Raw genomic sequence first — 93,357 nt, 5'->3', positions numbered from 1 at the left:
ACGTCGAGAGCTTTAATCTGCCGCGACGTGACCGGCCGGCTCACACCGGCCGCTCGCCAAAGGAGCGTGAGGCGTTGGCGCATTGCGCTTCGTTGGAATGTGTGGCGAACGGCACGTGGAACGTGCCTGCTACTTTAGACGCATAGCGACGAGAACTACTCTGTCGCTCCTCCGAGGCGAGCGGCCGGTGTCAGCCGGCCGGTTCCGCGAACTATGCCGATCGCTCCGCACGTAGTCGCGTAGCGACGACACGACGGTAGCCGTGGATTTCAATCCACGGAAACGGAAGTCACCCGCGCGGTTTCATTTCGCCCAACGCGTCGCGTTAGTGACGCCTGACGGAACGAATATCTCAACGAGTTGTTCGTGCCACCAGCATTTCAAATTCCACGTTGAAGCTTGCTGCCGAAAAATGGACCTGGAGGACCACTTGCACCGATCTGTTGCGGTTGTTCTGGCGAGTCGCCATTGTTTCTATATAACGGGAAAACCCTCTCGGGCTTGTCGTCAGTGGCTTTTTTTCGGTACGCCTTATCCATCTCCTTGAATCGCTCTTCCATTCGCTGACCAACCGCGTCGGAGATGTTCTTCACCATCTTAAAGTACGAGTCCATTAAATCGTCTGCAAGTTGGATTGCATCGACATAGATAACTCCAAGGTCGTCTTTTTTTAAATGGCGATCTGGCTGACTATGAACTATCGCTACCGGTCCTTTCAGCAAATAACAGTGCGCGATTCCATGTCGTGCTAGGCGATAGAGATGCTGTCCGATTTCTTTGCTATTTGCATGGGTGCGACTTGGATAAAGGCAGTTGAACCAGTATGAAACGAAGTATTCGTTCCCGCTATTAGGATCAAATTTCTTTTCGCTCAAAAGCGAGCCGAGCAATTCGATACCAGCGAATGCGGTCATTACGAATGGATATCCCATCGGCATCGGCATCGCTTTCATTTGGCCGAGGTCTTTAAAGAGATATCCTTCTACCGTGTGCTCAAGAAACGTTTTGACGTTAGACATGAAGTTTGCCGCTTGCCTGTTTTTGCATTTCTTGTGACGAACTTCGACACACGGCTTCTACGGCCCCATCGTCCCGCAAACCGGTGCTGCCCAGTCGAGCTTCGCGTGCGCTGCGATCAGTGGGTCGAGCTTCGCGGTCAGGGCTTCCGGCAGGGGCGATTGTCTTCGGACTTTCATATCGACGTGCGCGCTCACGAGTTCTCCCGTCGCGCTGAGCTTCTCGCTCCCGTCGATGATGAGGAACTGCATGTAGTGCATCCGTTTGGCGGTTCGGCCGAGGACGCGTGTGCGGAGCGTCACCTTTTGCCCGACGCGCACTTCCGCGAGATACCGCACATGCAGTTCCAGCGCAAAGCTGCCCGCCGCGTGCGTTTGCATATATTCGGGCGTGAATCCGAAAAGATCGAAGAACCCGAAGACCGCGCGGCTGAAGAGATGCGTATACCACATGACGTTCATGTGTCCCATCTCGTCGATCCAGTCGGGCAAGACCTCGCCGCGGCCGGTTATGGGGAGGTCGTTGAGATTCATGCCTCCTATCGTAACGGGCGGCGTCGACTTCCGCCAAGCCGCACGGTGGTTCCGGTCGTAACGATATGGTAATTTGGGAAAGTCATTTTCGCTGATTTGTCGGAGTCAACATCGATGCTCAAGCCAGCCGCCGTTTTCCTTTCGCTCGGAATTTTCGTGATGATGCAATCGCAAGCCTCGGCCGCCGAAGTTTCCGGACCGACTCCTTTCGGCAAGACCTATGAAGGAACGCCGGTCGAACGCTACACGCTCACCGGCGGCAAGATGACCGTGCGGCTCATGAACCGCGGCGCGACGATCACCGAGATCATCATGCCCGACGCGGCCGGCAACCCGACCGACGTCGTGCTCGGCTTCGACGACATCGCCGGCTACGAATCCGAAGCGAATCAATACTTCGGTTGCACGGCCGGACGCGTTTGCAACCGGATCGCGAAAGGGAAGTTTCAGCTCGACGGCCAAGCCTATCAACTCGCCGTGAACAACGAGCCCAACCACTTGCACGGCGGCGGCAAGCGGAGCTTCGACAAAGTCGTATGGCAAGGCGAGAAGGTCGTCACGCCGCGCGGCTCGGGAGTGCGCTTCACGTACGCGAGCCCCGACATGGAAGAAGGCTATCCCGGCAACCTCAAAGTGTCCGTCACCTATGTCTTGGGGGACGATCAAGCTCTCTGGATCACTTGGGAAGCGACGACCGATAAGGCCGGGCCCGTCAACTTGACGAACCATAGCTACTTCAATCTCGCGGGTGCCGGAAGCGGCACGATCCTCGACCACGAGCTGACGTTGTATGCCGATCAATACACGCCGGTCGACGAAGCGTTGATTCCGCTCGGCCAACTCGCGCCGGTCGCCGGCACTCCGCTCGACTTCACGAAGCCGGCGCGCATCGGTGCGCGGATCGAAGACCTAACGAAGACTCCCGCGATCGGCTACGACCACAACTTCGTCGTCCGTAAGGCCGAGTCGCTGCCCGCCGCTGCCGCGCTGTTGCGCGATCCGAAAAGCGGCCGCAAGCTCGCCGTCTTCACCACGCAACCGGGCCTGCAAGTCTACTCCGGCAACTTCCTCAACGGCCAAGCGGGCAAGGGCGGCAAGCCCTATCTCTATCGCGGTGCGATCTGCTTGGAGACGCAACACTTTCCCGACTCGGTGAACCAACCGACCTTCCCGACCGTGATCCTCAAGCCGGGCGAAAAGTATCTGCAAACCACGGTCTATGCCTTCTCGGCGGATTGAGATTTCGAATTTCGTGACTCGCGAAACCGCAAGCGGCACGACGGCACGCATTGCGCCTCCGGCTTTTACTGACCACCGACCACTGACCACCGACCACTGACCACTGCCATGAAACGCATCTCCCGCGACGACGCCCGTAAATACGCCTTCGACTGGCGCGACGAACCTCTCTTGAAGGTCGCCTCGGGCGAGACCTTCGAGATCGAGACGTTCGACGCGAGCACCGGCTTCTTCAAGACTTCGGAAGACCTTGCGATTCCCGGCAAGCGACCCGGCTTCGATCGTTCGCCGCCGCTGGCGAATCCGATCGGCGGACCGGTCTTCGTCGATGGTGCGAAGAAAGGAGACGTGCTCGTCGTCGAGATCGAGTCGATCACGGTCGACGATTACTCTTGGTGCGCAGTCGGTCCGAAGCGTGGTCCGCTCGGCGAGCTCACGCGCTACCCGGAAGTCTCGCAGAACTACGCGACGCGCATCTTCCGCCACACGCCCGGCCCGAGCGGCACGACGCGCGACGGCGAGCTGCATTTCAACGAGCAGATCAAATGGCCGATCACGCCGTTCGTCGGCACGCTCGGCTGCGCGCCCGATCGGGAAGTGGTGACGAGCCTCGACGGCCAAGGAGATTGGGGCGGCAACCTCGATATCCGCGACGTCGCGCCCGGCAATAAAATTTACTTGCCGGTTTATCATCCCGGCGCGCTGTTTTACTTGGGCGACGTGCATGCCAGCCAAGGGGACACCGAATTTACCGGCACGGCCGCGGAAACGAAATCGACCGTCCGGCTGAAGCTGAGCTTGATCCCCGACCGCAAGATTCCTTGCATGCGAATCGAAAAGCCGGACGCGATCATCACGATCCACGCGAATCGTCCGCTTGAGGTCGCAGTCGAAACGGCGACGATTCAGATGATCGATTGGCTCGTCGCCGATTACGGCTTCTCCGTGACGGACGCCTACGTGCTCGTCAGCACCTGCCCCGACTTCCGCATCAACGTCTACCAGATGTGCAAGATCGGCAAGCTCAGCTACGTGGCCGGAGCGGAAGTGCCGAAGAAGTTTTTGCCGAAGAAATAATGCGTTGCTCTTGCCGCCGGCCAACCCTTCTCCCCACGGGAGAAGATGTCGGCAGCAGCCGACAGATGAGGGGCGATATCGCGGCTGCATGGGTATCACGCCCTTTATGAGCAGCGCCCCTCATCCGGCCTGTCGGCCACCTTCTCCCGACGGGAGAAGGATTCACGGCCACTTCGGCGCGCGTTTCTCCAGAAACGCTTCGAGCCCTTCTTTCGCTTCTTCGGTCGTGCGGGCCGTCGCACTCACGGCCGCTCCGGCGCCGAGTTGCACAAGCATTTCTTCGCCGATCGTTTCGTTGAGCATGCGCTTCGTCATCAACAGCGCCGGCGGCGCGCACTTCGCGCACAGTGCGGCCAGCTCCGTGGCGCGCGGCCAGAGCAAGTCGGGCTTCGTCGTTTCGTGAAACAAGCCGACGCGATACGCTTCGGCCGTGTCGATCGTTTGCGCGGTGAGCAGCAACCGCGCCGCATGTCCGCCGCCGATGCGAAACGCCAACAGCGGCGCGACGAGCCCGGCGACGATTCCTCTGAGCGGCTCGGGCAGCCCGAAGGTCGCCCCTTCGGCCGCGACGACGATATCGCTCGCCAAAAGCAAGCCCGCCCCGCCGGCCATCGCAGGGCCGTTGATCGCCGCGACGATGGGCTTCGGAAACCGGAGCATGTATTCGATGAGGTCGCGATAGGCCGAGGCATCGCCGTGCCAGAGCTCGGCGGCGTTCGGTTGTTTGCTGGTCTCGAGCATCTCGCCGAGATCCATGCCCGCACAGAATACGGTTCCCGCTCCGGTTAGGACGACGGCGCGGACTCGTTTTTCCAGATGCAGATCTTCGAACATCTGTTGCAACTCGGCCAGCAGTTCGCGATTCAGCGCGTTCCGCTTCTCCGGACGGTTGATGATGACCGTGGCGACGTGTTCGTGGATGTGCAGGCGAAGAAGCGTCATCGTGATCGGCGGCCGATTTATTGAATCGACCGGCTCATGAACCGTAAGAGATTAAGAATTGCGCTCGAGCGACAGATCGCCGAGTGCGGTGCCGAGCAGCTTGCCTTGCGTGTCGAATCGCAAAGAGCGGCTGGCTCCGCCGTCGAGTACGTCGTAGAGCATAAAGTTGAACGCGAAGATCAGCGGCAACTCGAACCGCTCGACTCGCGCCGGCCGAAGCGCTTGAAAGTATTCGGCGACGCGCTCCTTCGTGAGCGTGCGTCGGAGGAACTCGAAGTCGTCCGCCGAGTTGGCGACGACGCCGATATTCGCGTGGTTTCCTTTGTCGCCGCTGCGCACGACGGCCACGTCACGAAGCGCGATCACGTTCATTGCCACTCCTTTGCCGTACGAACTTCGACTTGCGATTGTACTTGATCGCGCGGTACGAGCGTCGGCCAGTACGCGAACACCGGCCGCACCTCGCCGCGGGCTTGCGTATAGCCGGCGAGCCCGGCAGGGCCCGACGTTGCGAGCGGGGCGAACTCGCGCGTGAACCGCTCGACCGCTTCGCGCCGCGGATCGTGGACCGTCATGCGCAGCACGACCTCGCGCAGACCTTGCGGCGGTTCGCCGAGGCCGGGCACGCCGTCGCCGGCGCCGAGCAACTCCACGTTCTTACGGAGATAATCGAAGCCCGCCTGGGCGAGCTTGATGATGATTTCTACGGCGCATTCGTAGGCCTTCTCCTCGCAATCGCGGCCGTAGACGAGCAGTCGACCGTCGGCCATGAAGCCGTCGCGGTAGGCGAGCGAGACCTTTAAGGTCGGCGGTGCGGCGTGCCCCGTCGCGCCGGATACGGCAACGCGATCGCCGCCCAGATCTGCGAGCGAGACGGTCGTGAAATCGCAATCGACGTCGGGCGTGAGATAGTGTTGTGGGTCGCCGATTTCATACACGAGTTGCGAAGCCACGGTGGCGCGATCGACCCGGCCTCCCGTGCCGGCCGGCTTCGTGATGATCGACGAACCATCTTCGGCCAGTTCGGCGATCGGGTAACCGACCTCGGCGAGATTCGCACCTTGCCAATGGTGTGAGTAGCCGCCCGTCGCTTGCGCGCCGCATTCGATGAGGTGCCCGGCGACGCTGGCGCCGGCGAGTCGATTCCAGTCGTTCCATTGCCAGCCGAACTCATGCACCGCGGGCCCGACCGTAAGCGAGGCATCGGCAACCCGGCCCGTGATGACGATCCGCGCGCCGTCGGCCAGGGCATCGGCGATCGGACGAGCGCCGAGATAAGCATTCGCGCTCACGACCGGTTGCTTCAACTCCGACAACGGCCGACGATCATCGAGATTCTCGAAGCGGCAACCGGCGCGTTGCAGCGTGGCGAGTTGCGGCAGCAAGTCGTCGCCGGCGACGACGCCGATCCGGACGTCGTCGAGGCCGGCTTCGCGCAGGATCGCCGCCGCGGCTCGCGCGCAGCTCGTCGGGTTCATGCCGCCGGCGTTCGTCACGATCTTCAACTTCGGCTGCGCACGAAGAGCAGGAACCAAGCTCTTGAGCACCGGGAGGAAGTCGTGGGCGTAGCCGGCGTTCGGATCTTTTTCGCGGAGCCGAGCGAGGATCGAAAGAGTGAGCTCGGCCAAGTATTCGAGCGTAAGGTAATCGAGCTCGGCCCCTTCGACGAGCCGGCGCGGAGCGTCGAGGTTGTCGCCCCAAAAGCCTGCGCCGTTGCCGATGCGAATGCGTTTCATAATTTATACCTGAAACACGCCGAGGCGGTACGCTTCTACGTCTGCGTGGCGAGTCACGATCTCCAATGCCGCGATCAGTTCTTCGCGCGTCGCGGCCGGGTCGATGATGCGGTCGACCCAACCTCGTGCCGCGGCATAGCGGGGGTCGGTCGCTTGGAGATAGTTTGCTTTGACGGTTTCACGGAGCTTGCCGAGTTCGTCGGCGTCGACCTTCTCTCCCTTGCGCTCCAAGGCCGAGATCGTGATGTCGAGCAGCGTGTTGACCGCTTGATCGGCACCCATCACGGCGCATTTCGCGGCCGGCCAGGCGAAGATCAGGCGCGGATCGAAACCCTTGCCGCAGAGGGCGTAGTTGCCCGCGCCGAACGAGCCGCCGAGCAGAACCGTCAGCTTAGGGACACGGCTGTTGCTGACTGCGCCGACGAGCTTCGCGCCGGCTTTGATGATGCCCGAGCGTTCGCTGTCGCGACCGACCATGAAGCCGTTGACGTCTTGCAGGAAAATAATCGGCAGCCAATCTTGGTTGCAATTCATCACGAACCGCGCGGCCTTCTCGGCGCCGTCGACATACAGCACGCCGCCGAACTGGAGCGGCCCTTCGGCCGGTTTCTCTTGATGATGCTGATTGGCGACGATGCCGACCGGGAAGCCGCCGATGCGGGCCGTGCCGCAGATCAGGGTCTTGCCGTACTCCGCCTTATATTCATCGAAGCTGTCGCGATCGACGATGCATTCCAAGACGCGCCGCATCTCATATTCGCGCCGCGCCCCGACCCCGACGATGGTGTGCAGTTCGCTGCCGGGCTTCGCGGCGGGTTGCGCTGCATGGCGCGTGAACGGCGCCGACGGGTGCGCGGCATCGGCGGGTGCGAGGGCCGCCAAGCTCCGCAAGCGACGGAGGCAAGCGTCGTCGTCCGGCTCGCGATAGTCGATCGTTCCACTGACGGCCGAGTGCATCGCCGCGCCGCCGAGGTCTTCGCTCGTCACGACCTGGCCGATCGCGCTCTTTACCAGCGCCGGACCCGCCAAGTAGAGGCCGGAGCCTTCGGTCATCAGCAGCTTATCGCAGAGCACGGGTAAGTATCCGCCGCCGGCAACGCAGTTGCCCATGATCGCGGCGGTCTGCCCGAGGCCGGCCGCCGACATAACGGCGTTGTTCCTGAAGATTCGGCCGAAGTCGTCTTCGTCGGGAAACACATCTTCCTGCAAAGGGAGAAACACGCCGGCCGAATCGACCAAGTAAATCAGCGGGAGTCGGTTTTGAAACGCGATCCGCTGCGCGCGCAGCACCTTCTTCACGGTGGCCGGAAAGAACGCGCCGGCTTTGACCGTGGCGTCGTTGGCGATCAGCATGTGCCGCCGACCCGCGACCAGCCCGACGCCGCACACCACGCCTGCCGCCGGTGCGCCGCCGTAGTCGGCATACATTTCCCACGCCGACCAGAGGCCGAACTCATAGAACTCGGTGCCGGCATCGATGAGCTTCGCAACGCGCTCCCGCGCACCGAGCCGGCCCTTCTTGTGTTGCCGCGCGAGCGCCTCTGCACCGCCGCCGAGCGCAATGCGGGCCGCTTGTTCCTCGAACTCTTTCCAAAGCGCAAGCGACGGGTTCGGCACGTCGCGCGGGATGACTTCCGGCATGGGTCGTTCTAGCGTGGAGTGGCTTCGTGGGGCGAGCGACGAGCATCATAGTCGTCTCTCGGCATTATTCCCATCGGACGTTTTTAGGGCATCGATCTCGGCCGGCATTCCGGTTCGACGGTAACTAGTTTCGTGTTGCGGTTCGGCATCATGCATGTTGCCGAGGGTGCGCTACGTCGCCGAAAGGCAACATCGATCGCACTCCGCCGCGGTGGTGAAAACGAGTTGGATGGGCAACCTAACTCGCTCAACATCATCGAGATAGAGCGATTTCGTCGGCCGATGAGTCGTACTTCGGCACTCGACGTGCTTTTACTCGGAAGCACGTTCGCCTCTGAGCCCGGGTCGTCGAGACCCCTAGTCGTTGAAGGAGTTGCCCTTTGCGTAAGACTTTGAACAAGAACGGTGTCGCGGCAGGAAAAGGTGCTACCGCATCGGTTCGTTCGGTTCCCGGGGTAGTGTCTCAAACAAAGAACGGGGCAGAGAAGCCGGCAGCCGGTCGTAAGAAAGGGAGCGATGTCGGTTCGGTCGACGATCTTTTTTCGGAAGATGTCGTCTCGCTGATCGGCGCCGTCTCCGACGACGACGTAGCCTTGGAAACGGAAGACGATAGCGAATTCGTCGCCGAAGAAGCCGCCGCCGAAGAACACGAAGCCGCCGATCAATACGGCGACTCGTCCGACGATCGGATCGACGATCCGGTGCGGATCTACTTGATGCAGATGGGCGAGATTCCGTTGTTGAACCGTGCGGAAGAAATCGATTCGGCGAAGCGCATCGAATGGACCCGAACGCGATATCGCCGCAGTTTGCTGGCGAACGACTTCATCCTCGAAGGGGCCGTGTTGCTGCTGAAGAAAGTACAGAACGGCGAGCTCCGGCTCGACCGCACGATCGACGTCTCGGTCACCGATGCCGCCGTGAAGAAAAAGGTGTTGAGCTTGCTCACGCCGAACTTGCGAACCTTGTCGCATTTGTTGAAACGAAATCGCCGCGACTTCTACGTCGCCATGAGCAAGAAGCGGCCGATGCACGAACGAAGGCTCGCTTGGCAACGGCTCGTCGTACGCCGGATGAAGGCCGTGCGACTCGTCGAAGAGTTGAACCTGCGGACGGCACGCTTGAAGCCGCTCTTGGATAAGTTGGCCGAAATCGATACGCGGATGAGCGTGATTCTCGAAGAGCTCCGCGCCATCGACGGCGGGAACATCGAAGGAGCCACGAGCAACGAACTGCGAGCCGAGCTGCATCAGCTGATGCGGATGACGTACGAAAGCCATCACAGCCTGCGGACGCGGATGAAGCGGACGGCCCGCTATCAAGACTTGTACGATGCCGCGAAACGTCGGCTGTCGGCCGGCAACTTGCGGCTCGTCGTCTCGATCGCGAAGCGTTACCGCAACCGCGGCTTGAGCTTCTTGGATCTGATTCAAGAAGGCAATACCGGTCTGATGCGAGCGGTCGATAAGTTCGAACACCAACGGGGTTACAAGTTCAGCACGTATGCGACGTGGTGGATTCGCCAAGCGATCACGCGGGCCTTGGCCGACCAGAGCCGCACGATCCGCTTGCCGGTACACATGATCGAAACGATGGGAAAAGTTCGGGCGATCAGCCGCGACTTCATTCAGAAGTTGGGTCGCGAGCCAAGCGTCGAAGAGACGGCCCAAGCGACCGGCTTGTCGCTCGAAGAGGCTCGTATCGTGATGAAGATGACGCGGCAGCCGTTGTCGCTCGACCAACCGGTCGGCGATCACGACGACAGTTTCTTCGGCGAGTTCGTGCAAGATCATCGCGAGTCGGATCCGCTTCACGATATCACGCAAGCGTCGCTCAAGGTCCGCGTCGATGAAGCATTGCAGGCTTTGAACTACCGCGAACGTGAAATCATCCGCCTTCGCTACGGGCTCGCCGATGGTTACACGTACACGCTCGAAGAAGTCGGCAAGATCTTCTGCGTCACGCGGGAACGAGTTCGTCAGATCGAAGCGAAAGCGGTTCGCAAGCTCCAGCATCCGATTCGCTCGAAGATTCTGCTCGGCTTCCTCGATCACGATCACGTCGACATGACGAAGTTCGAGACGGCGTAGGACCGTGGTCGGTTAATTAGCCGGAACGCGTTAGCGTCCGGTCCAGGGGTGTCATTTCAAACGTGGGATTCGATCTTGAGAACCGGGGGCTAACGCCCTGCGGCTGATAGACGGTCACTCCGTTGCAAACGATTCGGGATGGACGACGAACTTACTCGTCGTCCATCCCGTTTTGCATTTTGCATTCTGACTTTTGCTTTTATTCATCCCGAATTTCCACCTCTTCGCCATCGGGCCCGAGGAGATAGGCGATCGGCCTGGCTCCGGCGACCGGCGGCGTGAACGGCTCGGGATGCGAAGGATGCAACACGGCACCCTTCGCCCGCGCCTCGATAAGAAACGCATTGAGATCCGGCACGCGCAGCGCAAGATGCACTGGGCCGCTCGTGAAATCGGACCACGGGGCGAGCGCTTCGCCGTCGCGCACGCTAAAGAGCTCGAGTTTCACGGCGTTATCTCCCGTGCCGATCTTAAGCCATGCCGCCAGGCGCCGTTTGAAGCGACCTTGTTGCAGCAATTCGGCTCCGAGAATGCGCACGTAGAAATCGATCGCCGCTTCGAAGTGCGACGTTTGCAGCGCGATGTGATCGATCGCGATCTTCATTTCTTCTCGCGCCGTTTGATTTCCAACAGCACGCTGTTGCCGTTGGTGCCCGGCAGCGGCCATTCGGTGAGTTTGCGCAGCTGCCACTTTTCGAGCAGATGTTTTTGCCTCGCTTCGTAGCGTTCTGCGACCCAGCCCGGCCCTTTGATGATCAGCAGTCGCTCGAACTTCTGATGCACCGGCGTGAACCAGACGATGAGCTTCGAGAGGGGCGCGACCGCGCGCACGACGAGCGTATGCACGGCGCGGGTCTTCAAGAGCTCTTCCGCGCGGCCGTGATGCACGATCACCTTGAGGCCCATGCGGTTGACGATTTCATCGAGCACGCGAATCTTCTTCGCAACCGTGTCGGTGAGAATCACTTCTAGATCGGGACGGACGATCTTCAAGATCGCACCCGGCACGCCTCCGCCGGTGCCGACGTCGATGACCCGATTGTTCGGCGGAAGCGAAGGAGCCAAGGCCAGCGAGTCGACGACGTCGCGGCCGACGAACTTTTCGAACGTCGTGTGCCGCGTCAGATTGATCTTCGTGTTCCAATCCCAAAGCAACGAAGCGTATCGCCCGAGCAGCGAGACTTGCTCGGCAGGGAGCGTGATGCCGTGTCGCGCCAGCGCCGTTTCGAGCGTGTCGTTCGGGTACTCGACCTCGGGCACGATCGGCGCATCCGACGTCGCTTCAGGTTCGTTCGTTTCGAGCTCGTCGGCGGCTTCGGAGGGAATGTCGTCGTCGGCGAGTGGGGCGTCGGAAGGAGTGTCGGTCATGCAGGTCTCAAGAGAGGAATCGAGCGCGGGAATGAGAAACGGTTTTGGTGCCGATGAGCTCGGCCGGGTTGACGATGAAGCAGTCGTTTGCGCCGGCGAAGTTACATCAGCCAAGCCGGAGCGAGGTACACGAACAAGCGGAGCGCGAGGTTCGAATAAACTCCCGCGGCCCAATCGTCGGCCATCACGCCCCAGCCTTCCGGAAGATGTTCGAGCTGACGCGCCGGCGGCGGCTTCGTGATGTCGAACAAGCGATTGAGGAGAAAGCCTACCACGACGACCGTCGGACTCGACATCGGCAGGAGAAAAAACGTGATCGGCACGCTCGCAATTTCGTCGATCACGATGCAGCCGGGATCTTTGCCGCGGCCGAGTTGCCGGCCGGCAAGCGTAGCGACCGGAACCGAAAGCCAGCAAACCGCGATGATCGAGACGACTTGGCCGGCGGTCGTGGGGAGCTGCCCGATGGCCCAGGCCAGCGGCAAGCCGAGGAGCGTCCCCCATGTTCCGGGGGCCTTTCGGAAGTAGCCGATGCCGAAACCGGTTGCGAGCACGACGGCCCAAGAGTTTTCGGCAGCGCTTTCCCGCGATTTTTGCTTGTCCCGTTTGGATTTCGTCACTTCAAAGGCTCCAAACTGGAAAGATCTGGCGATTCTGCCGATTGTAACGATATACTGGTATACCTAGTCGTCGTTAAACACGACAATGATGGTAAACATAGTCGTCTTGCTCGCGAACCCTTTGCGGCAAGAGGTTGTCTGAGGTGGGGTACTCCCACGCGGCAAGGTAGGCGCCGCGTTCGACATGGTTGTCATCATCCCTTAAAGGCGCGCCCGCGCAAAGAGTCGGAATATGGCCATCGAAGAAAAAGAAAAGCTCAACCCGGTTGAAGAAGCCAAGGTCAACAGCGGTTACCTGCGCGGCGAGATCGGCCAAGAGCTCGTCGACGAAAACGACTACTTCGGCAAAGACAGCGTCCACCTGCTCAAGACGCACGGCACCTACCAGCAAGACGATCGCGATGCGCGGGCCGCGGCGCGAGCATCCGGCGCAGGGGGCAAAGGGGATAAGGCGTTCATGTTCATGGTGCGCTCGCGCGTGCCGGGCGGAAAGCTTTCGAGCGAACAAATGCTCGCCGAACTCGACATCTGCGACGAACTCGGCAACGCCACGCTCCGCATCACGACGCGCCAAGGCCTCCAGCACCACGGCATCCAAAAACACACGCTGCAAGAAACCATCCGCCGCATCAACGCCTGCAAGCTCACGACCCTCGCGGCTTGCGGCGACGTGAACCGCAACGTGATGTGCTGCCCTGCCCCGCACAAGTTCGATCCGGTCCACGTTCAGTTGCAGACCTTGTGCGACGATCTGACGACCCGCTTCACGCCGCAAACGAAGGCCTACTACGAGATTTGGCTGCGCGATACGGCGAGCGGCGAAGAGACCTGCTTGCAAGGGGCCGACGATCCGAACGTCGAGCCGATCTACGGCCGGACCTACCTGCCCCGCAAGTTCAAGATGGCGGTCGGCTTGCCCGGCGATAATTGCGTCGATATGTACGCGAACGACTTGAGCTTCATGGCGATTTGCGAGAACTACAACGTCGTCGGCTACAACGTCCTCGTCGGCGGCGGCTTCGGCGTAACTCCTTCCGCGAAGAAGACGTTTCCCGCCGTCGCGCAGCGCATGGCCTACGTTCCCGCGGCGCAAGCGGTCGACGTCGCCGAGGCGATCGTCAAAGTGCAGCGCGACTTCGGCAATCGGGCCGACCGCAAGACCGCGCGACTCAAATACCTGCTCCACGATAAAGGCTTGGCTTGGTTCAAAGCGAAGGTCGAAGAATACTTCGGCGCGCCGCTCGCCGAGCCGCATGCCGACGACGTTTGGGGCTTCGACGACCATCTCGGCTGGCACGAACAAGGAGACGGCCGCTGGTTCTACGGGCTCAACGTCGAGAACGGCCGGATCAAAGACGACGGTGCGTTTCGCCTCAAGACCGCGCTGCGCCTGATTTGCACAAAGCTCAAGCCCGAGCTGCGGCTGACCGCGCACCAGAGCATTCTGTTTTGCGACTTGGCACCCGAACAGCGCGACGAATTGCAGCAGATCTTGCGCGAGCACGGCGTGCAGCTCTCGCACGAGATCTCGACCGTTCGGCGTTGGTCGATGGCGTGCGTCGCGTGGCCGACCTGCGGCCTGTCGATCACCGAGGCCGAGCGGGCGTTGCCGGGCATGATCGACCTTTTGGAACAAGAGCTCGCCAAGATCGGGCTCGCGCGGGAAGCGTTTACCGTCCGCATGACCGGCTGCCCGAACGGCTGCGCTCGCCCCTACAACAGCGACGTCGGTCTCGTCGGCAAGGCGGCTGGGAAATACACGCTGCTGCTCGGCGGACGGTTGCTCGGCGATCGCCTCAACACGATCTACAAAGACTCGGTGCCGGAAGAAGACTTGGTGCCGACCTTGATGCCGGTCTTCCATTACTTCAAGCATGAACGAGCCGCCGACGAGACGTTCGGCGACTTCTGCCATCGCAAGGGAATGGCCGACCTAGCGGCCTGGGCCGAACGCTACACGGCCGGAACCGACGGCAACGGCGCCGCGCCGACGAACGGCGCTGCATCGACCGACGACAACGGCAGCGAACGCTAAGCAAGCGCTCGCTTACTTGCGCTTCACTTCCGGTTTTTCGACCGCGCCGACGATCGCTTCGCGCCACGGTTTTTTCGCTTCGTAGCTCGCGAGTTCCTTGCGCAGGCTTTCTTTTTCGGCGTCTCCTTCGGCGGCGGCGAGGGCTTTGTTCGACCATTCTTTCGCGGCGGTGAAGTTTCCTTCTTCGGCATACGCCGCCGCGAGCGTGCTCAAGATATGCACGATCTTATGGTTCGTTAGCTGGCAGGCTTTGTCGGCGAGCTCGATGGCCCGTTTGCCGTTGCGCAGCTTGTCGTCGGGCGAGGTCGCGAGTACCCACGCGAGATTGTTGAGGATGCCGGTGTCTTTCGGCTCGATCTTCAGCGCGGCCTCGTAGTCGGCGATTGCGTCGGCTTGCTTGCCGGCGTTGAGGTGTGCATCGCCCCGAATGCGCATCGCGCGCCAGTTGTCGGCATCGCGCTTCAGCAGACGGTTGGAAATGTCGATCACTTCGGCGTGCTGCTTCAACGCGTTGCGCACGACGGCCAGCTGCAGTAAGATCGCGTCGTCTTCCGGTTCCAGCTTCGCCAACTTTTCCAAGTCGGGGATCGACTCTTCGTACTTATTGTCGTCGAGCAACAGGGCGACGCGCGAGCGCAATGCGCCCGGAGCGTCGGGGAAGCGTTTCAGCAGCAGGTCGGCGTCTTCGCGCGCGCCTTGCTTGTCGCCGGCGGCTTGTCGTGCGCGGCCGCGAAGCAGAATCGCTTCCGGCATGTCCGGCGTGATCTTCAGCGCCGCTTCGGCATCGGCGATGGCCGACTTCGTATCGCCCGCCAGCAGGCTCACGCGACCTCGTTGCAGAATCGCGGCCGGAGATTGAGGGACGAGTTGTGCGGCGCGCGTGAGGCTCTTCTTCGCTTCCTCCCATTTCTCTTGCGCGGCGAGCGCTAGTCCGCGGGCTTCGTGCGTAGCGGCGTGCGTCGGGGCGATCAGCAAAGCCTCATCGAAATCGGCGACCGCTTCCGCCGCTTTGTTCGTGCTCAGCTTCACCGCGGCGCGGAGGCGAAACGTTTGCGCGTCGCCGGCGTTGAGGCGGATCGCTTCGTCGAGATCGGCGAGGCGCTCTTCCGGCTTCGAGCCGAAGGCGCTCCGCAGCGTCAAGGCTTTCGCTCGGGTTTCGTCGTCGGTCGCCTTGGATTTCACCGCCGCGTCGAGCATCGTTTTAGCTTGCTTGATGTCGCCGCCGGGAAGAAGTTGCAAGCGGGCGATGAGCACGTACGCCGCCGAAAGATCCGGATCGTTGGCGAGCGCTTCGCTGAGATCGCCGACGGCGGCGACGCGTGCCTGCGCCACGCGCGGATCGAAGTCGGTCGCTTCCAGCACCCGTTCGCCGAGCGTTTCGCCCCGTTGATAAAACACCGAAGCCAAGAGCTTCTTCGCATACATCAAATTGGTCGGGCCGAGACCTTTCTCGATCGCTTTGCGCGTCTGCTTGATGACTTGCTCGAGATCGTCGAACGACTTCGCCGAGATACGGGCATCGAGCGCGGCGTCGAGCTCGGCCTGTCCTTTGTCTTCGCCGGCCGGCGCATCGGCGGCGCTTGCCTGTTCGGCGGCCGATGTATAGACCAGCGCGAGGCCGAGGCCGATGCTTGTAGAGAGGTAGAGAATCGCGATCGGCGCGAGGCGATAGAAGCTGCGGAACGTCATCGAAAGGCTCCTTCCATGGAGCGGCGCGTCGTGGTCGACGCACCGCGTGAGTTAGTTCGGCTTAGGGGCGGCGGCAGGCAGAGCCGGATCGATTTCCAGCGTCCCCATGCTCGCGGCCAACACTTCATTAATGCGTTGTAGGTCGTTGGCTAGTGAAACCAAGCGCGATCCGATCACGATCTGGTGATCGCCGATCGGCGCTTTGCCCGGCACGTTGAGCACCATGATGGTGAAGGTGCCGTTGAGATCGCCGGGCTCGTTGCCGCGCATGTAAAACAACTGCGGACTTTTGATCTGCAAAGTTTTCCAAACGCGCGACGCGTCTCCCTTGCGCAGAGCGAGCACGGGCGTGTCTTGCCAGGCCAAGTCCGGCACGTCGGGCTGAGCCGCTTTCGCGGCATCGAGAATCTTAGCGAGCTCGGCCGCGCTGCCGCCGGAGCCCGGCTCGTGGCGCACGACCCCCATGTAGATGTGCCACGGTCGGGTCCCCACCTTGGAGCCGATCATCAATTCGAACGTTTCTTGAAAGCCGGGAATTCCCGGCAGCGGCGGCGGAGGGAGCAGCCGATTCGTCGGAATTCGTTCACTCCCTTTTTCGGGATCGGCAGATTCGGCCGTATAGGCGGCGAGCCGACCGAACAGAACCGGCAGACGCAAGCGGGGCGAGATCGCCACGGCTGCCTCGCCGCCGGGAGCGACGAGCTTCGTATAGGTCTTATCGAGCCCGACGAATTTGTTGTCGTGCTTCAGATCTTCGATCGTCGTCGCCATCCGTGTTTCATAGCTTTCGACACCGCAACCGCCGGCGACGCCCAGCACCAGCGCGACCGACAGCGCCGCAGCGCACGACCTACTCGAACCATTCCTCAGCGAAACGAACTTCATAGCGGTCACACTCGGCAAACGTGGGGGATGCACGACCCGACGACGGGCCGAATCCGATTGTGAAACGAGCGGGAGGGGGTGTCAAGGAAGACTTCCCCTCCCGCTCGATATAGATAGCGAAATTCGCCGGAAACCACCAGCACGGCTCTAGGCCAAGTCGCGCCGGCTTGCGCTTAAGTAACCGTCGGGCACCGGCATTAACCGAGCTTGACCGTGACGGTCTTCAACTCGGTGTAGTGCTCGATCGCGGCGGTGCCGAAATCGCGACCGTGGCCCGACTGCTTGAAGCCGCCGAATGGGGTCGAAGCATCGAGCACGTGATAGCAGTTGACCCACACGGTTCCGGCCTTCACGCGCTTTGCGAAGAGATGCGCTTTGTCGATGTTCTTCGTCCACACGCCGGCCGCGAGACCGTAGTTGGTGTTGTTCGCCCGTTCGACCATCTCTTCAACGTCGCTGAACGGCAACACGCTCACGACCGGGCCGAAGATTTCATCGCGGGCGATCGACATTTCGTCTTTCACGTTGTTGAAGATCGTCGGCTCGATGAAGAACCCTTCGCTGCCGCGCTGCGCGCCGCCGGTGACGAGCTGCGCCCCTTGTTTCTTGCCGAGCTCGACGTAGCCCAGGATTTTGTCGAGCTGTTCCTTCGACACTTGCGGGCCTTGTTGCGTGTTCGGGTCGAGCGGGTCGCCGACCTTGCGCTGCTTGGCCTTCTCGGCCAACTTGCCGACGAACTCATCTTGAATCTTCTTCTCGACGAACAGCCGGCTGCCCGCCGTGCAACATTGGCCGCCGTGGAAGTAGATGGCGTGGTAAGCGCCGGCGACCGCCTGGTCCATATCGCAATCGGCGAAGATCACGTTCGGGCTCTTGCCGCCGAGCTCGAAGGCGGTGCGCTTCAACGTTGGGGTGACGGCGTGTTGGATGATCTTCGCGGTGTCCACATGGCCGGTGAAGCCGACCATGTCGACCTCCGGATGAACGCACAGCGCGGCCCCGGCCGTTTCGCCGAAGCCGTTCACGACGTTGATCACGCCGGCTGGAAAGCCTGCTTCGGCGGCGAGTTCGGCGATGCGGAGCGCGGTGAGCGGCGTTTGCTCGGCCGGCTTGATGACCATCACGTTGCCGCAGGCCAAGGTCTGTGCGATCTTGCCGCACATGATGAAGACCGGGAAGTTCCACGGAATGATCTGCGCGACGACGCCGACCGGTTGGCGCAACGTGTACGAGAGGAACTCGCCGCGCATCGGCAGCGTGTTCCCTTGAATCTTGTCGGCCATGCCGGCGAAGTATTTCAGGAAGTTGACGGAGCCCTTCATATCGCCGCGCGAGTCGGTGATGGTCTTGCCGCAGTTCAGCGACTCGAGCTGCGCGAGCTCTTCGGCGTGTTGTTCGATCAAGAGTGCCAAACGGTAGAGACACTCGCCCCGATCGGCGGCGTCCATCTTGCCCCATGGACCTTTGTCGAGCGCGCGGCGCGACGACTTCACGGCCTTGTCGATGTCGGCGGCGGTCCCTGCGGCGACGGTCGCGATCACGGCACCGGTCGCCGGATTCAACGCTTCGATCGTTCCCCCTTCGGCGGCATCGACCCATTGGTTGTCGATGAAGAGTTTGGTGAGACGAATTTTCGGCCCGGCCGGACGAGGAGGCGTAGCGGTCGCCATGAGAAGGTTCCTTTCGAAAAGCATGAATCGCGAGCAGGAATGAACTCACAGTTTGAAGGGGGCGCGAGTCGTTGTCAATTCGCAGCACACTTAACTCAAGAGCCGCGGAGTGCAGATCCCTGGAAAAGCCCGACAAAGGCGCTCCTCCCCTATTTCAACGTCTTCTCCTCCTTCTCCCCTTGCTCGCGGTAGAAGGTTTGGATGATGTTCCACGTCTCCGTCGGGTCGTCGCAGTATTGTATCAAGCTCAGGTCTTCGTCGGAGATCGTCCCTTCGTCGGCTAAGAATTGCGGATCGAAGGCGCGCTCCCAATACTCGCGGCCGTAGAGAATGATCGGGATCGGTTTGAGCTTGCCCGTTTGTCGGAGCGTGAGCGTTTCGAAGAGCTCGTCGAGCGTGCCGTAGCCGCCGGGAAACACGACCAGCGCTTGGGCTCGCATGAGGAAGTGCATCTTCCGCAACGCGAAATAGCGGAACTGAAAGCACAAGGCCGGCGTGATGTAAGGGTTCGGAAACTGCTCGTGCGGCAGCGTGATATTGAGCCCGATGGATTTCGCGCCGACGTCGTGCGCGCCGCGGTTGCCGGCTTCCATGATGCCCGGGCCGCCGCCGGTGAGAATCACGAAGTCGCACTTCCCTTGGATCTGACAAGTGCTCGACACGATCCGAGCAAACTCCCGGGCCTCGTCGTAATAGTGCGCCAGCGCGGCCAGCCGCCTCACGCGCGCCAGCTCTCGCACGGCGCGCGGTTCGTTCGGGCCGGCGGCAAGCGCCGCTTCGGCTTCGCGCACGCGCACCTCGGCGAGCGAGCGCTCCGCGATCCGCGCGCTGCCGAACAGCACGATCGTCGAGTCGATACCGTTTTCTTCGAGCGCCATCTCGGGCTTCAACAGCTCCAGTTGCATCCGCACCGGACGCAACGCATCGCGATTCAGAAAGTCGATGTCGCGATCGGCGCGGAGGTAGCTCGGTGCGTTCATCAGCCGCCGGAGCAGTTCCGCTTCCGTGGTCGTCTTCGGTTCGTTTTGGTCTGCCGATCCCGGCCGGGGCGATTCGCCGCTCATGTGCCGTGCTCCAGCGTAAACGCTTCGCCCATCTTCGGGATCGTGACGTTCCAGCCTCGGTCTTGCCGCAATGTCTGCGCTAAGGCATTCGCGGCGTCGAGTTCGCCGTGGGTGATGAACGTGCGTTTGGGGGGCGCGAGCGGCTGAAGCCAACGCAAGAGTTCGCTCCGACCGGCGTGTCCGCTGATGGCTGAAATCTCGGCGACATGCCCACGCACCGGCACGTCGCTGCCGAAGACGCGGATCGTGCGACGACCGTCTTGAATATCCCGTCCGCGTGTTCCCTCGGCTTGATAGCCGCCGACGACGAGCGTCGTCTTCGGGTCGGGCAAGCGCCGCTTCAAGTGGTGCAAGATGCGACCACCGGTCATCATGCCGCTGCTGGCGATAATCACGGCCGGGCCGGCGACCTCGTTGATTCGTTTCGACTCTTCGGCCGAGCGCGCGAGATGCACGTTCGGCGCTTCGAGCACTTGCTTCGGGTTTCGGCCTCCCATTTCGACGAGGTCGTGATCGGCGGCATACTTGCGGAACACGTCCATCGCCGTGCTCGCCATCGGGCTATCGAGATAGATCGGTAGCTCGGGAATCCGCCCCTGCTCGATCAGCACGCGCAACAGATAGATGATCTGCTGCGCGCGGCCGACGGCGAACGACGCCGTGAGCATGACGCCGCCGCGCTCGATCGACGCCAAGACGACATCGCACAATTGATCGAGGACGTTTTCGGTGCCGTGATCGCGATTGCCGTAGGTGCTTTCACAGATGAGGTAGTCGCAGGCCGGCGGCGAGAGTGGGTCGTGATAGAGCGGGGCATCGTAGCGGCCGACGTCGCCCGAGAACGTAATTCTCAGCGGCTTCATTCTCAGCGGCTTTGGGCCCGAGCGCACTTCGACCTCGATCATCGCCGAGCCGAGCAGATGGCCGGCGTCGTGATAGCGACACCAGATATCGCCGGCCGGATTGAACCACGCTTCGCGCGGCACGGCATCGACGAGCTGCATCGTGCGCTTCACGTCGCGCTCGTCGTAAAGCGGCAGCGCGGGCCGGTGCTTCGAGAACCCTTTTCGATTCGCATACTCGGCATCGTTCTCTTGATTCCGCGCAGAATCGAGCAGCAGGATGCTCATCAGATCGACCGTGGCCGGCGTCGCGAGCACGCGACCTTCGAAGCCCGACTTCACGAAATGCGGCAAGTAGCCGATGTGGTCGATATGCGCGTGCGTGAGCACGACGGCATCGACCGACGCGGCCGGAAACGGAAGCGGATTCCAATTGCGCTGCCGCAATTCCTTGAGACCTTGAAACAGCCCGCAATCGATGAGGATGCGGCCGCGATCGGTTTCCAAGAGATACTTCGAACCGGTGACGGTTTCGGCCGCGCCGTGGAAGGTGAGCTTGATCATAGATCCGTGCGCTGAGAGTGTTTGAAGCGAGGCGATGCGGCTTCAATGTACTCGCCGCCAGGTCGAGCGACTACCGAACGCGACAACGCTCGGCTTCGGCGACGCTCGGCGTCGGCGGCGCGCAGCGCGGCCCAGGTCGCGCTCGATTGCGATTCGAAAAAGTTCGTGCGTCGTCGCCCAGGTTCGGTCGGGCATCTTGTCAAACGGTTCTCTGCGCAGAGCATTGCTCCCGGCCGGTCTTCTGCGAAGCGGCTCGCAAGAAGCACGGGCCCGAGCGACGACGCACCGGACGACACCCTGGGGGCAGCGAAGCGCTCCGCGCAAGTTTGCAACCTCGCGCAGACCGTCGTGCAAGTTCGAGCCCGTGCAGACGGTCGTCGCGCGCTTCATCCACGAACGCACAACGGCACGAGCTCGCGAAGAGCGCCCGCCCCGCCGAAGCGAGCCGCACGCACCACGCAGGCCGGAAAGAGACACCGCGCCGACTGGTTTTTAAGCAGCGGCTCGGCTGACCGGCGTCGCGAGGGACCGAGCTTCCTGCTCGATTACTTCCAGCCCCTGCGGCGACAAGCGGCGCGGCACGGGCTCGAACTTCCCCTCACAATTCTTCGTCGCCGGTCTCGCGTAGACGAGCGACGTGTCGAAACCTACCGGAGGTCGGAGTCTCGTCTCTTCACAAGGCCCAACATCGCACTTCGACCGCTCGATTTCAACGCGCAGATTTAGGCCATGCTCTGGACTATTTCGGCGGGAAGATCGTTTTCCAATCGCGCTTCATGTCCATCACGGTCCAGCCGAATTTCGGTGCGTCGTCGAGTGCTCGGGCCAGCTTGCCGAAATGCGAAGTCCGATCGTAAGCCGCTTCGCGCTCGGCGTCGGTGTGATGCACGATCAGGCCGAATCGCGGACCCTTGCCCGTGGTCGTCCATTGCAACATTTCGTAGTCGCCGTCGGAGTTGCCGAAAGCCGCGATCGGGCGGCGACCGATGAACCGCTCGATGCCGACCGGTTTGCCCGGTCCATCGTCGATGAAGTCGACCTTCGGTAAACGCTGAAGCTCGGGACGCCCCTCGACGACCTCGTACTTCAACGTGATGCTGCTGCCGACGACTTGCTCGGGAGGAATGCCGTACGTCTTCTCGGTCCACGGGCGCATGAACTCGATGCCGCCGCCCGAGACGATGTAGGTCTTGAAGCCATGCGCGCGCAAGTAGGCGAGCAGCTCTACCATCGGCTGGTAGATGCACTCGGTATAGGGTCGCTTATATTTCGGATGTTCGGCCGTGGCGAGCCAAGCCTCGACGATCGTTTTGAATTCCGCCGTGGTCATGCCCGCGTGCGTCGCCATGATGAGCTGCATCAGACCATGTTCGCCCGTTGCGGCGAGCGCTTTTAGGTCGTGTTCGAGCACGGCGCGAAACGGCTGCTCGGTTTTCCACTCCGGGTGCTCGGGCGCGAGCTTGTGTACGCGATCGATCACGAAGACCAACTGCACATACATCGGCTGTTCGCTCCACAGAGTGCCGTCGTTGTCGAACACGGCGATCCGATCGGCGACCGACACGAACTCTTGCGAGCCGTCGGTCGTCGTCCGGCGCACGAAGTCGACGATCGCGGTTTTGGTCGCGCCCTCGTTCCAAGAAGGAAGCCCGTCTTCGGCCGCCGCCGTTTCAACAGGCTGCGCGAGCGCAAGAGCGATCGCCGCGAAAGCAACAAGCGACCATGAGCAGGTTCGCCCTGTTTTGCGAGTGGAAAGCATACGCTGGGCCTCGTGGATGAAACTCGTAAGGGATGGAATCATGCGCTTCCGGATGATATCAATTCGCGAGCGAGTTAGAATACCGTCGCCGCCGCTCCGACCACTTTTTGGGATACGAATATGAATTGCCCTTCGGCTTGCCTTCGATTTTTGCTCGGCTCGGCCCTGCTTGTCGCCGGAGCGGTGCCCGGCTTGGCGGCCGAGCCGAAGTCGCATGTCGTCATCATCAACGTCGATGGCTTCGCCGCTTACTTGCTCGACGATCCGAAAGCGCCGATCCCGACAATTCGTCGGCTCGCGAAAGAAGGGGCGCTCGCGGTCGGCGGCATGAAGGTCTCCAACCCCTCCGTCACGTGGCCGAATCATACGTCGCTCGTCACCGGCGTTCGGCCCGAGAAGCATGGCGTGTTGGCGAACGGCGTGCTGGTGCGCGGCGGGGTCGACGTGCCCGTGTTCGCCGATCCGAAGCGCGACCAAGCCGAGATGATCCGCACGCCGACGTTGTTCGACGTCGCCCATCGGGCCGGCCTTGCGACCGCCGAGATCAATTGGCCCTGCACGCGCGGCTCGAAGACGCTCGACGATAGTTTTCCCGATGTACCCGACGCCGTTTCGCACAGCACTCCGCGGCTCATCGCCGATCTCGTCAAGGCCGGCATTCTCGCCGACGCGACGGATGCCACGTTCAAAGCCGGCAGCATGGTAGGGCGCGATTTGGCTTGGACCGAGGCCGCTTGCTATTTGATTCGCCACCGGATGCCGAACCTGCTGCTGCTCCACTTGCTCAACTGCGACTCCACGCAGCACGCCGACGGGCCGCAAACCCCGTCGGGCTACACCGCCAACGCCTATGCAGACACTTGCGTGGCGAAGGTCGTGCAGGCGCTGGATGATGCCGGCCTGCGCGCGCAGACCACGATCTTCATCGTCGCCGATCACGGCTTCACGCACACTCCCAAGGCGCTCCGCCCGCATGTGCTGCTGCGGAACGCGGGCTTGCTGAAGGTCGGCCCTGGGGGGAAGGTCGTCGAGGCGCGGATCAATGTGTTTCCCGAAGGGGGCATCGGGCTCGTCTATTGCAACGATCCCGGCAGCGTCGACGCCGATCGAAAGAAATTCGTCGCGATGTTCACCGGACAAGAAGGGGTCGCCGAAGTGTTGGAGCCCGCGCAGTTTGCGGAGCACGGCTTGCCGCACCCGCGCGAGTATGCTCAGGCGCCCGACTTGATTCTCGTTGCGAAAGACGGCTACGGCGTTTCCGCATCGGCCGAAGGAGAGACGCTCGTCGCGACGCAGGCCGAGGGGAAAGTCGCGAAGGGGACGCACGGCTTTCTCGCCCGCGAGCCGAAGATGAACGCGATCTGCATCGTCAGCGGACGAGGGATTCAGGCGGGCTCGAAAGTCGCCGGGGTCGAGAACATCGACGTCGCCCCGACCGCCGCGAAGCTCCTCGGCCTCACCGGCTTCACCGCCGACGGCAAGCCGCTCGATGTGTTTGCGAAACCGTAAAACGCACACGCCGGGCTAGAGCTTCTTCAGCATTTCGAGCGCCTTCGTCTCGAACAGTTGTTGCCACTCCGGGGCGACGAGGCAATCGCAATCTTCCTGTGCGTAGCCAGTGTTGCCGCGTTGTTGCACGGTCGGCAGATAGTAGATGTAGCCGTTGGTGTAGCCCGAGACGGCCGTGAACGGCGCGGCCGCTCGTCGCTTGATGTTTAGGCCGATCTCGACGGTGAGTTCGCCGGGAAACGCAACTAACCGAAACTCACCGACCCGCAGCCCTGCGATCTCGACCTGCAACGGGGCTTGGCCGGCGGCTTGATTCTGCGCAAGATGCTTCCGGAGCAGCGCAAGGTTGACGTTGAGCCGCGTGAGCCGTTCCATGGTGCGAATGTTTTCGAGATAGGCGTCGATGCTCTTCCGGTTCGCGGCGTCGAGCTTGTCGAGCTCGTCGCGGCCGAGCGCGCGGTCGTGTAGATAGGCTTGCGCAGGGAGCGACGGGAACTCCGGCGAGAGTTTGTGTTGCAGATAGAGCGGCACGAACGATTTGAAGTCGATATCCGTCGGCTTCAGTGCCCGGAGCAACTTCGTTTGCTCGGCTTCGATCGCGCCGATGCGATGCTCCAAATCGGTTCCGCGCGGAAGCGGGATCACAACGTTGTCGACGCGGATCGCGGCTTTCGCTTGCGGCGCGATCTTCTTCCACGCCTGCATGACGCTTAAGCCGAGCATGTTTCCCAGCGGCTCGGCGTTCGGCGGGCGCCCGACATCTTTATAGCGCACCGGATTGATGTCGCCGCAGCATCCCTGCACGAACAGCGCGAGCGCGCCGTTGCCGAGCGACTCTTCGATCACCTTCGAGGCCGTGCCGGGGAAGTCGGCCGAGTTCCCGAGCCGCGGCGGATTCATGATCGGGTGGCAAGCGAAATGATAAACCACGGCGAGCGGCCGGCCGTCTTCGCGATCGATCCGCACGACCGCGACCGTCGGGTCGATCGGGCCGACGCCGGCCACGTCTTCGTCGCGCGGCAGCGAGTAAGCCCGACGCATATCGACTTCGCTCCCGTCCTTCATCTTCAAGCGGCGGTTCTCGCTGATCCGCGCTTCCTGCCTGACGCCCGCGCCGACCGTGACCGGCACCAGCGCGTGCCAGGCTTCCGTCACGGCTTGTACGGTCAGCGCGTCGGTATCTTTGCGAACGACGCTATGGCAATGGCTCGCGTTGACGAGTACGTTCTCCGGCGCGATCCCGAGCTCTTTTTGCAGCCGGGCCCGAACTTGCGGCAGGTATTCGTTGCCGATCCGTCCGATCTCGCCGATCGCCACGGCATCGACCGTGATCAACACCGCGACTCGCTCGTCGCTCTTGAGCACGAGCGCCTTCACATAGGAAGGATCGTGAACCGGTCCCGCCTCGCGATCGGTGATCTCCACCCGCGCGACGCCGGCTCGCAACACCGCCGCTTCGCTCACCGCCGGGAAGAACAAGATCGCAACGAGAAGGATGCTATAGCGAATCACAACGATCGACATTCGAGACCTCTCGGCGGTGGTGGTCGCCGCAACTCGCAGCGCCCAGCTACGCGAACAAGCCCGGGATGACGCGGCCTTCGGGCAGGACGAAATGAGGGCGATTTTCGGGATCGAGCAAGCGCGTGGCGATGTCGATGCCGAGGGCTCGATAGATGCTCGCGGCGACGTCGGCCGGCGAGTTCGCTTCGCTCGTCGGGTAAGCGCCGTTGCGATCGGTCGTGCCGATGACGGTGCCGCGCTGCGTGCCGCCGCCGGCGAAGAAGATCGAGCCGCAAGGGCCCCAATGGTCGCGGCCGCCCCCGTTGTTGATGCGCGGCGTCCGCCCGAACTCCGTGATGAAGACGACGAGCGTGCGCGCGAGCAAGCCGCGCGTTTCCAGATCGTTCAACAACGCGGCGAAGGCGCGGTCCATGCCGGCCACATGGTACGGCCGCTTCGCCATTTCGCCGAGCACCGGAAAGTTTTGCGCGGCGACGTTGTGATTGTCCCACAGGTTGCCGTACTCGGGATCGTAGCCGTAGTCGACCATGACGAACCTCGCGCCGGCTTCCACCAAGCGGCGCGCCATCAACACCCGTCCGCCGATCTTGGTACGGCCGTACGTCTCGCGCACGGCGAGCGGCTCGCCGGAAACGTCGAAGGCGTCGCGCACCTTCGTCGAAGAGAGCATGCGGAAAGCGTTGCGGTAGTGGGCGTCCATGTCGTTGTGCGCGGCGAGCACGTCGCCGGCGCGCAGCTGATTGTCGAGCAGCGCGCGCAACTCGGCCCGCGCGGAAAGTCGCGCGCCGCTGAGCTCCGTCGGCAAGCTGATGCTCGCCGGTTCCAACTGCTCGTCGATCGTCGCTTTTGGGTTCTTGTAGAGCGGCCCTTTCGTGAAGTCGGGCTCCTTCGGCTCGCGGGCCGCGCAGAACGGCGCATGTTCGCGGCCGAGCCAGCCGCCCACGAAGAGGTCGTAAGGGGGCGGGCCGGGACGCGTGAACCCCGGCACCGCGATGTAGCCCGGCAGGTCGTTGCGCGGGCCTTTCAGATGGGCGACGATCGAGCCGATGTTCGGCTCTTTCTGAATCGCGCCGAGCCCGACCGGCCGGCCCGAGAGGGCATAGGCTTGGCTCATCAAGTGGTCGTTGTTCGTGTGCGAGTAGCTGCGCACGAGCGCAATCTTATGCGCGATCTTCGCGAGGTTCGGGCAGACTTCGGCGAACTGAATGCCGGGGAGCGTCGTCGCGATCGGCGAGAGGATCCCGCGGACGTCTTCCGGGGCGTCGGGCTTCGGATCGAACGACTCGTGATGCGTCACGCCCCCCATCATGTTCAAGAAGATGACGGAGTCGGCGGTCGGCACGAGCGACGGCGCTCCGGCAACCTCGGCGCAGCGACCGCTCACCGGCAGCAACGTCGCCGCAGCGGTCAACGAGCCGACGCGCAGAGCATCGCGACGGTGCAGGAACGAAGACCACATAGCAAATCTCGGAGGTCGATTATCGGTCTGAGTACGGAGCTCTTTTTCAAATCAGTTCGGCGATCTTCTCTTGGTCGTCGAGAACATAGCGTGGTCGGCCGGCGTGGTCGAGAAACGTCAATGTCGGGTCGATACCGAGGAAGTGATACAGCGTAGCCAGGATATTCTGCGGCGTATACGGTCGGGTCTTCGGACGTTCGCCGCGGGCGTCGGTCGCGCCGACGACTTGCCCCATCCGGAGGCCGCCGCCGAATAGAGCGAAACCGGCCGAGGGCCAGTGATCGCGGCCGGCGGTCTTGTTGATCCGCGGGGTCCGGCCCATTTCGCCGCACACGACCACGGCCACATCTTTATCTAAGCCCCGCTCGTGGAGGTCCGTTACGAGCGCGTGCAGCGAGCGATCGAGCAGCGGGAGGTTGTCGCGCTGGTAGGTGAAATGATCGCTGTGCGTATCCCAAACGCCGACGGCCAACGTCACCACGGGAACGCCTGCCTCGACGAGCCGGCGCGCTTGGAGAAACTTGCTCCCTTCCCAACAGCGGCGGCGATCGGGATCGTTTTTGCAGACGACGTCGCCGCCGTATTTGGCCTGCACTTCCGGAGGCTCGCGGCTGATGTCGAACGCTTCGCGCACTTGGCGCGAGCCGACCATGTCGAGCGCTCGCACTGTGAAGGCGTCGATGCCGGCCATCTCGCCCTGTGCGTCGATCTCGCGACGAAGCTTGTCTAGGCCCTGGAGCAGCGTCGAGCGATTCGCGAGGCGATCGCGCGTGATGCCGAGCGTCGGTTCCAGATTCTTAACGGCTCCCGCGCCGGGACCGGTGTAGTTGATTTGGCCGGCGACCATAGCGCCGGCTTCATACGGCACGAACGCTCGATAAGCCGAGCCGAGATACGACGGCTCTTCGTGCCCGACCAGAACGGGATGCGTCGGGAACTGCGCCATGCTGACGTACGGCGGCAACGGATTCCGCTTGTCCCGTTCGCTCCGGACGCGACTCACGATCGAGCCGAACGAGGGACGCGCCGCCGACTTCGGAAAGCCGCTGAAGACCAAGTGCAGATGGTGGCCGTCGTCGAGCGGCCATTGCACGCTCCGGACCAGCGCCAACTTATCGGCGATCCGAGCTTGGAGCGGCATCAGCTCCGAAATGTCGAAGCCGGGGACGTTCGTCTGGATCGGACGAAACTCGCCACGCAGCTCGGCCGGAGCTTCCGGCTTGAGGTCGTACATGTCGATGTGGCTCGGCCCGCCGTTCAGGCAGACCATGATCACCGACTTGCGCGAGACCGACTTGTGCGAGGATGTGCCGGCCGGCGTCCCTTGGGCGCGCAGCCGCAAGAGATCGGAAAGCGACAGCGCACCGCCGAGCGCGCCGACGCGGAGAAAGTCGCGCCGGCTTCGGCCGTCGCAAAAGCGTTGCCCTGAGCCCCAAACGGTCAGCATGGCGAAACCTGAGGGACTAGATTCAGCTCCACTCGCGGATCGGGCGGCCTTCGTTCAAGGCTACCGGGCGGCCGTCGGCGGTCGACATCATCGTGTCGGTCGGGATGCCGATCTTCGAGTAGATCGTGGCGGCGAGGTCTTCGGAGAAGTATTCGCCGTTGACGACGTAGCCCCCTTCTTCATCGGTGCGGCCGATGACCGAGCCGCCGGGGACGCCGGCGCCGGCCATGATCGCGAAGCCCGAGGTCGACCAATGGTCGCGACCGCTGGCCGAGTTGATCTTCGGCGTCCGGCCGAAGTCGTTGAGCCAGACGACGAGTGTCGTGTCGAGCAAGCCCCGTTGTTCCAAGTCGATCAAGAGTTCCGGCAACGCTTGGTCGACGGGCGGAATCAACTTGTTTTTCAAGCTCGTGAAGTTGTTCGCATGCGTGTCCCAGCCGCCATCGGTGACGGTGACGAAGCGGACGCCCGACTCGATCAACCGGCGGGCCAGCAGCATGCGCTGACCGAAAGCGGTTCGGCCGTAGCCGTCGCGAAGCTTGTCTTTCTCTTGGTCGATCTGGAAGGCCCGTTGCGTTTCGGGAGCCGTGATCATGTTGAGCGCGGCTTTGTAGTGTTCGTCGAGCGCGTCGTAAGCGGCGGGCTGAAGCTCGACTTGGCGTTGCAACGAGTCGATCGTGCCGAGCATCGAGCGGCGGCGCGAGATGCGCGGCATATCGACACCGGCCGGCGGAGTGATATCGCGCACGGTAAACGTCTTCACGCTCGGATCGGCCGGCATCTCGAACGCACCATGCTCCAAGCCGAGGAAGCCGGGCAAGCCGCCGCCGAAGCGACGATCGACTTCCGTGCCGAGTTGCACGAACGGAGGCATCGCCGTCTTAAAACCTTTGACGCTGCTCACGACCGAACCGTAGGTCGGGTACGCGACGGCCGGGTTGAACTTCTGGCCCGTCATCACATATTGATCGGCGGTGCCGTGCGAGCCGTTGCGCGGGTTCCAGCCCCGCAGCAAGCCGAAGCGCTTGGCTTCCTTCGCCATGCGAGGAACGATCTCGGTGAACTTCACGCCGGGGAGCGCCGTGTCGATCACGCCGAACTCGCCGCGCACGTTGGCTGCGGCCGTCGGCTTGGGGTCGAACGTGTCGTGATGGCTCACACCCCCGCGCGACCAGACGAGGATGACGTTGCAGTCTTTTGCGCTCTTGCCCGTCGACTTCGCCATGGCTTGGCGGGCGGCGAGAAGCCCGGGCAAAGAAAGGCCGAGTCCTGCGATCGAACCGACTTCCAGAAACGTGCGACGGTTCACTTGGCTACAGTCGCGCGAAATGCCCGTAGGGATATTCAGCATGGAAGCACTCCTTAAGTCGGCGAGAGATCGCGAATCGGGATGATTCGCCATCGGCAAGGCAGGATCAAACTTGGGGCGGGAGCAAACTCGAACGAGGCGGGACGCAGCAGTATACGCGCAGCACGAACAACACACCAATGCGGGACGAACGCTTGTTCGGCACACCGGCATGCTCAAGCGGCATTCTAAGCCTGCCGTAAGCGAGCATCAAGGTAATTTGATGCTTGCTGCATCCATTTCTATCGGCTCGACCGGCCGGGAGCGAGCAGCCTAATCTTGCCGGCAGTCCTAACTTTCTTGCCGACCGTTACTTGCGCAAAGCGACACGGCCCACGATTCAACCGCTTTATCCAATTAAATCTCTTGTGAATCGCGGCGGCGCTCGACCATAATAAGGCCCGGCTGATGTAATCGCTTTTTCCAAGCGGTTGCCCGGCCGCCCCGCCTCGTGCTGCTTCGGGTTCTCGCTTGCCTGCCGCAGCCATCCCGCCCGCCGCTCTTCCCGCCTTGGAGGCCGATGCCATGCTCGCCATGCGTCCCCACGATTTGCTTCGGGCCCTATCGCGATTCGCGCCGGCGATGCTCTGCGGCATCGCTGCGCTCTGCTTGGGGGATCGGCTTTCGTCGGCGGCACGTGCCGAATCGGCGTTCCAAGTTCGCCCGGCGTCGATCACGCTGCGCGGCAATTTCGATCGGGGGCAGTTGCTCGTTACGGAGCTCGGCCCGAAGGGGAACGTCGGCGAACATTCGGCCGACCTGACGCAAGCGGCGATCTATAAGTCGGAGAACGGGGCCGTCGTTTCGATCAGCAGCAGCGGGCAATTGCTCGCCAAGTCGAACGGCAAGGCGAAGATCTCGGTAACCGTCGGCCCGCGCACCGAGCAGGTCGAGGTGGAAGTCGTCGGGGTGTTGGAGAAGCCGGCGATCAGCTTCACGCGCGAAGTGACGCCGATCTTAAGTAAGACCGGCTGCAACTCCGCGTCGTGCCACGCCAGCCAACACGGCAAAGGGGGCTTCAAGCTCTCCGTGTTCGGCTACGCTCCGGATGAAGACTACCGCGCGATGGTGCGCGATTGGCAAGGGCGCCGCGTCGACTTAGTCGAACCGGAAAAGAGCTTGATCTTCATGAAGCCGCTGTTGCAAGTGCCGCACGGCGGGAACAAGCGGCTCGACAAAAGCTCGATCGAATACCAAACCCTCGCCGCTTGGCTCTCGGGAGGCGCGCCGGCGCCGAACTCGAAAGAAGCGAAAGTGACGGGCATCGCAGTGACGCCGGTAGCGCGCGTCGGGGCGCTGGGGTTCACGCAGCAGTTCCGAGTCGAAGCGACCTACTCCGACGGCGCGACGCGCGACGTCACGGCCCTGGCCAAATACGACAGCATGGACGAAGGGACCGCGAGCGTCGGCCCGACCGGCTTGGCGAAGGTGTTCGGCAAGGGGCAAGCGCCGATCGTCGTTCGCTTCGAGGGGCAAGCACAAGCAGTCGTCGTCACGGTGCCGTACGGCGACAAGACGGAGCTCAAGGGCTGGAAGAACAACAACTTCATCGACGAACTCGCTGCGACGAAGTTTCGCGAAGTCGGCATCGAACCGTCGGGCCTGTGCGACGACGCCACGTTCGTGCGCCGCGCCTATCTCGACGCGATCGGCTCGCTCCCGACCGTTGAACAAACGCAAGCCTTTCTCGCCGAGAAGTCTGCGAACAAGCGGGCCGAGCTGATCGACGCCTTGCTCGGCCTGACCGGCGATCCGACGAAAGACGTGCATAACAACGCGTATGCCGCGTATTGGAGCTTGAAGTGGGCCGATCTCATTCGCTCGTCGAGCGCGAACGTCGGCGAGCAAGGGATGTGGTCGTTGCACAACTGGATCCAAGATTCGTTTCGGCAGAACAAGCCGTACGACCGGTTCGTGCGCGAGCTCGTGCTGGCGAAAGGCTCGATCTACATGGATGGGCCGTCGAACTTCTACCGCATCGCGGCCAATCCGCCCGACATGGCCGAGACGACGGCGCAACTCTTCCTCGGCGTCCGGCTGCTCTGCGCGAAGTGCCATCATCATCCGATGGAGAAGTATGCCCAAGAAGACTACTACAGCTTCGCGGCGTTCTTTGCCCGAGTCGGCACGAAGAACAGCTCGGAGTTCGGGCTCTTCGGGCGCGAGCAAGTCGTGATGGTGAAGAACACCGGTGAGGTGAGCCATCCGAAGACCGGCAAGGTAATGAAGCCGACGCCGCTCGAAGGGGAGCCGGTTGCGGAAGCGCTCGACCGGCGGCAGCCGCTGGCCGATTGGCTCGTCTCGCCGAAGAACGAATACTTCGCGCGCAATCTCGTGAATCGCTACATGGGTTATCTGATGGGGCGCGGGCTCGTCGAACCGATCGACGATATGCGCGCCACGAACCCCTCGACGAATCGCCCGTTGCTCGACGCGCTCGCGCAAAACTTCATCTCTTCCGGCTTCGACATCAAGCAGCTGATGCGCACCGTGATGAACTCGCGGCTCTATCAACTCGATTCGCAGCCGACGCCGGCCAACGCCGCCGACGATCGCTTTTACAGCCACTACGAAGTGAAACGGATCGGAGCGGAGTCGCTGCTCGATTCGATCGACTACGTGACCGGCTCGCAGACGAAATTTAAGAACATGCCGCTCGGCACGAAAGCGATCGAGCTGCCCGACTCGAACTATCCGGACTACTTCCTGGCGACGTTCGGCAAGCCGCGGCGCGTGAGCGTGTGCGAATGCGAACGCGTGGCCGACGAGAACCTGGCGCAAGCCCTACACACGCTCAACGGCGACATCCTGGCGACGAAGATCAGCGACCAAAAAGGACGCCTCGCGAACATGCTCAAGGCGAAGAAGCCGTATGCCGAGATCATGGAAAATCTCTACCTAGCCGCACTCGCGCGCAAGCCGACCGAGAAAGAACTTTCAACACTCGAAAAGCTGCTGAAAGAGTCGAAGGATCCGACCATGTTCTACGAAGACGTGGTTTGGTCGCTATGCAATTCGAAGCAATTTCTGTTCGTGCATTAAGCCGTCGCGGCACTCTACCTGGAGCGAGATTCCGGAATGAAGCGTTTTATCTCGATCGTGCCGCTGTTGGTCATCATGTCGGTCGCCGTGTCGGTCGTGGCATCGGCGTCGCAAGTGCTCGCGCAGGCTTCGTATCCGATGCTGATGGACGTGCGGCCGTTGGCGGTGCAAGCCGGCAAGACGGCGGAGCATGTCGTCAGCGCGCGATACGATCTGTTCGGCACGTTCCAGGTGTTCGTGAACGGCGAAGGGGTGACGGGCGAAGCGGTGCCCGAGCCTGCACTCGTTGAGACGAAACCGGTCGAGACAAAGCCGGTCGTCGATCCCAAAATGCTTGCGAAAGACCCGAAGCCGGCGGAGGGAAAGCCTGCCGAAGTGAAAGCGGTCGTCGATGCGAAGTCGGCCGCCGCGGCGGAGAAGAAGCCCGAAGCCGCGAAGCCGGAGCCCGCCAAGAAGAAAGAACAGACGAAGCACAAGATCCGCTTCACGGCCGCGGCCGGTGCGCTGCCCGGCGTCCGCGAGTTTCGCCTAGTCACGCCGCAAGGGCTGTCGACGGTCGGGCAACTGATCGTCGTGCGCGATCCGGTCGTCGTCGAGTCGGGCACGAACAACACGCAAGCGACGGCGAATCCCGTCGTGCTCCCAGCCACCGTCTGCGGCGCGATCGAAGCGGCCGAAGACGTCGATATGTTCAAGTTCCACGTCGACGCCGGAAAGTCGTATGTGTTTCATGTGCGCTCGGCCCGCTATGAAGACAAGATTCACGATCTGCAAATCCACGTCGATCCGTTGATCGCGCTGAAGAACGAAGCCGGTGTCGTGTTGGCGGCGAACGACAACTTCTTCGCCGGCGATCCGCTGTTGCAATACACGTTTAAGAACGCCGGCGATTACTATCTCGAAGTCCGCGACGTGCGGTTTCAAGGGAACGAATACTGGCAATACTCCGTCGAGATTCACGATCGGCCGCTGGTCGTGACGACGGTTCCAGCCGTGTTGAAAGCGGGCACGAAGCAGTCGGTCGAGTTGATCGGAGTGCAGCTTCCGAGCGGCGCAAAAGGAGAACTCGAACTCCCGGCCGGAGCGGCAGACGGGCCGCAATGGGTGCGGCCTAAGCTCGCCGGCGTAGCGCTCGATCCCGTCCAAGTCATAGCGACCGCGCTCGCGCCGACGCTCGAAAACAACTATGAGAAGCCGACGTTCGCCGAAGCGCAAGACATCGCGGTGCCGGCCATGATCGCCGGGCGCATCGCGAAGCAAGGAGAGATCGACAACTTCGCGTTCGCCGCGAAGAAGGGGCAAGCGTTCACGTTCGAAGTGACGGCGCGCCGAGCGCAGTCGAGCTTAGACTCGATCATCGCGATCTACGACGAAAAAGGAACTCGACTCACGGAGAGCGACGACGGACAGATCCACAAGATGTCGTACTCCGATTCGATTCTCGAAAATTGGATCGCGCCGGCCGACGGCAAGTTCATCGTCGAAGTTCGCGACTTGCACTTGCGAGGAGGCGAAGCGTTTACCTACGGGCTGAACGTCTCGCGGGCCGAGCCCTACTTCACGCTCCATACCGATATGGACAAGGTGCTGATCGCCGGCGGCGTCGGGGCGCAGATGTTCGTGCGCGTCGTGCGGAAGAACGGCTTCCTCGGCGAGATCGAGCTCAAGGTCGAAGGCCTGCCCGCGGGAGTTCGCGCCGAGTGCGGCAAGATTCTCGCCTCGGGCCTCGATGGCTCGATCTTGTTTTACGCCGAGCCCGGCACGAAGCCGAAGGCCGCACCGCTGCGCATCCTCGGCACGGGCAAGCATGTACCGCTCCCCGTGAAAGGAGAACCGGTTGCCGCCAATGGGCCGGCGCTCACGGCCGTGGCGAGCCCTTGGCAAGAGACGTATATGCCGGGGGGCGGGCGAGGCCACTACCCGGTCGATACGTTGTTCGTCTCAGTGTGCAACCCGCTCGATGTCGTGAAGGTGACGGTCGAGCCGACCGAAGTGGTGCTCAAGCCGGGAGAGTCGAAGAAGCTCGAAATCGCGATCGAGCGCGGCGCCGGATTCGATAAGAACCTCACGCTCGACTTGATCTATCGCCATCTCGCGTCCCCCTTCGGCGATAGCTTGCCGAAGGGAGTGACCATCGACGAGAAGCAAAGCAAGATGCTGCTCACCGCGAAAGACACGAAGGGCTACATCACGCTTACGGCCGCGAAGGATGCACCGCCGGTCGAGAAGCAGCTCGTGCCGGTGATGGCGCAAGCGTCGATCAACTTCGTGATGAAGATGAGCTACTGCGGGGCGCCGCTCCGAGTGAGCGTGGTGGGAGAAGCCGCGAAGTAACCGCAGGGTCGCTTACAAGGCGGCCGCTTCCGAAGCGAGCGGGCGTTACGTCGCGACGGCTTGCTTCGCCCCTTCGGCGACCGCTGCGCCGGCCATCGCCGCGTAGGCCGCTTCGAGCAGCTCTTCGGTTTTTTCCCAGCCGAGGCAGGCGTCGGTGATCGAGACGCCGTACTTCAATTCATGCAGGTTCGCGCCGAGCTTTTGTTGCCCCTCGAAGAGATTGCTTTCGAGCATCATGCCGATGATGTTCGTGTTGCCCGCGGCTCGTTGCTCGAGCACGTTATGCCACACGGTCTCTTGCTTGCGATGGTCTTTGTCGCTGTTGGCGTGGCTGCAATCGACCATGATATTCGGCGCGAGGCCGGCCTTCGTCAGTCCGGTGAGGGCGTCGGCCATGGTTTGAGCGTCGTAGTTCGTGCCGGAGCGGCCGCCGCGGAGGATCAGATGCCCCAGCGGGTTGCCCGACGTGTTGACGATGCAGAGCCGGCCGGCGGCGTCGATCCCCAGGAAGCTGTGTTGCGCGCGGGCCGAATACATCGCGTCGATCGCGATCTGCAGGTTGCCGTCGGTCGCGTTCTTAAAGCCGACGGGCATCGACAAGCCGCTCGCCATCTGACGATGTGTTTGCGATTCCGTCGTCCGCGCGCCGATCGAGGCCCAAGCGACGAGATCGGCCGTGTATTGCGGCGTGATCGGATCGAGCATTTCCGTCGCGGCGGGCAGCCCCATCTCGTTGATCTCGAGCAGCAGCTTACGGGCACGACGCAGACCGGTGGGAATGTCGAACGTGCCGTCGAGATGCGGGTCGTTGATAAGCCCCTTCCAGCCGACCGTCGTGCGCGGCTTCTCGAAATAGACCCGCATCACGATGCAGAGCCGGTCGCGCAGCCGATCCGAGACGGCGCGGATCCGTTCGGCGTAAACCAACGCCGCTTTTTCATCGTGAATCGAGCAGGGTCCCACGACCAGCAGCAGCCGGCGATCTTCCCCGGTGAGAATCTTGCGCACGGCCTCGCGCCCCGCGATCACGGTTTCGACGGCCCGATCCGTCAGCGGATACTCGTCGATGAGCGTCTGCGGCGGGATGAGCGGAACGAGGCTGCGAATATGGACGTCGGACGTGCGCTGCATGGCGGTCGGCTTTCCAGCTGTCGGCAAGTTGCGGCAGACGCGCGGATGCGGAATCCAGTCGTCGAAGGTGCCGCTGATAAATCGGTCGATCTATTCGAGTGTAATCGCCGGTTCGCCGGCGAACTAGGGGCCTTGAACGAGGGAGCCCAGCGGGTGTGAACGGCGTTTTCGACGTCGTTGACGACGATTATTCATCCCCGCTCGCAATGCGAATTCCTTCCGGGGCGAGCGGCCGGTGTGAACCGGCCGTTTCTTCCAAGCTCTCGATCTCGACAAGCATCCCGTGCGAACTCCGGCCGACTCGCTAAACTGAGGAAGCGGCGAGCCAGCGAAACGGGTCCGGAATTCCATGTCGGCGCAACTTTATACGATCGGCCATTCGACGCATCCGATCGAGCGCTTCCTCGCGCTGCTCACCGAGCACGGCATCGAAGTCTTGGCCGATATCCGCCGCTTTCCCGGCTCGCGCAAGTATCCGCAATTCAATCAAGAGAATCTGCCCGACGCGCTGGCTCAGGCCGGCATCGAGTATCGCTGGTTCGAGGTGCTCGGCGGACGCCGGCGCAAGCCGATCGGCGGGCCGTCGGAAAACGTCGGCTTGCGCAACGAAAGCTTTCGCAACTATGCCGACTATATGGAGACCGCGGAGTTTCAGGCCGGCGCGCAACAACTACTCTCGATCGCAGAGCGCAAGCCGACCGCCTACATGTGCGCCGAAGGACTCTTTTGGCAGTGTCATCGCCGGCTCGTGAGCGACTATTTCTCGATGCTCGGCGAAACGGTGCAAAACATCATGCCGGCCGGCGATCTGCGACCGCATGTGCTCACCACCGGAGCGAGGGTCCGCAACGGGCGACTACGCTACCTCGCCCCGGGGCCCGACGAACCACGGTTGCTCTTCTAAGCGATTCCGGTGAATCGACCGCCGCACGGGCCGGAAGATTATTTTTATTCCGTGTAACATTCGCGGCCCGACGGCGCTTCGGATGAGCATTTCGTTAGCTTCACGCCGATCGTGATGCGCCACGATCAGCACCATCGCGCCAATCCTCAGTCCTCCGCACGAATTTGATTTTACTATTGGGTTCGTTCGACATAGAGTTGCACCGGAAGAGTTCAACGCCGTCGCTTCGACCATCGTTGGAACTCTCTGCGATCTATTTCACGTTGCATTTGCCATGCGATTTCGCTGTTGCTGCTGTACGAGCACTCACGCACGTCGGCACCATTCCCGCGATTTCTTAATAGGCAACTTCCGTGATCTACCGCATTTCGATTTCTCTCTTCGTGCTTCTCGGCCTGGGTGCGCTTCCGGCTAACGTCGGGCGTTCCGAGTTGCTCGTCTCTTCGACCGTGAGCGACGCACAAGCCGCTGCGGCCGTCCTCCGGCTCGCGATCGGCAAGCCGGAGATCTTCGTTCCGAAAACCGAGGCGCCGCTTACAGCCGACGACGTTCGCCGCATCGGCCGCGATGCCTATGTCTGGGGCTGGCCGCTCGTCTACGTCCACAACTGCCGCACGGCGATCGCCAAGGTGCCGAGTCCCGGCCGGAGCGGCGGCATGCCGGTGGCGCCGGTGAATCAGCTCTGCATGCTCACCGACTACATCGCGCCGACGCAGGCGCTTGTGCCGTGCCCGAACCAAGACGTGGTGTATGGCTACGGCGCGCTCGACCTCGCCGCGGAGCCGGTCGTGTTGCAGGTGCCCGACTTCGGCGATCGGTATTGGGTCTATCAACTCGGCGACCAGCGCACCGACGGCTTTGCCGAAGTCGGCAAGATGTACGACACGAAGCCGGGCCTGTACTTGATCGTCGGCCCGAACTGGCAAGGGGAAGTGCCGGCCGGCATCGTGCAGGTGTTTCGTTGCCCGACGCGCTACGGCTATGTGTTGCCGCGCGTGTTTCTCGACGACACGGCTGAAGATCGCCGCGCGATCTTGCCGCTCGTCGACGGCATCATGATGTATCCGCTGAGTTTGTTCGGCGGACAAGCGAAGACGTATGACTGGACCCGCGTCCGCTGGCTGCCGAAGATCGGGGCGGGTGCGGCGAAGGGAAGCCGACGGGTCGTGCCGGAGACTTTCTTCGACGTGCTCGGCGAAGTCTTGAACGACGTGCCCCCCCTTGCCGGCGAAGAGGCACGCTACGCCGAGTTGCGCCGGGTGCTGGAGTTGAGCGAACGCGATGCGAGCGTGAAGCAGCTGTTGCGCGAATCGGCCGTCGCCGCGGAGCGCGAGCAGCTCTCGAACTTATTCGAGTTTCGCAATTTCGGCACGAAGCTGCCGAGCCACTGGACGACGATCTCCAACGGCGCGGCCTTCGGCCGCGATTATCTGACGCGCGCCGCCGTGGCGAAGTCGAACGTGTTCGTCAATCGGAACAACGAAACGAAGTATTACTATCAGGACCTCGGCGCCGACGGCAGCCGGCTGAACGGCAGCCAGGGCTACAGCGTGACGTTTCCGGCCGATCGGCTGCCGGCGACGAAGGGCTTCTGGTCGCTGACGCTTTACGACGCGAACCACAACTTTCATCCGAACGATCTCGATCGTCATTCGCTCGGCACGAAGAACGAGCGGTTGCGCTACAACGCCGACGGCTCGCTGACGCTCTATATCCAAAGTTGGGCGCCGGCCGCGGATCGGCAAGCAAACTGGATTCCGGCACCCGAAGGGGCGTTCTCATTGTACTTGCGTGCCTACTGGCCGGGCCAAGCGATGCTCGACGGCAGCTGGACACCGCCGGCCGTCGTGCCGAACGACGATCGGCTGGCGGTGGGAGATTGATCGCTCGACGCGCTTGAAGCTGTGCTGGATTTCCGTGCCCCGTCGCTTTACCTTGGAGGAGCATTGCCCGACCCTGCACTCCTCTTTCAAGGCTCGACCATGATGCAGCGACGACGATTCCTACAGGCCCTGACCGCTGCGACGCTGCTCCCTGTCGTTGCTCCGCCGGCATGCGTCGTTGCGGCGGCCGAGCCTGCGGATCGCTATGCAGGCTTGAAGCGCGGCAAGTATCTGGGCGAATGGAAAAGCCTGGCCGCGCTCACCGGCCCGAAGATCTTTACCGAAGGGCCGTGCTGCGATCGGGCGGGAAACGTTTTCTTCACGAACGCCGAGCCCTCGCAGATCTGGAAGTGGGACGGCAGCAAGCTCAGTCTCTTTCGCGAAGATAAGTCCGGCGCGAACGGTTTGCTGTTCGATCGGGCGGGACGACTTGTTTCCTGCGAAGGGATCGCCGGCCGCGTGACGCGAACCGACATGGAAACCGGCAAGGTCGAAGTGCTCGTCGACCATTTCAACGGCCACGCGCTCGGCATGCCGAACGATCTCACGTTCGACGCGGCCGGTCGGATCTACTTCACGTCGCGCTTGCCGAACGCCGACGCCGCGACGGGCAACGTCAACTCCGTCTATCGGATCGACACGGATGGCAGCGTGCATCGGGTGTTGTCCTTGCCCGACATTCACATGCCGAACGGCATCGTCCTGTCGCCGGACGATAAGACGTTGTACTTGGTCGAGTCGCACTCGGCCGAGGATCGCAATCGCTGCATTCTGGCATACGATCTCGCGGCCGACGGGACGACGTCGAAACCGAGGAAGCTCATCGATTTCTATCCCGGTCGGAGCGGCGATGGGATGGCGATCGATCGTGAGGGAAATCTCTACATCGCCGCCGGGCTGCATAAGACCCGCAAGACGAGCGAAACTCTCGCGACCAAGCCGGGGATTCACGTCGTCTCGCCGACGGGCGAGTTGCTCGATTTCGTCGAGACACCGGAAGACACGCTCACGAACTGCCGCTTCGGCTCGCCCGACCTGAAGACGCTGTACATCACTTGCGGCAAGCAATTGCTGAGCCTGCGGACGCAGATCGCCGGGAAGAGCATGTATCGTCCCGAGCGGTAAGCTCAAGCCGGTTTCTAAAAAGCCGATTGCTCAAGAGCCGATCGCGTGTTGCCGATCGACCTGCATCGCCGGTGCCGGGCTCGCTTCCGTTTTGCTGCGTGCCGGAGCGTCGGCCTTCCAAGGGGAATAGCCACTCCTGCTGATCGTATCGTCGGAAAATATCCGATAGAGAATCCCGCGCCAGTGGATCTCGGTGGCGAAATGGCTCCGCGCCAACGCGAACAAGTAGACCGCTAGAGAAACCGGCAGAGATACGAATAGCTCGGCGAGCCGTGGCCCGCTCAGCGGAGGTGCCATGCGCCCTTGGTGCGTGAGAACATGACGTTGCATGGTCTGATGCAAACGCGCGAGCGAACTCACGACGGCGGCGCAGAACATGCCGGCCATGGCGAGCGGGAGCAACCATAAGAGCCGGGAATCGAAGAAGGCGAATCCGGCGAAGACGAGCGAAGCGACTGCCGCACCGCAGAGCGCGAGCGCTCCGAACACGATCGAAGTCCAGCACGGATAGAATAACCGCGACCAAGCGAGTTGCCGAAAGAGGTGCTGCTCGGCTCCTTCGAAGTCGATCGACTCAGGGTTCCACTGGATGAGTTGCGACGAAAAGTACATTTTCTTTCCAAAGCTCGGCAAGACCTCGAAGCAAGTTTGTTCTTCCGTCGGGGTCTGCGCGAAGGCAGAGAGAAAGCGATCGGAGCAGGCGATGTCGCGACGAAGCGCTAACGTGCCGCCCCAGGAGAAGCTTTGCAGCCACATCGTCGGGAGCGAAAACGCGGTAAAGACGAAGCGGCACCAAGCGGCGATGCCCCCTTCGCGCGGAAAGTACCAGCGGTTGCCGGTAACGCCGCCGACTTCCGGATCGGCAAACGGAGCGACGACATCGCGCAGCCAACGAGGATAAGGATCGGAATCTCCATCGACCATCACGACCACGCCGACCTCGGGCCCGACATCGCGTAGCACCTGATGGACCGAACTGCACTTCAACGTACACGACGGCAACGGCGCGCGCAAGTATTCGACGCGGAGAGGCGCATCGGCATGCGTCCGTTGCCAAGAACGGACGATGCGGTTCACTTCGTCGCCCGGATGGTCGACGACGATTCGAATCCGGTAGCGCGGGTAGTCTTGCTGCGCGAGGCCGTCGAGCGTTTCCCGCAACGATTCATCTCCGCCGCGCAGACTCATCACGACTAAGGCCTCGGGCCACTGATCTGCGGCGAAACCCTTCGGCGCATCGAGGCTTGTCGAGCGCTCGACATGGCGCCGAAACAACTCGAACAAAGCGATCGTGCCGACCGCGGCCACGAGCCAGAAAACCAAAGTCGTGAAGAAGAACGTATCCATAGCGATCAACGATTCGGAATGTTGCGGAAGACCTACGACGCCGGCAGGGCAATGAATTTGCAAATCGCGGACCACGGTTTCGTTTTTCGGCTGAAACCAAGCGGGATGGTCGTTTCCGCATCGCTTGTGCTACGCGTTTCGTTTTTACGGGCGAAATGAACGAAAACTCCGTAAATAACGGGCGTCTGGAGAACTTTTGCCGAGCCGTGCGATGGTCTAAAGTCCACCAACCCGAACGGCTCATCACCAGGATCGAAACGGGCCCGCGAGCGGTTTTGCGACGGCCGGGAGCAAGTTGCCGTTGAGGCCGATGCCGGCGGAAGGTACCTTTCTTCCGATCAGCGTCCGGATGCTCATTCACACCACCGAAGAAAGCGTTGCATGTTTAAAAAGATTCTCATTGCGTTCGTCGCGGTCATCGCCGTGTTTGCCATCGTCGTCGCGTTGCAGCCCGAGGATTTTCGGATCGAGCGCAAGGCGGTGGTGAATGCGCCGGGAGAGGTCGTGTTTGCGCAAGTGAACGACTTTCACAGTTGGCAAGCGTGGTCGCCGTGGGCGAAGCTCGATCCGAACTCGAAGACGACGTTCGAAGGGCCGGCCGCCGGAACCGGCGCGATCTTCCGTTGGGACGGCAACGACGAAGTCGGCCAGGGGAGCATGACCATCACCGAGAGCAAGCCGAACGAGTATCTCCGGATCAAGCTCGACTTTCTCAAGCCGTTCGAAGCAACCAACGACACGGAGTTCTTCTTCCGACCGCAAGGGGCGGGCACGGAAGTAGCGTGGGTGATGAGCGGCAAGAACAATTTTCTCGGTCGCGCGATGTGCATGGTGATGAACATGGACGCCATGCTCGGCGCGCAGTTCGAGAAAGGGTTGGCGCAGATGAAGGCGATCGCGGAAGCGCCACCCGCTCCGGCCAAAAGCCCCGCCGAGCCGAAACCGACGGCAACCGGTGAAGCCCCGCGAGCGCTCACGCCGGGCGAAGCGCTGAAGCTGGAAGAGAAGGCGAAGTAGAACGCCGCTTAACGGCCTGCGAAGACCGGCAAGACGCAATCGATCGCCAACGCCGGCTCGCCGACCCGTCCGACTTCGATCGCGACGAACTCGAAGCGGGGAGGCATCACGTCGCTACGAATCTTAAGACGAATCGATCCTCGGCCCGCGCGCATGGGAACGAGTTGCGTTTCTCGAGGGGCCGTGAGAACCCCGTTCACAGCGACGCGGATCCAAAGCTCTTTTGCATCGGCGAGCGATCCTTCGGCGACGAGCGTGATGTCGTCGGAGCCTTCATAAGGCCTTGTGCCGACGATCGCGGGCTCGAATCGTATCGCGTGCGGATTCCAATCGCGCCGGTGGTCGCCGCTCGGCGACAACGCATCGGCCGAGGCCGCGGCTTCGCGAGCCCAATCCAGTCGGGCCGCGAAATCGACCGGCGAATATTCCAGCGCGCCGCCGTGTTCGGCCAAGATCCAATCGGGCTTCAAGGCGATGATTCGTTCGAGCGTGTACACATAGCCGGCCGGCAGTCCTCGATTGTGGCCCGACCAACCGCCGCTGCCGGAATATTGATCGGCGCGATAGAAGTTGTCGCCGGTGAAGAGAACTTTGCGGCCGTCGATCTCGGCTTCGATCCCCATCGCGAAGTCGGTTTGGCCCGGCTGATGATGGATGCGCAGGCGATGCTCATGCCACGCGATCGTCTCGCCGTCCTTCAAGCGGCGCGCGATGCTTACCGGTCGCGGGTCGACGTACGGTGCCCGATACGTGTCGGGCCGTTCGATGACGTCGGCGATCCGATCGAGCGTCCAAACGGCGGGCAGCGTCCCGGGAGCGAAGTAGAAGACGCCGGTGTAGTGGTCGTTGTGGGCATGCGAGATCAACAGCGCTTCGACCGGGTGGAGGTTGTGGTCGCGCCGGAGTTCGACGATCCGATGCTGTAGCTCGCGATGATAGGGATCGACGAGCAGCGTCGGTCCGTCGCGGGAAGCGATCGCGTAAGTGTTGCCTGTGAGAAACAGGCTCGGCGAGAGCTTCGTCCAAGGTTTCGTGTTGCCGTCGGCATTGGCCGAGCCGACTTGTTCGGGGGCGAGAAACTTCGGCAACGGGACTGCGCGCCCTTGCTCGCGGAGAAACGTATCGTAGCCCTTCGCGATCGCGGCGCGGCGGACAGCTTGGGCCGTGGTCGCTAGTTGCGCGTCGATTCGTTCGCTGACCGGTTCCCCATGTTCGGGGCAGAGCAACGTCGGGCCGAGCGCGGCGATGCGGCGCAGCGATTCGGCCGCGGCGTTCAGGCCGTCGGCGTTTTGATGATGCCAATCGGTCGTGAACGGAGTCCAGAGTTTTCCCTCGCGCGAGAACGCATCGCCGCAGAAGACGATCCGGCCCGGCCGATCGTCATGCACGGCGAGATAAGACGTGTGATCCGGAGCGTGGCCGGGCGTGGCGACGACCGTAACGCTCCACTTGCCGCAGCGGACGACATCGCCGTCGGCGAGATCGAAGCGGACCCCTTCGACTCCGATCCCGGGCACGAAGTACTGCCACTTGCCCCAGCGGCGATGCGTGAGCGGCGGCGCGGGGATCGGCTCCGGGAGCGAGGCGCTCCAATGCCGCGCGACGCCGGCCGGCGAAAGCCACGGCTCCGAGAGTTTCGCTGCCCGAACGAGGCGCCGTTCGCCGACGAGCCGGGCGGCGGACGCCGTCGTGTCGCGATGAGCGTGCGTGAGGAGGATCGTATCCGCGCGGCACCGCAAGCGGGCTTCGAGCGCCGCGAGATCCAAGTCGGCAGGGGCTCCGACGACGAGCGCCTCCGCGCCGTCGACGAGCAGGTACGCCGCCGGTTGCGAGTCCTGATGCCACACTCCCGGCGCGAGTTCACGCCATGCGGCGTGCGTCTCGGCGCCTAGGAGAGCGACTAGCGCGGTAAGCGTACCGGCGAGGTTGATCACGATTGCCCGCACACGTTAGTAATCGGCGACGGAGCCGTCTTTGAGCTTCGAGCCGGGCCATTTATACGACTGCGGCTTCTTCGCTTCGGCTTCTAAGAATTTCTCGTCGACTTCGACGCCGAGGCCGGGCCCTTCGGGCAGGCCGATGTAGCCGTCGTCGTCGAGTTTGAAATTCATGCGGAGTATCTGTCCGCTTTGGAAACCGGGATTGTCGGGATAGAACTCGTGGATCAGGAAGAACGGAATCGACGAGACGACATGCAGGCTCGCCGCGGTGCCGAGGTAGTTGGCCGTGCAGTGAGGCGCGAGCGGAACGAAGTATGCTTCCGCCAGTACCGCGATCTTCTTCATCGAGGTGATGCCGCCGGTGTGGCAGCAGTCGGGCTGGAGGATGTCGATGCAGCGCTTCTCCAGATACGGGAGCATCTCGTAGATCGTCCGATCGCGCTCGCCGGTCGCGAGCGGAATCGAGATGTGTTCCTTCAACCGCTCGAAGACGGCGATGTTGCCCGGCACGGCCGGCTCTTCGATGAAGAGCAGGTTGTACGGTTCCATCGCTTTCGCGGCTTGGATGAGCGTGGCCGGAGGGACGGCGCAGTGGGCGTCGAACATGACCGCTCCGCTGGGGCCGACCGCTTCGCGCGCGCCGCGCACGTTGGAGACCATCCGTTCGATATCGGTCGGCACGGCGCTATGTTCGTAAGGTCCGTGCGGCGGCACCTTCTTGGCCTGCTTCGTGTGATAGACGCGGATCTTGTCGCGCGTCGGGCCGCCGAGCAGGCGATACACAGGGACGCCCCAGAGCTTGCCCGTGATGTCCCACAACGCCATGTCGATCGCGGCGAGGGTGTGGATGAGAAACGGCCCGCCCCGAATGTCGCGATGGCCGCGATAGATCTTCTGCCAAAGATGCTCGATGCGGGTCGGGTTCTCGCCGTCGAGATATTGAAACAGGGCCTCGGCGAGCGGCTTCGAGACGCGCGGATCGACTCCCTTCAAGTCTCCCCAGCCGACGACGCCGTGATTGGTCTCGATCTTGATGAAGACATGCGATCCGACCCAAGTGGCCTTGAGGGCCGTGATCTTGATCGTCGTGGTTCGATCGCCGACTTGCGTCGCCGGATTCGCTTCCTCGCCGACGACTTCTTCGATCAGCGCCTGACCGGCTGCGACGGCAGCGAGCGTCGTCAAGCAATCGCGACGTGTGAATGACATTGTTGTTGCTCCTCAGAAGGATCGATCATGCCGGGCTGCATGATAATCCAGGAGCGCAACGAATGCGAAAACATCTGCCGAATTGAATATGAACCGAGATCGGATGCGCGCCCGCGGCGAGCGCGCATCCGATGCCGCGGTGTCAGCCTTACGGGCCCTTCGGCTCGATGTCCCAGGTGTCGGTGCGGAACGGCGAGGCCGGCAGGCCCTCTTTGTTGCCGAGGTTCGGTTCGGCAAGTTGATTGAATCCGAAACGAACCGCAACCGGAGTGAACACCTTCGAGGAACTGACGAGGACGGAATCTCCCTCGATCTTCGCGGTGGCGGGGACGAACTTCTTATCAGCTCCGGCGATCGTGAACCACGTGAGCGACTTGCCGTCGAGGCTCTTCAGGCCTGTGCCGGTGTGCTTGAACTTGATCTTCACCTGATCGATGTCGATCGTGTGGCTGTCGTACAACGGGCCGGAATAAACGAGGTCTTTCTTGCCGTAGTCTTGGGCCAAGGCCCACAGCGCCAAGCGGCGGCCGACCTCTTGTTTGTTCTTCGGATGGATGTCGGCGACGTTGCCGATGTCGGTCGTCACGGCCATGCCGGTATGCGGCACGGCAAGCGTGGCGGTCTGCGCTTCCCAGATGCCTGCCAAGTTCGTTTCGTTGTTCTTGCCGTAGTTATACGGAGCCAACTGCACGAAGTAGAACGCGAGGTCCGGGTTGTTCCAAACGCTGCGCCAACCGGCGATGAGCCCTTTCATGAGCGTATGGTATTTCATCCCCATGCCGTTGTTGCTTTCCCCCTGATACCAAATGGCCCCGCGCGCGGCGAACGGCACGATCGGGTGGATCATGCCGTTGTAGAGGCCGGTCGCTGCGCCGTTGCTGTTGAGAGGATGATTCGGCACGCTCGGAAAGCTCGGCATGGTTTTGCCCCCGGCACCGGCCGTCTCGGCGGCGGCGAGCCACTGCTTGAGCAGCTTCACTTGCGAGAGCATCTGCTTGTTGTAGACGGCGTTCGTCGCCTTGATTTGTTCGAGCTGCGAGGTGAGCTCGGGTTCCGATTCGAAGCCGACCGGCGGAATCCACGGCTCGATGCGCGTGCCGCCCCAGCTCGTGGCGATCAGCCCGACCGGCACGTTCAGCTCGCGATGCAAGTGACGGCCGAAGTAGTACAACACGGCCGAGAAACTGGAAACCGTTTCCGGCGAGCACTCGACCCATTGCGCGTTGACGTGTTGGGCCGGGGTGCCGGAAGGAACGAGCGGCACGAGGAACAAACGGATCTTGGGGAACTTCGCGTCGGCGATCTCTTTGTCGGGATCTTGCGACGACTTGACCGACCATTGCATGTTCGACTGACCGGAGCCGACCCACACTTCGCCGACCAAGATGTTGGTGAGCTTGAGCGTGTTCTTGCCTTGAACCGTCATCTCGACGGCGTCGGCCGAGGCGATCGGCTTGAGTTGCACGCGCCATTCGCCGCCGGCGTCGGCCTTGGTCTTCGCGCTGTTATCGCCCACCGAGACGGCGACTTCTTCTTCCGGATCGGCCCAACCCCAAACCGTGACGGGGACACCGCTCTGGAGCACCATGTTGCTACCGATGATCTCGGGCAGCGAGACGTCGGCCCGCGCGGGAGCGACGAGCGAAAGGCAGCACGCCCATCCGAGCCCAAGCGTCGGGAGGTATTTACGGAGGGAAACGAAACTCATGGCGAGAACTCCAGACAAGCGAAGGTGGGAATCGAATTCCAGCGGGAGCGACGATTGTAATCGGCGGGAAAGCGCTGAACTAGCAGGCAATTTCGCCGGGAGAGGCCGGATCGGCCCCACCGGCTAATCGGCGTAATACGGCACTCGGCAGCGTTAGGAATCTCAAACTCGACTCCGTCGCCTGCGCCGATTAGAATCAATGTTCCCCGAAACTCGTCCCGCCCGCTCGAAGCGTCTCCTCCCTGCTGCCCGTTTCCCGTTCTCGAATCTCTAGGAGTTCCGGCATGACGCCGCGTCAGATTTCGACTCGCACGCCCCTTTCTCGTCGGACCTTCTTGCGCGGCACCGGCGTGGCGCTCGCCTTGCCGTGGCTCGATGCGATGCAGCCGGCCTTCGGTGCGAGCGCGCCGGAAGTGCCGCGGCGCATGGTGGCGATTCAGACGAACATGGGAATCTTGCCCCAGTATTTCTTTCCGGAGAAGACGGGCAAGGATTTCGAGTCGACTCCTTATCTCGAAAAGCTCGCTGCCCATCGCAACAACCTCACGGTGTTCAGCGGCGTCAGCCTGCCGGGCGTCACCGGCGCGCATGCCGCCGAGCGTTGCTTCCTCACCGGCACTCCGCATCCGGAGCGGGGCGGATTCCGCAACGGGGTCTCGCTCGATCAATTCGCCGCCGAGCACATCGGCAACCGGACCCGCTACCCTTCGCTCTGCATGGCTGTCTCCAACGAGGGACAGACGATGAGCTACACGCGCAGCGGCGCGCCGATTCCGGCGGAGAAGAGCCCGAAGAAGTTGTTCCAGAAGTTGTTCGTGCCGAATAAGGCCGAAGAGGTCGCGGCCAACGTCGAGGCCCTGCGTCAAGGCCGGAGCATGCTCGACTTCGTCGGCGAGCAGCGCACGCGCTTTGGTCGCGCGCTGTCGGCGGCCGACCGCGTTCGGATGGATCAGTATTACACGTCGGTTCGGGAACTCGAGCAACGGCTGCATAGCTCCGAAGATTGGGAACATAAGGAGAAGCCGACCGTTGCCGTGAAGGCTCCGGAAGACATTACCGACGGCAAGGAGTTCGTGCGCCGCTCGGAGTTGATGTACGACCTCATCAAGCTCTCGCTGCAAACCGATTCGACTCGGCTCGTATCGCTGTTCGTCGACACCGTCGTGATCCACAACATCACGCACCACGGCAACCGGCCCGACGTGCTGGCCGAGTTGCGCGGACACGAAGAGGGGCAGTTCGCCGCGTTGAATAAGTTCCTCACATCTCTGGCGGAAACGAAGGAAGAGGGGCAATCGCTGCTCGATCGGTCGATGGTGCTCTACGGCACCTGCATGGGGAGCGCCAACTCCCACTCGAACGTCAACCTGCCGGTGCTGCTCGCCGGCGGCGGATTCAAGCACGGCAAGCATCTTTCCTTCGATAAGACGAACAACTACCCGCTGTCGAACCTGTATCTCTCGATGCTCCACCGGATGAACATCGAGACCGATTCGTTCTCGACATCGAAGGGGACGATGACCGGTTTGGAGTTCGCTTAAGGTAGCGGCAAGCCGGCCGTGGCCCGTGCGACTCTGATTTTTGCACACGCTTGAGATCGCGCGCCTGAGCGCTTCGATCGCCTGCCTACTTTCGTAACTATTCTTCTCGGTTCACACACGCCATGTCGCTGCGCCGCTTATTCGGATGGATGGTTCTCTCGCTCGTTGCTGCGGTAACGGGGGCCGCGGAAACGAAGGCCGCGGAGTTGCCGGTTGCGTTTCTTAAAACGCATTGCTACGAATGCCACACCGGCCCGAAGGCCGAAGGCGCGCTCGATCTCACGACCCTGTCCGGCGACTTGAATAAACGCGAAACCTTCGCCCGTTGGGTCAAGATCCACGACCGCGTGGCTGCCGGCGAGATGCCGCCGAAAGATAGTAAGCAGCCTCCCGCCGGCGAGCGCACGAACGCCGTGACGGTCGTGCAACGGGAGCTCGTCGCCGCGGAGAAGGCGCGCTTCGCGATCGAAGGACGCACCCCGGTGCGCCGCATGACCCGCATCGAGTACGAGAACACGGTGCGCGATCTCCTCGCGCTCGACGGCATCCCGCTGCAAGCGAGCCTGCCGGAAGACGGCTCGGCGCACGGCTTCGACAAGAACTCCGATGCGCTCGATATCTCGCACGTGAACTTGTCGAAGTACGTCGAAGCGGCCGACCAAGCGCTCGACATGGCGATCGCCGTGCAGCCGACGCCGCCGCTGCGGCAAACGCACCGCTTCTCGATCGCGCGGCACATGTATCACATCATCATGAACGGCGATACCGTGATGATTAAGGACGGCGACAAGCCCGATCCGTTCTTTACTCCGAGCGGCGTGCATGCGCATCTCGGGGCGCACGAACACATCAACGTGCTACGCGATTGCGAGAAGCGCAACTCGAGCCCCGGCGTGTTTCGTCACGAAGATGAATCATTCAAGCCCTACTTCTACGACTTCGCCGCTCTCTATCCCGGCAAGTATCGCATCCAGACTTCGTTCTGGAGCTTCCATTGGGACAAAGGGAAGGTGCTTCCGGGACGCGGCGTCGAAGCCGCGCGGTTGTCGATCGTGCAACTCCAAGACGACGGTCGCGGCGGAGGTCACCCGAGCTACATTCTCGGCTACTACGACGCCCCGCCGAATAAGCCGAAGGTGCATGAAGTCACGCACTGGTTGAACTTCAAAGACACGATCGGCTTCAATACGGCGTCGCTCGCGCCGGTGGTGAATTACAATCGTCCGGGCCGCGCCATGGCCTTCACGGGCCCCGGCATCGCTTGCGACTACATCGAGATCGAAGGGCCGATCCATGACGTTTGGCCGCCGGAAGGGCATCGCCGGTTGTTCGGCGATCTGCCGATCGTAGCGTTCGACGTGCGCGACCAGCCGGAAATCATCCCGCCGAAGCGGAAGCTTCCGCGCCGCGAGACCCAAGCTCCGAACCCGCCCGACCCTCCGTCGGGCAACTGGACCGTCGCCAGCATGTGGCCCACGCGCGATGCCGACCGCCTGCTGGCTTCGTTCTTGCCGCGCGCGTTTCGCCGGCCGGTGCCGGAGGAAGTGCGCAAGGAATATCTCGCCCTCTTCGAGAAGCGGCTCGCCGCCGGCGATTGCTTCGAGACGGCGCTGCGCTACGCCTATCGCGCGGCGCTTACCTCGCCCGACTTTCTCTATCACGCCGAGCAGCCCGAGCTGTTCGACGACTACGCGATGGCCTCGCGCCTGTCGTATTTTCTTTGGAACTCGCTCCCCGACGACACGCTGATCCAACTCGCCGATAGGGGCCAGATGCGTTCGCCGAACGCGCTCAAGGTCGAAGTCGAGCGCATGCTCAACGATCCGAAATCGGAACGCTTCATCGAAGATTTCCTCGGCCAATGGTTGAACCTCCGCAAGATCGCGGCGAACGATCCCGACCGCAAGCTCTACCCGGAATTCAGCCCGTATTTGCAAGACTCGATGATCGCGGAAACGAAGGCTTACTTCCGCGAGTTGCTCGATAAAGACCTCAACGCGAGCTACCTCGTTCGTTCCGATTTCGCGATGCTGAACGAAAAGCTCGCGAATCTCTACGGCGTGCCCGGCGTGAGCGGTTCGCAGATCCGTCGCGTAGCGCTCCCGGCCGATTGCCCGCGCGGTTCGTTTCTCACTCAGGCCGCGATCTTGAAGGTCACGGCCAACGGCACGACCACCTCGCCGGTGCCGCGCGGCGCATTCGTCATGGCCCGCCTCCTCGGGCAACCGCCGGAACCGCCGCCGCCGAACATCACGGCCGTCGAGCCCGACGTGCAAGGGACCACGACGATTCGCGAACAGCTCGACAAGCACCGCGCTTCGCCGGCCTGCGCCGGATGTCATGCGAAGATGGATCCTCCCGGCTTCGCGCTGGAATCGTTCGACGTGATCGGCGGGCTGCGCGACCGTTATCGTTCGATCGGCGAAGGGGAAACTGCGAAGCGCGGCAATATCGATCCGTTCATCGGCATCAGTTTCAAGCTCGGGCCAAAGGTCGATTCGTCGGGCATTCTCACCGACGGCCGCACCTTCAAAGGGATCACCGATTTCCAAACTCTCTTGGCTTCGGACCAACAAAAGTTGTTGAAGAACTTGGCCGAGCAACTGTGTGTGTACGCGACCGGCCGGCCGATCGGCTTCGGCGACCGCACCGAGATCGCGGCGATCGTCGATAAGACGCAGAAGCAGGGGGGCGGCGTCCGGACCCTCATCCACGAACTCGTAGCCAGCAAGCTGTTCTTCTCCAGCGGTCCGATGAAGGGCCCTCCTGCGCCGGTCGTCGCGTTGAAGCCGACCCTCACGCGCTCCGCGCCGCTCGGCTCGACGGTTCGCACCGGCCCGACGATCGTGCCGGTCGTCCCCCCGGTCGCTCCGGTAAAACCGTCGGCGACTCCGGTCGTTCCGGTCTTGCGCGAGCCGGTTCGCTGTCGGCTCGTCGGGCTGTCGTCGTCCGAGCGGCTCGACGATTTGCGCGTCGCCTTGGAAGCGGCTCCCGAGCTGCAGATGAAGGATCTCCATGCCGACCTGCAAGAGATCACGCTGGCCTACGATTTCGCCCGGCTCTACCCGGGCTCGTCGGCGACGCATAAGCCGACCGCCCCGCAGCTGCTCGAGCAAATCAACAACGTCATTCGCCGTGCGTCGAACGGTTCGTTCTCGGTGTCGCCGCTGCTCACCGAGCCGCGCGACAAGCTCAAACGTCAAGAGATCGCGGTCACGATCTCCGATTGCAAGGCCTGCCGAATCTTCGTCTACAACACGGCTGCCAAGGTCGAAGGGGTGCAGCAAGCCGCGGTCGACCAAAAGACCGGCAACCTAACCGTCTGGACCGACCCGACCAAAAGCGACCTCGCCCCGATCCGCGAGGCCCTAACGAAAGCGCAGATCATTCTGCCGACGACGAAGTAACCGCGACGAAGTAATTTGAAAGCATGCTCCTGCAATAGCCGCAGATGAATCTCTACGGCCCCCTGCCCGAAAGCCCAGCCGTCATGAAAATCGTCGCGATCGAAACGCATGTATGTCACGCTCGGATGCGCAATTGGGTGTTCGTCAAGGTCGTCACCGATCAGGCCGGGCTCTTCGGTTGGGGCGAGGCGACTTTGGAGTGGCACACGCGCGGCGTCGTCGGGGCGATCGAAGACCTGTCGCAACTTCTGATCGGCCAAGACCCGACGCGGGTCGAGCATCTGTGGCAGATGATGTATCGCCGCCACTTCTGGCACGGCCACGGCATCGTCCGCGCGACGGCGATCGCCGGCATCGACCTCGCCTTGTGGGACATCCTCGGCAAGTCGCTGGGGGTGCCGTGCTCGAAGCTCTGGGGAGGTCCGGTGCGCGACCATGTGCGCACCTATTGCCATCTCGGCGGAGGCCGGATGGAAGACTTCTACGAAACCTCGGCCGACGACGCGCGCCGCTTCGCCGACCTGGCGCGGGAAGCGGTCGCCGAGGGGTTCACCGCGTTCAAGAGCATGGCCGTGCCGCCGACGATGCCGCTCGAAGGGTTGAAGCCGATCCGCGCGGCCGAACGCTGCGTGGCCGCGATGCGCGAAGCGGTCGGGGAAGCGGTCGACATTATGGTCGACTGCCATGCCCGACCTTCCCCGACGATGGGCCTGCAGTTCGCCACGGCGCTCGAGCCTTACGGACTTTATTTCTTGGAAGAACCTTGCTGGCCGGAAAGCGTCGACGGACTCGCGCGGATCAACGCCGCCGTGTCGACGCCGATCGCGACCGGCGAGCGCGTCACGCATCTGGCCGCCTTCCGCGATCTGTTGGCGGCCAAGGCGCTCGACGTTTGCCAACTCGACATCACCCATTGCGGCGGCCTGAGCGAAGCGCGGCGCATCGCGGCGCTGTGCGAAGCGTATCGCGTGGCGCTCGCGCCGCATAATCCGCAGGGCCCTGTGAGCACCGCGGCATCGCTGGAGTTCGGCTTCTCGCAGCCGAGCTACATCATCTGCGAAACCGTGCATGGCGACGTGCCGTGGCGGCAAGATGTCGTCGAAGAAGGCTTCAAGGTCGAACGAGCCGGCCGCATCGTCCGCCCCAACACCAGGCCGGGCCTAGGCATCTCGATCAACGAAGCGGAGCTGAAGAAGCATCCATTCGAGCAGGAAATCTTGCAACCGGTGACGTATACGGACGGGAGCATTGGGGATTGGTAGGAGCGGGCAGTGGTCGGTGGTCGGTGATCAGTTGAGATGCCCGAAGCCGAACGATAGAAATCAACGAAGGTGCTGAAGCCGATGGCGCAGAGACTTACCGGGGTGTTGCCGATCGTGCATACTCCGTTTACCGCCGCCGATGAAATCGACCGCGCGGCGCTAGCGCGTGAGATCGAGTTCATTATCGCCGCCGGTTCGCAAGGCTACGGCACCGGCATGGTCTCCGAGCTCTTGCGGCTTACGGCCGACGAGCGGCTGCGTTATACGGAGTTGCTCGTCGAGCTCGCGGCGAAGCGCGTGGCGGTGTTCGTCAGCGTCGGTGCCGAGAGCACGAAGCAGGCCGTGCTCTTCGCCGCACATGCCGAGCGGTCGGGCTGCGATGCCGTGATGGCGGTTCCTCCGCTGGCGACGCGGCTCGGCAAAGATGCGCTTGCCGCCTACTATTGCGCGCTGGCCGACGCGATCTCATTGCCGATCATCGTGCAAGACGCTTCCGGCTATGTCGGCCAAGCGATTCCGCTCGCGGTGTACGAGTTGCTGCTCGCGCGCTACGGCGAGGAGAAGATTCTCTTCAAGCCCGAGGCTTCGCCGATCGGCCCGAATCTTTCGGCGCTCCGCGATGCGACGGGCGGCCGGGCGCGCATCTTCGAAGGCTCCGGGGGGATTCATCTGGTCGACAGCTATCGGCGCGGCATCGCCGGTACGATGCCCGGCGTCGATCTGCTCGACGGGATCGTCGCACTCTGGCGCGCGCTCGAGCGGGGCGACGAAGCCGCAACGTATCGCCTCTATTTTCCGATCTGCGCGATCGTCGCGTTGCAATTGCAAGCCGGGCTCGACGGCTTTCTGGCGATCGAAAAATACTTGCTCGTGAAGCGCGGCCTTTTCGCCGACGCTCGTCGTCGCACACCGCACGCCTGGGAACTCGACTCCGAAACGGCTGCCGAGGTCGATCGCTTGTTTCAACTTCTTCAAGCCGCCTTGCCGGCGGAACGGATCGGGGCCTGACATGGAACCTTACATCGCATCGCAAGCGCGGCTGATCGCGGGAGTCGCCCGCGTCGACATTACCCCGCCGGTCGGGATGTATCATCGCATGTGGGGCGCGGCGATTCACGATCGCTCGACCGGCATCCATCGCCCGATCACGGCGACGGCCCTCTGGCTGCAGCCGCGCGGTTGCGGCACCGCGGGCGATGCCCTGCTGATGCTCGCGCTCGATCATTGCATTCTCGAACGAGCCGCGATGGACGCACTGCGCGAGGCGGCCGGCCACGCGACCGGAATTCCTTCGGCCCAGGTGCATGTCTGCCTGTCGCATACGCACGGCGCAGGCTTCATGGCCCGCTCGCGCGCCGATCTTCCCGGCGGAGACATGATCGGCCCGTATTTGGATGAGATGACGATGCGCACGGCGCGCTGCGCCGAGCAGGCGCTCACCGCGGCGAAGCCGGCGACGTTGGTCTGCACGGCAGGTCGTTCGAGCTTGGCCGCGCATCGCGACGGGTTCGACGCCGGCAGCAAGCAATTCGTCTGCGGTTTTCATGCCGCAGGGCTTGCCGACGACACGTTGGTCGTCGGTCGCCTGACGTTGGTCGACAACGAGGGGAAACCCGGGCGCACGATCGGTACGCTCGTCAACTACGCGTGCCATCCGACGACCCTCGCCTGGCAGAACACGCTCGTGAGTCCCGACTATATCGGTGCGCTGCGAGAAACGGTCGAAGGGGCGACCGGCGCTGCGCCGTGTTTCTTCATCCAAGGGGCCTCGGGCGACTTGGGACCGCGCGAAGGGTTCGTCGGCGACGTGGCGACGGCCGATCGCAACGGCCGGCAGCTCGGTTATGCGACCCTCGCCATTCTCGAAGCGATGCCGCCGGCGGGGACGAAGTTCGTCTACACGGGCCCGGTCGTTTCCGGCGCGACGCTCGGTGTTTGGAAAGATACGCCGCTGGATCCGGCCGCTGCGACGGCGAACGAACGATGGAAATTTCAAGACGTGCTGATTCCGATCGACTACCGGCCCGACTTGCCGACGATCGAGGACACGAAGCGCGACTTGGCGAATTGGAAGGCCGCGGAAGAGAAGGCCCGCGCGGCGAAAGACGACGCGGCCTTGCGCGAGGCTCGGGCCCGCGCCGAGCGGATGACGCGACAGCTCAATAAGCTGTCGTCGCTGCCGACGGGCAAAACGTTTCCTTACACGGTATCGATCGCGCGCACCGGCGGCTTGCTCTGGGTCGTGGCGCCGGGCGAGCTTTACCAGATGCTCCAGATCGAATTGCGCAAGCGCTTCCCGAAGTTCACCCTCATCGTCGCCACGATCTCCAACGATTGGCAGCCGGGCTACTTCCCCGATCGCCCGACCTACGGCCGGGGCATCTATCAAGAGCAGATCGCGGTCGTGGCGCCGGGCAGCCTCGAGACGGTGATTCAACAAGTCGGCGACAAGATCGCGCAATTGACCAGCTAAGCAGCTGACCGGTTAAGCTTGCTGACCGGCTAAGCTATTCGATCTTCCAAACGCGCACCGCCCCATCGCGGCCGCCTGAGGCGAGTTGCGTGCCGGCGTTGTTGAACGCGACGGTATGTACCGAGTTGCCGTGACCGAGATAGGTTGCGAGAAGTTTTCCGGTTTCGGCGTCCCAAAGTTTCACGGCGCCGTCGGCTCCGCCGGTCGCCAGCTTCGAGCCGTCGGGCGAATAGGCGACGGACCAGATATCCATCGTGTGCCCTTCCCAACTCTTCACGGCCATGCCTGCGGCGGCGTCCCACACATGCACCGCTTTGTCCCATCCGACGGAGACGAGCCGCCGACCGTCGGGATGAAACGCCAGGCCGTAGATCGGGCCGGCATGACCTTCGAGCGTGAGTTTCGGCGTGAGGTCCTGCGCGTTCCACAAGCGAACGACCTTATCGCTGCCGCCGGTGGCGATCGTCTTGTCGTCGGGCGAGATCGCCACGGCGAACAACGCGCCGGCTTGCTTGGCTTCGGCCAAGGGCTTGGTCGCGCCGGCTGCTCCGCTGCCGGTCGCAGGCGCTTCGAGCGACCAAGCGCGAAGGCCTCCGCCGCGGTCGCCGGCGAACATCCGTCGATCGCGCGAGAACGCAATGCTGCGGACGGCGTTCGAGTGCTCGAACGTCCGGTAGGGCTCGGGTTCCGCGCGCTTCCAGAGCTTGATGAGCCCTTCGTCGCCGGCGGTGACGAGCGTTTCGTCGTCGGGCAGGAAGTGGACTCCCCAGACGAATCCACGATGCGCGCTCCAAGAAGCCTTCACGCTCTGCGTCGGGACGTCCCACAAGCGAACCGAGCCGTCTTCCACGGCCATCGCCGCGGTCTTGCCGGCGGCGTCGAACGCGACGGACCAGACTGCGCCGGCGTTCGCACTGAGCACGGCGACCGGCTCGGCCGAGGAAACCGGAACCGGCGCGCGATCTCCGCGGTGGTTGAACCACATGCCGCCGAGGATGCCGAACGCGAGGAACGTCGCACCGATGCCACCGGCGATCCAGCGATTGCGCACGACGAGCTTGCGCTGTTCGATCTGGCAGACCGTCGGCACATCGTCCGACGTCGTCTTCAGCAGGGCCCATTGGAAGTCGAGCAACTCGGCGAGCTGGGTGGCCGTTTGGATCCGGTTCGCCGGCTTCTTCTCGAGCAGGTGATCGATGGTCGCGGCGAACCAATCCGGAATTTGCGGATTGAGCTCGCGGAGCGGCACATGCTTCGTATCCGTGATCTGCTTTAAGATCATCAGCGCCGAGTTGCCGGTGAAAGGGGGCCGGCCGGCGCACATTTCGTAAAGGATCGCCCCGAGGCTGAAAAGGTCCGAGCGCGGATCGGCGTCTTCGCCGAGCGCTTGCTCGGGTGCCATGTACAACGGCGTGCCGCTGACGAAGCCGGTGCGCGTGAGCTTCACGTCTTCTTCCACGCGGGCCAGGCCGAAGTCGGTGAGCTTGACCCGATCGTGCGGCGGCTCCAAGAGGATGTTGCCCGGCTTGATATCGCGATGGATCAAGCCTTGTGCGTGCGCGGCGGCGAGGCCGTGTGCGGCTTGCATGCCGATTCGCACGATCTCGCGGAGCGGAAGTTTCTTATCGCGGGCCAGCCGCTGCTCGAGCGATTCGCCGGAGATGAGCTGCATCACGATATACGGCAGTCCGTGCTCGCCCGACTTTTCGACTTGATGCACGGCGACGACGTTCTCATGCGAGATCGAAGCGGCCGCGCGCGACTCGCGGCAAAAGCGTTGCCGCGCAATGTCGTCGGACGCGAGTTCCGGATCGAGCACCTTGAGCGCAACGTGCCGCTGCAAGCGCGAGTCGAAGGCTTCGAGCACGAGCCCCATGCCGCCGCGCCCGATGACCCGCATCACATCGAACTGCGCGAGCCGGCCGAGATAGGCGCTGTCGCTTGCCGGCTGGAGGAAGCTGAGCGAGAGCTCGCGCGTCCGGGTCGGAGTGTCTTTCGGCGTGACCGGCGGCAACTCCGTGTCGAGCGATTTCAGGGCGGGCCAGTAGGCCGACGTCGCCATCGGTTCGGCCGTGTTCAGATGCTCGACGAGCTGCGAAAGGTTCGTTCCTTCAACGGCGATTTGCTCCAACTTTTCTTGGCAGCAGCCGCAGTCGTCCATGTGTTGGATGCATTCATCGCGGCGCTCGCCGGGAAGCGAATCGTTCAGCAATCGCTGAAGTTCGTCGGTTTGCGGGCATTTCGTGTCGGCTTTCATCTTAGCTTTCCTCCTGTCGTCGCAGCACGTCGACTTCTTCTTTGAGTCGCGCGAGCACGCGGCTCTTCGCGACGTAGATGGCGCCGGCCGACATGCCGACTTGCTTCGCCGCCTCGGCCGCCGCGATGCCTTCGACCGCGGTTAGTCGGAAGGCCTGCCAGGTGTTTTCTTGAAACTCACTTTTGATTCGCTCCATCGCCAAGGACGCGAGGCGCCGCTGGTATTCCATTTCCCAATCGTCGGCCCCGTCGCTCGCTTCCGGATGCGATTCGAGCAAGCGATTCGTCACCGCGTCGCCGGATGCTTGCGGATGCGTACGGCGCGACGAAAGTAGATTGAAGATCTTGTTGCGCGTGATCGTGAAGAGCCAGCCGCGGAACATTCCTTGTCGACGATCGTAGTCGAGCCGACCGATCGCAGTCGATACCGAGCGCATCACGTCTTGCATCAGATCGGCCGCGTCGGCGTCTTGCAGACCCCGCTTGCGCGCGAAGCCGTACACGATCGGACTGTAGAGCCGAACGAACTCGTGCCACGCTTCGTGATTCGTTGCGTCGCGCAACTGAACCAAGAGGCTGGCTCGCGTCAGGGGTGAGTCGTCTACGGGCATCGTGGGAACCCAAAAGTCCGTTCGCCGCGCCGGGCCCCGTGGCCGCGGTCGTGCTCGGCTGCGTCGTTACCCATGATACGCGTTCGGCGTCGTGCGGACGATGGCCTGCCGCGGGCGAACGAAGATTTGGGGCGTGTGTGCTGTCGCCGAGAAGTTTCATTTTTTTACCCGACGCTTGGTTTTCCGAGTGTCGACATGCCAGCCGACGTGATGGTTTTCGAGGCTTACTCACCGGATTGATTCGTCCGTTGCGCGATTTCGTCGCCGACCGGTGCCGATGGCGCTACCTGTACGACGAGCCCGTTACGCAGCTCTTCGTCGGGATTGACGATCAAGCGTTCATCCCCTCGCACGCCGGCATTAATGACGATCCGCCGACCGAGGTCGCGGCCGAGCTCGACCCGCTTGATCTCAACTTCGTTCTTCGCGTTCACGACGGCCACATGCGGACCTTCGACCCGCATCTGCAAGGTGTTCGCGGGAATCGTCCAGGCGGTGCCGCTTTGCTTTGCGGTGAAGGTGACTTGCACGTAGCTGCCGGGCTGGAAGCGAAGCGTCGTGTTGTCGAGCTCGATCTCGGCGAGCATCGTGCGGTTCGCGGCATCGACCGATTCGGAAGTTCGAGTCACGGTGCCGGTCGTCGAAAGCGCAGCTTCAGGAATACGGACCAGGGCCGAGGTGCCTCGGCCGGTTTGCACGGCATACGCTTGCGGCACGTTCACCTGCACGCGAATGCGGGTCATGTCTTCGACGACGAACAACGCTTCCTTGCCGGCCGTCACCAGCATGCCGACTTCGGCCGAGCGGCCCGTGACGATGCCGTCGAACGGGGCGACGATCTTCTTGAATCGCAGCGTCTCCTTCAATCGTTCGACGTTCGCTTGCCGGCTCTTGGCCGCGGCTTCGCGAGCTTCGATGATCGCGGCTTTCGTCGACAGACCGGTGCGACGACGTGCGACGTCGGCTTGCGCCGCGGCGACATCGGCGTTGCGGGCCTCGACTTGTTTTTGGAACGTATCGTATTCTTCTTGCGAGATTGCGCTGGAGACGAGCAGCCGTTCGCGGCGACCAAGCTGGCTGATCGCGAGCTCGGCATCGGCACGGGCCCGATTCAGTTGCGCTTCGGCGACGTTCAGCTCGGCTTCGGCTTCCTGTCGCTCGGCCTTCGCTTGCACGACCGCCGAGAGCGATTCCATCGCCGTCGCTTCTCCTTCGGCGAGCTCTTGGTCGAGCTCCGGCGTTTCGATTTCGGCAAGGACTTCGCCGGCCTTCACCTTCGCGCCGAGATCCTTATGCCAAGCGGTGAGGTAGCCGCTCACGCGAGCATGGAGCGTCGTGGTTTGCCAAGGACGGAGCGTGGCGGGCAACACGACTTCGGAAGTCGCCGCGGGAGAAGGTCGATCGATCTTCACGGTCTTGACCGCGGCGGCTTCCGTACCCGTTGCCGCGATGGTTTCGGAATGCAGCAGCTTCCAAGGTTGCAGCAAGACGACGACCGCGACGACCAAGACGCCGGCCAAGGTCTTCCAGCCGAAGGATCCTGCCGGTTTGTTCGAGCCCGGCGGTGTGAGCCGATCGACCTGCTCCGATCGATCGTTCATTTGATCGGCGAAGGCCAGTGCGTCTCGCACGGTCTGCTTCAGATCGGAAGCTTCACGGAACGCGTCGTGGTGCGAGGTGAGGGTCGCGGCAGACATGGCTGAAATCTCCTTACGGCTGCAAATTCATCGGACTCTACTGGGAATACCGGCCGCGGCGACGAGTCTTACATCAAAATCGAAACAGCGGACGATTCACTGGATAACTCCCCTACTCGAACCGTCCTACTCGATCACCATTTCAGGGGCCCGTTCTTTGCGGCGTAAGATGCTGTAAACGACCGGTACGAACAGCAGTGTGGTGAACGTGGCGAGCAACAGTCCGCCGATCACCGCCCGTCCGAGTGGGGCGTTTTGCTCTCCCCCTTCGCCGAGGCCGAGCGACATCGGCAGCATGCCGATAATCATCGCCGCAGCTGTCATCAACACCGGACGCATACGAGTCTTCCCCGCTTCCAGAGCGGCGTCGAAGGCCGATTTCCCTTCGCCGCGTACTTCGTTGGCAAACGTGACGAGCAAGATACTGTTGGCCGTGGCGACGCCGATCGACATGATCGCCCCCATCATCGCCGGCACGCTGAACGTCGTGTGCCAGAGATAGAGCGACCAGACGATTCCCACCAACGCACCCGGCAGAGCCGTGATGATGATGAACGGATCGAGCCAGCTCTGGAAATTGACCACCATCAAGAGATAAACCAAGAGCGCCGCGAACACGATCCCTAAGCCGAGTCGGATAAACGCCGACTCCATGCTTTCGACTTGGCCGCGCAGCGCGATCGTGTTTCCCGGAGCAAGCTTGGCGCGATACTCCTCGAGCACGCGATGGATCTCGCCCGCGACGCTGCCGAGGTCGCGCCCCTGCACGTTGGCATAGACATCGTAGGTCGGTTGGACGTTCGTGTGGTTCGCGACTTCCGCCGTAACGCCGCGTGAGATGTTCGCCACGTTGGAGAGGAGTTGCAAACCGGGATTCTTGCGCGACGTCAGCGGCAGGCCGCCGAGGGCGTCGACGCTATCGAGCCGGTGGATCGGCGTGCGCGTTTCGACGAGATACGAGATTCCCATATTCGGGTCGACCCAATAATTGGGCTGCACCTGACCGCTGCCGGAAAGAGAAACGAGCACGCTGTTGGCGACGTCTTGTTGCGTTAGTCCGAGCTCGCCGGCCCGAGTTTGGTCGACGTCGATGTGAAGCTTCGGCACGTTCATCACTTGATGCAGATGCACGTCTTCGACGCCGCGGATCGTCTTAATTCGCTCGGCGATCTCGGTCGCCATCGCATAGTTTTCCTTCTTGTTCAGCCCGGCGATCTGAATGTCGATCGGAGCCGGCAAGCCGAAGTTGAGGATCTGGCTCACGATATCGGCCGGCTGAAAGAAGAACGTCAATTGCGGGAAGCGCTTCGGCAGTTCTTCGCGCAGCTTCGCGATATACTCGGGCGTCGAACGGGTGCGGTGATGCGCGAGCGCGACCAGAATCTCACCGTCGGCCATGCCCGTCGTCGCGCTGTCGCCGAACGCCATCGCATAGGTTCGATTCGGCAAGCCGATGTTGTCGAGCACGAGCTCCACTTCGTCTTTGGGAATGAGCTCGCGAATGACCTTTTCGACGTCGCCGAAGTGGCGCTCCGTCTGCTCGACGCGCGTTCCGGCTGGTGCCCGAACATGCAGGCGGAATTGGCCCGTATCGACGGTCGGGAAGAAATCCCGCCCGACCCAAGGGAGGACGAGCAAGCCGGTCGCGACCATCGCGCCGAACACGAGGAATACGGTTCGGCGATGATTCAAGTTCCATTCGAGCAGCGCCACGTACCGTTCGCGAAACCGCTCGAAGCTCCGCTCGAACGCGGCATGCAAGCGTGCGAAGCGACCTTGCTGTGCGGCAGCATCGTGATGATGCGCGAGCTCGGCGGGAAGCAAGTAGTCGACCATCGTCGGCACGATCGTCCGCGAAAGCAGATACGACGCGAGCATCGCGAAGGCCACGGCCAACGCCAGCGGCGTGAATAAGTACTTCGGCGCGCCGTCGAGAAACAACACGGAGACGAAGACGATGCTGATCGTCAGCGTGGAAACGAACGTCGGCCCGGCGATCTGCATGGCCCCGTCGAGAATCGCTTGGCGCAGCGGTTTGCCGAGGCCGACGTTGCGATGGATGTTTTCGATCTCGACCGTCGCATCGTCGACCAAGATGCCGACCGCGAGCGCCAAGCCGCCGAGGGTCATCACGTTGAGCGAATGCCCGAGCAGGTACAGCATCGTGATCGAAGATAGGATCGCCAGCGGAATCGAAACCGCGACGATGAGCGTGCTTCGCCAGCTGCCGAGAAACAGGAGAATCATCGCGGCGGTGAGCAAACCGGCGATGATGCTTTCGACGATCACGCCGTGAATCGCCGCGGTGACGAACAACGATTGATCGAACAGCAGATCGATCTTAAGGTTCGCCGGCGCGGCCGCACGAATCTCCGGCAGCATCTCTTTCACTCGGTTCACGATCTCGAGCGTGGAAGCGTTGCCGTTCTTGAGCAGCGTAACGAGCGCGCCGCGAACGCCGTTGCGGCGCACGATCGTGCTCTGCGCTTGGCTCCCGTCGCGCACTTGTGCGACGTCGCGCATATAGATCGTCGCCCCGCCGACGACTTTGATCGGAATGTCGTTGAAGCTCGCCGGCGTCAGCGGGGTGTTGTTGAGAGTGACGGGATATTCATGCGTATCGATCCGCGCGACGCCGGTCGGCGAGGCCAAGTTGTAGGCGCTGATCGCGTCGGCGACCTCTTTCGGCGAGATCCCTTTGGCTTGGAGCATTTGCGGGTCGATGTCGACCATCACCTGCCGCTCGCGGCCGCCGTAGGGGGTCGGCATCGTGAGCCCTTGCACGGTCGAAAGCTGCGTGCGGAGCACGTAGAGCCCGTAGTCGTAGACCTCTTCCTCCGACATCGTTTCGCTGCTCAAGCTGATCTGCAGAATCGGCACGCTCGAAGCATTGAAGCGAATGATGATCGGCGGCTGCACGCCCGGCGGCATCAAAGCGCGAATCGCTTGACTCGCCGAAGTGACTTGCGAGAGGGCCGTGGCGATATCGACGCTCGGGTGAAAGAAGATCTTGATCACCGCGACGCCGTTGAGCGTTTGCGACTCGATCCGCTTGATGTCGGTCACGTTCGAGGTGAACGCGTATTCGCTGTAGGTCGTGATCCGGCGTTCGAGCTCGTTCGTCTCCATTCCCTTGAACGTCCAAATGACGTTCACGACCGGAATGTCGATTTCCGGAAAGATATCGGTTCGCATCTGGTTGATCGACGTCGCCCCGAGCACGACGATCAACATCGCCATGACGACGAAGGTATAAGGACGCCGTAAGGCAAGTTTGACGATCCACATGGCCGGAGCTCCGATATCGCACTGCGTTGAGAAGAGACGGTTCCCAACGAGAAATACCGGCCGGTTAGCGAAACCTTACGAAAACCGGGGAACAAAAAAGAAAAACTCCGCCGAATTCACTCGAATTCACTGAATCGGGGCGTTTACGTCGCTTCAACATTCTTCACGCGAAAAAATTTCGCGAAGCGTGTTAGATCGTCGTGCGAGCCCGGTATTCCCTTTCGAGGCCGGTGTTATTACCGGCACACAAACAACCGCACACATCGTTTTCGCAGGGAGGTTCGTCATGTCGACGCAAACGGAATCCAGCCTATTCATGCCGGTCCAAGTAGGCCCTTACAAGCTAGCCCATCGGGTGGTGATGGCGCCTCTTACCCGTTTGCGATCCGATCAGCCGGGCGATCTCCCGAACGATCTCATGGCCGAATACTACGGACAGCGGGCATCGGCCGGCGGGTTGCTCATCGCCGAAGCGACCCCCATCTCGATCACCGGTCGAGGCTATTACGGTGCGCCGGGTATCTACGCCGACGAGCAAATCGCCGGCTGGAAGAAAGTGACGAGCGCAGTGCATGCCCGGGGAGGTCGCATCTTTCTACAGCTATGGCATGTCGGGCGGCAGTCGCATGTCGACATGACGGGCGGTGTTCCGCCGATGGCTCCTTCGGCGGTTCCTTACGAAGGTGTCGCCAAAACTTCCGCAGGTTGGGTTCCGGTTTCGCCGCCGCGGGCCCTCGAGCTCGAAGAAATCGCCGGCATCATCGAAGACTATCGTCGTGGTGCCGAGCGTGCGAAAGCGGCCGGCTTCGACGGCGTCGAGCTGCATGGAGCCAACGGTTATCTCGTCGATCAATTCCTGCAAGACGGCACCAACAAGCGAACCGATGCCTACGGCGGGTCCGTCGAAAATCGGGCTCGCTTCCTGCTTGAAGTCACTGCGGCATTGGCGTCGGTCTGGGGAGGCGATCGGGTCGGCGTGCGGCTCGCGCCGAGCGGCCGTTGGGCCGGCATGTCGGATAGCGACCCGCTTGCGACGTTCGGCTATGTCACCGCGCAGTTGAATCGGTTCGGCCTCGCATATCTTCATCTCGTCGAGCCGCGCATCGTCGGTTCGGAAGTCACCGAGGAAGGGCTCGCGCCGGTCGCTGCGGCGCAGCTGCGGAAAATCTTCCACGGCACGATCCTCGCTGCCGGCGGTTTCGAACCGGAAGGGGCTGAGGCGATCGTCGAACAAGGGGATGCCGATCTCGTCGTCTTCGGGCGGCACTTCATCGCCAATCCCGACTTGCCGAAGCGGATTCAGCACGGTCTGCCGCTCAATGCCTACGATCGCACGACGTTCTACGACGGAGGACGACGGGGCTACACCGATTACCCGTTCTACGAAGAAGTCGCTCCGGCGAATCGTGAGAGTGCCTAACGAGCTAGTGAGCCGTGCTCCGCAGATACCAGAACAGTTCGCCGCAGCCGAACGATGCTAAGTTCGCCAAGACGATCGCAGCGCAGTCGCGCCGGGTCGCGGCGGCGTTGCGAGGCAGGGGCTTTACATAGGCGAAGTAAAATAGCACACACTCCGCCAGCGGCACAAACGTCTCTGCGATGGCGAGGTAGATGCCTCGCGAGACGTACGGCCCCAGCGCCAGCGGCAGCGCGACGACCACGATCGGATACGTGACGGCGGTGAGCCAAAATCCGGCGACGACGCACAGCTGAGTCGTATGCCGACGCGAAAGCAGCAGCCGTAGCACCGGCAACTCGATCGCCACGGTGAGCAAATAGCCGAGCGGGAGAAACAGCCACAATCGCGATGCGTCCGGCAATCGACCGTCTCCCGGAAAGTCGAACTGGCGCTCAAAGCAGCCGTAGCAAAAAGGGAACCTCAGCCAACACATGCAGCATGGCGACGGTGAAATAGATATCGCGCGTAAGTGGGTAATCGGTCAGGAAGCCCGCCCAAAACACGACGACGATCGCAGCGCCGGCGAGGAGGATCCCCGCGACGAGGTTGCGAAAGAATCGGCCTCGGTGTGCCAGCGGAATCCGGTCGATGCGCCACGGAGCCGCCAGTGCCGTCACCAGCGGAATCGCCAACAACCAGACGGCGTAATGCAGCGACTCGAGAAAGACATGCATCGCCACCAGCAATCGGCTCGACACGCCCGATAGAATTCCCGCGCCGGCGTGATGCGTGATCCGTGCCGAGAGGGCATCGATGCCGGGCAGATCGGCCGTGTCGGCGAGGCGCCACCATAAGAGCCCGAGGCAGATCGGCACGATCGTCAGCATGCGACGGTACGCGCGTTGCCACTCGGAGCGTTGCCGACCGAGCTCGCGATCGAGAAACCAAAGCGCGACGAGCGGATGCAGATAGACCAAACCGAGATCCCAAGCGAACGGCCAGAGCCATGCCAACGCGATCAGGCCGCCGGCCAGCGGCAGCAGCCCGCTCCAATCGCGGCGCGGATTCGTGCGGGCACGCATGGTCGCCAGGGCGACGATCCACAGCACGAGCGCCGTGTTCCAAACGGCGATCGCAACGTTCCACGCCTCGCGGTCCCAATGGTTCATCCGCGCGAGCCACGGCAGCGAAGCGAAGCCCAAGGTTAGCGCCACGACGCCGGCGATGCCGGTGATGAAGTAGCCTCGTAGCGCACCCCAGCGCGGCGGCATGCGCGTGAGGAAATAGCGCGCCTCGAACCAGTTGTGCGGGCCGGCGAAGAGGAACACGGTGACGATCGAAACGCCGAGCGGAGCGTAGCCCGCCAGAAGCGCGAAGCCCATGGCGACGAGCAACATCGCCAGCGCCGCCGAACGACCGACGAAGTCGGTCGTGGCGGAGCTTGGAATAGCGCTGATCGGCGATGTGCTCATCGGCGGTACGCTCAAAGGAAGCGAAGCTTAAACCAGCGGGCTGCGATTACGACACGCCTTGCGGAGGCGAGTTACTGGTTCGGCGGCAGGACTCGTCGATACTTCGGCAAAGGTTTCGTGCCGATCGTTAAGCTTACGCCCCCCTCGTCGCCGTCCGTAAACTCGATCACGACGGTGCCGTTGTGATTGTGCGTCGGGCTGACGGTGTTCGGATCGTGTTGCGGAGCGGCCCAAGCCTGCACGCCCAACGTTCCCACGACGGCGCCGGCAACGAGAGCGACCGCGATCGCCGCGCCGCGCTTCTTGCGCACCAAAAAAACACCGGCGATGCCCAACGACATGGCGAGCGCGGCGACGATGCTGCGTTGCGTGCTCGGCGTCCAAGCACCGGTCTTTTTCGTGCCCGTCTCGGGAATGTCGAGCCCTGCGTCGCGGAGAGCGGAGCGCGAGATGCGGAGGAAGGAGACGTCCTTCGTCTTGTCGATTTTCACTTCTAAGGAAGCCGTGCTCTTGCCGTCCGGGATATCGGTCGGCGAAGGGGCAATGTCGGCCATTAAGAGCGAAGCCTGAAACATGCAAACGACCGCTAAACCGATGATCGCATTTCCGATTTTCATAGCGCCCTCGTGTAGGAAGAAGTGTGGCTCGCCGTTGTTCTACACGACTTTCTTGACGAAACAAAATCTTTTATTCCGCGGCGGCAACGCGAGATCGGAGTCTTTTGGTCGTCGGCTGCGAACTTGCAATCGGCAGCGAGGGAGACGAGAATCCGAGCCGTGGTGATCGTGTTCTCGGAGTTTCAGCCATGCCGCGCCGTAATTGCCTTGCTTCGGTTTTGATCGGTTTATCGTTTTTGTTTGGTGCGGCTCCGGCGAGTGCCGAGTTTCCGTTGAAAGACGGCGATCTTTGGGTCATGGCGGGCGACAGCATTACGGCCCAGCATCAGCACTCGAACTATTTCGAAGCGTTTTGCTTTGCTCGCTATCCGAACTTGGAGTTCGGTTTTCGCAATTCGGGCGTCGGCGGGCACACGATCCCCACGACGCTTGCTCGCTTCGACTACGACATCGCGGGCTGGAAGCCGACGGTCGTTTCGGTCGAGCTGGGAATGAACGATCAAGGGGGGACTCCGACCGATAAGTTCATCACCAACATGAAAACGATGCTCGAGCGAATTCGTTCGATTCAAGCGCGGCCGGTCCTGTTGTCGGCCAGCCCTGTGAACGACGGCACGGCTCCGCCGACGACGAAGACCCAGAACAAGCGATTAGATGAATACGCACTCGCTTTGAAAGAGCTCGCGGCGGAGCAGAAGGTTCCGTATGCCGATCAGTTCCATCCCTTGGTCGGTCTGTGGGCGAAGAACAAGCCGGATGAGGTGCTGGCGAACACGAAGCCGTTCCTGGCGGCGATCGTCGCGGAAGGGAAGACCGACGGCGTGGAACATCTCCGAAGTTTCATAGACGCCCAAGCGAAAAGATCGCGACAACCGATTTCGATGCAGGGAGATCCGGTTCACCCAGGCCCTAACGGACAACTGATGATGGCCGCCGAATTGCTGCAAGCTCTCGGGGCCGAAGGCTTCGTCAGCAGCGTGGTCGTCGACGCCGGGGGCAAGCTCGTCGAGGCGAAAGGTTGTCAGGTCGACAACCTTAAGCTGGAAGACGGCAAGCTTAACTTCGAGCGGCTCGATGAAAGTCTGCCGTTTCCGATTCCCGACGGCACAGTCGATGTGCTTGCGCTCAATCCGACGATCGAAGCGATGAGCCGATATCTGTTGCAGGTGAAAGGATTGAAGGCCGGCAGCTATACGATCAAGATCAACGGCGTGCCGCTCGGCGGATCGTTTACGCAGGAAGCTTTGGAACAAGGGGTCAACTTGACGGCTCCGATTCATAACGTCGCTTCCGCAGGCGAAAAGCCGAACGCACTCCTCGCGCAAACTCGGGCCATCTATCAAGCAATCGGCTCTAAGGCGGGCTTGGTAGGAAGGTGGCGAACGCTTTCCAAAGCGGCCCAAGATACCGGCAGTGCCGAACACCAAGCCACGATCGCGGACCTAGCGAAGCAGACGCTCGAAGCCGACGAGAAGATTCGCGCCGCCGCTCGGCCGGCGAAGTTGAAGTTCGAGGTGGTGCCCGCGCAGTAGAAGCTGCCGGCGCAGATCGGCTCGATGAGTTCGTAGATGTTTCTCCAGCGATGAGTGTTTAATCCCAGGCGATATGCAATGTACGACTCGAACAATCTGAAGAAACTCGGCAAGTACGATCAGCTCACTCCGGAAACATGGAAGTCGTTTCTGGCGTTCAATAATGCGGCGATGGCCGACGGCGCGATTCCGGCGAAGACGAAGGAACTGATCGCGATCGCCGTCGCCATGACGACGCAATGCGCGTATTGCATCGAGATTCACAACAAGCAGGCCAAGGCCGCCGGTTGCACCGAAGCCGAAATCGCCGAGGCCGTATTCGTGGCTGCCGCACTTCGCGCCGGCGGCGCGATCACGCACGGCACGCATTGCTTGAGCTAGGCGTCCGTTCGTTTCCGTGTGCTCATCGAAACGGTCGGCTCACGAACTTCGAATCGCGCAGTCCGAAGCGCCACGGCAGTTCGATCGCCTTCGTGATGCCGATGCGAGGACCTACGACGACCGGGGCTCGCTTCTGCGGCGGCAGCAATTGAAACGGCGCGGAGTCGAGCGACAGACCATCGTGGGCGTGTGTAATCCCTAGCGCTTGGCAAACGTTGCCGGGACCGGAGCAAAGTCGGCGTTCGTCGTCGACACCGCGCCGGCTGCGCATCAGGTCGAGCCGTGTCGTCGGCTCTAAGGCTCGGATCAGCACTCCGGCACCGTGCCCTGCTTCGCAGCAAACGAAGTTCAGGCACCAGTGGATGCCGTAGGAGCGATAGACGTAAATGCGGCCGGGCGGGCCGAACAGCGAGGCGTTGCGCTTCGTCGGTCCGCCGAAGCTATGCGAGGCCGGGTCTTCGTGATCGTAGGCCTCGGTCTCGACGATCGGGCCCCCGGCGCCGTCGACAAGCAGCTTCCAGCCGATCAAACGTCTTGCGACGATAGGACTTGGGGCGGAGAAGTCGAGGTGGGATGCGCGGGTCATTATGAGTCTGATGTTAGTTTTCGCTGGATCGGATGTCGATCGCGGCGGCATAACTTGACTTTCATAAGCAAGCGGGTAGCCTACACCATCTAGTTAAGCTGCGTCGCCCTTGCGGGGGGCCTAGCCTTCATTCAGGTCGAGCCAGTCACGGCAGACGAGGCATTTTCGATTCGTGAGCTTTGCTTACCGGTCCACCGGGAGCTAGCGGCCCCCACAATGTTCGATTTCCATCGGCGGTGCGCGCCGATGTTGGGCGATCCAAGCTTCGACAGTCTTTAAGGATGCATTATGTCCGACAACTTGTTGCAACGTAGCGTGACGACATCCGTGGCTCGCAATCTGGCGAACACGACCAAGACGACCCCGAAGATGATGTCGATCACACCCCGCTGGGTGTTGAGCATGCTTCCTTGGGTGCAAGTCGACGGCGGCACCTATCGCGTGAACCGGACGAAGGTCGAGCTCTCGAAAGCCGACCGGATCGGCGTCGACGTCTCCGACGGCATCGGCTCGTTCGCGCCGGAATCGCTCCGGAGCGTGCCGTTGTTCTCGAAGCTTTCCGACTCGATCATCGGCCGGATGACGAGCCGCTTCAAGACCGAAGAAGTCTCGCTCGGCAATAAACTCATCGGCGAAGGGGAAGACGGCAACAAGTTCTTCGTCATCGCGCTCGGGCAAGTCGAAGTCTTGAGCAAAGGGGTTCACGGCTCCGATCTCCGGCTCGCGCTCTTGAGCGAAGGAGAATTCTTCGGCGAGTCCGATCTGGTTTCCGATAAGCCGTCGGAAGTCACGATTCGCACGATCACTCCTTGCGTGCTGCTCACCTTGTCGCGCAAAGACCTCGACACGACGCTCGCCGAGAATCCGAACCTGATCGAGGACTTCCGTCGCGCCATCGCCGAACATCAAGAACTCGCCTCGACCGTCAATCGCTACGGCGAGCGCAATATCGACCTCGTCTCGGGCTTCGCGGAAAACGTCGAAATCCCGGAAACGTTCGTCGATTATTCGTCGCACCCGCGCGAGTATTCGCTTTCGGCCGTGCAGACCGTGGTGCGTGTGCATACGCGTGTCTCCGATCTTTACAACGGCCCGTATGATCAACTGCAAGAACAGATGCGGCTCACGATCGAAGGGATCAAAGAGCGCCAAGAGTGGGACCTGATCAACTCGAAGAAGTTCGGGCTCATCAACTCGGTCGACCCGTCGATGCGCATCAGCACCCGTTACGGCGCCCCGACGCCGGACGATCTCGATGAATTGCTGGCCTTGGTTTGGAAGAAGCCGGCCTTCTTCTTGGCCCATCCGAAAGCTATCGCGGCCTTCGAGCGCGAATGCACCTGGCGCGGCGTGCCGCCGGTGACGATGAACTTGTTCGGCACCCCGGTGATCTTATGGCGCGGCGTGCCGATCGTGCCGTGCGACAAGCTGGAAATGAAGAGCCGGTACTCCGGCAACCAATGGTTCGGGACGACGAGCATCTTGCTGCTTCGCACCGGCGAGGCCGATCAAGGGGTCGTCGGTTTGCATCAAGCGGGCATTCCCGGCGAGATCATGCCGAGCCTCTCCGCACGGCTCATGGGGCTCGATAGCCTCGGCGTCGCCAGCTACTTGCTCACCCTCTACTTCTCGTGCGCCGTGCTCACCGACGATGCGTTGGCCGTGCTGGAGAACGTCGAAGTCGGCTACTACCACGACTACGAACACGGCGTGCGCTCCGGCTTTCAAGACGGCTCGGGCATTTAGCCCGCAGCCGCAGCGAAGGTCGGGCCGGTAACGGAAGTTGCTTGCGAAGTCGCAGCGGAAGCGAGAGAGACGTACGATGCACGAAATTACGCCGAGCCTGATCGCCGAGATCGCTTCGCGGCTTTACAACGAAGTGCCGGGCTCCCACATTCCGCCGAAAACGGAAGCGGATGCCGGCAACTTTCCGCAAGCGCATGCGCCGAGCGGAGCGCCGCCGATCCCGACAAGTCCTTGGCAGGCAAGTTCGGCCCAGGCAAGTGCGGTGCCGACGAACGCATTGCAATCGAATCCTCAAGCGCACTTGCCGAATGTCCACACGCAACCCAGCCTGCCTTCATCGGGGCCGTCGCACTCGATGGGGCCACTGGTGAATCCGAATTCACCGCAGCATTCGCCGTCGGAAGCATCGCCTCAGTCGCACTCGGGATCGTCGCACTCCGCCCCGACGGCTTACACAACGCCGCAGACGAACTCGCTCCCCTCGTCGCAGTATCCGACGACGACGAACCCGTCGTATACGCATCTGCATCATCCTCAAGCCGGCTCCAGCCACGAGTATTCCGGGTCTCAAGAACCGATTCGAGGGAGCGTTCCTTCCAAGCCCGTCGCTGCTACTCAATCGGCGCCGGCCTCCCCGAACAACTACGACGGCCTGGCGGCGTTCGTGAGTCGGATTCGCAATCCGCAAGTGCCGCAGCCGTCGGCGTCCGGAGTTGAATCGGTCGCCGCAAAGCCGGCCTCACCGCAGCATTCGCCGACCGAACTGTCGCCGTCGTCGCATTCGAGCCCGACGGTTTATACGCCGCCGCAGACGAACTCGCTCCCCTCGTCGCCGTATCCGTCGACGACGAACCCTTCGTTCACGCATTTGCATCATCCGCACGTCGGTTCGAGCCGCGAGTATCCCGGCACTCAAGAAGCGATTCGGGGAGGCGTTCCTTCCGAGTCCGCTCCCGTGCAGCCGTCGTCGGGTCCGCCGCACACGATCGTGCCGCTTGTGAATCCGAGCGCGCCGCAGCACTCCCCGTCGGAAGTTTCGCCGTCGTCGCACTCCGGGCCGACGATGTATACGCCGCCGCAAGCGAACTCGCTCCCTTCGGCACCACATCCGACGACGCAGTACCCAACGACGGCGAACCCTTCGTTCACGCACCTACACCATCCGCACGCCGGCTCCGGTCGCGAGCCTTCGGGCACGCAACAACCGATCCGTACCGGTATTCCTGCGGAATCGACATCGCCGAGCCCTTCGCACCAAGCGCCGACGTCGAGTAACAACTACGACGGACTGGCCGCGTTCGTGAAGCGAATTCGCAATCCGCACATCCCGCAAGAACCCGGTCCGGGGGGCGAGTCGGTCGTCGATCCTAACCAAGACATTCTGCGCCGCATCTTCTCGCAGAACTCCGTTCCCAACGGCGGCTCGCGACCGTTCGACGTCGCGGCGATTCGGGCCGACTTCCCGATCTTGCATCAACGAATCCACGGCAAGTCGCTCGCGTGGTTCGACAACGCCGCGACCACGCAGAAGCCGCAAGCCGTGATCGACTCGATCTCGCGCTTCTACGCTCACGACAATTCGAATATCCATCGCGCCGCGCACACCCTCGCGGCGCGCTCGACCGACGCTTACGAACTTGCGCGCCAGAAAGTGCAAGGCTTTCTCGGAGCTGCTTCGTCGAAGGAAATCATCTTCGTCCGCGGCACCACGGAAGGGATCAACCTCGTCGCGAAGACGTACGGCGCGAAGTATTTCCAGCCCGGCGACGAGATCGTGCTGTCGACGCTCGAGCACCACGCCAACATCGTCCCTTGGCAGATGGTCGCCAAGCAAACCGGTGCCGTGATCCGGGTCGTTCCGGTGAACGACCGGGGCGAGATCATGCTCGAAGATTATCAAGCGCTGCTCGGTCCGCGCACGAAATTCGTGTCGCTCACCTATGCCTCGAACAGCCTCGGCACGATTCTGCCCGTCGCCGAAATGACGCAGCTGGCGAAGCGCTACAATGCCCGGGTGCTGATCGACGGCGCACAATCGGTCGCGCACATTCCGACCAACGTGCAGCAGCTCGGCTGCGACTTCTTCGTCTTCTCCGGCCATAAGATCTTCGGGCCGACCGGCATCGGCGCCGTGTTCGCGAAGCAAGAAGTGATGGAGATCATGCCGCCGTGGCAAGGAGGCGGCGCGATGATCAAGAACGTGACGTTCGAAGAGTCGACCTATAACGATCCGCCGACGAAATTCGAGGCCGGCACGCCGAATATCGCCGATGCCGTCGGGCTCGGCGCGGCACTCGACTACGTCACGCGCCTCGGCCTGCCCAACATCGGACGCTACGAGCACGAACTCTTAGAGCACGGCACCGAACGGCTTTCGCACATCAACGGATTGCGGATCGTCGGTACGGCACGAAACAAAGTCAGCGTGCTGTCGTTCGTGTTGAAAGATCATCGGACGGAAGAGGTCGGCAAGTATCTCGACCAAGAAGGGATCGCCGTGCGAGCCGGGCATCACTGCTCGCAACCGTCGCTGCGCCGCTTCGGGTTGGAAACCACGGTGCGCCCGAGCTTCGCGTTTTACAACACGAAGGAAGAAATCGACCGCATGTACGAAGCACTCAAACGGCTGACGCGCTCCTAAAGTAGCAGGCACGTTCCACGTGCCGTCCGCCACGCGCATCGTGGGAGCGAAAAGCAAGCTCGCCTCGGAAGCGCTACCGCGTCGCGCACGCCGCTCCGTCCTTCACTTGATTCCACGGCATTCGCGCCAGCATCATTCCCATGCCGCAGGTGTCGGTCACGCCGGCGAACACTAGGCCCGCCCCTACGAACGCAGAAATGCCGATGAGTCGCGGGTCGACGTAGTAGCCCAACGCTATGCCGAGCAACACCAGCGATCCGGCCGCGATGCGCACTTGGCGCTCCAGCGAGATCGCCTTCTTCCCGCGCACGACCGGGAGCCCGGCGGCGACGCAGGCGGTGGTTCCCCCCTCGACGTTCACGACGTTCGTGAAGCCGGCTTTCGCGAACTTGTCGCAGGCCTGTTGCCCTCGCCCGCCCGACTTGCAAACGACATACAACGGCTCGCTTGCCGAGCCGTTGCGAGCCTTGATAACCGCGCCGGGATCGAGTTGATCCAGCGGAACATTACGGGCGAAGTCGACATGCACCTCGCGAAATTCGACCGGAGTTCGCACGTCGATCAGTTCGACTTTCTTGCCGCTCTTGTGCAACTCGGCAAGTTGGGCAGGGGAAATGGTCGCGGCACTCATAGGGCTATCCTTAGTTCGAGCTGGCTTCGGTCTACGCGTATTTTATCGGCAAGGGGCATAGGGAGCAATTCGAGTGCCGTGCGGCGCATGGAGTTACGCGCATCGCGTTTCCTCGCCGAGCGATGCCGACGATCGCCGCAAGAAGAAGCCGCCTGCCGAAGGGCATGGAACGGTCGATCGGATACGCAGGAAAATCCGTTGCTTGTGCTAGCTGAGCCGTCGCATGGCACGGCTATTTGAGGCCTCGCCCAATGCCATCGACGCCGGGCCGCCGGGGATCGGCGTTTTTGCATCCCGGCTCCCCCTTCGCGCGAAATCGTCGCCTGTGGTACGCGAATCGCGTGAACTTTGGGTTCGCCCTACATAAACCTTAGTCGAGAGCGTCGTATGATCGCCGAACGCCAAGTCGATATTCGCTTCGAGTGCCTGCCGTTTCGGTCGATCGGGCGGATGGATATTCCGCTCGATGCTTCGCCCCGCTTTCGCGCTAAGTGCGAACGGATCAAAGCTTCCTTAGCGAAGCACGGTTCGCTCAATACCTATTATCTGCACGACGGCGTTTGCCGGTTCCAGCTGTCCAATCATCCCGGCAAAGGGCTCTTGTACTTCGTCTTCGAAGGGATGATTTCGACGGACGAATGGGACGAGAAATCGGTCTCGTCGGATCTGCAGATCGACCTGAAGCTCGAAACGTGCGTCGGCCTCACGCAACCGGTCGTGGCGTGGTTCCAAGAGAACGTCGCTCGCGCCGTCATGCTGGAGTTCGAGCGCTACATCGCCGCCGGCGATCTGAACCGCACGAAGGAGCGGCTCGCCTTCGCGGAGACGCAATGGGAACAATGCGGCGGCTTCGTCGGCATGGGTCTGTAAGACCTGCGTATCGTTCTTGGGCGGCGGTTTCCCTCAGGCTTAGATCTCCGAGATTCCCCGATGACGACAGGTAGCTTGCAGACTCCGACCGGTTCGCCCGGCAGTTTGGATTGGGATGTCGACCGCGTCGTCGCCGATCTGCGAGCTCTGCGCGATGCTTCGTTGGCGGCTCGGCAACGCGCGGCGCAGCCCGTCAAGCTCCCTTCGCGGAAAGCACTCGCCGGCATCGTCGATGGTCTGAGCGCGGCATTGTTTCCCAATCGGCTCGGTTCGCGCGAGCTTTCCGATTCCAGCGTCGATTTCTTCGTGGGCCGGATGCTCGACATCGCGCTGCGCGAGCTCGTAGAGCAGTTGCGCCGCGAATTGCAACTCGACCCCACGCGCGAGACCGAAAGCCCCGACAGCCGGCGCGAGGAAGCCGTGGCGATCGTCCGCAAATTCGCCGGAAGTCTGCCCGGCATTCGCAAGCTCTTGGAAACCGATATCGAAGCGGTCTTCGTCGGCGACCCTGCGGCCCGCAGCGTCGACGAAGTCTTGGCTTGCTATCCCGGCATCACCGCCGTGACGCATCACCGGATCGCACATGAATTGTTCCTCTTAGGTGCGCCGCTCGTTGCCCGGATGATTTCGGAAATCGCGCATTCTCTGACGGGCATCGACATTCATCCCGGCGCCCGGATCGGCGAAAGCTTCTTCATCGATCACGGCACCGGCGTCGTCGTCGGCGAGACGACCGTAATCGGCCGGCGGGTTCGTATCTATCACGGCGTGACGCTCGGCGCGAAGAGCCTACGGCGCGGCGACGACTTGCCGTTGTCGACCGAGCCGCGGCATCCGGTCGTGGAAGACGACGTCGTGATTTACGCCGGCGCAACGATTCTCGGCCATGTCACGATCGGCAGCCGTTCCGTCATCGGCGGAAATCTCTGGCTCACGGCAAGCGTGCCGCCCGACACGACGGTCGCCCAGGCCGAGGCTCGCAATAGCGAGTTCGACGGCGGCTCGGGCATTTAGCCGATCCTTCGATCGGGCGTTTCGGTCGCGCTCTTGCGTCGGCGTTCGCTATGCTAAACTGCGATGTTGCCCTGTCGCAGCCTTTGTCTTGAGCATTGCGAGCGAGTATGTCCGAAGCCGAGCCCGGCCCTGATCCGCAATCGGAACCCCATCGTCGTCGGCCGCGCTATAGCGGACGAAACCCTCGTCAGTTTCATGAGAAGTATAAAGAGCACGCCCCGGAGCTTTACCCGGACGACGTGGCGAAGGTGCTCGAAGGAGGCAAGACGCCGGCGGGTACGCACCGCCCGATCATGGTCCGAGAGATTCTCGAAGTTCTCGCACCACGGCCGGGAGAAACGGTCGTCGATTGCACGCTCGGCTACGGCGGCCATGCGCGCGAACTGCTTACGGCCGTGCAGCCGGGAGGCCGACTGCTCGCCGTCGATGCCGATCCCTTGGAACTTCCGAAAACCGAATCGCGGCTTCGCGCACTCGGCTTTCCCGCAGAGTCGCTCGTCGTAAAACGGATGAACTATGCGGGCGTAGCACAGTTCGTTGCCGCGGAAGCACCCGATGGGGTCGACATGGTGCTCGCCGATCTAGGGCTGTCGTCGATGCAGATCGACGACCCGGCGCGCGGCTTCACGTTCAAGGCCGATGGCCCACTCGATATGCGCATGAACCCGAATCGCGGACTCTCGGCGGCCGGCTTGCTCGCGAAGTTGGAAAGCGAGGAACTCGCTAAGCTGCTGACCGACAACGCCGACGAACCTCTGGCCCGCGAACTCGCCGAAGCGATCGTGCGCGAGCAAGATCGGCGACCGCTGACGACGACGCGTGCGCTGGCCGAGGTGGTGCGTGAAGCCGCCGTAAGCTTGCTGCGCCGCGGCGAGGCCTCGCCCGACGATTCCGTACGCCGCGTGTTTCAAGCGTTACGGATCGCCGTGAACGACGAGTTCGGCGCGCTCGACACGTTTCTCAAGCAACTGCCGTCGATGCTCAAGCCGGGCGGGCGCGTCGCCGTGCTCTCCTTCCATTCGGGCGAAGATCGACGAGTGAAAGCGGCCTTCAAGCGGGGCCTTCAAGCGGGCGACTACGGCGAGATCGCGGAAGAAATCACGCGCGCAACGCCGGAAGAACAACGAGCCAACCCAAGGTCATCGTCGGCAAAGCTCCGCCACGCAATAAGGGGACATTCTACTTTTTAATTAAAGTAGAATGTCCCCCTTATGCAAAGCGGACGAGAGCAAGGTTTGGTTGCAGCCTGCTGCGGCAAGCGATCTTAGGTCGGCTTGATTGCGAACTCCGCCGCCGCTGATGAGCTCGAGCTTCGGATAGCGCGCGCGGAGCGTGCGGCAGAGAACGAGTGTCGGCACGCCGGCGTTCATGCCCACGGCACTGAGATCGAGCACGATCAACGCTTCGATTCCCGCAGCGACGGCGAACTCGGCGATATGCATCGGATCAAGCGAGTCGAACGCCGGCGCGCTCGTCAACGGCCGGCCGTCGCGAAGGTCGAGGCTGAAGACCGCGCGCTGCGGCGAGAGCGCGGCGATGATCTCGGAGAGCGAATCGGCGTCGAGCAACGATTCCAAACCGATGACGACGCGACCTTGCGGCGCGTGCTGGTCGAGATAGCGATTCAACGCACGCGCTTGCGCGACGTCGCCTGTGCCCGCGTCGATCCACGGTTGCAAGCCGGCGGCGACGACCTCGTCGTAAAGTCGCCAACTCGGTTCCGCTCCCGCGATCGCATCGAGATCGGCAAGGTAGCAGGTGTCGAAGCCGAACGTGTCGCGAAATCCTCGAGCGACGCTTGCCGGCGAGGGATCGGCGCAGAGCCGACTTACGATGGGGCGATATTCGCTCCGCCGCCCCGCGATTCCTTGCACGACGACTCCGGCAAGTAAGTCGATGACCGGCAGGATCTTCATCGCAAAAACGGTACTTTTCAGCGGGTAATGGTGAGTCGTTCGCGCGAGAGCGGCAACTTACCACACGGGAAAGCCGGTTGCGACCCGCTCACTGGGCAGCGTATGATCCGAGTTCACTTTGAGTTAGCCTGCAACTACGACTCGCGGCGGAAATGCCGTGGCCGAGGGACATTCGCAATGCTTCGATTTCCGATGTTTTCGGTTCGCTTCGCGTGCCTCGCGGTTGCTTGTGCCGCAGGTGTGTCGGCATCTGCCGCCGATCAGCCCCCTGCAGAGAAAGGCGCCGTAGAAAAGGTCGCCCCAGAGAAAGTCGCGACGGAAAAACCGCTGACCGTGGCGTTTCTGATCGGCGAAGACGAATACAAAACGTGGGAGACGGTCCCGGCGTTTATCAAAAGCGATCTCGATCCGCTCGGCATCAAATCGATCGTCATCCATGCCGATCCGAAAAACTTGAACCACTTTCCCGGCATCGAGGCGATCGAGCAAGCGGATCTCCTGTTCGTTTCCGTGCGGCGGCGTCCGTTGCCGAAGACCGAGTTGGATCATGTGCGCAACTTCTTAAAGGCGGGCAAGCCTCTCGTCGGCATCCGCACGACGAGCCACGCCTTCGCGTCCCGAGCGGGAGTGAAAACCGCCGCCGAACTCGATCAATGGCCGGCCTTCGATGAGGAAGTGCTCGGCGGCAAGTACGACGGCCACTATCGTAACGAAGAGGGGACCGACGTCTCGATCGCTTCGCACGCGCAAGGCCATCCGATCCTCAGCGGCGTGCGCCAAGGTTCGTTCCATTCCGGCGGTTCGCTCTATAAATGCACGACGAAAAAGGGGACGCAAACCCTCTTGAACGGCATCGCGCTCGATGCCGGAAAGCCGGTGACGCATCCGGTGCTCTGGACGAACACGTTCGGCAAGTCGCGCATCGTTTATACCTCGCTCGGTCACGAAAAAGACTTCGCCACACCGGCCTTCAAACGGATCTTGACGAACGCAATCTACTGGGCCGCCGACCGTAAGCCGCCCGTATGGGACGACGGCCGAGCCGAGGCCGGTGCTTCGCGCGACGTCATGAAGAAAGATCTCGCCGGCAACGACGATGTGGCCCGCGTGATGCAGAGTTTTCAGGGCAAAGGAGAAGTCGGCGACGACTCGCTGCCGACGCCGCCCGAGGCCGCGGTGAAGATGTTTCAACTTCAAGAGGGCTTCGAGATGCAAGTGCTGGCGCACGAGCCGACCGTGACCCAACCCCTTTATATGTCGTGGGACGCGCGCGGTCGGCTGTGGGTCGTGCAGTATCGCCAGTATCCCTTTCCGGCGGGGCTGAAGGTCGTGAAGTACGACCAATATTTACGCGCCGTGTTCGACAAAGTTCCCGCTCCCCCGCCGCAAGGCGAGAAGGGGCTCGATAAGATCACGGTCTTCGAAGACGTCGACGGCGACGGCAAGTTCGACAAGTCGAAAGATGTCATCACGGGCTTGAACATCGCCACTTCGGTTGCCGTCGGACACGGCGGAATCTGGGTGATGAACCCGCCGTATCTGTTGTTCTATCCCGATGCCGATGGCGACGACGTCCCCGATGCCGATCCCGAAGTGCGCCTGAGCGGCTTCGGACTGGAAGACACGCACTCCGTCGCGAACAGCATCAAGCTGGGGCCCGATGGTTGGTTGTACGGAGCCAACGGGAGCACGACGACGGGCGTGGTGAGCAGCGATGTGACGAAGAACGTCGCGTTTCAAGGGCAGATGATTTGGCGCTACCATCCCGACAAGCGCGTGTTCGAGATTTACGCAGAGGGTGGGGGCAACACGTTCAGCCTCGAAATCGACAAAGCCGGCCGAGTCTTCTCCGGCACCAACGGCGGACGGACGCGCGGCATGTACTATCCGCAGGGCTCCTATGGGATCAAGGGGTGGAGCAAACATGGGCCGCTGACCAATCCCTTCGCGTTCGGATACTTCGAGCACATGCGGCACGAAGGAGATGCCGATCGGTTCCCGCAAACGTTTTTGATTTACGAAGGGGGGCAGTTTCCAAAGCGATTCGAGCACCAGATCGTCGCGGGCAACGCGCTGCACAATCGCGTTTGGGCCAGCGAGCTTCTGCCCGACACTTCGACTTATCGGACGATCGACATGCCGATGCTTTGTCTCACGGCCGACCATTGGTTTCGGCCGGTCGACGTCGAAGTCGGGCCGGATGGGGCGGTCTACATCGCCGACTGGTACGACAGTCGGCTAACGCACGTCGATCCGCGCGACAACTGGCATAAGGGAAGCGGCCGCATTTATCGGATGCAGGTGAAAGGTAGCGCGCCGCTCAAGCCGTTCGATCTTGCGAAACAATCGACCGACGAACTCGTTGCCTTGTTGGGCCACGCGAATAAATGGTTTCGACAACAAGCGGTGCGCGTGTTGAGCGAACGGAAAGAGAAGGCGTTGCTGCCGAAAATGCGCGCACTGATCGACACCGAAGACCCTCGCGCTTTGGAGGCCTTGTGGGTTTCGCATCGTCTCGACGGGCTCGACGAAAGCTTGGCGCTGGCAGGCTTGCGGCACGGGAATGCCGATGTTCGTCGCTGGACGGTGCGTTTGCTCGGCGACGATCGACGTGCGCCGCCGGCGGTAGCCGTCGCAATGGCGAAGCTGGCCGCAGCGGAGCCGAACGTGCAGGTGCGCTCGCAGTTGGCGTCGTCGGCGAAGCGCTTGCCGGCCGAGGTTGGTTTGCCGATCGTCCGCGCGCTGGCCGCGCGCAGCGAAGACATCGCCGATCTGCATTTGCCCCTCTTGATCTGGTGGGCCGTCGAAGCGAAGGCCGAATCCGATCGCGACGCCGTCTTGGCGCTCTTCGCCGAAAAGCAATTCTGGTCGCTGCCGATCGTCGACAAGTTCGTCATCGAGCGGGTGATGCAGCGCTACTCCATGACGGGCGAGCCGGCCGATTTGCAAACGTGTGCGAAGCTGCTGACGCTTGCTCCGGATGCGGCCCGCAAGAATCGGCTGATGGCCGGCCTGCTCGAAGCGTTTCGGGGTCGCAAGATCGAGGGCCTGCCGCAAGCGCTCGCCCTGGAACTCGACGCCTACCAAGCGAACCTCGGCAAGAGCGATCTCGCTCTGGGGATGCGACTCGGTAAGGCCGAGGCCATCGGCACGGCACTCGCGCTCGTCGGCGACGAGCAGGCCGACAAGCCGACGCGGCTCGCCTACGTCGAGATTCTCGGGGAGATTCGACAGCCGAAAGCGGTCGATGTCTTGCTGAAGCTATTGTCGACGACGCCGTCGCACTCGCTCAAGCGCGCGAGCTTGGACGCGCTGATGAACTTCGACGATCCGAAGATCGGCGAGACCGTCGTGCGGCTGTATCACAGCGCGCTACCCGATGAACAAGGGGTGCGGTCCACGGCGCAAAAGCTGTTGGGCTCGCGGCCGAGTTCGGCGCTGTTGATGTTGAAGCAAGTCGACGACGGCTTGATTCCCAAAAGCGCGTTGCCGCAAGACGTGGTACAAACGATGTCGATGCATGCCGACCCCGAAGTGAAGAAGTTGATGACGAAACACTGGGGAAAGATTCGTGCGACTCCGGCCGAGAAGCAAAATCAAGCGAAGCGATTAACGGCGCTCATCAAGTCCGGCGGCGGCAACCCGACGCTCGGGCATGCGATCTTCACGAAGAAATGCGCGGTCTGTCATACGTTGTTCGGCGAAGGAGGTAAGACCGGGCCCGACTTGACCGGTTACGAGCGCTCGAACCTCGATTTTCTGCTGACGGCGGTCGTCGACCCGAGCGCGGCGATTCGCGAAGAGTTTACGAGCTTTGCAGTGACTACGAGCGACGGTCGGACGCTGACCGGTTTGATCACGGAACAAAACACGCGGACCGTCACGCTGCGCGGAGCGGATAATCGGCCGGTCTTATTGAATCGAGACGATATCGAAGAGCTGCAAGCTCTACCGATCTCGCTGATGCCCGAGAATCAGTTGAACGACTTGAAGGATCAAGAACTGCGAGACTTCTTCGCTTACCTGATGAGCCGCGCTCCGTCGAAGACCCTCTCGGCGAAATAGATGGTTTAGATGCCGCGATTGTTCAAGTCGCGAGCGATCGTCTCCGCGACGATCGTCTGTCCGCGGTCGTTCCAGTCGGAGGAGTTCGGCTGATAGACGATCTCTCCCTTTTCGCGCAAGGCGGGCAGGAGATCGATCGTCGCGACTTGTAAATGCTCGGCCAATGCGCTCCAGCGACGTTGCGGCAATTCCAAGTCGAGCTCTGCGGGATCGTACTGCATCCGACGACAAAACGCCGCGGTGAGTTGCGAGCTGAGCTGGAATTCACCCGGCAGCAAGACGAGCGTCACGGGAATGTTTCGCTTCCGGCAAACTCGCACCAGACGCTCGAAAGCGTTCTGAGCGTCGCGCCGGCGTTGGTCTTGTTCGGCATTTGCGCTCTTGCGCGAGGCGGCCACGGTCGCGGCGCGGCGGCGAACGTATTCGTCATAGCCGAGCGTTTCCGTCAAGCGAAGAGGGCTCAGCGAGTCGACGGCCGTCGCCGTGGCCGGAGCCAGCAACGATTCGGCGAGTTGCAGCGCACGGCAATCGAGCCGGTGAGCTTGCGAATCGTGCGGCATGAAGTCGGTCGTGGCGTCTAAGCAAATCATCACGCGTTTGGGCCGTCGGCGCAAGATATCGTGAACGACTTGCGCGGCGTATTCGCGCGGCCCGGCGTCGGGGAGCCCGAAATGGTCGACTTCGAGATCGGGCACGAGCCGTTCGAGTTGGGTCGTGAAGTTGGTGTCGGCATCACCGGCCAGCGTGGAAAGCCCGCCGAGCACGGCCACGCGGCGATGCTCGCCGGAAGCGGAAGCGTCGGTGAAATCGCTATCCCAATAGCCGCTGCTGTTGATCGTGCGGCCGCCGAGCAAGGCACCCGGAGCGAGTTTGCATTTCGCTGCGCTGCGGGCATCGTCAAGCGGAAGGTCGGTCGCGTATTCCAGCACGCGCACGCCGATCTCCAGCAATAATCCGACGCTCAGCAGAATGCCGAACGTTCGGAGCCAGGGATGCGACGACCTAGAGAACGTCGTCCAGTAAGAACGTCGGCGAAGAGTTCGCGGCGACGTGGAATGTAGCAGTGAGACCGAAGCCATAACCGCCTCCCCTCGGTGACCCTAACCGCCCGACATCATGTCGGCTCGATTAAAAACCGAAACCTCGGGAAGCATTCATCGGTCGCAAGGAGATCGCAGTCACAAGGGCGCGAATCCATGCGCCCATCGGTACGCTATCAATATCGATGCATAATCTAGCGATGCATGGTCAATACTGGAGACGGTTCCGATGGGTCGATGCGGCGACAACGATTGCAGCCGCGCTTCCCGAGTTAGCTATTTGCTAATATCGTGCCGTGAAGATGCGCGCGATAAGGAACAACGGCGAAACGATACGATTTTCCACCAAATAGCCCAAGGGCAGTTCCTCGGCTCGCCTAAGTTGTGAGCAGCTACTATGGGCAGCTGTTCAAGAAGCGATCAAAACCGTCGATAGTCAAGGGACTTCGCGCGATTTGACATCGTTCGGTGTCATGCGATAGGAAAACTTGCGACCGAGGAACTATCGCGAGGCCCGCTCGGCGAGAATCTCCAGCACGATCCTGCGCATTTTCGGCTCGGCGATCTTCGCGGCATCGATCACGTCTTCGCCCGTGGCTTTCTCCAGAGCGTCTGGGTCGCAGACGTTCGTCACGGCCGAGATCGCCAAGACCGGCAGCCGCATGTGGGCCGCCACGATCACCTCGGGCACCGTCGACATCCCGACCGCGTCGGCTCCGATCGTCCGGAGAAAGCGGTACTCGGCTCGGGTCTCGAAGTTCGGCCCCTTGAGCCCGACATACACCCCGCGATGGGCCGTGAAGTCGGCTTGCCGGGCGATCTCCATGGCCCGATCGACCAACGAGCTATCGTATACATCGCACATGTGGGGGAAGCGAGGGCCGAGCGCATCGTCGTTCGGCCCGATGAGCGGGTTGTCCCCCATCAGGTTGATATGGTCGACGATGATCATGACGTCGCCGACTTGAAACCGAGGATTCATCCCGCCCGAGGCATTCGAGAGAACCAGCAACTCGATGCCGAGCTCCTTGAGCACCCGCACCGGCAGGGTGATCTGCTTGAGCGAGTATCCCTCGTAGCAATGGTAGCGTCCGTCCATGGTGACGACGGGGACCCCGCGACAGGTTCCGCAAACCAGTCGGCCCTTGTGGCCTAAGGCGGTCGGAGCCGGAAAGTGGGGGATGTCGCCATAGGGGATGACTACTTCCGCTTCGACCTCGGCGGCGAAGTCGCCCAAGCCGGTCCCGAGGACGATGCCGACCTGCGGCTTACGCTTCCAACGACTCCGAATGTAGTCGGCGGCGGCTGAGATCTGGAGGGCAAGGTCGAGCATGGAGATAAAAATCAGAAGGCAGAAACTAGAAACCAGAAAAGAGCCAAGAAAAGAAAAGTGAACAATGCGTTGACGATAGAGACCGTTCGTCGCTTGCGATTTCGCGAGAGCGCTAGATCGCGTCGTCAGTTCCGGCGCATCGCTCGTTGAATGTCGCGGTTCATCGTCTCTTTCTTCATCTTCTCGCGCTTGTCGTGGAGTTGGCGGCCTTTGCAGATGCCGAGCAGGATCTTCGCTTTTCCGCGCTTGAAGTATAAGCGGAGCGGAACGAGCGTCAGGCCTTTCTCAAACGCCTTGCTCGCAAACTTTTCGATCTCGCGATGATGCAGCAGCAACTTACGCTTCCGCTTCGGGTCGTGATTGAAGCGGTTAGCTTCGGTGTATTCGGGAATGTCGCAGCCGATCAACCAGACTTCCCCTTTGTTGACGCTGCCGTAAGCGTCGTCGAGCGTTACGCGGCCGTTGCGCAGCGTCTTCACTTCGCTGCCGACGAGCACGATGCCGCACTCGATCGTATCGAGCACTTCGTATTCATGCCGCGCGCGTCGGTTCTGCGCAACGACCCGTTCGTTGTCGTCGCGGCGATCGCTCTTGTCGTTCTGCTTCGCGTTCACCTGTTCTCCGTTCCGGCCGCGTGATAAAGTGCGCTGGGAGTCGCCGAGAAGTGTTGCTCGGTGCTCGACGTCATACTACTAAGAAACCGGCCCGCAAACTACCCGACATCATGCCTGAAGCTGCGTCGAATCACGCCGGGAGCGAGTCTGCGATGGAGGGCTCGGCGCGCTGCCATCTCCTCGGCACGCTCCCGCTCGACGACGTGCTCGCCCTGCAACAACGGCTCGTCTATGAAGCCTCGGGGCACAACGAGCGCTCGGCGACGATCTTGCTTTGCGAACATCCGCCGATCATCACGATCGGCCGCCACGGCTCGCGCAGCGACGTGCGCCTCAGCGATGCGACCTTAGCACGCGACGAGATCGAAGTGCGCTGGTTGAATCGGGGCGGCGGAGCATTGCTGCACGCGCCGGGGCAGCTGGCCGTCTACGTCGTTCTGCCCCTCAAGGCTTTCGGATACAGCGTCGGCGAATATGTGCGGCGCTTGCAGCGCGGGCTCGAAATGGCCTGCGAGGAGTTGCATTTCGTCGGCGTGCCGCGCGCCGGTCGGCGGGGTGTTTGGAGTCGCGCGGGGCAGGCTGTGTTCGTCGCCGCGGCCGTGAAGAGCTCCGTTAGCTATTTCGGGGCGTATTTGAACGTCGACCTCGACGATCGGCTGCTGCATGCCGTCGCAACCGATCCTACGGAGGGGACCGAGCCGATTTCGCTGGCTCGAGCGATGCGCCGACAGGTCCGAATGCCGAGCGTTCGGCAAAGCATCGTTTCCACCCTGTCGACGGCGCTAGGGTGTGAGCGGTATCATTTATTTACGGGCCATCCCTTATTGGCTCGCACCATGATCTCGCCGAAGGATGCTGCCCGTGCCGGATAGCTTTCGTGAATTGCCGATCATCTCGTTGAACGTGCTAAGCGGACCCGCAACGTCGGGCGGCTCCTGCGGCAGCGGCGGAGGATCTTGCGGCGGCGGGACGATCGGCGCGTTCGAGGCCGAGCCGCAAGTGTTCGAGATCGGCGGCACAAGCTCCGGTGCTTCGAGCCTCGCACAAAGTGCCGTCGATCGTCGGTTGCCGCGTTGGCTGAAGAAGAACATCCCGCTCGGCAACTCGAACCACTTCACTGAGAAACTGCTGAGCGAGTTGCGGCTGGAAACGGTTTGCGACAACGCCAAGTGCCCGAACCGGATGGAGTGTTATTCGCAAAAGACGGCGACCTTCATGATCCTCGGCAACGTCTGCACCCGGCCGTGCGGATTTTGTTCGGTGGCGAAAGGGAAGACGCAACCGCTCGAAGATGATGAACCGGAGCGCGTCGCCGAGGCGTCGGCCCGGATGGGCTTGAAGCATGTCGTGATCACGAGCGTGACGCGCGACGACTTGGCAGACGGCGGCGCCGAGCATTTCTATCGTTGTGTCTTGGCGGTGCGCGAACGAACCGGAGCCGCGGTCGAAGTCCTTACGCCCGACTTTCTCGGCAAGCCGGGAGCGGTCGAGCGGATCGTCGAGGCTGCGCCGGAAGTGTTCAATCACAATACGGAAACCGTGCCCCGGCTCTATCGCGAAGTTCGCGGCCGGAAGAGCGAGTATCGTTGGACGTTGGAGCTGCTGCGCACGGTGAAGCGGCTCAATCCGAAGATTCTTACGAAGAGCGGCCTGATGCTCGGCCTCGGCGAAACGCGCGAGGAGCTATTCGACGTACTCGCCGACTTGCGCGATGCCGGTTGCGATATGCTGACGCTCGGCCAATATCTTCAGCCGTCGCCCGAGCATTTACCGGTGATTCGCTACGTGCCGCCGGCCGAATTCGACGAATATGGCGCAACCGCGAAGCAACTCGGTTTTACCAGCGTGGCGAGCGGGCCGTTCGTGCGCTCGAGCTACCATGCGCGCGAGATGGCGGAAGCGTAGTTCCTGCCTCAGCAAGCACAGAAGACCGGCTCGTCCGCCGTGTCGAGCGCGTCGGCGACGATGCGCAACAGGTCCGCGGCCACGATCGGTTTCGCCACATATGCCGAGCAGCCGGCTTCGTAGCACGCATCGATATCGGCGTGCTCCGTGTAGGCCGTGCAAGCCACGATCGGCAGCGTCTCGCCGCGAAGGCGCAGCATGCGCGTCAGCTCGTAGCCGTCTATGTCGGGCATCTCCATGTCGGTGAGGACGAGATCGAAGGCGAGACCTTCGTCGCGCTGCGCGTCGAAGATGTTGAGTGCGCGTCGCCCATCGTCGGCGACGACGACTTCGGCTCCCGCCTTTGCGAGCAAGAAGGAAAGGATGCGGCGACTATCGGGCCCGTCGTCGACGAGCAAGATGCGCGCTTGAATAAGAAGACTCCGCCGATCGTTCGGTTCCGCTGTCAGCATCGATTACCGCATCGTCGTAAGAGAAGAGTGGCGAAATCAACGAACGCTGAACCGCGGGCTAGCCGATGTAACCGGCGAAGGACGGCACGACGGAACCGAAGAAGTAAACCATTCCGACAAAGGCTAGAGATTGCAACGCGAGACGACGAATGCGCATAAGTCGACACTCCTCAGTGGTGCGGGTCGAAAATGAAACGTTCGGAGAGGTGCTACCGATCGCCGCAGCCGGGGTCGAGCGTGATAGCTCGACTACCGACGGAGCGATCGAATCCAACGCAGAAACAGCTTGAAATGAGCCGGACGGAAGTGCGGCGGAGCCGGCTTCAGGAGGACGAGAAAAGTCGTCGCCATGATGCCGGTTGCCTGGTAATAGAAACCATAGCTTGGAAACGGAGAGGAGGCAAAAAAACGAGCGGGAATCGGGAAAAGTCCCCGTTTCGTGCCGCTCTCGACTCTCTCGAGCAATCAGGCGCGACCGGTGCCGCGTTGTCGCAACGCTTCGTAGAAGACGATCGCAGCGGTGACCGAGACGTTCAGGCTGTCCGAGCGTCCGAGCATCGGGAGGTGCATCGGGCGAATATCTTCGGCCCAAAAGCGAGCCGACAGGCCATCGGCTTCGCTGCCGAGAATGATCGCCGTCGGGCCGCGGTAGGCGACGTCGCTATAGACCGGTCCCGCACCGACGCGCGCGGCCCACATGGCGAAGCCGCGGCGGCGCAACCAAGCGAGCATCGTCTCGACATCGGTGGCTACGGTCGGCATGGTGAAGATCGTTCCCATCGACGCTCGCACGGCGTTGGGGTTGTAGAGATCGGTCCGTTCATCGGCCGTCACGACGGCGGCGACTCCCGCCGCATCGGCGCTGCGCAGAATCGCGCCGACGTTCCCCGGCTTCTCGATGCTTTCCAAGACGCAGATCAGAGCGTCGTCCGGAAGTTGGAGGTCGTCGAGCGTGCGGGTCGGCGTCGGAGCGGCGGCGATGATCCCTTCGATCCGTTCGCCGAACGCGAGCTTCTCGAACACCTCGGGCGTGACTCGCTGCACGCTTTCAGGCAGTTCATGATCGAGCCGCGAAAGAAGCTGCCTCGCCACATCGCTCTTGCACAGCTCCGGGCAGGTGAACACCTCGGAGATTGCGAGCCCGGCATCGAGCGCGCGGTTGAGTTCGCGGACGCCGTCGATGAGGAACCGCTTCTGCTTCGCGCGCTGCCGGCCGTCGCGGAGCTTCGCCGCATCTTTGACCCGTTGGTTCTGCAAACTGGTAATCAACGGGGAAACCATAGCAAGTCAATCAACGAAGAAAATGAACCGTAACCAAATATGACCGCAACGACGCTTGCGATTTCGCGAACACTCCATGCCGCGGCGTTACCGCTTGCCGTCGCGCCGCGTTTGCGTTTTGCGATGCGGTCGATAGCCGGTGCTCTTGTTCTTGTTCTCGGCGGAGCCGGCGCCGTCTTGCGGCTTCGGCTTGTCGCGAATGTGATCCCCTTGTCGCTGCTCGCGCAACGATTCGTTCGCTTTCTTGCGACGTTTATCGAGCGCTTGCTTGGGAGGACGAGAACCGATCAGGCAATCGCACCCTTCGCCGATAAGGTCTTGCCGCCCGGCTTGCTCGAGCGCTTGTCGCACTTCGAAGTAGTTGTCCGGCTTGAAGAACTGCAACAACGCGCGCTGCAACTTACGATCGCGCAGATGCTTCGCCGTGTAGACCGGCTTCATCGTGAATGGGTCGAGGCCTGTGTGGTACATGCAGGCGGCGATATCGAACGGGCTCGGAATAAAGTCTTGAACCTGATCCGGCTTGTAATGATTGCGCTTCAGAAACAGCGCGAGATCGATCATCGCATTCAGGTCGCTGCCGGGATGGCTGGCGATGTAGTACGGTACGAGATATTGCTTCTTGCCGGCCTTCGTCGAAGCCTTCTTAAACTCTTCGTCGAACTTCAAAAAGTCGTCGGAGTCCGGCTTTTTCATCATTTCCAGCACATGCGGATCGGTATGCTCCGGCGCTACCTTGAGCAATCCGCCGACATGGTGCGAAGCCAACTCTTGCATGTATTCCGGGCTGCGGCGTGCGAGATCCATCCGAATGCCCGAGGCGACGAACACCTTCTTCACGCCCGGCGCTTCGCGCACTTGCTGCATCAAATCGATAAGCGGCGCGTGGTCGGTGCCGAGCAGTTTGCAGATCGTCGGATGCACGCACGACAAGCGACGGCAAACCGCTTCGACCTCGGGCTTCGTGCAGCGCATCTCATACATGTTCGCCGTCGGCCCGCCGATGTCGCTTACGACGCCGGAGAACTTCGGGTCGGCCGCCATTTGCCGGACCTCGGCCATCACGTTGTCGGCACTCCGGCTTTGAATGATCCGGCCTTCGTGCGCCGTGATCGAGCAGAACGTGCAGCCGCCGAAGCAGCCGCGCATAATCTGCACGGAGTCTTTCACGACTTCGTAGGCGGGAATCGTTTGGCCGCCGTAGCTCGGATGCGGCTTGCGCGTGAACGTGATCCCATACACGCGGTCCATCTCGGGCTGCGCGAGGGGAAGCTGCGGCGGGTTCGCTACGATCGCTTCGCGGCCATGAAACTGCACGAGCCGTTTGGCGTTGTAAGGATTCGTCTCATGGTGCGCGATGCGCGTCATCACGGCGAACGCTTTCACGTCGGTCGAAGCTTCTTCATACGACGGCAACAGCGCCGTATGTTCATCTTCCGGCGGTTTCTCTGCGGCGCCGAGCCGATAGACGACACCGCGCATGTCGCGCAAATCGCGCACCGTTTGCCCGGCCGCCAGTCGATCGGCGACTTCGATAATGCCGCGCTCTCCCATGCCGTAGACGAGCAAGTCGGCCTTGGAGTCGAGAATGATCGAACGGCGAACCTTGTCGCTCCAATAGTCGTAGTGCGCCAGCCGACGTAAGCTCGCTTCCACTCCGCCGGCGATCACGGGAACGCCCGGATATGCTTCGCGCGAGCGTTGGCAATAGGCCAGCGTAGCGCGATCGGGCCGGCGGCCGATCTGACCGCTTGGGCTATAGGCGTCGTCGTTCCGTACTTTGCGATTCGCCGTGTAGTGATTGATCATCGAGTCCATGTTTCCCGCGCTGATCGCGAAAAACAGACGAGGACGACCGAACTCGCGCCACGGATTTACCGTCAGCCAATCGGGCTGGCTTAAGATCGCGACCCGATACCCGGCGTCTTCGAGCAGCCGCCCCAAGAGCGCCATCGCAAAACTCGGGTGGTCGACGTAGGCATCGCCGGTGACGAACACGATATCGACTTCGTCCCAACCGCGGGCTTGCATCTCGGCGCGCGTCATCGGCAGCGGAGGAGTCGCTCGCTTGAGATTGCCGGAGCTGCGCCCCACGACGGGGACGTCGATGATCGGCAGAAGCGAGGTGTTGCTGAACGCGGTAGCCATAAGACCTTCATTCTAGTCAGACGCCTGTGTTGCCGACAGGCCGCAGATGTTGCCTAAACGCCACGTTCGTCAGTGAATGACCCGTTTCTTTAGGTTCCACTCGTAAAAACTTATCGCCGCGAAACAAAGGCATTCCGCCTATCTGGAAGTGTCCTGCGTCGGCTGATCCAGCTCTCAGGCACGCGCGTTGCTTCGTTCCGCTTCCGTCCTCACGCGCAAAACTCCGGACGGCCGAACGTGCTACGAACTTTCGAAATCCGCGACGTCGAACAATTAGAGTCGTATCGCTTGGCGTGGACCGCGCTTTGGCGCGCCGGCAGCCAACCGTGGTTTACGCAATCGCTTGATTGGCTGGCTGCGTTCGTGCGTTTGCAAAGCGATCGGGTGGCGTTGCGGGCTTTGTTCATTTGCGACGACGATGAAATTCTCGGCATCGTGCCGCTGGTTTTGCTCACGGAGAGCTCGCGGTTCGGACCGTTTCGCACGCTGCGCTATCCCGTTCTCGCGGGCCTGGGATGCTGCGGGCCGATTGGAAGCCAACCGACCTTCGTCTTGCTGGAAGCTATGCAATATCTCATGCGACATCCCACGGAATGGGACATTCTGGATCTCGAAGGAATCGATGTCGAAGCGGTCGACCACGGCCGCACGAAGACGGCGCTTCACGTCGCCCGTATCCCAGCCGAAGTCGCGGCTTGGCAAACTCGTTCGACGATCTCACTCGCCATGCCCGAAGACGTCGCTCGAATGCCTGCGCGGATGCCGTCGGTTCGACTTCAAGACCCTCGTGTCGAGTATGTGCGCTATCGGCCGGAAGGAGTTATGCACGGCGATGCGGAACCGCGCCTAGAACTTTTCGACGATTGCCTCGCGATCGCTCGCGCCGGCGACGGCCATGCCGATTCGCTCTTACACGGCCACGCGATGATGCGCGAGTTGCATGTCGAGGCCGCGCGCAACGGCACGCTCGACGTCAATCTGCTCTACGTCGACGACGCTCCGGCGGCCTTCGTTTACGGCTACGTGTGCGGCGGGAGCGTTACGGTCGTCGATGCCGGTTTCGATGCTCGGTATATCGTCGATCAACCCGGCGAAGCGCTGGCCGCCGCGATGATGTGCGACTCCATGCGGCGAGGCGATCAAAAGCTCGATCTCGGTGTGAAGCCGCGCCCGTGGTTGAGGGCCTGGAGCAATGCATCGCGTACGATCTATCGAGCGCAATCGAAACGACCAAGCGGAGTGGCCTCGCGGGCGCTGCGCTGGGGAAAGGCCTTACGCCGTCGCTTCGGCGATGCCGCGGCATTCTGATTCAAGCCGTGTGTCAGACGTCGGCGAATCGCTTAGAGCGCATTGCAATTAATTGTAGCGGTATCCTGAGTTTCGGAAGTAGTTTCGGCATTCGGATTCTTGGAAGCGGGTGACGAGTTCGCCGCAGCGGCGCCACAAGCCTGCGACGGTTCGCTCCGCCGCGCTGCGGATCA

General features: G+C 62.1%; 68 protein-coding genes. 28 read left to right on the top strand and 40 right to left on the bottom strand.

The window, feature by feature from the left end; all coding sequences use genetic code 11:
* Positions 1-380 precede the first annotated feature (380 nt).
* Positions 381-1,019: a hypothetical protein gene (locus K8U03_12485; GenBank protein ID MCE9605703.1), complete on the bottom strand. Its 639-nt coding sequence runs from the start codon at positions 1,017-1,019 to the stop codon at positions 381-383.
* Positions 1,020-1,076: 57 nt separating this feature from the next.
* The gene (locus tag K8U03_12480) at positions 1,077-1,550 is read right to left on the bottom strand and encodes a thioesterase family protein (protein ID MCE9605702.1); all 474 of its coding nucleotides are present in this window, start codon (positions 1,548-1,550) and stop codon (positions 1,077-1,079) included.
* Positions 1,551-1,664: 114 nt separating this feature from the next.
* Between K8U03_12480 and K8U03_12475 the strand changes: the two genes are divergently transcribed.
* Positions 1,665-2,789 carry a galactose mutarotase gene (locus K8U03_12475; GenBank protein ID MCE9605701.1) on the top strand — a complete coding sequence of 375 codons (1,125 nt, stop codon included), beginning with the start codon at positions 1,665-1,667 and terminating at the stop codon, positions 2,787-2,789.
* 108 nt (positions 2,790-2,897) lie between these two features.
* Entirely contained in the window at positions 2,898-3,866 is a 969-nt protein-coding gene (locus K8U03_12470; GenBank protein MCE9605700.1) for an acetamidase/formamidase family protein, read from the top strand.
* 162 nt (positions 3,867-4,028) lie between these two features.
* On the opposite strand, the gene K8U03_12465 is transcribed toward K8U03_12470, so the two are convergent.
* The 4 genes from K8U03_12465 to K8U03_12450 are packed head-to-tail and all read right to left on the bottom strand — an operon-like array spanning position 4,029 to position 8,185.
* The gene (locus tag K8U03_12465) at positions 4,029-4,808 is read right to left on the bottom strand and encodes an enoyl-CoA hydratase/isomerase family protein (GenBank protein ID MCE9605699.1); all 780 of its coding nucleotides are present in this window, start codon (positions 4,806-4,808) and stop codon (positions 4,029-4,031) included.
* A 51-nt stretch (positions 4,809-4,859) separates the two neighbouring features.
* Entirely contained in the window at positions 4,860-5,180 is a 321-nt protein-coding gene (locus tag K8U03_12460) for a hypothetical protein (GenBank protein ID MCE9605698.1), read from the bottom strand.
* Positions 5,177-6,544, bottom strand: a complete 1,368-nt coding sequence (locus tag K8U03_12455) for a DUF1446 domain-containing protein (GenBank protein MCE9605697.1) — start codon at positions 6,542-6,544, stop codon at positions 5,177-5,179. The genes K8U03_12460 and K8U03_12455 overlap by 4 nt, the downstream gene beginning before the upstream one ends.
* Positions 6,545-6,547: 3 nt before the next feature.
* Entirely contained in the window at positions 6,548-8,185 is a 1,638-nt protein-coding gene (locus K8U03_12450) for an acyl-CoA carboxylase subunit beta (GenBank protein MCE9605696.1), read from the bottom strand.
* A gap of 593 nt (positions 8,186-8,778) precedes the next feature.
* Between K8U03_12450 and K8U03_12445 the strand changes: the two genes are divergently transcribed.
* Positions 8,779-10,275 (top strand): sigma-70 family RNA polymerase sigma factor, encoded by a 1,497-nt coding sequence (locus tag K8U03_12445; GenBank protein ID MCE9605695.1) that lies wholly within the window; start codon positions 8,779-8,781, stop codon positions 10,273-10,275.
* Positions 10,276-10,474: 199 nt separating this feature from the next.
* Here K8U03_12445 and K8U03_12440 read toward each other — a convergent pair whose 3' ends face one another.
* The 3 genes from K8U03_12440 to K8U03_12430 all read right to left on the bottom strand — a co-directional run bounded on the left by K8U03_12440 (position 10,475) and on the right by K8U03_12430 (position 12,263).
* The gene (locus K8U03_12440; protein MCE9605694.1) at positions 10,475-10,879 is read right to left on the bottom strand and encodes a VOC family protein; all 405 of its coding nucleotides are present in this window, start codon (positions 10,877-10,879) and stop codon (positions 10,475-10,477) included.
* Complete coding sequence (gene rsmG, locus K8U03_12435) at positions 10,876-11,643, bottom strand: 16S rRNA (guanine(527)-N(7))-methyltransferase RsmG (protein MCE9605693.1); 768 nt, start codon at positions 11,641-11,643, stop codon at positions 10,876-10,878. Before rsmG ends, K8U03_12440 begins: the two co-directional genes overlap by 4 nt.
* 101 nt (positions 11,644-11,744) lie before the next feature.
* Complete coding sequence (locus tag K8U03_12430; GenBank protein MCE9605692.1) at positions 11,745-12,263, bottom strand: phosphatidylglycerophosphatase A; 519 nt, start codon at positions 12,261-12,263, stop codon at positions 11,745-11,747.
* Between the two features lie 238 nt (positions 12,264-12,501).
* On the opposite strand from K8U03_12430, the gene K8U03_12425 reads away from it, so the two are divergent.
* Positions 12,502-14,298, top strand: a complete 1,797-nt coding sequence (locus tag K8U03_12425; protein ID MCE9605691.1) for an NADPH-dependent assimilatory sulfite reductase hemoprotein subunit — start codon at positions 12,502-12,504, stop codon at positions 14,296-14,298.
* A gap of 12 nt (positions 14,299-14,310) precedes the next feature.
* Here the strand turns inward: K8U03_12425 and K8U03_12420 are convergent, their stop codons facing one another.
* From K8U03_12420 to K8U03_12395, 6 genes are all read right to left on the bottom strand, one after another.
* The gene (locus tag K8U03_12420) at positions 14,311-15,987 is read right to left on the bottom strand and encodes a tetratricopeptide repeat protein (protein MCE9605690.1); all 1,677 of its coding nucleotides are present in this window, start codon (positions 15,985-15,987) and stop codon (positions 14,311-14,313) included.
* A 51-nt stretch (positions 15,988-16,038) separates the two neighbouring features.
* Positions 16,039-16,872, bottom strand: coding sequence for a hypothetical protein (locus tag K8U03_12415; protein MCE9605689.1), 834 nt, complete (start codon positions 16,870-16,872; stop codon positions 16,039-16,041).
* A gap of 197 nt (positions 16,873-17,069) precedes the next feature.
* Positions 17,070-18,542, bottom strand: a complete 1,473-nt coding sequence (locus K8U03_12410; GenBank protein MCE9605688.1) for an aldehyde dehydrogenase family protein — start codon at positions 18,540-18,542, stop codon at positions 17,070-17,072.
* Between the two features lie 149 nt (positions 18,543-18,691).
* Positions 18,692-19,606, bottom strand: a complete 915-nt coding sequence (locus K8U03_12405) for an LOG family protein (protein MCE9605687.1) — start codon at positions 19,604-19,606, stop codon at positions 18,692-18,694.
* Positions 19,603-21,012 carry an MBL fold metallo-hydrolase gene (locus tag K8U03_12400; protein ID MCE9605686.1) on the bottom strand — a complete coding sequence of 470 codons (1,410 nt, stop codon included), beginning with the start codon at positions 21,010-21,012 and terminating at the stop codon, positions 19,603-19,605. Before K8U03_12400 ends, K8U03_12405 begins: the two co-directional genes overlap by 4 nt.
* Before the next feature lie 739 nt (positions 21,013-21,751).
* Positions 21,752-22,813, bottom strand: coding sequence for a haloacid dehalogenase-like hydrolase (locus tag K8U03_12395; GenBank protein MCE9605685.1), 1,062 nt, complete (start codon positions 22,811-22,813; stop codon positions 21,752-21,754).
* 78 nt (positions 22,814-22,891) lie between these two features.
* Between K8U03_12395 and K8U03_12390 the strand changes: the two genes are divergently transcribed.
* Positions 22,892-24,280 (top strand): alkaline phosphatase family protein, encoded by a 1,389-nt coding sequence (locus tag K8U03_12390; protein ID MCE9605684.1) that lies wholly within the window; start codon positions 22,892-22,894, stop codon positions 24,278-24,280.
* A gap of 15 nt (positions 24,281-24,295) precedes the next feature.
* Here the strand turns inward: K8U03_12390 and K8U03_12385 are convergent, their stop codons facing one another.
* The 4 genes from K8U03_12385 to K8U03_12370 form a co-directional block, all read right to left on the bottom strand.
* Complete coding sequence (locus tag K8U03_12385; protein ID MCE9605683.1) at positions 24,296-25,705, bottom strand: hypothetical protein; 1,410 nt, start codon at positions 25,703-25,705, stop codon at positions 24,296-24,298.
* A 145-nt stretch (positions 25,706-25,850) separates the two neighbouring features.
* Positions 25,851-27,263, bottom strand: coding sequence for a DUF1501 domain-containing protein (locus K8U03_12380; GenBank protein MCE9605682.1), 1,413 nt, complete (start codon positions 27,261-27,263; stop codon positions 25,851-25,853).
* Between the two features lie 46 nt (positions 27,264-27,309).
* Positions 27,310-28,710 carry a DUF1501 domain-containing protein gene (locus K8U03_12375; protein ID MCE9605681.1) on the bottom strand — a complete coding sequence of 467 codons (1,401 nt, stop codon included), beginning with the start codon at positions 28,708-28,710 and terminating at the stop codon, positions 27,310-27,312.
* A gap of 22 nt (positions 28,711-28,732) precedes the next feature.
* Positions 28,733-30,061, bottom strand: coding sequence for a DUF1501 domain-containing protein (locus tag K8U03_12370; GenBank protein ID MCE9605680.1), 1,329 nt, complete (start codon positions 30,059-30,061; stop codon positions 28,733-28,735).
* Between the two features lie 579 nt (positions 30,062-30,640).
* Between K8U03_12370 and K8U03_12365 the strand changes: the two genes are divergently transcribed.
* Together K8U03_12365 and K8U03_12360 are read left to right on the top strand one after the other, a co-directional pair.
* Positions 30,641-33,100, top strand: a complete 2,460-nt coding sequence (locus tag K8U03_12365) for a DUF1553 domain-containing protein (protein ID MCE9605679.1) — start codon at positions 30,641-30,643, stop codon at positions 33,098-33,100.
* 36 nt (positions 33,101-33,136) lie between these two features.
* Positions 33,137-35,434, top strand: a complete 2,298-nt coding sequence (locus tag K8U03_12360) for a hypothetical protein (protein ID MCE9605678.1) — start codon at positions 33,137-33,139, stop codon at positions 35,432-35,434.
* Between the two features lie 45 nt (positions 35,435-35,479).
* Here K8U03_12360 and K8U03_12355 read toward each other — a convergent pair whose 3' ends face one another.
* A complete protein-coding gene (locus K8U03_12355) occupies positions 35,480-36,565 on the bottom strand; it encodes a 3-deoxy-7-phosphoheptulonate synthase (GenBank protein ID MCE9605677.1) in 1,086 nt (361 codons plus the stop codon).
* 349 nt (positions 36,566-36,914) lie between these two features.
* On the opposite strand from K8U03_12355, the gene K8U03_12350 reads away from it, so the two are divergent.
* The 3 genes from K8U03_12350 (at position 36,915) to K8U03_12340 (ending at position 40,477) form a co-directional block, all read left to right on the top strand.
* Complete coding sequence (locus K8U03_12350; protein MCE9605676.1) at positions 36,915-37,469, top strand: DUF488 domain-containing protein; 555 nt, start codon at positions 36,915-36,917, stop codon at positions 37,467-37,469.
* A 353-nt stretch (positions 37,470-37,822) separates the two neighbouring features.
* On the top strand, positions 37,823-39,352 hold the full coding sequence (locus K8U03_12345; protein ID MCE9605675.1) for a DUF1254 domain-containing protein: 1,530 nt from the start codon (positions 37,823-37,825) through the stop codon (positions 39,350-39,352).
* A 63-nt stretch (positions 39,353-39,415) separates the two neighbouring features.
* On the top strand, positions 39,416-40,477 hold the full coding sequence (locus K8U03_12340; protein MCE9605674.1) for an SMP-30/gluconolactonase/LRE family protein: 1,062 nt from the start codon (positions 39,416-39,418) through the stop codon (positions 40,475-40,477).
* A gap of 30 nt (positions 40,478-40,507) precedes the next feature.
* Here the strand turns inward: K8U03_12340 and K8U03_12335 are convergent, their stop codons facing one another.
* Positions 40,508-41,824 (bottom strand): glycosyltransferase family 2 protein, encoded by a 1,317-nt coding sequence (locus K8U03_12335; protein ID MCE9605673.1) that lies wholly within the window; start codon positions 41,822-41,824, stop codon positions 40,508-40,510.
* Between the two features lie 381 nt (positions 41,825-42,205).
* On the opposite strand from K8U03_12335, the gene K8U03_12330 reads away from it, so the two are divergent.
* Positions 42,206-42,841 carry an SRPBCC family protein gene (locus tag K8U03_12330; protein ID MCE9605672.1) on the top strand — a complete coding sequence of 212 codons (636 nt, stop codon included), beginning with the start codon at positions 42,206-42,208 and terminating at the stop codon, positions 42,839-42,841.
* Between the two features lie 8 nt (positions 42,842-42,849).
* Here K8U03_12330 and K8U03_12325 read toward each other — a convergent pair whose 3' ends face one another.
* The 3 genes from K8U03_12325 to K8U03_12315 all read right to left on the bottom strand — a co-directional run bounded on the left by K8U03_12325 (position 42,850) and on the right by K8U03_12315 (position 47,698).
* On the bottom strand, positions 42,850-44,775 hold the full coding sequence (locus tag K8U03_12325) for an MBL fold metallo-hydrolase (protein ID MCE9605671.1): 1,926 nt from the start codon (positions 44,773-44,775) through the stop codon (positions 42,850-42,852).
* Positions 44,776-44,790: 15 nt separating this feature from the next.
* On the bottom strand, positions 44,791-45,990 hold the full coding sequence (locus K8U03_12320) for a mandelate racemase/muconate lactonizing enzyme family protein (protein MCE9605670.1): 1,200 nt from the start codon (positions 45,988-45,990) through the stop codon (positions 44,791-44,793).
* A 148-nt stretch (positions 45,991-46,138) separates the two neighbouring features.
* Entirely contained in the window at positions 46,139-47,698 is a 1,560-nt protein-coding gene (locus tag K8U03_12315) for a sialate O-acetylesterase (protein ID MCE9605669.1), read from the bottom strand.
* 284 nt (positions 47,699-47,982) lie between these two features.
* Here K8U03_12315 and K8U03_12310 point away from each other — a divergent pair, with 284 nt between their 5' ends.
* The 5 genes from K8U03_12310 to K8U03_12290 all read left to right on the top strand — a co-directional run bounded on the left by K8U03_12310 (position 47,983) and on the right by K8U03_12290 (position 56,381).
* Entirely contained in the window at positions 47,983-49,239 is a 1,257-nt protein-coding gene (locus K8U03_12310; GenBank protein MCE9605668.1) for a DUF1552 domain-containing protein, read from the top strand.
* 122 nt (positions 49,240-49,361) lie between these two features.
* Positions 49,362-52,646 carry a DUF1592 domain-containing protein gene (locus K8U03_12305; GenBank protein MCE9605667.1) on the top strand — a complete coding sequence of 1,095 codons (3,285 nt, stop codon included), beginning with the start codon at positions 49,362-49,364 and terminating at the stop codon, positions 52,644-52,646.
* 83 nt (positions 52,647-52,729) lie between these two features.
* Positions 52,730-53,908, top strand: a complete 1,179-nt coding sequence (gene dgoD / locus K8U03_12300) for a galactonate dehydratase (protein ID MCE9605666.1) — start codon at positions 52,730-52,732, stop codon at positions 53,906-53,908.
* A gap of 81 nt (positions 53,909-53,989) precedes the next feature.
* Positions 53,990-54,916: a dihydrodipicolinate synthase family protein gene (locus tag K8U03_12295; GenBank protein ID MCE9605665.1), complete on the top strand. Its 927-nt coding sequence runs from the start codon at positions 53,990-53,992 to the stop codon at positions 54,914-54,916.
* Position 54,917: 1 nt separating this feature from the next.
* Positions 54,918-56,381: a hypothetical protein gene (locus K8U03_12290; GenBank protein ID MCE9605664.1), complete on the top strand. Its 1,464-nt coding sequence runs from the start codon at positions 54,918-54,920 to the stop codon at positions 56,379-56,381.
* Between the two features lie 34 nt (positions 56,382-56,415).
* Here K8U03_12290 and K8U03_12285 read toward each other — a convergent pair whose 3' ends face one another.
* From K8U03_12285 to K8U03_12270, 4 genes are all read right to left on the bottom strand, one after another.
* Positions 56,416-58,638, bottom strand: coding sequence for a serine/threonine protein kinase (locus K8U03_12285; protein ID MCE9605663.1), 2,223 nt, complete (start codon positions 58,636-58,638; stop codon positions 56,416-56,418).
* A 1-nt stretch (position 58,639) separates the two neighbouring features.
* On the bottom strand, positions 58,640-59,248 hold the full coding sequence (locus K8U03_12280; protein ID MCE9605662.1) for a sigma-70 family RNA polymerase sigma factor: 609 nt from the start codon (positions 59,246-59,248) through the stop codon (positions 58,640-58,642).
* A 224-nt stretch (positions 59,249-59,472) separates the two neighbouring features.
* On the bottom strand, positions 59,473-60,945 hold the full coding sequence (locus tag K8U03_12275; GenBank protein ID MCE9605661.1) for an efflux RND transporter periplasmic adaptor subunit: 1,473 nt from the start codon (positions 60,943-60,945) through the stop codon (positions 59,473-59,475).
* A gap of 126 nt (positions 60,946-61,071) precedes the next feature.
* A complete protein-coding gene (locus tag K8U03_12270) occupies positions 61,072-64,233 on the bottom strand; it encodes an efflux RND transporter permease subunit (protein MCE9605660.1) in 3,162 nt (1,053 codons plus the stop codon).
* 286 nt (positions 64,234-64,519) lie between these two features.
* Here K8U03_12270 and K8U03_12265 point away from each other — a divergent pair, with 286 nt between their 5' ends.
* Positions 64,520-65,653: an alkene reductase gene (locus K8U03_12265; protein MCE9605659.1), complete on the top strand. Its 1,134-nt coding sequence runs from the start codon at positions 64,520-64,522 to the stop codon at positions 65,651-65,653.
* Positions 65,654-65,657: 4 nt separating this feature from the next.
* Here the strand turns inward: K8U03_12265 and K8U03_12260 are convergent, their stop codons facing one another.
* The 3 genes from K8U03_12260 to K8U03_12250 form a co-directional block, all read right to left on the bottom strand.
* Positions 65,658-66,053: a hypothetical protein gene (locus K8U03_12260; GenBank protein ID MCE9605658.1), complete on the bottom strand. Its 396-nt coding sequence runs from the start codon at positions 66,051-66,053 to the stop codon at positions 65,658-65,660.
* A gap of 31 nt (positions 66,054-66,084) precedes the next feature.
* Positions 66,085-67,104, bottom strand: a complete 1,020-nt coding sequence (locus tag K8U03_12255) for a hypothetical protein (protein MCE9605657.1) — start codon at positions 67,102-67,104, stop codon at positions 66,085-66,087.
* 71 nt (positions 67,105-67,175) lie between these two features.
* On the bottom strand, positions 67,176-67,721 hold the full coding sequence (locus tag K8U03_12250; protein ID MCE9605656.1) for a hypothetical protein: 546 nt from the start codon (positions 67,719-67,721) through the stop codon (positions 67,176-67,178).
* Positions 67,722-67,909: 188 nt separating this feature from the next.
* On the opposite strand from K8U03_12250, the gene K8U03_12245 reads away from it, so the two are divergent.
* Together K8U03_12245 and K8U03_12240 are read left to right on the top strand one after the other, a co-directional pair.
* On the top strand, positions 67,910-69,253 hold the full coding sequence (locus K8U03_12245; GenBank protein ID MCE9605655.1) for an SGNH/GDSL hydrolase family protein: 1,344 nt from the start codon (positions 67,910-67,912) through the stop codon (positions 69,251-69,253).
* A 78-nt stretch (positions 69,254-69,331) separates the two neighbouring features.
* Positions 69,332-69,634, top strand: coding sequence for a carboxymuconolactone decarboxylase family protein (locus K8U03_12240; protein MCE9605654.1), 303 nt, complete (start codon positions 69,332-69,334; stop codon positions 69,632-69,634).
* Positions 69,635-69,656: 22 nt separating this feature from the next.
* Here K8U03_12240 and K8U03_12235 read toward each other — a convergent pair whose 3' ends face one another.
* Complete coding sequence (locus K8U03_12235) at positions 69,657-70,220, bottom strand: DNA-3-methyladenine glycosylase (GenBank protein ID MCE9605653.1); 564 nt, start codon at positions 70,218-70,220, stop codon at positions 69,657-69,659.
* A 288-nt stretch (positions 70,221-70,508) separates the two neighbouring features.
* Here K8U03_12235 and K8U03_12230 point away from each other — a divergent pair, with 288 nt between their 5' ends.
* Positions 70,509-71,966 carry a cyclic nucleotide-binding domain-containing protein gene (locus K8U03_12230; GenBank protein MCE9605652.1) on the top strand — a complete coding sequence of 486 codons (1,458 nt, stop codon included), beginning with the start codon at positions 70,509-70,511 and terminating at the stop codon, positions 71,964-71,966.
* A 1,063-nt stretch (positions 71,967-73,029) separates the two neighbouring features.
* Complete coding sequence (locus tag K8U03_12225) at positions 73,030-74,607, top strand: cysteine desulfurase (GenBank protein MCE9605651.1); 1,578 nt, start codon at positions 73,030-73,032, stop codon at positions 74,605-74,607.
* Positions 74,608-74,680: 73 nt separating this feature from the next.
* Here K8U03_12225 and K8U03_12220 read toward each other — a convergent pair whose 3' ends face one another.
* Positions 74,681-75,238, bottom strand: a complete 558-nt coding sequence (locus K8U03_12220) for a rhodanese-like domain-containing protein (protein ID MCE9605650.1) — start codon at positions 75,236-75,238, stop codon at positions 74,681-74,683.
* Between the two features lie 387 nt (positions 75,239-75,625).
* On the opposite strand from K8U03_12220, the gene K8U03_12215 reads away from it, so the two are divergent.
* The 3 genes from K8U03_12215 (at position 75,626) to rsmH (ending at position 78,312) form a co-directional block, all read left to right on the top strand.
* On the top strand, positions 75,626-76,108 hold the full coding sequence (locus K8U03_12215) for a hypothetical protein (protein ID MCE9605649.1): 483 nt from the start codon (positions 75,626-75,628) through the stop codon (positions 76,106-76,108).
* Between the two features lie 60 nt (positions 76,109-76,168).
* Positions 76,169-77,122, top strand: a complete 954-nt coding sequence (locus K8U03_12210) for a serine acetyltransferase (protein MCE9605648.1) — start codon at positions 76,169-76,171, stop codon at positions 77,120-77,122.
* A gap of 107 nt (positions 77,123-77,229) precedes the next feature.
* Entirely contained in the window at positions 77,230-78,312 is a 1,083-nt protein-coding gene (gene rsmH, locus K8U03_12205; protein ID MCE9605647.1) for a 16S rRNA (cytosine(1402)-N(4))-methyltransferase RsmH, read from the top strand.
* On the opposite strand, the gene K8U03_12200 is transcribed toward rsmH, so the two are convergent.
* Complete coding sequence (locus tag K8U03_12200) at positions 78,313-79,038, bottom strand: hisA/hisF family protein (GenBank protein ID MCE9605646.1); 726 nt, start codon at positions 79,036-79,038, stop codon at positions 78,313-78,315.
* 192 nt (positions 79,039-79,230) lie between these two features.
* Here K8U03_12200 and K8U03_12195 point away from each other — a divergent pair, with 192 nt between their 5' ends.
* Positions 79,231-83,103 (top strand): ThuA domain-containing protein, encoded by a 3,873-nt coding sequence (locus K8U03_12195; protein ID MCE9605645.1) that lies wholly within the window; start codon positions 79,231-79,233, stop codon positions 83,101-83,103.
* Positions 83,104-83,108: 5 nt separating this feature from the next.
* On the opposite strand, the gene K8U03_12190 is transcribed toward K8U03_12195, so the two are convergent.
* From K8U03_12190 to smpB, 3 genes are all read right to left on the bottom strand, one after another.
* A complete protein-coding gene (locus tag K8U03_12190) occupies positions 83,109-84,182 on the bottom strand; it encodes a hypothetical protein (GenBank protein ID MCE9605644.1) in 1,074 nt (357 codons plus the stop codon).
* Positions 84,183-84,645: 463 nt separating this feature from the next.
* Complete coding sequence (locus K8U03_12185; protein ID MCE9605643.1) at positions 84,646-85,476, bottom strand: purine-nucleoside phosphorylase; 831 nt, start codon at positions 85,474-85,476, stop codon at positions 84,646-84,648.
* 125 nt (positions 85,477-85,601) lie between these two features.
* Positions 85,602-86,090: an SsrA-binding protein SmpB gene (gene smpB / locus K8U03_12180; GenBank protein MCE9605642.1), complete on the bottom strand. Its 489-nt coding sequence runs from the start codon at positions 86,088-86,090 to the stop codon at positions 85,602-85,604.
* A gap of 110 nt (positions 86,091-86,200) precedes the next feature.
* Here smpB and K8U03_12175 point away from each other — a divergent pair, with 110 nt between their 5' ends.
* Complete coding sequence (locus K8U03_12175; protein MCE9605641.1) at positions 86,201-86,962, top strand: hypothetical protein; 762 nt, start codon at positions 86,201-86,203, stop codon at positions 86,960-86,962.
* Positions 86,943-87,995, top strand: a complete 1,053-nt coding sequence (gene lipA, locus K8U03_12170; protein ID MCE9605640.1) for a lipoyl synthase — start codon at positions 86,943-86,945, stop codon at positions 87,993-87,995. Before K8U03_12175 ends, lipA begins: the two co-directional genes overlap by 20 nt.
* Before the next feature lie 8 nt (positions 87,996-88,003).
* Here lipA and K8U03_12165 read toward each other — a convergent pair whose 3' ends face one another.
* The 3 genes from K8U03_12165 to K8U03_12155 all read right to left on the bottom strand — a co-directional run bounded on the left by K8U03_12165 (position 88,004) and on the right by K8U03_12155 (position 91,876).
* Positions 88,004-88,447: a response regulator gene (locus K8U03_12165; GenBank protein MCE9605639.1), complete on the bottom strand. Its 444-nt coding sequence runs from the start codon at positions 88,445-88,447 to the stop codon at positions 88,004-88,006.
* A 465-nt stretch (positions 88,448-88,912) separates the two neighbouring features.
* Complete coding sequence (locus K8U03_12160; GenBank protein ID MCE9605638.1) at positions 88,913-89,728, bottom strand: RNA methyltransferase; 816 nt, start codon at positions 89,726-89,728, stop codon at positions 88,913-88,915.
* An 87-nt stretch (positions 89,729-89,815) separates the two neighbouring features.
* Positions 89,816-91,876, bottom strand: coding sequence for a YgiQ family radical SAM protein (locus K8U03_12155; protein ID MCE9605637.1), 2,061 nt, complete (start codon positions 91,874-91,876; stop codon positions 89,816-89,818).
* Between the two features lie 237 nt (positions 91,877-92,113).
* On the opposite strand from K8U03_12155, the gene K8U03_12150 reads away from it, so the two are divergent.
* Positions 92,114-93,184, top strand: coding sequence for a GNAT family N-acetyltransferase (locus K8U03_12150; GenBank protein ID MCE9605636.1), 1,071 nt, complete (start codon positions 92,114-92,116; stop codon positions 93,182-93,184).
* Positions 93,185-93,357: the final 173 nt, after the last annotated feature.

This window comes from Planctomycetia bacterium (assembly GCA_021413845.1).
GTDB lineage: Bacteria > Planctomycetota > Planctomycetia > Pirellulales > PNKZ01 > PNKZ01.
Note: the sequence above shows the minus strand (reverse complement) of the source record. Positions and strands in the feature narration are given on the sequence as shown.

Coding starts and splice junctions, on each gene's coding strand:
- K8U03_12485 (MCE9605703.1), bottom strand. CDS start 1,019: ATGTCTAACGTCAAAACGTTTCTTGAGCACACGGTAGAAGGATATCTC.
- K8U03_12480 (MCE9605702.1), bottom strand. CDS start 1,550: ATGAATCTCAACGACCTCCCCATAACCGGCCGCGGCGAGGTCTTGCCC.
- K8U03_12475 (MCE9605701.1), top strand. CDS start 1,665: ATGCTCAAGCCAGCCGCCGTTTTCCTTTCGCTCGGAATTTTCGTGATG.
- K8U03_12470 (MCE9605700.1), top strand. CDS start 2,898: ATGAAACGCATCTCCCGCGACGACGCCCGTAAATACGCCTTCGACTGG.
- K8U03_12465 (MCE9605699.1), bottom strand. CDS start 4,808: ATGACGCTTCTTCGCCTGCACATCCACGAACACGTCGCCACGGTCATC.
- K8U03_12460 (MCE9605698.1), bottom strand. CDS start 5,180: ATGAACGTGATCGCGCTTCGTGACGTGGCCGTCGTGCGCAGCGGCGAC.
- K8U03_12455 (MCE9605697.1), bottom strand. CDS start 6,544: ATGAAACGCATTCGCATCGGCAACGGCGCAGGCTTTTGGGGCGACAAC.
- K8U03_12450 (MCE9605696.1), bottom strand. CDS start 8,185: ATGCCGGAAGTCATCCCGCGCGACGTGCCGAACCCGTCGCTTGCGCTT.
- K8U03_12440 (MCE9605694.1), bottom strand. CDS start 10,879: ATGAAGATCGCGATCGATCACATCGCGCTGCAAACGTCGCACTTCGAA.
- rsmG (MCE9605693.1), bottom strand. CDS start 11,643: ATGACCGACACTCCTTCCGACGCCCCACTCGCCGACGACGACATTCCC.
- K8U03_12420 (MCE9605690.1), bottom strand. CDS start 15,987: ATGACGTTCCGCAGCTTCTATCGCCTCGCGCCGATCGCGATTCTCTAC.
- K8U03_12415 (MCE9605689.1), bottom strand. CDS start 16,872: ATGAAGTTCGTTTCGCTGAGGAATGGTTCGAGTAGGTCGTGCGCTGCG.
- K8U03_12410 (MCE9605688.1), bottom strand. CDS start 18,542: ATGGCGACCGCTACGCCTCCTCGTCCGGCCGGGCCGAAAATTCGTCTC.
- K8U03_12405 (MCE9605687.1), bottom strand. CDS start 19,606: ATGAGCGGCGAATCGCCCCGGCCGGGATCGGCAGACCAAAACGAACCG.
- K8U03_12400 (MCE9605686.1), bottom strand. CDS start 21,012: ATGATCAAGCTCACCTTCCACGGCGCGGCCGAAACCGTCACCGGTTCG.
- K8U03_12395 (MCE9605685.1), bottom strand. CDS start 22,813: ATGATTCCATCCCTTACGAGTTTCATCCACGAGGCCCAGCGTATGCTT.
- K8U03_12390 (MCE9605684.1), top strand. CDS start 22,892: ATGAATTGCCCTTCGGCTTGCCTTCGATTTTTGCTCGGCTCGGCCCTG.
- K8U03_12380 (MCE9605682.1), bottom strand. CDS start 27,263: ATGTGGTCTTCGTTCCTGCACCGTCGCGATGCTCTGCGCGTCGGCTCG.
- K8U03_12375 (MCE9605681.1), bottom strand. CDS start 28,710: ATGCTGACCGTTTGGGGCTCAGGGCAACGCTTTTGCGACGGCCGAAGC.
- K8U03_12370 (MCE9605680.1), bottom strand. CDS start 30,061: ATGCTGAATATCCCTACGGGCATTTCGCGCGACTGTAGCCAAGTGAAC.
- K8U03_12365 (MCE9605679.1), top strand. CDS start 30,641: ATGCTCTGCGGCATCGCTGCGCTCTGCTTGGGGGATCGGCTTTCGTCG.
- K8U03_12360 (MCE9605678.1), top strand. CDS start 33,137: ATGAAGCGTTTTATCTCGATCGTGCCGCTGTTGGTCATCATGTCGGTC.
- K8U03_12355 (MCE9605677.1), bottom strand. CDS start 36,565: ATGCAGCGCACGTCCGACGTCCATATTCGCAGCCTCGTTCCGCTCATC.
- K8U03_12350 (MCE9605676.1), top strand. CDS start 36,915: ATGTCGGCGCAACTTTATACGATCGGCCATTCGACGCATCCGATCGAG.
- K8U03_12335 (MCE9605673.1), bottom strand. CDS start 41,824: ATGGATACGTTCTTCTTCACGACTTTGGTTTTCTGGCTCGTGGCCGCG.
- K8U03_12330 (MCE9605672.1), top strand. CDS start 42,206: ATGTTTAAAAAGATTCTCATTGCGTTCGTCGCGGTCATCGCCGTGTTT.
- K8U03_12320 (MCE9605670.1), bottom strand. CDS start 45,990: ATGTCATTCACACGTCGCGATTGCTTGACGACGCTCGCTGCCGTCGCA.
- K8U03_12315 (MCE9605669.1), bottom strand. CDS start 47,698: ATGAGTTTCGTTTCCCTCCGTAAATACCTCCCGACGCTTGGGCTCGGA.
- K8U03_12310 (MCE9605668.1), top strand. CDS start 47,983: ATGACGCCGCGTCAGATTTCGACTCGCACGCCCCTTTCTCGTCGGACC.
- K8U03_12305 (MCE9605667.1), top strand. CDS start 49,362: ATGTCGCTGCGCCGCTTATTCGGATGGATGGTTCTCTCGCTCGTTGCT.
- dgoD (MCE9605666.1), top strand. CDS start 52,730: ATGAAAATCGTCGCGATCGAAACGCATGTATGTCACGCTCGGATGCGC.
- K8U03_12295 (MCE9605665.1), top strand. CDS start 53,990: ATGGCGCAGAGACTTACCGGGGTGTTGCCGATCGTGCATACTCCGTTT.
- K8U03_12290 (MCE9605664.1), top strand. CDS start 54,918: ATGGAACCTTACATCGCATCGCAAGCGCGGCTGATCGCGGGAGTCGCC.
- K8U03_12285 (MCE9605663.1), bottom strand. CDS start 58,638: ATGAAAGCCGACACGAAATGCCCGCAAACCGACGAACTTCAGCGATTG.
- K8U03_12280 (MCE9605662.1), bottom strand. CDS start 59,248: ATGCCCGTAGACGACTCACCCCTGACGCGAGCCAGCCTCTTGGTTCAG.
- K8U03_12275 (MCE9605661.1), bottom strand. CDS start 60,945: ATGTCTGCCGCGACCCTCACCTCGCACCACGACGCGTTCCGTGAAGCT.
- K8U03_12270 (MCE9605660.1), bottom strand. CDS start 64,233: ATGTGGATCGTCAAACTTGCCTTACGGCGTCCTTATACCTTCGTCGTC.
- K8U03_12265 (MCE9605659.1), top strand. CDS start 64,520: ATGTCGACGCAAACGGAATCCAGCCTATTCATGCCGGTCCAAGTAGGC.
- K8U03_12255 (MCE9605657.1), bottom strand. CDS start 67,104: ATGAGCACATCGCCGATCAGCGCTATTCCAAGCTCCGCCACGACCGAC.
- K8U03_12250 (MCE9605656.1), bottom strand. CDS start 67,721: ATGAAAATCGGAAATGCGATCATCGGTTTAGCGGTCGTTTGCATGTTT.
- K8U03_12245 (MCE9605655.1), top strand. CDS start 67,910: ATGCCGCGCCGTAATTGCCTTGCTTCGGTTTTGATCGGTTTATCGTTT.
- K8U03_12240 (MCE9605654.1), top strand. CDS start 69,332: ATGTACGACTCGAACAATCTGAAGAAACTCGGCAAGTACGATCAGCTC.
- K8U03_12235 (MCE9605653.1), bottom strand. CDS start 70,220: ATGACCCGCGCATCCCACCTCGACTTCTCCGCCCCAAGTCCTATCGTC.
- K8U03_12230 (MCE9605652.1), top strand. CDS start 70,509: ATGTCCGACAACTTGTTGCAACGTAGCGTGACGACATCCGTGGCTCGC.
- K8U03_12225 (MCE9605651.1), top strand. CDS start 73,030: ATGTATACGCCGCCGCAAGCGAACTCGCTCCCTTCGGCACCACATCCG.
- K8U03_12220 (MCE9605650.1), bottom strand. CDS start 75,238: ATGAGTGCCGCGACCATTTCCCCTGCCCAACTTGCCGAGTTGCACAAG.
- K8U03_12215 (MCE9605649.1), top strand. CDS start 75,626: ATGATCGCCGAACGCCAAGTCGATATTCGCTTCGAGTGCCTGCCGTTT.
- K8U03_12210 (MCE9605648.1), top strand. CDS start 76,169: ATGACGACAGGTAGCTTGCAGACTCCGACCGGTTCGCCCGGCAGTTTG.
- rsmH (MCE9605647.1), top strand. CDS start 77,230: ATGTCCGAAGCCGAGCCCGGCCCTGATCCGCAATCGGAACCCCATCGT.
- K8U03_12200 (MCE9605646.1), bottom strand. CDS start 79,038: ATGAAGATCCTGCCGGTCATCGACTTACTTGCCGGAGTCGTCGTGCAA.
- K8U03_12195 (MCE9605645.1), top strand. CDS start 79,231: ATGTTTTCGGTTCGCTTCGCGTGCCTCGCGGTTGCTTGTGCCGCAGGT.
- K8U03_12190 (MCE9605644.1), bottom strand. CDS start 84,182: ATGGCTTCGGTCTCACTGCTACATTCCACGTCGCCGCGAACTCTTCGC.
- K8U03_12185 (MCE9605643.1), bottom strand. CDS start 85,476: ATGCTCGACCTTGCCCTCCAGATCTCAGCCGCCGCCGACTACATTCGG.
- K8U03_12175 (MCE9605641.1), top strand. CDS start 86,201: ATGCCTGAAGCTGCGTCGAATCACGCCGGGAGCGAGTCTGCGATGGAG.
- lipA (MCE9605640.1), top strand. CDS start 86,943: ATGCTGCCCGTGCCGGATAGCTTTCGTGAATTGCCGATCATCTCGTTG.
- K8U03_12165 (MCE9605639.1), bottom strand. CDS start 88,447: ATGCTGACAGCGGAACCGAACGATCGGCGGAGTCTTCTTATTCAAGCG.
- K8U03_12160 (MCE9605638.1), bottom strand. CDS start 89,728: ATGGTTTCCCCGTTGATTACCAGTTTGCAGAACCAACGGGTCAAAGAT.
- K8U03_12155 (MCE9605637.1), bottom strand. CDS start 91,876: ATGGCTACCGCGTTCAGCAACACCTCGCTTCTGCCGATCATCGACGTC.